The sequence below is a fragment of the Chitinophaga sp. W2I13 genome, from assembly GCF_050434005.1.
GTDB lineage: Bacteria > Bacteroidota > Bacteroidia > Chitinophagales > Chitinophagaceae > Chitinophaga.
Map to the genome: position 1 here is coordinate 3,112,913 of NZ_JBNPWD010000001.1, position 115,343 is coordinate 3,228,255.

106 protein-coding genes and 1 tRNA gene (2 of these 107 running past the window's edge) are annotated in these 115,343 nt (G+C 46.7%); 54 read left to right on the plus strand and 53 right to left on the minus strand.

The window, feature by feature from the left end; translation table 11 throughout:
• The 3 genes from QFZ48_RS12815 to QFZ48_RS12825 form a co-directional block, all read left to right on the plus strand.
• A protein-coding gene (locus QFZ48_RS12815) for a SusC/RagA family TonB-linked outer membrane protein (protein WP_429062515.1) crosses the window boundary here: on the plus strand, positions 1-1,793 show its 3' portion. Its footprint begins 1,420 nt before the window's first position; only the last 1,793 of its 3,213 coding nucleotides appear in the window; its start codon lies beyond the left edge, outside the window; it ends in the stop codon at positions 1,791-1,793.
• A gap of 26 nt (positions 1,794-1,819) precedes the next feature.
• Complete coding sequence (locus tag QFZ48_RS12820; RefSeq protein ID WP_429062517.1) at positions 1,820-3,406, plus strand: SusD/RagB family nutrient-binding outer membrane lipoprotein; 1,587 nt, start codon at positions 1,820-1,822, stop codon at positions 3,404-3,406.
• 310 nt (positions 3,407-3,716) lie between these two features.
• Positions 3,717-5,042: a DUF5690 family protein gene (locus QFZ48_RS12825; RefSeq protein WP_429062519.1), complete on the plus strand. Its 1,326-nt coding sequence runs from the start codon at positions 3,717-3,719 to the stop codon at positions 5,040-5,042.
• A gap of 80 nt (positions 5,043-5,122) precedes the next feature.
• On the opposite strand, the gene tatA is transcribed toward QFZ48_RS12825, so the two are convergent.
• The 12 genes from tatA to QFZ48_RS12885 all read right to left on the minus strand — a co-directional run bounded on the left by tatA (position 5,123) and on the right by QFZ48_RS12885 (position 16,204).
• A complete protein-coding gene (tatA, locus tag QFZ48_RS12830) occupies positions 5,123-5,344 on the minus strand; it encodes a twin-arginine translocase TatA/TatE family subunit (RefSeq protein WP_370908531.1) in 222 nt (73 codons plus the stop codon).
• 129 nt (positions 5,345-5,473) lie between these two features.
• Positions 5,474-6,031 carry an alpha-ribazole phosphatase gene (gene cobC / locus QFZ48_RS12835; RefSeq protein ID WP_429042451.1) on the minus strand — a complete coding sequence of 186 codons (558 nt, stop codon included), beginning with the start codon at positions 6,029-6,031 and terminating at the stop codon, positions 5,474-5,476.
• The gene (locus QFZ48_RS12840; protein WP_429042448.1) at positions 6,016-6,792 is read right to left on the minus strand and encodes an adenosylcobinamide-GDP ribazoletransferase; all 777 of its coding nucleotides are present in this window, start codon (positions 6,790-6,792) and stop codon (positions 6,016-6,018) included. Before QFZ48_RS12840 ends, cobC begins: the two co-directional genes overlap by 16 nt.
• A complete protein-coding gene (gene cobT, locus QFZ48_RS12845) occupies positions 6,789-7,835 on the minus strand; it encodes a nicotinate-nucleotide--dimethylbenzimidazole phosphoribosyltransferase (protein ID WP_429042445.1) in 1,047 nt (348 codons plus the stop codon). Before cobT ends, QFZ48_RS12840 begins: the two co-directional genes overlap by 4 nt.
• 11 nt (positions 7,836-7,846) lie before the next feature.
• Positions 7,847-8,359: a bifunctional adenosylcobinamide kinase/adenosylcobinamide-phosphate guanylyltransferase gene (gene cobU, locus QFZ48_RS12850; RefSeq protein ID WP_429042444.1), complete on the minus strand. Its 513-nt coding sequence runs from the start codon at positions 8,357-8,359 to the stop codon at positions 7,847-7,849.
• A gap of 60 nt (positions 8,360-8,419) precedes the next feature.
• A complete protein-coding gene (locus QFZ48_RS12855; RefSeq protein WP_429062521.1) occupies positions 8,420-9,748 on the minus strand; it encodes a DUF5074 domain-containing protein in 1,329 nt (442 codons plus the stop codon).
• Positions 9,749-9,937: 189 nt separating this feature from the next.
• Positions 9,938-10,531, minus strand: a complete 594-nt coding sequence (locus tag QFZ48_RS12860) for a DUF6580 family putative transport protein (RefSeq protein WP_370908525.1) — start codon at positions 10,529-10,531, stop codon at positions 9,938-9,940.
• Positions 10,532-10,548: 17 nt separating this feature from the next.
• A complete protein-coding gene (locus tag QFZ48_RS12865) occupies positions 10,549-12,495 on the minus strand; it encodes a TonB-dependent receptor plug domain-containing protein (protein WP_429042435.1) in 1,947 nt (648 codons plus the stop codon).
• Positions 12,496-12,605: 110 nt separating this feature from the next.
• Complete coding sequence (locus QFZ48_RS12870) at positions 12,606-13,256, minus strand: tetratricopeptide repeat protein (RefSeq protein WP_370908523.1); 651 nt, start codon at positions 13,254-13,256, stop codon at positions 12,606-12,608.
• Between the two features lie 67 nt (positions 13,257-13,323).
• Positions 13,324-14,196: an EamA family transporter gene (locus QFZ48_RS12875; protein ID WP_429062523.1), complete on the minus strand. Its 873-nt coding sequence runs from the start codon at positions 14,194-14,196 to the stop codon at positions 13,324-13,326.
• 66 nt (positions 14,197-14,262) lie between these two features.
• Entirely contained in the window at positions 14,263-15,483 is a 1,221-nt protein-coding gene (locus QFZ48_RS12880; protein ID WP_429062525.1) for an MFS transporter, read from the minus strand.
• 46 nt (positions 15,484-15,529) lie between these two features.
• Positions 15,530-16,204 carry a FadR/GntR family transcriptional regulator gene (locus QFZ48_RS12885; protein ID WP_429042426.1) on the minus strand — a complete coding sequence of 225 codons (675 nt, stop codon included), beginning with the start codon at positions 16,202-16,204 and terminating at the stop codon, positions 15,530-15,532.
• Positions 16,205-16,487: 283 nt separating this feature from the next.
• On the opposite strand from QFZ48_RS12885, the gene QFZ48_RS12890 reads away from it, so the two are divergent.
• The 7 genes from QFZ48_RS12890 to QFZ48_RS12920 all read left to right on the plus strand — a co-directional run bounded on the left by QFZ48_RS12890 (position 16,488) and on the right by QFZ48_RS12920 (position 25,152).
• Positions 16,488-18,881 carry a prolyl oligopeptidase family serine peptidase gene (locus QFZ48_RS12890; RefSeq protein ID WP_429062527.1) on the plus strand — a complete coding sequence of 798 codons (2,394 nt, stop codon included), beginning with the start codon at positions 16,488-16,490 and terminating at the stop codon, positions 18,879-18,881.
• A 133-nt stretch (positions 18,882-19,014) separates the two neighbouring features.
• Positions 19,015-19,893, plus strand: a complete 879-nt coding sequence (locus QFZ48_RS12895) for an AraC family transcriptional regulator (RefSeq protein ID WP_429062529.1) — start codon at positions 19,015-19,017, stop codon at positions 19,891-19,893.
• 15 nt (positions 19,894-19,908) lie between these two features.
• A complete protein-coding gene (locus QFZ48_RS12900) occupies positions 19,909-20,370 on the plus strand; it encodes a DUF983 domain-containing protein (RefSeq protein ID WP_429042414.1) in 462 nt (153 codons plus the stop codon).
• Positions 20,371-20,631: 261 nt separating this feature from the next.
• Positions 20,632-21,927 carry a TolC family protein gene (locus QFZ48_RS12905; protein ID WP_429042413.1) on the plus strand — a complete coding sequence of 432 codons (1,296 nt, stop codon included), beginning with the start codon at positions 20,632-20,634 and terminating at the stop codon, positions 21,925-21,927.
• Positions 21,928-21,940: 13 nt separating this feature from the next.
• On the plus strand, positions 21,941-23,173 hold the full coding sequence (locus QFZ48_RS12910; RefSeq protein WP_429062531.1) for an efflux RND transporter periplasmic adaptor subunit: 1,233 nt from the start codon (positions 21,941-21,943) through the stop codon (positions 23,171-23,173).
• Positions 23,170-23,919, plus strand: a complete 750-nt coding sequence (locus QFZ48_RS12915) for an ABC transporter ATP-binding protein (protein ID WP_370908514.1) — start codon at positions 23,170-23,172, stop codon at positions 23,917-23,919. The genes QFZ48_RS12910 and QFZ48_RS12915 overlap by 4 nt, the downstream gene beginning before the upstream one ends.
• A 12-nt stretch (positions 23,920-23,931) precedes the next feature.
• Positions 23,932-25,152 carry an ABC transporter permease gene (locus tag QFZ48_RS12920; RefSeq protein ID WP_429042406.1) on the plus strand — a complete coding sequence of 407 codons (1,221 nt, stop codon included), beginning with the start codon at positions 23,932-23,934 and terminating at the stop codon, positions 25,150-25,152.
• Positions 25,153-25,243: 91 nt separating this feature from the next.
• On the opposite strand, the gene QFZ48_RS12925 is transcribed toward QFZ48_RS12920, so the two are convergent.
• The 3 genes from QFZ48_RS12925 to QFZ48_RS12935 form a co-directional block, all read right to left on the minus strand.
• On the minus strand, positions 25,244-25,483 hold the full coding sequence (locus QFZ48_RS12925) for a hypothetical protein (protein ID WP_429062533.1): 240 nt from the start codon (positions 25,481-25,483) through the stop codon (positions 25,244-25,246).
• 141 nt (positions 25,484-25,624) lie between these two features.
• On the minus strand, positions 25,625-25,918 hold the full coding sequence (locus QFZ48_RS12930; RefSeq protein WP_370908511.1) for a hypothetical protein: 294 nt from the start codon (positions 25,916-25,918) through the stop codon (positions 25,625-25,627).
• 408 nt (positions 25,919-26,326) lie between these two features.
• The gene (locus QFZ48_RS12935) at positions 26,327-26,722 is read right to left on the minus strand and encodes a nuclear transport factor 2 family protein (RefSeq protein WP_429042401.1); all 396 of its coding nucleotides are present in this window, start codon (positions 26,720-26,722) and stop codon (positions 26,327-26,329) included.
• Positions 26,723-26,862: 140 nt separating this feature from the next.
• Between QFZ48_RS12935 and QFZ48_RS12940 the strand changes: the two genes are divergently transcribed.
• Positions 26,863-27,861, plus strand: coding sequence for an AraC family transcriptional regulator (locus QFZ48_RS12940; RefSeq protein WP_429042398.1), 999 nt, complete (start codon positions 26,863-26,865; stop codon positions 27,859-27,861).
• Here the strand turns inward: QFZ48_RS12940 and QFZ48_RS12945 are convergent.
• Positions 27,849-28,436: an SMI1/KNR4 family protein gene (locus QFZ48_RS12945; RefSeq protein ID WP_429062535.1), complete on the minus strand. Its 588-nt coding sequence runs from the start codon at positions 28,434-28,436 to the stop codon at positions 27,849-27,851. The genes QFZ48_RS12940 and QFZ48_RS12945 overlap by 13 nt on opposite strands.
• A gap of 146 nt (positions 28,437-28,582) precedes the next feature.
• Here QFZ48_RS12945 and QFZ48_RS12950 point away from each other — a divergent pair, with 146 nt between their 5' ends.
• The gene (locus QFZ48_RS12950; protein WP_325639671.1) at positions 28,583-28,864 is read left to right on the plus strand and encodes a hypothetical protein; all 282 of its coding nucleotides are present in this window, start codon (positions 28,583-28,585) and stop codon (positions 28,862-28,864) included.
• Positions 28,865-28,923: 59 nt separating this feature from the next.
• Here QFZ48_RS12950 and QFZ48_RS12955 read toward each other — a convergent pair whose 3' ends face one another.
• Entirely contained in the window at positions 28,924-29,769 is an 846-nt protein-coding gene (locus tag QFZ48_RS12955) for an AraC family transcriptional regulator (protein ID WP_429062537.1), read from the minus strand.
• Between the two features lie 86 nt (positions 29,770-29,855).
• On the opposite strand from QFZ48_RS12955, the gene QFZ48_RS12960 reads away from it, so the two are divergent.
• The 7 genes from QFZ48_RS12960 to QFZ48_RS12990 all read left to right on the plus strand — a co-directional run bounded on the left by QFZ48_RS12960 (position 29,856) and on the right by QFZ48_RS12990 (position 34,594).
• On the plus strand, positions 29,856-30,254 hold the full coding sequence (locus QFZ48_RS12960; RefSeq protein ID WP_429062539.1) for a DoxX family membrane protein: 399 nt from the start codon (positions 29,856-29,858) through the stop codon (positions 30,252-30,254).
• On the plus strand, positions 30,254-31,198 hold the full coding sequence (locus QFZ48_RS12965; protein ID WP_429042388.1) for a polysaccharide deacetylase family protein: 945 nt from the start codon (positions 30,254-30,256) through the stop codon (positions 31,196-31,198). Before QFZ48_RS12960 ends, QFZ48_RS12965 begins: the two co-directional genes overlap by 1 nt.
• A gap of 80 nt (positions 31,199-31,278) precedes the next feature.
• On the plus strand, positions 31,279-32,220 hold the full coding sequence (locus tag QFZ48_RS12970; RefSeq protein WP_429042386.1) for a helix-turn-helix domain-containing protein: 942 nt from the start codon (positions 31,279-31,281) through the stop codon (positions 32,218-32,220).
• Between the two features lie 85 nt (positions 32,221-32,305).
• Positions 32,306-33,046 (plus strand): SDR family oxidoreductase, encoded by a 741-nt coding sequence (locus QFZ48_RS12975; RefSeq protein WP_429042383.1) that lies wholly within the window; start codon positions 32,306-32,308, stop codon positions 33,044-33,046.
• Between the two features lie 44 nt (positions 33,047-33,090).
• Positions 33,091-33,843 (plus strand): SDR family oxidoreductase, encoded by a 753-nt coding sequence (locus QFZ48_RS12980; RefSeq protein WP_429042380.1) that lies wholly within the window; start codon positions 33,091-33,093, stop codon positions 33,841-33,843.
• Positions 33,844-33,854: 11 nt separating this feature from the next.
• Entirely contained in the window at positions 33,855-34,202 is a 348-nt protein-coding gene (locus QFZ48_RS12985; protein ID WP_429042378.1) for a hypothetical protein, read from the plus strand.
• 68 nt (positions 34,203-34,270) lie between these two features.
• The gene (locus QFZ48_RS12990; protein WP_429042376.1) at positions 34,271-34,594 is read left to right on the plus strand and encodes a hypothetical protein; all 324 of its coding nucleotides are present in this window, start codon (positions 34,271-34,273) and stop codon (positions 34,592-34,594) included.
• Here QFZ48_RS12990 and QFZ48_RS12995 read toward each other — a convergent pair.
• From QFZ48_RS12995 to QFZ48_RS13010, 4 genes are all read right to left on the minus strand, one after another.
• Positions 34,591-35,175, minus strand: a complete 585-nt coding sequence (locus tag QFZ48_RS12995) for a 2'-5' RNA ligase family protein (RefSeq protein ID WP_429042374.1) — start codon at positions 35,173-35,175, stop codon at positions 34,591-34,593. The two genes, QFZ48_RS12990 and QFZ48_RS12995, sit on opposite strands and share 4 nt — an antisense overlap.
• An 80-nt stretch (positions 35,176-35,255) precedes the next feature.
• Entirely contained in the window at positions 35,256-36,035 is a 780-nt protein-coding gene (locus QFZ48_RS13000) for a cyclic nucleotide-binding domain-containing protein (protein ID WP_429062541.1), read from the minus strand.
• The gene (locus QFZ48_RS13005) at positions 36,016-36,315 is read right to left on the minus strand and encodes a response regulator (RefSeq protein WP_429062543.1); all 300 of its coding nucleotides are present in this window, start codon (positions 36,313-36,315) and stop codon (positions 36,016-36,018) included. Before QFZ48_RS13005 ends, QFZ48_RS13000 begins: the two co-directional genes overlap by 20 nt.
• Before the next feature lie 12 nt (positions 36,316-36,327).
• Complete coding sequence (locus QFZ48_RS13010) at positions 36,328-37,557, minus strand: ATP-binding protein (protein WP_429062545.1); 1,230 nt, start codon at positions 37,555-37,557, stop codon at positions 36,328-36,330.
• A 390-nt stretch (positions 37,558-37,947) separates the two neighbouring features.
• Between QFZ48_RS13010 and QFZ48_RS13015 the strand changes: the two genes are divergently transcribed.
• The 8 genes from QFZ48_RS13015 to QFZ48_RS13050 all read left to right on the plus strand — a co-directional run bounded on the left by QFZ48_RS13015 (position 37,948) and on the right by QFZ48_RS13050 (position 46,478).
• Positions 37,948-38,463 (plus strand): DUF4402 domain-containing protein, encoded by a 516-nt coding sequence (locus QFZ48_RS13015; RefSeq protein ID WP_429042366.1) that lies wholly within the window; start codon positions 37,948-37,950, stop codon positions 38,461-38,463.
• Between the two features lie 69 nt (positions 38,464-38,532).
• Positions 38,533-39,342, plus strand: coding sequence for a hypothetical protein (locus QFZ48_RS13020; protein ID WP_429062547.1), 810 nt, complete (start codon positions 38,533-38,535; stop codon positions 39,340-39,342).
• Positions 39,343-39,363: 21 nt separating this feature from the next.
• The gene (locus QFZ48_RS13025) at positions 39,364-40,881 is read left to right on the plus strand and encodes a hypothetical protein (protein WP_429062548.1); all 1,518 of its coding nucleotides are present in this window, start codon (positions 39,364-39,366) and stop codon (positions 40,879-40,881) included.
• A 5-nt stretch (positions 40,882-40,886) separates the two neighbouring features.
• A complete protein-coding gene (locus QFZ48_RS13030) occupies positions 40,887-42,611 on the plus strand; it encodes a T9SS type A sorting domain-containing protein (protein ID WP_429042361.1) in 1,725 nt (574 codons plus the stop codon).
• Between the two features lie 11 nt (positions 42,612-42,622).
• Positions 42,623-43,126, plus strand: a complete 504-nt coding sequence (locus QFZ48_RS13035; protein WP_429042359.1) for a DUF4402 domain-containing protein — start codon at positions 42,623-42,625, stop codon at positions 43,124-43,126.
• A 50-nt stretch (positions 43,127-43,176) separates the two neighbouring features.
• Complete coding sequence (locus tag QFZ48_RS13040; RefSeq protein ID WP_429062550.1) at positions 43,177-45,702, plus strand: hypothetical protein; 2,526 nt, start codon at positions 43,177-43,179, stop codon at positions 45,700-45,702.
• An 8-nt stretch (positions 45,703-45,710) separates the two neighbouring features.
• Entirely contained in the window at positions 45,711-46,139 is a 429-nt protein-coding gene (locus QFZ48_RS13045; protein ID WP_429042356.1) for a MauE/DoxX family redox-associated membrane protein, read from the plus strand.
• A gap of 42 nt (positions 46,140-46,181) precedes the next feature.
• On the plus strand, positions 46,182-46,478 hold the full coding sequence (locus tag QFZ48_RS13050) for a hypothetical protein (RefSeq protein ID WP_429042354.1): 297 nt from the start codon (positions 46,182-46,184) through the stop codon (positions 46,476-46,478).
• Between the two features lie 87 nt (positions 46,479-46,565).
• On the opposite strand, the gene QFZ48_RS13055 is transcribed toward QFZ48_RS13050, so the two are convergent.
• The 12 genes from QFZ48_RS13055 to QFZ48_RS13110 all read right to left on the minus strand — a co-directional run bounded on the left by QFZ48_RS13055 (position 46,566) and on the right by QFZ48_RS13110 (position 57,541).
• Positions 46,566-46,637, minus strand: a tRNA-Arg gene (locus QFZ48_RS13055).
• A 59-nt stretch (positions 46,638-46,696) separates the two neighbouring features.
• Positions 46,697-47,452: an AMP-dependent synthetase/ligase gene (locus QFZ48_RS13060; protein ID WP_429062551.1), complete on the minus strand. Its 756-nt coding sequence runs from the start codon at positions 47,450-47,452 to the stop codon at positions 46,697-46,699.
• Positions 47,453-47,558: 106 nt separating this feature from the next.
• Positions 47,559-48,512, minus strand: coding sequence for an AMP-dependent synthetase/ligase (locus QFZ48_RS13065; protein WP_429062553.1), 954 nt, complete (start codon positions 48,510-48,512; stop codon positions 47,559-47,561).
• Between the two features lie 29 nt (positions 48,513-48,541).
• Entirely contained in the window at positions 48,542-48,829 is a 288-nt protein-coding gene (locus QFZ48_RS13070) for a 2TM domain-containing protein (protein ID WP_429062555.1), read from the minus strand.
• Between the two features lie 85 nt (positions 48,830-48,914).
• Positions 48,915-49,580, minus strand: coding sequence for a YceI family protein (locus QFZ48_RS13075; RefSeq protein ID WP_429062557.1), 666 nt, complete (start codon positions 49,578-49,580; stop codon positions 48,915-48,917).
• A 61-nt stretch (positions 49,581-49,641) separates the two neighbouring features.
• Positions 49,642-51,297, minus strand: coding sequence for a phenylacetic acid degradation protein PaaN (paaN, locus tag QFZ48_RS13080; RefSeq protein ID WP_429062558.1), 1,656 nt, complete (start codon positions 51,295-51,297; stop codon positions 49,642-49,644).
• Positions 51,298-51,391: 94 nt separating this feature from the next.
• Complete coding sequence (locus tag QFZ48_RS13085) at positions 51,392-52,465, minus strand: tetratricopeptide repeat protein (RefSeq protein ID WP_429062560.1); 1,074 nt, start codon at positions 52,463-52,465, stop codon at positions 51,392-51,394.
• Positions 52,466-52,681: 216 nt separating this feature from the next.
• On the minus strand, positions 52,682-53,086 hold the full coding sequence (locus QFZ48_RS13090; protein WP_429062562.1) for a hypothetical protein: 405 nt from the start codon (positions 53,084-53,086) through the stop codon (positions 52,682-52,684).
• 79 nt (positions 53,087-53,165) lie between these two features.
• On the minus strand, positions 53,166-54,410 hold the full coding sequence (locus QFZ48_RS13095; RefSeq protein WP_429062564.1) for a DUF1015 domain-containing protein: 1,245 nt from the start codon (positions 54,408-54,410) through the stop codon (positions 53,166-53,168).
• Positions 54,411-54,531: 121 nt separating this feature from the next.
• Entirely contained in the window at positions 54,532-55,641 is a 1,110-nt protein-coding gene (serC, locus tag QFZ48_RS13100; RefSeq protein WP_429062566.1) for a 3-phosphoserine/phosphohydroxythreonine transaminase, read from the minus strand.
• A gap of 154 nt (positions 55,642-55,795) precedes the next feature.
• The gene (locus QFZ48_RS13105; protein WP_429042339.1) at positions 55,796-56,776 is read right to left on the minus strand and encodes a zinc dependent phospholipase C family protein; all 981 of its coding nucleotides are present in this window, start codon (positions 56,774-56,776) and stop codon (positions 55,796-55,798) included.
• Between the two features lie 156 nt (positions 56,777-56,932).
• Positions 56,933-57,541: a DUF502 domain-containing protein gene (locus QFZ48_RS13110; protein ID WP_429042338.1), complete on the minus strand. Its 609-nt coding sequence runs from the start codon at positions 57,539-57,541 to the stop codon at positions 56,933-56,935.
• 166 nt (positions 57,542-57,707) lie between these two features.
• Between QFZ48_RS13110 and QFZ48_RS13115 the strand changes: the two genes are divergently transcribed.
• From QFZ48_RS13115 to QFZ48_RS13140, 6 genes are all read left to right on the plus strand, one after another.
• Positions 57,708-58,319: a TetR/AcrR family transcriptional regulator gene (locus QFZ48_RS13115; RefSeq protein WP_370908488.1), complete on the plus strand. Its 612-nt coding sequence runs from the start codon at positions 57,708-57,710 to the stop codon at positions 58,317-58,319.
• Between the two features lie 4 nt (positions 58,320-58,323).
• Positions 58,324-59,682 carry a TolC family protein gene (locus tag QFZ48_RS13120; protein ID WP_429062568.1) on the plus strand — a complete coding sequence of 453 codons (1,359 nt, stop codon included), beginning with the start codon at positions 58,324-58,326 and terminating at the stop codon, positions 59,680-59,682.
• Between the two features lie 36 nt (positions 59,683-59,718).
• Entirely contained in the window at positions 59,719-60,843 is a 1,125-nt protein-coding gene (locus QFZ48_RS13125; protein ID WP_429042332.1) for an efflux RND transporter periplasmic adaptor subunit, read from the plus strand.
• A 29-nt stretch (positions 60,844-60,872) separates the two neighbouring features.
• Positions 60,873-64,430 (plus strand): efflux RND transporter permease subunit, encoded by a 3,558-nt coding sequence (locus tag QFZ48_RS13130; protein WP_429062570.1) that lies wholly within the window; start codon positions 60,873-60,875, stop codon positions 64,428-64,430.
• A 394-nt stretch (positions 64,431-64,824) separates the two neighbouring features.
• Positions 64,825-66,093, plus strand: coding sequence for a kynureninase (kynU, locus tag QFZ48_RS13135; protein WP_370908484.1), 1,269 nt, complete (start codon positions 64,825-64,827; stop codon positions 66,091-66,093).
• A 9-nt stretch (positions 66,094-66,102) separates the two neighbouring features.
• Positions 66,103-67,503, plus strand: a complete 1,401-nt coding sequence (locus QFZ48_RS13140) for a 2'-5' RNA ligase family protein (RefSeq protein ID WP_429062573.1) — start codon at positions 66,103-66,105, stop codon at positions 67,501-67,503.
• A gap of 104 nt (positions 67,504-67,607) precedes the next feature.
• Here QFZ48_RS13140 and QFZ48_RS13145 read toward each other — a convergent pair whose 3' ends face one another.
• The 3 genes from QFZ48_RS13145 to QFZ48_RS13155 form a co-directional block, all read right to left on the minus strand.
• Positions 67,608-68,354 carry a head GIN domain-containing protein gene (locus QFZ48_RS13145; protein WP_429062574.1) on the minus strand — a complete coding sequence of 249 codons (747 nt, stop codon included), beginning with the start codon at positions 68,352-68,354 and terminating at the stop codon, positions 67,608-67,610.
• A 178-nt stretch (positions 68,355-68,532) separates the two neighbouring features.
• The gene (locus QFZ48_RS13150) at positions 68,533-68,850 is read right to left on the minus strand and encodes a carboxypeptidase-like regulatory domain-containing protein (RefSeq protein ID WP_429042322.1); all 318 of its coding nucleotides are present in this window, start codon (positions 68,848-68,850) and stop codon (positions 68,533-68,535) included.
• Between the two features lie 258 nt (positions 68,851-69,108).
• Positions 69,109-69,849, minus strand: a complete 741-nt coding sequence (locus QFZ48_RS13155; RefSeq protein ID WP_429042320.1) for a Bax inhibitor-1/YccA family protein — start codon at positions 69,847-69,849, stop codon at positions 69,109-69,111.
• A 280-nt stretch (positions 69,850-70,129) separates the two neighbouring features.
• Between QFZ48_RS13155 and QFZ48_RS13160 the strand changes: the two genes are divergently transcribed.
• Positions 70,130-71,980, plus strand: a complete 1,851-nt coding sequence (locus tag QFZ48_RS13160; protein WP_370908479.1) for a 2-oxoacid:acceptor oxidoreductase subunit alpha — start codon at positions 70,130-70,132, stop codon at positions 71,978-71,980.
• Positions 71,981-72,119: 139 nt separating this feature from the next.
• Positions 72,120-72,707: a DUF6134 family protein gene (locus QFZ48_RS13165; protein WP_429042317.1), complete on the plus strand. Its 588-nt coding sequence runs from the start codon at positions 72,120-72,122 to the stop codon at positions 72,705-72,707.
• A 57-nt stretch (positions 72,708-72,764) separates the two neighbouring features.
• Here the strand turns inward: QFZ48_RS13165 and QFZ48_RS13170 are convergent, their stop codons facing one another.
• The 8 genes from QFZ48_RS13170 to gldA form a co-directional block, all read right to left on the minus strand.
• Positions 72,765-73,955 (minus strand): Gfo/Idh/MocA family protein, encoded by a 1,191-nt coding sequence (locus QFZ48_RS13170; protein WP_429062575.1) that lies wholly within the window; start codon positions 73,953-73,955, stop codon positions 72,765-72,767.
• Between the two features lie 20 nt (positions 73,956-73,975).
• A complete protein-coding gene (locus QFZ48_RS13175; RefSeq protein WP_370908476.1) occupies positions 73,976-75,193 on the minus strand; it encodes a nucleoside permease in 1,218 nt (405 codons plus the stop codon).
• Between the two features lie 104 nt (positions 75,194-75,297).
• Positions 75,298-76,026 carry a YqjF family protein gene (locus QFZ48_RS13180; protein WP_429062576.1) on the minus strand — a complete coding sequence of 243 codons (729 nt, stop codon included), beginning with the start codon at positions 76,024-76,026 and terminating at the stop codon, positions 75,298-75,300.
• 1 nt (position 76,027) lies between these two features.
• A complete protein-coding gene (gene nth / locus QFZ48_RS13185; protein WP_429042311.1) occupies positions 76,028-76,675 on the minus strand; it encodes an endonuclease III in 648 nt (215 codons plus the stop codon).
• Positions 76,676-76,714: 39 nt separating this feature from the next.
• Positions 76,715-76,933, minus strand: coding sequence for a hypothetical protein (locus QFZ48_RS13190; protein WP_429042309.1), 219 nt, complete (start codon positions 76,931-76,933; stop codon positions 76,715-76,717).
• 112 nt (positions 76,934-77,045) lie between these two features.
• Positions 77,046-77,357, minus strand: a complete 312-nt coding sequence (locus QFZ48_RS13195) for an FtsB family cell division protein (RefSeq protein ID WP_429042307.1) — start codon at positions 77,355-77,357, stop codon at positions 77,046-77,048.
• Between the two features lie 88 nt (positions 77,358-77,445).
• Entirely contained in the window at positions 77,446-78,735 is a 1,290-nt protein-coding gene (gene eno, locus QFZ48_RS13200) for a phosphopyruvate hydratase (RefSeq protein WP_079471070.1), read from the minus strand.
• Positions 78,736-78,832: 97 nt separating this feature from the next.
• A complete protein-coding gene (gldA, locus tag QFZ48_RS13205) occupies positions 78,833-79,753 on the minus strand; it encodes a gliding motility-associated ABC transporter ATP-binding subunit GldA (RefSeq protein ID WP_429042302.1) in 921 nt (306 codons plus the stop codon).
• A gap of 368 nt (positions 79,754-80,121) precedes the next feature.
• Between gldA and QFZ48_RS13210 the strand changes: the two genes are divergently transcribed.
• A complete protein-coding gene (locus QFZ48_RS13210; protein WP_429042300.1) occupies positions 80,122-81,810 on the plus strand; it encodes a M23 family metallopeptidase in 1,689 nt (562 codons plus the stop codon).
• Between the two features lie 31 nt (positions 81,811-81,841).
• Positions 81,842-82,303, plus strand: a complete 462-nt coding sequence (bcp, locus tag QFZ48_RS13215) for a thioredoxin-dependent thiol peroxidase (protein ID WP_429062578.1) — start codon at positions 81,842-81,844, stop codon at positions 82,301-82,303.
• Positions 82,304-82,502: 199 nt separating this feature from the next.
• Here the strand turns inward: bcp and QFZ48_RS13220 are convergent, their stop codons facing one another.
• On the minus strand, positions 82,503-84,053 hold the full coding sequence (locus QFZ48_RS13220) for an SUMF1/EgtB/PvdO family nonheme iron enzyme (RefSeq protein WP_370908468.1): 1,551 nt from the start codon (positions 84,051-84,053) through the stop codon (positions 82,503-82,505).
• 153 nt (positions 84,054-84,206) lie between these two features.
• Between QFZ48_RS13220 and porU the strand changes: the two genes are divergently transcribed.
• The 8 genes from porU (at position 84,207) to QFZ48_RS13260 (ending at position 95,569) form a co-directional block, all read left to right on the plus strand.
• A complete protein-coding gene (porU, locus tag QFZ48_RS13225; RefSeq protein WP_429062580.1) occupies positions 84,207-87,608 on the plus strand; it encodes a type IX secretion system sortase PorU in 3,402 nt (1,133 codons plus the stop codon).
• A gap of 104 nt (positions 87,609-87,712) precedes the next feature.
• Entirely contained in the window at positions 87,713-88,885 is a 1,173-nt protein-coding gene (gene porV / locus QFZ48_RS13230) for a type IX secretion system outer membrane channel protein PorV (protein WP_429042292.1), read from the plus strand.
• Positions 88,886-89,008: 123 nt separating this feature from the next.
• Complete coding sequence (gene ispF, locus QFZ48_RS13235; protein WP_429042290.1) at positions 89,009-89,497, plus strand: 2-C-methyl-D-erythritol 2,4-cyclodiphosphate synthase; 489 nt, start codon at positions 89,009-89,011, stop codon at positions 89,495-89,497.
• A 37-nt stretch (positions 89,498-89,534) separates the two neighbouring features.
• Positions 89,535-89,978, plus strand: a complete 444-nt coding sequence (dut, locus tag QFZ48_RS13240) for a dUTP diphosphatase (protein WP_429042288.1) — start codon at positions 89,535-89,537, stop codon at positions 89,976-89,978.
• A gap of 3 nt (positions 89,979-89,981) precedes the next feature.
• On the plus strand, positions 89,982-91,718 hold the full coding sequence (locus QFZ48_RS13245; RefSeq protein WP_429062581.1) for a tetratricopeptide repeat protein: 1,737 nt from the start codon (positions 89,982-89,984) through the stop codon (positions 91,716-91,718).
• 24 nt (positions 91,719-91,742) lie between these two features.
• A complete protein-coding gene (locus tag QFZ48_RS13250) occupies positions 91,743-92,579 on the plus strand; it encodes a DUF4292 domain-containing protein (protein WP_429042285.1) in 837 nt (278 codons plus the stop codon).
• 90 nt (positions 92,580-92,669) lie between these two features.
• The gene (locus QFZ48_RS13255) at positions 92,670-94,106 is read left to right on the plus strand and encodes a murein hydrolase activator EnvC family protein (protein WP_429042282.1); all 1,437 of its coding nucleotides are present in this window, start codon (positions 92,670-92,672) and stop codon (positions 94,104-94,106) included.
• A 113-nt stretch (positions 94,107-94,219) separates the two neighbouring features.
• Entirely contained in the window at positions 94,220-95,569 is a 1,350-nt protein-coding gene (locus QFZ48_RS13260; protein ID WP_429042280.1) for a murein hydrolase activator EnvC family protein, read from the plus strand.
• Here QFZ48_RS13260 and bshA read toward each other — a convergent pair.
• The gene (gene bshA / locus QFZ48_RS13265; RefSeq protein ID WP_429042277.1) at positions 95,566-96,705 is read right to left on the minus strand and encodes an N-acetyl-alpha-D-glucosaminyl L-malate synthase BshA; all 1,140 of its coding nucleotides are present in this window, start codon (positions 96,703-96,705) and stop codon (positions 95,566-95,568) included. The genes QFZ48_RS13260 and bshA overlap by 4 nt on opposite strands.
• Before the next feature lie 180 nt (positions 96,706-96,885).
• On the opposite strand from bshA, the gene QFZ48_RS13270 reads away from it, so the two are divergent.
• Both QFZ48_RS13270 and QFZ48_RS13275 read left to right on the plus strand, forming a co-directional pair.
• On the plus strand, positions 96,886-98,259 hold the full coding sequence (locus tag QFZ48_RS13270) for a M20/M25/M40 family metallo-hydrolase (protein WP_370908459.1): 1,374 nt from the start codon (positions 96,886-96,888) through the stop codon (positions 98,257-98,259).
• Between the two features lie 23 nt (positions 98,260-98,282).
• Positions 98,283-98,672, plus strand: a complete 390-nt coding sequence (locus QFZ48_RS13275) for a hypothetical protein (protein WP_370908458.1) — start codon at positions 98,283-98,285, stop codon at positions 98,670-98,672.
• 40 nt (positions 98,673-98,712) lie between these two features.
• Here QFZ48_RS13275 and QFZ48_RS13280 read toward each other — a convergent pair whose 3' ends face one another.
• From QFZ48_RS13280 to QFZ48_RS13300, 5 genes are all read right to left on the minus strand, one after another.
• The gene (locus QFZ48_RS13280; protein WP_079471054.1) at positions 98,713-99,426 is read right to left on the minus strand and encodes an SAM-dependent methyltransferase; all 714 of its coding nucleotides are present in this window, start codon (positions 99,424-99,426) and stop codon (positions 98,713-98,715) included.
• Positions 99,426-100,190: an EI24 domain-containing protein gene (locus QFZ48_RS13285; RefSeq protein WP_370908457.1), complete on the minus strand. Its 765-nt coding sequence runs from the start codon at positions 100,188-100,190 to the stop codon at positions 99,426-99,428. The genes QFZ48_RS13280 and QFZ48_RS13285 overlap by 1 nt, the downstream gene beginning before the upstream one ends.
• A 190-nt stretch (positions 100,191-100,380) precedes the next feature.
• Complete coding sequence (locus tag QFZ48_RS13290; protein WP_429042274.1) at positions 100,381-101,394, minus strand: PorP/SprF family type IX secretion system membrane protein; 1,014 nt, start codon at positions 101,392-101,394, stop codon at positions 100,381-100,383.
• 169 nt (positions 101,395-101,563) lie between these two features.
• On the minus strand, positions 101,564-102,217 hold the full coding sequence (gene upp, locus QFZ48_RS13295; RefSeq protein ID WP_370908455.1) for a uracil phosphoribosyltransferase: 654 nt from the start codon (positions 102,215-102,217) through the stop codon (positions 101,564-101,566).
• Between the two features lie 43 nt (positions 102,218-102,260).
• Positions 102,261-104,168: a YfbK domain-containing protein gene (locus QFZ48_RS13300; protein ID WP_429042272.1), complete on the minus strand. Its 1,908-nt coding sequence runs from the start codon at positions 104,166-104,168 to the stop codon at positions 102,261-102,263.
• 101 nt (positions 104,169-104,269) lie between these two features.
• Between QFZ48_RS13300 and QFZ48_RS13305 the strand changes: the two genes are divergently transcribed.
• Complete coding sequence (locus tag QFZ48_RS13305) at positions 104,270-105,361, plus strand: anhydro-N-acetylmuramic acid kinase (RefSeq protein WP_429062583.1); 1,092 nt, start codon at positions 104,270-104,272, stop codon at positions 105,359-105,361.
• A gap of 58 nt (positions 105,362-105,419) precedes the next feature.
• Here QFZ48_RS13305 and ade read toward each other — a convergent pair whose 3' ends face one another.
• The gene (gene ade / locus QFZ48_RS13310; protein WP_429042267.1) at positions 105,420-107,060 is read right to left on the minus strand and encodes an adenine deaminase; all 1,641 of its coding nucleotides are present in this window, start codon (positions 107,058-107,060) and stop codon (positions 105,420-105,422) included.
• Positions 107,061-107,169: 109 nt separating this feature from the next.
• Here ade and QFZ48_RS13315 point away from each other — a divergent pair, with 109 nt between their 5' ends.
• Positions 107,170-107,892 (plus strand): LolA family protein, encoded by a 723-nt coding sequence (locus QFZ48_RS13315; RefSeq protein WP_429042264.1) that lies wholly within the window; start codon positions 107,170-107,172, stop codon positions 107,890-107,892.
• 48 nt (positions 107,893-107,940) lie between these two features.
• Here the strand turns inward: QFZ48_RS13315 and QFZ48_RS13320 are convergent, their stop codons facing one another.
• Positions 107,941-108,945 carry a helix-turn-helix transcriptional regulator gene (locus QFZ48_RS13320; protein WP_429062585.1) on the minus strand — a complete coding sequence of 335 codons (1,005 nt, stop codon included), beginning with the start codon at positions 108,943-108,945 and terminating at the stop codon, positions 107,941-107,943.
• Between the two features lie 139 nt (positions 108,946-109,084).
• Here QFZ48_RS13320 and QFZ48_RS13325 point away from each other — a divergent pair, with 139 nt between their 5' ends.
• The 5 genes from QFZ48_RS13325 to QFZ48_RS13345 all read left to right on the plus strand — a co-directional run.
• Positions 109,085-109,711, plus strand: coding sequence for a hypothetical protein (locus QFZ48_RS13325; protein ID WP_429062587.1), 627 nt, complete (start codon positions 109,085-109,087; stop codon positions 109,709-109,711).
• 380 nt (positions 109,712-110,091) lie between these two features.
• Complete coding sequence (locus tag QFZ48_RS13330) at positions 110,092-110,727, plus strand: peroxiredoxin (protein ID WP_370908448.1); 636 nt, start codon at positions 110,092-110,094, stop codon at positions 110,725-110,727.
• A gap of 256 nt (positions 110,728-110,983) precedes the next feature.
• On the plus strand, positions 110,984-111,547 hold the full coding sequence (locus tag QFZ48_RS13335; RefSeq protein ID WP_429062589.1) for an RNA polymerase sigma-70 factor: 564 nt from the start codon (positions 110,984-110,986) through the stop codon (positions 111,545-111,547).
• Positions 111,548-111,889: 342 nt separating this feature from the next.
• Positions 111,890-112,885: a FecR family protein gene (locus QFZ48_RS13340; protein WP_429062591.1), complete on the plus strand. Its 996-nt coding sequence runs from the start codon at positions 111,890-111,892 to the stop codon at positions 112,883-112,885.
• 205 nt (positions 112,886-113,090) lie between these two features.
• Positions 113,091-115,343 carry the 5' portion of a SusC/RagA family TonB-linked outer membrane protein gene (locus QFZ48_RS13345; protein ID WP_429062593.1) on the plus strand. Its footprint extends 1,104 nt past the window's final position, so the window shows 2,253 of its 3,357 coding nt (coding positions 1-2,253); it begins with the start codon at positions 113,091-113,093; its stop codon lies beyond the right edge, outside the window.

Here is a 115,343-nt window from a genome sequence, read left to right on the forward strand (position 1 = left end):
ATAAGTTCAGCGATAAGCTGGAACTGCTCGCCCGCACACAAATCACTACCTACGACCTGATGAGGAATGAAAAAGTGCCTTTCTCCGCACACCCTTATGGTCGTGAAGAAGGAAAAGGCGATTACCGGGAAGACAAACGCAGCATGTTTGAAAACAACACCGATGTACTGTTGTCTTACACCAATGCCTTTCCCCATAAAATAGGCATCCACGCTTCTGTAGGCGGTAATGCACGTTCTTACAGGTATAACTCCAGCTACGTGTCTACCGGTTACCTCAATGCGCCGGGATGGTACGGATTTGCCAACAGCCGCGATCCATTGTTTGCTACCAACTACTACGCACCTATGCTGGTATTGAGCGCTTATGGTTATATAGATATAGACCTGGGGAAATATGCTACCATCTCCCTCACAGACCGTATCGATAAAGCCTCTAACCTGCCCATACAAAATAACGTATACTCTTATCCATCTGTTGCAGTCAGCACCGTATTGTCGGATTATATCCAGCTGCCGGAAGTGGTTTCCTTCCTGAAGCTGCGCGGCTCCTATGCTAACGTAAAAGGCGGCTTTACGCAGGCCACCATCGGCGCTACACCGCTGGCTACCTACCCGCTCGGATATGGTTCTGAATACCAGTCGTCTTATGACGGCCCTATCTACAATACTTCTTTCTATAATGTGGCCCCGGTTTACCAGAACCAGGCAGGCGCCTATATTTCACAAACGATCGCTAATCCCGACCTGAAACCATTTGCCAGCAAGGTGGTGGAAACAGGCGTGGATATCCGTTTCCTGAAAAATCGTATAGGCGTAGACGGTACCTATTTCACCAGTGAGAATGGCCCGCAGATCTACGATGTAATTATTCCAAGTGCAACCGGCTATGCAAAGAACCGTATCAATGGCGTAAACACCCGTAAAACAGGCTACGAGGTATCACTGAATGGCAGTCCGCTCAGAAACCCGAATGGTCTTAACTGGAACGTAACCGCCAACTGGTCTACCTTTCAGGAAAAGTATACCAAGATCTACGACGGGGAAGATAAGCTGAACGCCTTTGTAGGCGTGGGCGACCGGGTAGATAAAATCTACGGTACCACTTTCGTGAGAGCAGCCGACGGACAAATCATTAACGGTTCGGATGGCCGCCCGGTGGTGAATCCAACACAGCAGTTCCTCGGTAACGCCAGCGCCGATTGGGTTTGGGGTATCAACAATAGTTTCAGTTATAAGGGCATCAGCCTCAGCTTCCAGTTCGATGGCCGCGTAGGTGGAAACATGATCGATTATATCCAGCAGCAAACTTTCCGTGGCGGACGTAATATCCTTACCACAGAAGGCGCAATGGGAGAGGCTCGCTACCAGGATTATAAAGGTGTAAAATCTTACCTGGGCCAGGGCGTAGTGGTGAGCAACAACGTACCTATCCAGTATGATAACAACGGTAATGTTACCAACTACGATAAGCTGCAGTATGAAGGCAATACCACCAAAACATTCCTGCAGGATTATATCAGCGTATACTACAGAACCAACGAAGCTAACCTGATCAGCAAAACATTTGCAAAACTCCGTGAGGTAACCATCGGTTATGCACTGCCGCAAACCATACTGAGAGGCACTTTTATCAGATCAGCCAATATATCTTTTGTAGGCAGGAACCTGCTCTATTTTGCAAAGAACAAAGATGTGGATCTCGATCAGTATCCGGGTGCGGACCAGGGTGCTTCTACCCTGCAAACACCTACTACGAAGAGATATGGCTTTAATATCAATCTCAGCTTCTGATCTGTCACTTTAAAACAATGTATTGTATGAAATCTTTCAAAATATTAACCTTCCTTGCTTTAACAGGTGCTGTACTCAGCAGCTGTAACAAGAAGTACGATGACTATGCCATCAACAGCAACAAGCCTGCACAAACGCCTCCCAGCCTGGTATTGGGCGGTGTACTGGCAGATATGAATACAGATAAACCATGGAGCAATGTGATGCGCTGGAACCAGTTCGATTGCTGTAATTACAACTATTACGGCGATCAGCGTTACGACTGGGGTGGTGCAGACCTCAACAGTTATTACAGCATGACCAACGTGCAGAAAATGGAAGTGGAAGCTACCCGTTTAGGCGGACAGGCAGTGAATCCATATTCTGCTTTGGGTAAGTTTTTCCGGGCCTGGTTCTTTTATCGTATGACCAACCTGGTAGGGGATTTACCAATGAAAGATGCCCTACAGGGGAAAGATAACCTGACGCCGGCATATGATGAACAGAAGAAAGTGTTTGTTCAGATCCTGCAATGGCTCGATGAAGCCAACACACAGCTGGGACAGCAGATTGCCAACCCGGATAAAAGCAATACCGCCGAAGGACAGTTGCTGAAAGGTGATTTTTATTATGGCAATGACCTCGGCAAATGGCAGCGCGCTGTAAACACTTTCCGTTTACGGGTGCTCATCACTTTAAGTAAGAAAACAGCCGATGCTGATCTGAAAGTAGCCCAGCAGTTTAAAGATATTGTTAGCAATCCTGCTAAATATCCGCTGATGGAATCGGCCGATCAGAACCTGCAATTTATCTACAACAACATCAACAAGTATCCATCCAACCCGGATAACCTGGGTTTTGATGCTACGAGGTATAATATGTCTGCCACCTACCTGAATACACTGGTAGCGCTCAATGATCCGCGGGCATATATAACCGCAGAACCAGCCACAGAACAGGTGAATAAGCTGGGTAAGTCACCAGCTGATATCACTGCTTATGTGGGCGCCGCTTCCGGTGAAAGCCTGGATAACATGTCTTCAAAAATGTCTGATGTAAATAATGCAGTATATTCCGTTCGAAGCCGCAGCCGCTATTACAGCAGCTATGCCGCTGAGCCGGGCGTATTGCTTGGTTTTCCGGAGTTATGCTTTAACCTGGCCGAAGCGGCCAACCGTGGCTGGATTCAGGCAGATGCAGAAGCCTGGTATAAAAAAGGAATCAAAGCTTCTCTCAGCTTTTATGGCATTCCGGCCGAAGCTGCCGGCTCCATCATTAAAACGTATGGTGGTCAACGTTATGAAGTGCCATTCGATTTTGAAAATAGCTATTATAAACAAGCGAACGTGCAATACAAAGGCAACAATGCACAGGGACTTGCGCAAATCCTGACCCAGAAATACCTCGCCTTTTTTGAAAACTCCGGCTGGGAAGCTTATATCAACTGGAGAAGAACCGGTATCCCCACTTTCAGCGTAGGCTCCGGTACGGGCAACAGCGGCATTATCCCCAAACGTTTCAAGTATCCTGATTCCGACCGCTCTTCCAATACCATCAACTGGACCGCCTCCCTGAAAAACCAGTTTGGCGGTACCACAGATGACATCAACGCGGATATGTGGCTGCTGAAATAGGAGTGTGACGCGGATTTTGTCTTTCTCGCTGATTACGCTGATTATACTGATTAGTTTGATTTTTACTTTTGGATTTTTTTAGATTTTTAGATTAATAATTTAGGGAGATGAAAGCGAATATATTCGCTTCTATTTCCCTTAATCCTTTAAAATCCAAAAGTAAAAATCAAACTAATCAGTATAATCAGCGTAATCAGCGAGAAAGACAAAATTCGCACCTGTGTTTAATAATACTTAACATTAAGGTTAGCATTTGTTAACAATGGGTTTACATTGGACCCGCACCTTTGTCCCAAACCATTTGTTTACGATGTTGAATATTACCTGGATACAGAAGCGGTTGCAACAGGCGCATCATCTTACATTTTCATTGTATGCAGCCCTGGTGGCCTTTGGTACTTATTCCTGCATGTATGCTTTCCGTAAGCCTTTTACGGCGGGGATTTTCGAGGGCGTTACTTTCCTGGGTATTGATTACAAGATCTGGTTGGTAATTACCCAAACAATTGGTTATGCCTGCAGTAAATTTTATGGTATCCGTTTTATTGCGGAAATGAAGGGGAACAAGCGCGCGCAGAGTATTATGGTGTTGATAGGGATAGCGTGGATAGCGCTGTTTTGTTTTGCGGTGGTACCGGCGCCTTATAATATCGTATTTCTTTTTCTCAATGGGTTTCCGCTGGGCATGATCTGGGGGCTGGTGTTCAGTTACCTGGAAGGCCGGCGCAGCACAGAGTTTATGGGTGCGGTGTTGTCTGTCAGCTTTATTTTTTCTTCCGGATTTGTAAAGTCGGTAGGTAAAATGACGGTGGTGAACTGGCATGTAACAGAGTATTGGATGCCTTTTATCACGGGCCTTATTTTTATAGTGCCTATCATGATCTGCATATTGCTGCTGGAACAGATACCGTCTCCTACAGCAGCAGATGAGCAATTGAGAACACGCCGCGCGCCTATGAATAAACCGGAGAGAAAGGCGTTTCTCCAGGCTTTTTTACCGGGGCTGGTGCTATTGATTGCCAGCTATGTGTTGCTCACCGTATTAAGGGATATGCGGGATAATTTTGCGGCAGATATCTGGAAAGATCTTGGTTATGGGGCCCAGGCGGGCATCTTCACCCAAACCGAAATTCCTGTGTCAGTGGCTATCATTGTGATTATGGGGTTGCTGGTATTTGTGAAGAATAATTTCCATGCCTTTATGCTGAATCACTTTATTGTGATCACGGGATTTCTGGTGGCATTGATCAGTACCCTGTTATACAAGCAGCACCGGCTTGACCCGGTATGGTGGATGACTTTAACCGGATTGGGTCTGTATATGGGTTATATTCCGTTTAACTGTATTTTCTTTGAACGCCTTATCGCAGTGTTTAAATACGTCAGCAATGTGGGCTTTATCATTTATGTGGCCGATTCTTTTGGCTACCTGGGAAGTGTGCTGGTGATGCTGTTTAAAAACTTCAGCGGCATGGCTTTGTCGTGGAGCCAGTTTTTTATGGATGCAGTACTGGGTGTATCCGTTACCGGCATAGTAATGATGATAGCCTCTGCCTGGTATTTTAAAAAAAGATATGAATCAGTGAACAATAAAGGTACTTCAAACCTCGGGGGAGAAGTACAGATTGCAGCCTGACCAATGGCGGGGATGCATAAAAAAACGGCAAATCGTGCATGCTGAATGCGCAATTTGCCGTTCGTTTTTATAACAGGAATTTAATTCGCTTTGGCGTCTGTCGCGTCAGCTTTAGTTCCTTTTTTGCCTGGTTCATCTTTGGCATCTTTAAATTCACGTATGCCGCTACCCAAACCACGCATCAGCTCAGGTATCTTCTTACCACCAAACAATAACAATACTACTAATGCTATCAGCAGTAATTCTTTGATACCTATTTCCTGCAAAAACAAAAGCGGGATGTTCAGAAAAGATGTTGTCATTATAACAGATTTTATTATGTGCTTTTATATACGGTATATGCAAACATAAAGTTAGCACGAATTACCAGTTTTTTTGTTTTTTAGGAAGATATTTAAAAATATTAATATAATTGGCTTAAAGACAGTTGTTTACAGATTAGAAAATATCACTTTTACCTCCCCGTTCTCCACTTGCAAATGCGAAATATGCCCATAATCCACCGAAATATCGAACGCATCCACGAGCGGCGTATCGGTCACATGCGCCACTATACAGCGGATCACCCCGCCGTGTGTAATTAACACGGTATCCCTTCCGGTGGCGGTTATTTCTTCCAAAACCTGTATACTACGGTTATATAATTCTTCATAGCTTTCCCCGCCCGGAATGTGCTCAAATACTACGTTATCGGCCCACTTGCTTAACGCATTTTTGCTGATGTTATCCCAGGGCAACATTTCCCAGTTGCCAAAATTCATTTCCTTTAGCCGGTCGTCTTTAATGTAATGGCTGCCATACAAGGCGGCTGCCAGCTTTTCACAACGCTGCAAAGGGCTGGTGTATACATCTACAGGGCCGGCCGGCAGGAGTGGCTTTATACGGGCTGCTTCGGTATCAAAACTGCCTGCTACATCCACGTCCGAGGCGCCATAACAAATACCACTTTCTATTGCCGGTGTGGTATGCCGGATCAGATATATTTCCATGTAAGAATACAAAAGCATAAATAAATAACAGTTTCCGATACCTGCTGTACGGCGCCCAGGCAATCGCCGGTATAGCCGCCTATCCATTTCTGCATGAGCCGCACCATATACCAGCGGGCCAGTAGCAGGGTGGGGAGGGTAAGCAGCAGGGTATAGTTATGCAGGTAAATCATGGCTGCAATAAAAGGAATAAAACCCCATATGGCGGCTATTCCCAGGTCCGGTAAAGAAATGCCCTGGGCAATGGGCTTCGCTTTGCTGTCCTCGTTTTCACGGACATATTTGTGGGTATACACCACCGTTACCGCAACAAAGCGGCTCAGTGGCTGCGCACTTGCAATCGTGAGCATTACTTTATAAAGCGACAGTTCGCGGAGCGACAGGTATTTAAGAGTCATGATCAGCAACAGCCCCAGCATCCCGTAAGTGCCAATGCGGCTGTCTTTCATGATCTCCAGGATCTTCTCTTTGGTCCAACCGCCGCCAAAACCATCACACATGTCGGCAAAACCGTCTTCATGAAAAGCGCCGGTTACCCATACGCCCACAATGATCGCCAGCAAAATGCTCACCATTGGCGGAGCAATGCCCCCCAGGATGTACAATACGCCTATCATAATTGCGCCGGTTATCCATCCTATCAACGGGAGATAGCGGGTAGCTTTGCTGAGCATCTCCGGGGAGTAGGGGATATTAACGGGAACGTGTATACGCGTATAATACATGATAGCGGTTAGCAATAGCTGCCACTGTTTTTTCATATCGTACGGTTTGATACCTGCGCACTGTTAAAACTGGCCATTTCTTCCAAAAAAGCGACCGCACTTCGAATCAGCGGGATTGCCAGGGCCGCGCCGGTGCCTTCTCCCAAACGCATGTCCATTTGTAATAACGGCGTTACTTCAAGATGCTGCAGCATGGCTTTATGCCCTTTTTCTTCGGAGCAATGGGCGAAGATGCAATAGTCTTTCACCGCAGGTTGCATTTTTACGGCTGCCAGCAAAGCGGCGGTTACAATAAAGCCATCTATTACTATCAGCATTTTCAAGGCAGCAGCCTGCTGGATGGCGCCGCAGATCATGGCAATTTCAAAGCCGCCAAATGTAGCGAGGGCCTGCTCCGGCGATGCCGGCGAGGCATGTTTAGCCATTACCTGTTGCAGAATAGCTCTTTTTTGCGCCAGTTGCTGCGTGTTGCTGCCGGTGCCGGCGCCGGTACATTCGGCCACCGCTATCCCGGTAAAGTGGCTCATCAGCAACGATGCCGCGGAGGTATTACCGATGCCCATTTCTCCAAAACCAACCACATTGCAACCTTTTTCATGGAGCAGCTTTACCTCGGCGGCGCCTGCCTGCATGGCCAGTTTACATTGGTCCAGCGACATGGCCGGCATATGCAAAAAGTTTTGCGTACCCATACCCATCTTACGGTCTTTCAATTGCGGATGCGGCGCAAACTCATGGTTTACCCCGGCATCTACTACTGTCAGGTCTAGCTGATGCTGCCTGCAAAACACGTTGATGGCTGCGCCGCCATTCAGAAAATTATACACCATCTGCGCGGTAACGGCTTGTGGAAAAGGATTTACCTGTCCATCTGCAGCGATGCCATGATCGCCTGCAAATACAATGATAGCCGGGTTCTTCACGGAAGGCGCCAGCGTATTTTGCACCAGGCCGGCCTGCAAGGCAATTTGTTCCAGTCTGCCGAGTGATCCGGGCGGCTTGGTCTTCTGATCTATCTTGTCCTGTAAGGCAGTTCTCAGCTCGGGTGATACAGGTGTTATCCGGATATCATTCATCATGAGGAATTTTTTTACGCGTCTTTTTTAATTACAACCGGAATGCCGGAAACCATCAGGGTAACGGTGCCGGCTATACGGGCAATGTACTGGTTCACCCAGCCCTGTAAGTCTGTAAACTTGCGCCCCGCTTCCGTTTCGGCATGCACGCCCATTCCAATTTCATTGGTCACAATAATAAAAGTACCTGCTTTCTGGTGAAGTGCGTGTATTTCTGCCTGGATGGCCTGGAGGGTATTATCGGTATGGTAATGATGTTCAGTAAAGAAGTTGGTGAGCCACAGGGTAATACAGTCGATCACTACGGTATGGCCGTCCAGCGGGAGCCGGCTTACATACAGCTCTTCTTCATAGTTCACCCATGCGGATCCTCTTTCTGCTTTATGCCGTTGTATGCGCTGTGCAAAGTCATCGTCCCATACTTTGGCGGTAGCCACATATACCGGGTGAGCGCTTTGTGATAAGGCCAGCTCCTGTGCGTACCTGCTTTTACCCGAACGGGCGCCGCCTGTAATTAAGTGAAGCATAGAAAAGCTTTTAGCCTTTCCCGGGGCTGGCTTTCTATAAAAGCCAGCCACCAGAAGTTATTAGTTAAATAACGGCATTGCCGGAAAGAAGAAGCCCATGAAGTTCACGCTTTTCTTCAGGCTGCCGCTGCTGGCATCATAGATGTACACCGTATTATCTTTATAGTTATCGCCGTAACCGGATTTTACGTCAGTTACTATGATGGTATTGTTACCTGGATTATATCTTACACCTGCGCCATACATTTCACGGCCGGCCGGAATGGTTACAAATGGCGTATTCAGGGAGTTAGGGTTCCCTACTGCATATTTGTATACTTCCGTGCCACCGGCGCCCCAGGCATTGGTTTTGCCAATGAATACGGCGTTTTCAATAGTTGATGCGCTGAGCATACCTGCATTCCATGCGCCCCATGCGCCATATACGGGGAACGGAACGGTAACGGTATCTATTTTCAGGTTGTTGGCATTAATAGCAAACAGCATGTTATTGCGGGCGGCCCAAACGGTACCATCCGGTGTGCGGGTGAAACCTACATCGGCAGGACCTAATACTTTTGACACGCTTAAATCGGTTTTGTTCAATGCCACCATACCCTGTGATTCCGACATAACGATGATGTAGCCTTCTGCTGCTACCATACCACCTACCTGTCCGGTTACGCCGGCCAGTTTACTGCCCAGGGCCAGTGTTTGCAGATTTACGGGGTATACACCATCAGCAGTGCTTATTAAACCGGTATTGCTGTTCACGCCGCAGAAGGCGTTGGCAAAAGCCGGCAGCTGATCAATGCGGCCGGTTTCTTTCATGGTGCCGGGATCTGCTACCACGAAGGCGCCTTCTTTGGATACGAGGTACATTTTATTGTTGTAAATGGCGCCGTAGTCGGTGGTGCCACCGAGTTGCTTGCCGGGGTTATTACGCTTAAATACGTACTGGTAAACGGAATCTTCTCCGTTGCGGTAAAAATTCACATCGCCGCTTTCCTTACCATACTGACCTTCATTTACCAGGAAAAAACCATTTTCAAATTTGCCCAGCACCTTGATGCGGTAATAGTAGGTGGCGAGTGCGTTACCGGAAATTATTTTATAAGAGATGGTATAATCACCCCTTTCTGCTGCGGTGAAAGTATAGGTAGAATCGGTGCTTACCTGTACGCCATTTACCAGCCAGAGAAAAGTAGGGTTCTTCACCTCTGCCAGTTGCGGGCTTAACACCCGGGTGTCGCCAATATAGATGGTGTCTTTGCCGTCTTTTAAGCCCGGAGCTACAATCTGTGGTACAATTACTTCTGCCTCATTATCTTTGGAACAGGAGGCTAATCCTGCAATAGCGAATACTGCTGCAATAAAGGAAACCTGAAATTTGCGTGAAATGCTGCGCATGTGTTGTGATTTATTTTCGTATGTCTTGTTTTCGTATGGGTATTACAGTTAAACTGTAGCCAGGGTGCTAATACAGAAATGCTATGCAGAAGAGAGAAATAGTGAATCCCTATAATAATTTAGAGATTTAGAGTCAGACAAATGTTCATCTGCCTGAGCCCAAATCTCTAAAAAACAAATGTAAAAATATTATTGAGCAAAACGCAATCTGCGTTTAACCAGTTCGAAGCTGCCAAAGAAAATGCTGCTGTAAACGATATTGCCTACCAGCACATACCACATGTAAGGGATCGCCTGGATATAGCAGCTGGCTAATCCGGCGGCATCTTTGGTGTACGGTAATCCGGTGAGCAGGTTGGTAGAACCGCTTACCCACACGCCGAAGTTGGACACCAGGAAGTGCAGCAGCGCTGCGCCTGCAGAACCCATCAGGATGTTGGCCACGCTTGCTTTCTTGATTAAAAGCTGACCCAGTAATACGATCAGCACAAAGCTGGCGTAGTTCCATACCCAGCCTCTGTACAGCAAGCCTTCTGCATATTGCTTATGGAAAACCTGCATCAGGATAATGTCGCTCACAAACAGCGTCAATAAAGGAAAGGCGTATGATTTCCACTTCTGCGAAAAAGAAGCGCCGCCAAATAAAGCCATTGCGCCTACCGGCGTAAACATGGCGATTGGTTGCATGGTGGCATCTGATCCCAACACGATACGTATTACACCAGCTGCCAGTATAAACAGCAGCAGTACGCCAAACCGTGGATTAAGATTCTTTAAAGACATTATGTTGGTTTTAATGTTTACAAATTAAATACAATACCGGTATTAAAATTGAACCGGCGTGAATTATAACCCGAGATATCAAAATACTGATAATCTGTAATATTTCTGAAACCGGCGAAAATTTTAAGCAAGTTACCAAATTTATATTCACCATATAAATCCAGGGTATAATAATCCCCCATCGGTTTGGCGCCTTCAAACCGCTTATCTATGTATTTACCAGTGGCCGCCACGTACAGCGACCGGGTTGCCTGGTAGCCTAAAGTGGCGTTCACCGCGTGTTTGGGTATCCGGTACAGGTTGTAGTAGGAAGAATCCTTGCCGTTCTGGTTCACCGTAACACGGCCATCCACATAGGCGTAATTGGCGGTTAGCTGCAGGGTCCTGGTAATTCTCCAGGTAGCTTCCACTTCAGCGCCATATGCCTTTTGTTTATTGGCATTACGGTACTGGCTGAAAAAGGTGACAGGATCAAAATAAAAGATCACCAGGTCGCGGGTATTACGGGCAAAACCGGTTACCCGGAAATCTATTTTGCCATCAGCCACATTGGCCTGGTAGCCGGCTTCGTAATTGGTAGTGGTTTCCGGCTTCAGATCCCGGTTGCCATAGCCATTTGCATACAGCTGGTATAAAGTTGGAACGCTGTAGGCAGAAGATATATTGATAAATACCTTATGATTCGGATTAATCAGGTAAGATGGATTAATGGAGAAGGTTTCGTTATTACCATACAGGTTGTGATGATTAAACCGGCCGCCCACTTCGAGATTAAAGCCACCCATGTTACGCAGCAGGAACGAGGCGTATACGCTGATCTGGCTGGTGTGCGAGCTATCCGGCGATAACGTGGTGTTAACGATCCCCGGCATGAAGGTGCTTTCCAGGAAGTCTTTTTGATCGGTGGCGGAACGGTTATAGGCGGCGCCTCCGATCAGCCTGATCCGGCTGCTCAGGTCCAGGTTCACATAACTTTCCACCTGGTGGGTGTTGGCGGTAAACAGGGAGCTGTCGTACCGGGCATAAGCGCCCACGCCTACGTAGCCGGAATCGTTTAAAATATCCCGTTTGGTATGCTGGTAGCTGTATAATACATGCCAGGAGCCGTTTTTAAAGCGGTATTCACTGTTAAACCCGTTGAGCAGGTACTTTGATTTGCCGTTATAATCCGTTTCGTCTTTATAGCCGCCTTCATCGAGGTCGTGGCGGTAATTGCTGTAATTCAGCAGGTAGCCGAAGTTCCAGCGTTTTCCTGCTGCCAGACCCAGTTTGGCAAAAACGCTGTTTTGCCGGAAGCCGTCTTTATCAAATCCGGCTTTATAGGTAGAGTCATAAGCATCGGAGAAGCCCCTGGTTTTTTCGTGTTTATAGCTTACCAGGTAAGAGAAGCGGTTAACATTGCCATGCACATTTACATTGCCCTGGAAATCGTGATAGCTGCCATAGCTGGCACTGGCGCCTACACCAAACTTTTTACTGCCGGTTTTGCGGGTAATGATGTTGATCACGCCTGCTACTGCATTGGAGCCGTACAGGGTGGACTGGCTGCCCCGGAGTATTTCTATCCGTTCTACCTGGTCGGGGGAAATGAAGTTGAGATCAAAGGTATTATTGATCTGGGAGGCGTCGCTTACCGGCAGCCCGTCCACAAGGATCAGGGTATTACCGTTGGAGGCCCCACGCATATACACATTGGGTACTGTACCCGGGTTGTTTTCAGCACCGTTGATGATCAGGCCGGTTTGCTGGTTGAGGATGCCGGCAATGCTTCTGCCGCTATTGCGCTCCAGGTATTCGTGTGAAAGGATGGTAACCACCTTGCCGGTTTCCCCGGCCTTTTGCGGACCTTTAGCGGCGGTAACGGTAATTTCATTCAGCTGGCTGATACGGCTGGTATCCTGTGCGGCAGCAGCAGTATACAGCGCGGTAGATAAAAATAAGGAAGTGTAAAGTTTTAATTGCATCCGCGAAATATTAGTTGAAGGTTTATCAAAATAAAAATGCAGCTGGGACAAAGGTTAGGTTACTTTATCTCCGCTGCATTTTCAAAGGTAAATTGCCTGGGGCAATTTACTTATCCCGGCATCCGGGAAATATATTTATCCATTTCTTTGATCTGGCTTACAATCTGCGCAGTGGTAGGCTTTTGAGCTTTGGCCCTGCGGAAATATTCCTTGGCAGATTTGAAGTCGCGGCGGCTCATGGCAATAGAAGCCAGTGTTAACAGGGCTGCTGCCGTGTTTTCCTTATCCGGCAAGCCTTTCCGCATCGCAATTTTCAGGTTCTGATCGGCTGTTTTCAGGTCATTTTTCTGATAGGCGATAGTGCCCAGCTGAAAATACTGCATCCCCTCGTATTCTTTCATCGGGCTGCCGGAGTTAATGCTCTGGCGGATGGTGGATTCAGCTTTATCAAGATCATTGGAATACATGGCCATGTTGCTTTGCATAAAATAGTACACAGAGCGGATGGGTTTGTACAACAGTTTCGGGAACTTTACCTGGTTCATCAGGGCGGTGGCCCTTTCAATGTCGCCGGCTTCCACGGCTTCCTGTACCATTCTCATGGGACCAAACATCACATGTGTTACCAAGCATACCAGTGCCAGCACCAGCACAATGGTGGCTTCCCACCAGCCAACAGTAAGGCCCAGCGCAATACCACCTGCCAGTAAAATAATACCGATCGGGAGGCGATATAGAATAAAAAAATTAAATGCTTTCATGAAAAAACAGTTCGTAAATCACTAATAGAGGGTGCAAAGATAAATAAAAAAAACACCTCATGGGTTTTCATTTCCGGCGTTTCAGATTCGCCATGGCGATGGCGCTTAATATGATGGCCACCCCCAGTATCTGCAGGGGGGATACGGATTCATGGAGGAAAATGGTGGCGGCCAGCATGGCCACGGGCAACTCAGCAGCGCTGAGAATGGCGCCCAGCGATACCCCCGTTTGCGGCATCCCCTTTGAAAAAAGGAAAGGCGGCAGCACGGTACCAAAAAGCGAAAGGGGAATGCCCCAGATCCACAGGCTGGTGCCGGTAAACCGGCCGTTAAACAGGTACACAGGGGGGAAGATCAGGCTGATGAGTACAAATGCGCCGGTAACGATCCAGGCGCTTTTCAGCACTGGTCCCAGCGATGCCGCTACCCGGCCGCTTACTACTATAAATACCGTGTAACACATGGCCGCCAGCAAACCGAAGCCAATACCTTTCCAGTTCAGCGCGGTTTCCGTGTGGTTAAATACGCCTCCTGCCAGGAGAGTGCCGCCAAGAATAAAAAATACCGCCAGCCATTGTACCGGAGAAGGCCGCTTCTTATAAATGATCCATTCCGCCAGCATACTCATCCAGGTGAACTGCATCAGTAATATGATAGCGATGCTCGCCGGAATATATTGTACACTCTGATAATAAGTAATGCTTACCAATCCTGTGGAACTGCCCAGGATAAAGCAGGTACGGGCATCTCTGTTAGCTAAGCCCACTGTTTTTTTGCCGGAAAATGCCTGGATGATCCATAACACGAGCATCCCGAAGCCCGCCTGCACGCTGCATAATTCGCCTAGTGTATATCCTTGCTGATAGCCTGATTTAACGATCGTTGATAATATCCCAAAGCTGCATGCGCCAAGCAGCACAAGCAGTATGCCTTTCCACATAAGAATTGTTTTAGTGCTGCGAATGTATGTGAATTTAGCGGAGGCAATTGCCTCCGCTAAACGAGGCTATTTCTTTTTTTCAAGATTCGGTAACAAACCGGTCAGGAGCCCTATTAAAGGAAGATAGGCGCAAACCTGGTATACGTAAGAAATACTGGTGGCATCTGCCAGGCGGCCCAGCAGGGCGGAGCCTACGCCGGCCATACCAAAGGCGAGACCAAAAAATAATCCTGCAATCATGCCCACTTTACCCGGTACCAGTTCCTGTGCATAAACAAGGATGGCAGAGAAAGCAGAAGAGAGTATAACGCCAATGAATACACTAAGTACTGCTGTCCAGAACAGGGTGGCATGTGGCAGCAATAATGAAAATGGCGCCACACCCAGGATGGAGATCCAGATCACATATTTACGCCCGATCCGGTCGCCAACAGGGCCGCCGATAAAGGTGCCTGCCGCTACGGCAAACAGGAAGATGAACAGGTACACCTGCGAAGCCTGCGTGGAAATATGGAAGCGGTCCATCAGGTAAAAAGTATAGTAGCTGGTCATACTGGCCATGTAAAAGTATTTGGAGAAGATCAGCACCAGCAGGATGCCCAGTGAAAATATCACAGTGGAATTGGATAGTTTCGGCTTGTTCAGGTCCAGTGCAGCTTTTTTCGGTTTGATGCGGTGTGTATTGGAAAGATACCATTTGCTGATGTTCAGCATTACCACAATCGCGAGCAAGGCGGCGATGGAAAACCAGATCACATGAAACTGTCCGAAAGGAACAATCACCATTGCTGCGAGTAGCGGTCCAAGCGAACTACCGGCGTTACCGCCCACCTGGAACAGCGATTGCGCCATGCCGTGTTTCCCGCCGGAGGCCATATGCGCCAGCCGGGAGGCTTCGGGGTGAAACACCGCAGAGCCAACGCCTACCAGTCCTACTGATACCAGCACCATCGGGAAGCTGTGCGACAAGGATAAACATACCAGTCCAAGCAGGGAGAAACTCATGCCAATGGCCAGGGAATAGGGCTGTGGCTTTTTATCGGTGTACAGGCCCACCAGCGGTTGCAGCAGTGATGCCGACATCTGGAAGGTGAGGGTAATAAGCCCTACCTGTGTAAAATTTAATTTCAATGAATTTTTGAGTACCGGGTACATCGCAGGAATGAGCGATTGCAGGGTGTCATTCAGGAAGTGGGTAAAACTTAACGCCAATAGGATCGACAGCACCGTTTGTTGTGCTGCCTGTTGAGCGGCCGCCTGGGGCTGTTCTGGTAATGTTGTTTCCATTTCTGTTCTTTTAAGATCAGATCATCTGATGTTTGAGGGTAAAAAATTATTTATTCTGGTCACTGATTTTCGTTGCCCAAACCAGCGCCTTTTTTGGATCTTTATCTATAATGCTTTGCAGCAGTGCATCGTGATAATGCTGTGTGTCAACAAAGGAATCCGTGTTGGCATACCGCAGCAGGAACGACTTTTTCAGGTGCTCTGCCACTGTTTTGTACAGGTCCCGCATAATTTCATTTTTACCTGCTTCCGCTATAGCGTTATGAAAGTTGATATCCGCCTGGATACAAAGTTCCAGCTGGTTGCCGGATGCATATTCAAAACGTTTTTTCAGGAAGCCTTTCATCTTTTCAATATCCTTGTTGTTGCGGTGTAGGGCGGCTTTTTCCGCAATCTTTACTTCCAGCAGGAAGCGCACTTCATTCAGGTCTTTGAAATCGGCCCGCTGCAGCCGCTGCGATAGCGCTTCTCCCGTGCCTGATTGTGATAACACAAAGGTACCCAACCCCTGTTGTACCCGCACCAGCCCCCGGTGCGCCAGTATTTTTACTGCTTCCCGGATGCTGGAACGCCCTACGGAAAACTGTAACATCAGCTCAGGTTCTGTAGGCAACTGTTGCCCCACGGTGTATTTACCGGAAGCGATCAGTTCCTGCAGGTGGTCCGCTACCTCTTCAGCCAGGCTGAGTCGTTTTAAAGGAGAAGTATTTGTATTCATCATATCATCTGATGTTTGCAAAGGTAATAGAACTTTTTACTTTTTTCAATTTTTTTGGGAGAAGAGAAGATGGATGGCATGATGAATTGAGCAGCTATTACTTCCCGGATACTTCTTGGTTACTTCTCGGATACTTCTCAGTTACGGCTAAGTCCTGAAAAAGGTTTACACGCCTGCCCGTTAATCCTGGTTAAAGTTTACCCTACTTTCATTCATCATTTTCTGCTTTGCAAACTGTGGCAATAAGTTTATTTTGCCCGGATTGCTTATAAACATTATCTGCTATATGAGAAAATTAATACTGTCATTATCCTTATTCATCACCTTCCATGCCTATGCGCAGGATGCGCTGAAGTACCAGACTCCCTCCAAGAGTATCCTGGAACTGGCGATGGCAGCTCCTTCGCCATCAACAGACTTTAGCAGCAAAGGAGATGTGATGCTGATCATGGAACGAACCAGTTACCCAACTATTGAAGAATTATCGCAACCGGAATACAAGCTGGCAGGAACACGTATTAACCCTGCTAACTTTGGGCCAAGCCGCGCAGGTTACATTACAGCTATCCGTATTAAAAATATTAAGGGCAACAGCGAATACGCCGTCACCGGCCTGCCTGCCAATGCGCGTATTGGCAATATCAGCTGGTCGCCATCGCAGAAAAGTATTGCCTTCACCATTACAGACAACAACCGCATTACCTTATGGAAAGCGGATGTTGCTACCGGCGCCGCCAAACAGCAAAGTACACGTGCCCTCAACGACATTGCAGGCCCGGCATTTACCTGGATCGATGATAACCGCATCCTGGCGCTGGCAGTACCCGCCGCTATTGGCAAAGCACCGGAAAAACCCCTTGCGCCCGCAGGCCCCACCGTACAACAAACTTCCGGTAAAGCAGCGCCGGCAGCCACTTACCAGGACATGCTGAAAAATCCATACGACGAACAGCTGTTCGATTATTACTTTCAATCCGAACCGGTGATTATAGGCGCCGGCGGCGAACAGGTAATCGGTAAACCCGCTATTTACATCACCGCCGCTCCATCGCCGGATAATCAATACCTGCTGATGGAAAGCCTGCACCGCCCATATTCTTACCTGGTAGGCGCCCACCGTTTTCCCACGGAAGTGGAAATATGGAAAATGAATGGCGAACTGGTAAAGAAACTCGCCAGCAACCCGCTGGATGAGGTACGGCCCAAAGGTTTTGATGCTACCAGCAATTACCCCCGTTTCTTCTCCTGGCGTAACGACGCACCAGCCACTATCTGGTGGGTACAGGCCCTCGATGGCGGCGATCCTAAAAAGGAAGTGCCTTTCCGCGATGTGGTAAATACCCTGGCTGCCCCGTTCAGCGCAGCACCGCAGGAACTGGTGAAAACCGTGAACCGCTTCGCGGGTATCAGCTGGGCAAACGACCAGCTGGCACTGGTGTATGACGCCAACAGCACGCAACAGAAAATAAAGGTAAGCCGCATAAACCCTGCAAGCCCTTCGCAGGCGCCGGTTACGCTGATTGATCGTTCTGAAAACGACCGGTATAACGATCCGGGCACACCTGTAACAATAAAGAACCAATACAACAGGGCTGTTTTATACGTGTCGCCTTCACATGAATTGCTGATGACGGCGCCAGGGGCTTCCCCTGAAGGAGACCGCCCATTTCTGTCTTCCTTTAATTTAAATAACAGCAAACGAAGTATCCTGTGGCGCTCCGCTGCACCTTATTACGAACAGGTGGCCGATGTGATTGACCCTGCCAAACTCGTGGTAGTGATAGCACGCGAATCAGTTTCATCTCCCGTAAACTACTACCTGCAAAACCTGAAAAAGAAATCATCCGTGGCGCTTACTGCATTTCCGCATCCACAGCCACAACTGAAAGGCGTGCAGAAACAACTGCTGAAATACAAACGCAAAGATGGAGTGGACCTCACCGCTATGTTATACCTGCCGGAAGGTTACGACCCTGCCAAAGATGGCCGCCTGCCGGTGCTGATGTGGGCTTATCCACGTGAATACAAATCTGCCAGCGATGCCGCCCAGGTACGTGGTTCTGCCTACAGGTTTACCCGCGTAAACTATGGCTCACCTATTTTTTGGGTAACCCGCGGTTTTGCGGTAATGGATGCTACCGAAATGCCTATTGTGGGTGAAGGAGATAAAGAACCAAATGATACTTTTATCGATCAGCTGGTGATGAATGCGGAAGCCGCCGTGAACAAGATCACGGAAATAGGCGTGGGTGATAAGGACCGTATAGCAGTAGGTGGCCATTCTTACGGCGCCTTTATGACATCTAACCTGCTCGCACATACGAACCTGTTTAAAGCAGGGATTTCCCGCAGCGGCGCCTATAACCGTACATTAACGCCATTCGGATTCCAGAACGAACAACGCACCTACTGGCAGGCGCCGGAGGTGTATTATAAAATGTCGCCTTTCTCTTATGCAGATAAGCTGAAAACGCCCATCCTCCTGATTCACGGGGAAGCCGATAATAACTCCGGCACATTCCCTATCCAAAGCGAGCGACTGTACAACGCCATTAAAGGCAATGGCGGTACTGCGCGCCTGGTATTCCTGCCACAGGAAAGCCACGGCTATGCTGCTAAAGAAAGTATCCTGCATATGCTGTGGGAAATGGACGAATGGCTGATGAAATATGTAAAATAATAAAGACAGCCCCGTAATTTCTGTGATGATCCGCCCGGATCATCACAGAAATTATTACAATAAGTAAAAAGTACCATTAAAGCCCCTAATACCACAACCCCCGTTCTTACTTCCTTTGTACCTTTGTTGCATCATGTCAAAGGCACTCATTCCAACATACGATATCTGTTCCCTGGCTATGGGAAAGCCGGCATCTGAGGATATACTGGTGGCCAGGTTTTCTGAGTACCTGGCGGCACACCGGGATATTCATTTTCCTCACCGGCATTCATTTTATCACCTGGCATTTTTTACTGCCGGGGGTGGAAGCCATACGATCGACTTTGAAAAATTCCCGGTAAAGCCCGGACAATTATATTTTATGGTGCCCGGCCAGGTACACAGCTGGTTCTTTTCCGGCGGGATAGAAGGTTACGTAATGAATGTATCTGCCGGTTTTTTTAATGCCTTCCTGCAGGATGCTGACTACGTGGAACGGTTCCCTTTTTTCAGCGGGGTAAGTGCAGAAGGAGTAGTACAGCTGCCTAAAGCCGCTATTCCCGTTGTAACCGCGCAGTTTGAAGGCATGCTCAAAGAAATGAAAGGTGATCAGGCTTATAGCCAGGATATGCTGCGGTTGCAGGTACTGGGAATGTTTATAGCCGTAAGCCGCGCCAGCAGGCAGGGGGAAACCCGGCAGGAATTGCCGCATAATTATGTGCTGCTGCGCAATTTCCGCAAGCTGGTGGAACAGCATTATATGCAGTTGCGGTTGCCGAAAGAATATGCCGCCCTCCTGTATGTAACACCTAATTATCTCAATGCCTTTTGCCGGCATATGCTGGGGAAATCGGCGGGGGAAATTATCCGCGACCGCGTACTGCTGGAAGCAAAAAGGTTATTGATCAATGCCGATATGAGTATTGCCACTATTGCCTACCAGCTCAATTTTGCGGACAATTCTTACTTCACGAAGTTTTTTAAAAAATACGCAGGAACAACACCGGAAGAGTTCCGGAAACATATTTCCTGATAAATCTTTCATTATATGTGTGCAGATAAAAACAATGTAAAACCCAGCCTGCTGAAAAGCCTGCTGGGAAACAAGTGCGCCCGTTGCAGAAGGGGATCTATCTATACTACCCCAAATCCCTACGACCTTAAAAACTGCTTAAAGATGCCCGATGTTTGCCCGGTATGCGGTCAGCCGGTGGAAGTGGAAGTTGGCTTTTACTACGGTACCGGCTATGTGAGCTATGCACTGTCCATTGCGGTGTGCGTGGCCAGCCTCATTGCCTGGTGGCTGTTCATCGGCTTCTCCATTTACGATAACCGGATTTTCTGGTGGCTTGGGGTAAACGCCCTGTTGCTGCTAATCCTGCAACCCCTGCTGATGCGATGGTCCCGTACCATCTGGATGGCCTTTTTTGTATACTACGATGAAAACTGGCACCAGGGCCCTCCGCAGGGAACGGGCCGCTCAAACGCAACTTTTAAGAACGCTATATAACAGGCCGGCAAACCAGGCAAAGAAACCGATAGGACGGAGATGGTAATTTACGGATCTATGGAGAGAACAAACGGACGAGTTATCCGTTATTATCTTTCTATGGGTCCGTTTTTCGTTTATTAATACCATCATAATTCGTTATCTTGTATTACTATTTGGCCCCTTATTCCAGTTGTAGCCTTTACTAACATCAATGATTATACGATGATGTTTTTCAGACAGCCCGGAAGATTTCTATTCATTTTTATTTTTTTGTTGTCAGTGACGCCCAGGCTGAACGCACAGGATAGCACCGTGCAGCAGCTCCCCGCACAGTGGACTTTACAACAGTGTTTCGACTATGCGCTGAAAAACAATATCCAGTTAAACAGCCTGCGCCTGAGCAAAATGAGCAGTGACCAGGATCTGCTGCTGTCGCGTGCGGCCAAGCTGCCTAATCTTACGGGGTCCGTTTCCCAGGATCTTAATGGCGGCAAATCTGTTACCGCTACCGGCAATTCTTCTTACCGGGTAAATACCACCGGTAATTATGGCGTTAATTCCAACGTTACCCTTTTCCAGGGCGGATATCTTAATAATGATATTAAGCAGAAGAACCTGCTCACGCAGATGGCAGGACTGAATATTGCCCAGCAGGTAAATGATATCACGGTACTGATTACACAAGCCTATCTGAATATCCTGCTGGCAAAGGAAAACATTGTATATGTGCAGGACGTGGTAGCCACCTCTGAAGCGCAGGTGAAGCAGGGACAACAACAATATGATGTGGGCAGCATTGCCCTGATAGGACTGGTGCAGTTAAAGGCGCAGCTGTCGAACGACCGTTACCTGCTGGTAACCGCCGAAAACCAGCACAGGCAGAACAAGCTGGTGCTGAAACAACTGTTGCAACTGCCCAGCAGCTATGATTTTGAAATCCAGGAGCCGGATACACTGATCACCAACACGCGGCTGTATGCCTTACAGGAAGTACAGGACTCTGCACTGGCCAACAGGCCGGAAATTAAAAGCAGTGAACTCGGCATCCAGGTATCGGACCTGGACCTGGCAAAGGCGAGGGCCGGGTATTTGCCCACGCTTACAGCCGGAGGCGCATTAGGATCTTCTTATGTTAGCGGAGGAGCCAACAGCGCTTATTTCAAGCAAATGGATAATAATTTTTATCAGCAGATAGGGCTCACTTTATCTGTTCCCATCTTCACCCGGCGGGTCGTGAAAACCAATGTGGAAAAAGCAAAAATAGAGGTGGATCAGTCGAAGCTGGTGTTGCAGGATACCAAAACAAATCTTACCCAAACGATAGAACAGTCATATATAGATGTGCTCAATGCGCAGTCGCAGTACGATGCTGCGGTGGAGCAGTTAAAATATTCACAGGAAGGTTACCGGATTGCCAGCGAACAATTAAAAGTGGGCGCTGCCAATATCGTGGTTTTTCTTCAGCAGAAGAATTTATATATACAGGCATTACAATCTTATATACAGGCGAAATACAATGCTGCTCTGAACATCAGGATATATGATTTTTACAGGGGCATACCGGTAAAACTATAAATGTAATTGAGGTATGAGAAAATATAAAGGTGTTATCATAACGGTGGTGATCGTACTGCTGCTGGTGGCGATCTGGTTTTTCTTTATCAGGAAGAAAAAAGAACCGGTCAGGTTTGATACCGCCAAACCGGAATACGGGCACATCGCCACTACCGTAACCGCTACCGGTACTATACAGCCGGTAGATACGGTAGCGGTGGGTACCCAGGTGTCCGGCACGCTCAAATATTTATACGTGGACTTTAACACCCAGGTGAAAAAAGGACAACTGCTGGCGGAACTGGATAAAGATCTTTTCCAGGCACAGGTAGATCAGCTGCGGGCCAATGTACAGGTAGCGCAAACCAACCTGGAATACCAAAAGAATAATTTCCAGCGGCAGGAATTGTTGTATAAAACCGGCGCCATCAGCAAAGCCGACTACGATATTGCCGCCAACCAGATAGGGCAGGCCAAAGCAAACGTGGCCAGCGTAACCGCCCAGCTGAATTCGGCATTAAAGAATTTCTCTTTTACAGAAATTCATTCACCGATCGACGGGGTGGTACTGAACCGGAATGTAAGCGTAGGACAAACAGTAGCCGCCAGTTTTAATACGCCTACCTTATTTGTAATTGCCAAAGATATTACCAAGATGCAGGTGGAAGCCAGTGTAGACGAAGCAGATATCGGCAATGTAAAAGACTCACTTCGTGTAACCTTCACCGTAGATGCTTACCTGGAAGATATTTTTGCAGGGAGCGTCCAGGAAATCAGGCTGCAGCCCTCGGTGTCTTCCAATGTGGTTACCTACAATACCATTATTAATGCGCCGAATGATAACAGGAAGCTGAAACCGGGAATGACCGCCAATGTTACGATTTATACCGCGGAGAAAGATTCCGCGCTGCTGTTGCCGGTAAAGGCACTTAAGTTTATTCCCGACTCTGTACAGCTAAAGGATTATGTGATACAAAGCGCAGTGAGGAGAACCCGTAACCCCGCTCAAACAAAGGATACTACGGGTGGTAAGTTTAAAAGCACCACGCGTATAGGTTCCTCCAATTATGTATGGATATTACGCGGTGATACGCTGGTGCAAAAACATGTAAGAACAGGACTAAACGACAATACGCATATTGAGGTACTCTCAGGGCTAAACGAAAATGATGTGGTGATAACGGGCGTCAGCGCCGGGGGAGCCGTGGCGGCCGCGGGAGGAAATACCAGTCCGTTTTTACCAAAAATGGGAGGGCGAAGACGATGAGCAGCAGCAAAATATTGGAGCTACAGCAGATCAAGCGTGAGTTTGTGATGGGGACTGAAACCGTACGCGCATTGAAAGGCGTGTCTTTTGATGTGTTTGCAGGCGAATTTGTGACGATTATGGGAAGCAGCGGTTCGGGGAAAACCACGTTGCTGAATATTCTCGGCTGCCTCGATAAACCTACGTCGGGGAGTTACCTGCTGGATGGCGTGAATGTGAGTAACCTGTCGCGCAATGAACTGGCCCGGTTACGGAATCATAAAATTGGATTTGTGTTCCAGGCATACAACCTGTTACCGCGTACCTCTGCATTGGAAAATGTGGAGCTGCCGTTGTTTTACAACCCCGAGTTATCTGTGCAGGAGCGGCGTAACAGGGCGCTGGGGGCGCTCCAGGCGGTGAAACTGGCCGACAGGGAAGATCATACGCCCAGCCAGCTTTCCGGCGGGCAGCAACAAAGGGTAGCCATTGCCAGGGCGTTGGTCAATCAGCCGGTCATGATCCTGGCAGATGAGGCCACCGGCAACCTGGATACCCGTACTTCTTACGAAATTATGGCCCTGATGCAGGACCTTAACCAGGAAGGCAAAACGATTGTATTTGTTACACATGAACCGGATATAGCGGCCTTCAGCAGCAGAACGGTGATGTTGCGGGATGGAAAAGTGGTGAAAGACAGCAAGAATGAAAACATACGCTCGGCGAAGGAAGCACTGGCATCATTGCCTCCGGCCGAAGATTATTAATTCAGCGAAAGCATGAGTGCAGTCAATCTCATAATGATAGCGTTAAAGGCATTGCAGCGCAATAAGCTGCGGGCATTCCTCACGATGCTGGGAATCATCATCGGTGTGGCCGCTGTTATTGCGATGGTGGCCATCGGGCAGGGCTCGAAAGAAAGTATCCAGTCGCAGTTGAGCAGCATGGGCTCTAACATGATCACCATTTTGCCAAGCAGCAACGTAGCCGGTGGGGTGAGGATAGGAGGAGAAAGCTTTCAGTCGCTTACTATCACAGACGTATTAGCGATACAAAAGAATGCGGAATATGTAAGCGCGGTGTCGCCGGTGGCGTCTACCAAAGGGCAGGCTATTTACGGGGCGCTGAACTGGCCTACGTCCCTGCAGGGCGTGGCTCCTTCTTATTTTGATATCCGCAAGCTCACGGTGAATGATGGCATCAGCTTTTCCGATGCAGATGTGGCTACTGCTGCGAAGGTGTGCGTATTAGGCCAAACGGTGATCAAGAACCTGTTTCCCAGTGGAGAAAGCCCTGTAGGAAAAGTAATCCGCCTGGGTTCCATTCCATTGCAGGTAATAGGCACACTGGCGCCGAAAGGACAGAGCTCTTTCGGGCAGGACCAGGATGATATCATCCTGACGCCTTACACCACTGTGCAAAAACGTATCCTGGCGACCATTTATTTCCAGAGTATTTATGCTTCCGCGGTAAGCGAAGGCGCTTCAGAGCAGGCTACCAACGAAATTATAGATATACTCAGAACAACACACCGTTTGCGTCCTGCCGATGAAAATAATTTCCAGGTGAGGACCATGGAGGAACTGATAAAAACGCTGAGTTCCACTACCAGCCTGCTTACTATCCTGTTGACCGCTATTGCCGGTATTTCACTGGTGATTGGGGGCATTGGTATCATGAACATCATGTATGTATCAGTAACGGAACGCACCCGGGAAATAGGGCTGCGCATGTCTATCGGCGCACGGGGCATTGACATTTTATTGCAATTCCTGGTGGAGGCAATTATTATCAGCGTAACGGGTGGTTTAATAGGGGTGGTGTTGGGGATTACTTCTGCCAAGGTAATTACGCTCACGCTTGGCTGGCCTACGCTGGTGTCGGAGTCTTCTATTATACTTTCCTTTGTGGTATGCGCCTTTACGGGGGTGTTTTTTGGCTACTATCCGGCACAGGCGGCCTCCCGGCTGGATCCTATTGAAGCATTGCGTTACGAGTAATTATTTACGCGTTACAGTCGTACGGCACCGCAATGCCTTCTGCGATCCATTTTATAAAAGCGCTTTCCCTTTCAAATTGTAGCAGGTTAAGTTAATGCCCGGTGATATCTTCCAGTGAGAAACCATCGGCATGAGTTTCAATGGCCTGGCGGGTGGCTATTTCCTGTTCGGTGCTGTAGTGTCCCAGCAGTTTTTTAAGTTCAAAAACCACGCTGTCGGAGGTATCGTTGGCGTGAATAACGGCTACTACAAACTCGTATTCACCAAATTGCTGCAGCGCTGCAATGGTCCTGGTATTTACCTTGTAACAGGTGCCTGGTTTCAGTTGCATAAGTGGGTATTTAATGGCAATATGAATATACATAACAAATATCGGGCTTGTTGTCATGGAATTATCTTCCATTACTGTTTTTTGTGGCAATAAAAAAGCCGGCAGGTTTCCCTGGCCGGCTTACTTTATGGCAGTGTAGATTTAGTCTTTTTTCTTATCATGTATCTGTGATTTCTTCAGATACACTTTCTTACCTTTTCCATCTACAATGTATTTCCTGTCTTTTCTGTCAATATAAACGGTTTCCCCGTTGGGGCCTTCCTTGCCTTTAAAGGTTTTATCTGTAATGGTGGAGGCTCCTTTAACAGCGATAGAGGCTGTTTTATTTCCCACTTTTTTTGCAGTGCTGTCGATTCCCTGTGCAAATGCATGCTGACCGGCCAGTGTTACTGCTACACCGATGGCCGCAGCTATCAGAAGTTTTGGAGTTTTCATGTTATTACTTTTTTATTTTTAAAAATGATTGCCTGACGCTGGTTATTATTCAACAATAGTGCCACTTGGTTTGTTATTGTAATACAGTTTTTTATAAATGTGTTTTTTACCGCATTGCTGGTACATACCGGGGAATTTCCCGTGGCGGGATCATTTAAATTTCGTATATTCATTTACGGTAAACCCTCTGCCTGTGAAGTAGTCGAAGGTCTGTATCTATCTGTTCCTACACCTCACGGGGAGAATTAAAGTAACGCGTAGCTATTATCTAAACGATAGTTGATTTCTCCTTATTAGTTGATGCTAAAAAATGACTGTTATCCGTAACAGCGGGAGAATTATTTGCACAAAAAAACACCCTCCAGACTGCCCGTGGTCCGGAAGGTGTTGCCCGTGTTGAATTGTAATTTAATTGCCCCAGAAAATATTTTCCTGTTGGATATCTTCCGCATATATTTTCGCTGCCACAATTTTACCATCTTTCACCGTATATACGTCTACGTTATCTGTATGCAGTTCCGCTCCCGGCCGAGATGCTTTCCAGGTAAGTACTACAGATGCCTGGTCGCCGTGTACTGCAATGGTTTTGATGGCAGCGAGTGACATGGTATTCTGTGATACCTCAAACATACCGCTTACCATCTGGAATACTTCCCCGCTGGATTTTTTAATACCGGAGAAGCGGTTGTTGCCCGGTTGTTCCCAGTGTATTTCGGGATGTAGCAGTGCGCCTAATTTTTCAAGATTTACCTGTTGCACGGCGTTTACAAAATCGGTTACTACCTGTAGGGTTTGTTGTTCCATTTTATTTTTTTTATTGTTGATGAATTGATAATGCAAAGCTAGTCCCCGGCGGCTCTTTATCATTTACCTTTACACGACAATTACTTACCAATTAGCGACATAATGATTTTTGTAAACACCGGACGAAATACCTTTGCTATATGAAACAGCTGGTATTGAGTATTATCGCGTATGCTGTACAGCGGGATGTAGATGCTGCACAGCTTTGTAAGCTGGCGGGTATTGACCTGGCGGCATTGAAAAGGAGTCATGCAGTGCCGGTAACTGTACAACAGCTGCAGGATTTGTGGCTGAATGCGGGCCGGTTAACCAACGATCCGTTGTTCGGGTTGCACTTTGGCGAGTCCCTGCAACCTGCTGCCCTGGGGGTGGTGGGAGAAATAATCCGGAGCAGCGCTACCGTTGGGGAGGCCTTAACTCACGCTGCAGCGCTAACGCACCTGGTAACGGACGAGTGCCGGATGGAAGTAACGCGTACCGCTAAAAACTTTACGGTGCGGCTGCTGCCGGCGGTTGATTATGGCGCAGCGCCACCCTATGCTTTCCGGCAATTGATAGATCTTTTATTGATGATGGTGATTCATGAACTGGATGGCCTGCTGCTGGAAAAAATAGTCCCGCAGGCAGCGCGGCTGGCCTACACGGTTCCGGACCCTGCTGAATATGAGCGTGTTTTTCGTTGTAAGCCGTCGAAACGGGCAGGAGAGTATGCATTGGTATTTGACAGCAGGTATTGGGATGAGCCACTGTTAACGGCTAATTATGAGCTTCAGAACCTGTTGTTGCAGAAGGTAAGCAGTTTACCCCAAACAGCAGGTCAGCACAAAACTTTACAAAACAGGATCTATAATTACCTGCTGGCGAATTCATACCTAGGCGTGTCGTCGCTGAACGACATGGCGGCCAATTTCAATATGAGTCCCCGGAGTTTGCAGCGTAAGCTGAAAGAGGAGGGTGTAAAATACCAGGATATTGCAGATGCGGTGCGGCATTCACTGGCGGTGTATTATATTTCGTCCGGTAATTACCCTTTGAAAGATGTTTCCTGGATGCTTGGTTATAATGAGTTAAGTGCTTTTACAAGGGCTTTTAAGCGGTGGACGGGCAGTTCGCCGGTACAATATCATCAATCGTTGTAGTTCAGGAAGGTGTCTTTGTGCACGATTCCCCATTTCTTCACAAAAATATATTCTCCCTTTTCGAGGGCAGTGAGATAATCCTGCAGCCATTCTTCAAAAGAACCGGCTACAATGGCGCGGTGACTGTCGTCATGCCAGAACGTGATCACTTGTCCGTGCTTGCCTTCCGGTGCGGGGTCCAGGTCGATACACAGGTGGTTACCAAAGCCGTCACCGGTAAAAGGGATCCATAAAGGATTCCACCAGTCGTTTTTTATGCCGGTATCAGGTGTGGAGAGCACGGGTTCATCGTGATAATTGAAAGTTCCGGCATCCAGCAGGTCTTTCCAGTGATGCCATTGGGTGGTGATGTCTTCCACGCTTAACAACTGATCTGCATCTACGAGTCCGGCCCTGGCTTTCTGCTGCCCGTTGTGAATGGCATAAAATGCTTTAAAAGAGGCCGGCATGGCCGTTCCTATTAGTTTTTCAAGAGATTCCACCGCCTCAAAAGTAACGCCGGGATGGAGGATGTTAAGCAGTCTGGGGGCGTGCTGCTGCATCCAGTTCTCCCATCTTAGCCAATATTGCTGCATATGGTATGGGTTTTAACGACTATAAAGATGTGAAATTTAATCAATAAATTTATTCATTCCCACTGCATGTTTTTTATAAGCTAATTATCAATAATTTTGTAGCTCTTGAAAAGAGTACAACATCATTAAAAGTAAATAACTCCTTTATGGCACAGCTACCTAAATTTCTGATTGCAGACGATCCTGTAACAGATCCGGAAAATGAATATATTTTTCATACCGAGAAACCCCGCTTCTTTGCCAAACGGGTAGAAGAAGATGAAGAAACTGCCTACATCGATATCATTCATGAAATCGATAATGTAGAGGAATTCTATAAAAGCGCTCCGGAAAAGAAACAGGAACTGCTAGAACAGCTGGAAGACTGGTACTACTCTTACATGGAGTGGCTGGAAGATGATGGAGAAGAAGAAGAGGACGAAGAATAGTAACAGGAAAAGGTATTGTAAAAAGGCGTCCGCATACTGCGGGCGCTTTTTTATGCCCGTCAGTTAGCGTGCAGCTGCAGTTCTTTCCGGTAAGCAGAAGGATTTACACCTTTATATTTTTTAAACATCCTGTTCAGGTGACTTTCATCTGTAAAGCCCAGTTCATCCGCAATTTCCCCTACCCGCATACTGCTGTACTGCAGCCGTGTTTCCACCAGCTTCAGTTTGTACTGGGTAATGTATTGCTGGAGGCTGTGGCCATTGTTACGCTTAAAATATTCACTCAGATAAGTGGGCGAGATATTAAAGTGGGCTGCAATCTGCTCTGCCCGCAGCTTTTCAGGCGTGTAAATATTTTCGTGTATATAGTGCAATATATTCATGGAAGCATCCTGTTTCGCAGGATGTTTGGGCTGTTCCGGCATTTGCAGCAGTATATTCCGTGCAATCACCATGATCATGGTATTTACAATTTGCTGGGCCATTTCCCGGTGATAGGGCTGCTGGTTTACCAGCTCGCGGATCAGCGCCTCTACCAATGCTTTTACCAGCGGTTTATCATTTTTATTTTTTAAGATACATCCCGGCATATGGTTGTGATTCTGAAAAATAAATTCCAGTTGCTGTATCCAGTCTTTATGCTGATTTTGAAGGTAGATGTTATTAAAGCGGATAAAGAAGAATTTAGTAGATTCCTGCACGTCAAATGAGTGGCAGTCCTGCGGCATTACCAGGAACAGTTTCCCCGGGCTGTATGGCAGCTGGTTCTTATTCACACACTGCATTCCACTGCCTTCCACAATATACACCAGTTCAAAAAAGTTATGTTTATGCGGATCTATCGGGCATTCTGTACATTCCCGGTATTCTATCTCAAAAGGCTGATATAAATTCTCTTGTAGCATACCTGCAAAAGTACAGAATGATCCTAAAAAAGTACAAATTATTTCCCGGGTTCCGGCTGATCTTTGTGTCACAAAAAATCAAACAAATGGAAAACAACCCTATCGTATTTCTGTTGCTCCGGCTGGCGGTAGCTGCCAGCATGTTCGGTCACGGCCTGGTAAGGCTCCCTAAATTAAATGGCTTCAGCGCCTGGATGGTAAAAAGCTTTGAAAAATCCATGATGCCCGACTTGCTGGTAGTGCCTTTCAGCTATGCTTTGCCTATCGCCGAATTTATAATCGGGCTGCTGCTTCTGCTGGGGTTATTTACCCGTGCTTCCCTTATTGGCGGGGGTATAGTAATGGTGATCCTGATATTTGGCACTGCTATGATAGAAAACTGGGAAGCATTGCCCTCCCAGTTGATCCATGCCGCCTTCTTCGCCGTACTGCTGGCTTTTATCCAATACAACACCATTGCAGTTGATCATCTCATTAAAAAATAATGGCTACAAGAAAAGAATTCCTGAAAACAGCCGGCCTCGCAGGTTTAGCCGGTATGGTACTGCCCGGAACGGTATTGGCACAGGCAAAAGCCATACCCACGGCCAAATCCGGCGCCGGATGGGCAGATGGCTCGCGCCTCGTAGTATCAGTATCTATGCAGTTTGAAGCCGGCGGCCAGCCAGACAGACCCGAAAGCCCTTTTCCTCAGAATATGCTCAAAGGCTATAAAGACCTTCCTGCCACTACATGGTACGAGTATGGCTTCAAGGAAGGTATTCCCCGCATGCTGGATAACTGGGACAAACACGGCATAAAAGTAACCTCCCATATGGTTGGCAGCGCGGTGGAAAAGCATCCGGCCCTTGCGAAAGAGATTGTGCAGCGCGGGCATGAGGCAGCCGCACATGGCCGCGACTGGTCGTCGCAATACATGCTGCCCTATGAAGAAGAAAAACAGTTTATCAGCGATGGCGTGGAAGCAGTAAGAAAGGCCACCGGCGTAACGCCGGTAGGCTACAACGCCAACTGGCTGCGCCGGGGCGATAATACCCTCAATATCCTGCAGGAACTGGGCTTCCTGTATCATATCGATGACCTGAGCCGTGATGAACCCTTTATCACTGAAGTGAACGGCAGCGACTTTGTAGTAGTACCATATACCTTACGTTGTAATGATATCCAGCTGGTAGCAGGCCAGTGGTTTTCTACCGATCAGTTCCTGCAACAGATAAAGATGGAATTCGATCAGTTGTACGAAGAATCTGCCCGGCGCAAACGCATGATGTCTATCAGTTTTCACGACAGGATAGGCGGTACCCCGCAAATGGTAAAAGCTACCAGCGAGTTGTTTGCCTATATGAAAAAGCACGCCGGCGTGACGTTTAAAAGGAAAGATGATATTGCCAAGATGGCACTGGCGGACAAGAATACGATCAGGGAGTAGCAAGGTGTGAAATTAAATAAAAGACAGGCGGGTGATGCCTGTCTTTTTATTTAATTTCACATAAAGCAACCTAACATCGAATGCCAGAAAAGAAAGCACGCCAGGAGGAAAGGATTATATTCAATACCCTGCTGGATCAGTATATTTACCAGGGTTTACCGGTGGACAGCATCGACGCCAAAACCGCCTTTACCATTCATAACCTGAAGGACATCCATTTTGAGCTGCCTTATACTTCCATCGTATACCGGACTAATTTCTTTTCTTTTGTTTTTGTGAAAGATGCTGTGGGCAGGTACACCACCGATGATGAAACTTTTAACACGTGTCCCGGAACTATTTATTTCACTAATCCGGGTCATTTCAAATCTTTTGAATGGCAGGAAATTAACGATGTACACCTGATTACACTCAGTGAATCTTTTCTGAAGGAAAATGTACACCAGAAGATTTTTGAGGAATTTCCTTTTCTCCTGGCGGAAACCGTACCGCCCAGGACATTGCAGCCGGAAGTGTTTGCGGAGTTTGAACAATTATATCTGCAGATAGAAAAGGAGTATTTTTCCTCGTCTACGTACAGAACGCGGATGATAGGGAACCTGTTTGTGGTGCTGCTGCTGAAGATCAAAGAATATTTCTGGGAAGATTATAACCCTATATATGAAGGCAACCGCAGCTCACAGATTGTAAAACAGTTTAAGAGAACCCTGGAGCAGCACTACCGCGACCTGGTAAGCGGGAAGGCAGATAAGGTATTCAGGGTACAGGATTATGCCGATGCACAGCACCTGCATCCCAATTACCTGAGCAATGTGATTAAAAGTAAAACCGGAAAGCCCATAGGCACCTGGATTACAGAGAAAACGATCACCGAAGCCCGTACATTGCTGCAACATTCCCCTGCGTCTATCAAACAAATCGCCGCTCAACTGGGCTTTACAGAATCCACTCATTTCAGTAATTATTTTAAGAAGCAAACCGGTATTTCTCCCGTTTCATACAGAAAGCAACATGCATCTTAGATATTTGTAACTATTAGTGTAATTCTTATACTTTTCAGGGCAACGGTTGGCTCATCTTTGTGTTATCAAAATAAAACACAAAAATATGAGCACGCTAAAAGATAAGATCATCCTGGTTACCGGTTCTTCAAGAGGTATTGGCGCTACAATGGCCCGCCAACTGGCGGCCGCAGGCGCAAAAGTAATCGTTAACTATGCCGGTAGTAAAGATGCCGCGCAGCAGGTAGTGGAACACATCAGGCAACAGGGTGGCGATGCCATCGCACTGCAGGCAGATGTAAGCAAAAGCGACGAGGTAAAAGCCCTGTTTGACGCCGCTATTGCGTATTATGGCCGTATCGATGTACTGGTGAATAACGCCGGCATCATGATCACCAAACTGATTAAAGATACCACCGATGAAGATTTTACCCGTCAGTTTGACATTAATGTAAGAGGCACCTTCAATACCATGAGGGAGGCCGCTACCCGCCTGGCCGACAAAGGCAGTATCATTAACTTCTCCACTTCTGTAAACCGTATTATGCTGCCTGCATATGGCACCTATGTGGCCACCAAAGCAGCAGTGGAACAGCTCACCCGCGTGTTCTCCAAAGAAGTAGGCGCCAGGGGTATCAATGTAAACTCCGTTTCTCCCGGCCCTACCAATACCGAATTATTTACGAATGGCAAATCAGAAGAAGTGATTGCGCGACTGGCTTCCCTTTCCGCCTTTAACCGTATTGGCGAACCGGATGATATTGCACAGGTAGTAGTATTCCTCGCAGGTGACGACGCCAAATGGATCAACGCCCAGAATATTGGTGTAAATGGCGGTATGGCCTGAGGATAAAGTGTCCTTCTTTCTAAAAAAGTATTAAATATAATATCATGAACAGCTTAAAAAATAAAGTAGCGCTGATTACAGGATCAGCCAGGGGATTAGGTAAAGCCATTGCAGAACGGTATGCCGCTTTAGGTGCGGATGTAGTGGTTAACTACTCAAAAGACAAAGCGTCTGCAGATGAAGTGGTAAGCAACATTACCGCTATGGGCGCCCGCGTAATTGCTGTACAGGCAGATGTGAGCAAAGTAGCTGATCTGGAAAAACTGTTTGCAACAGCAAAAGAGGCTTTTGGTAAGATAGATATCGTGGTGGCCAATGCAGGTATTGAAATGGTGGAAGTGCCGGTAACAGAGTTTACAGAAGAGCAGTTTGATAAAGTATTTTCCATCAACACAAAAGGAACTTACTTTACCATGCAGCAGGCAGCAAAACATGTTGAAAATAATGGCCGTATCATTTATATCGCATCCAGTACTACCTCCTTCCCGGTACCCGGTATGGCCGTTTATGGCGGAAGTAAAACCACTCCGAGATACCTGGTAGATATTTTGTCGAAAGAAATAGGACATAAAGGAATTACCGTAAATTCGATTATCCCTTTTGCGGTAGATCATTCCGGCATTTTTGCCGACCCGGCGGCTTATCCTGCACTAAGAAAACAATTACTGGATAGTTGTCCGATGGGAAGACTCGCAGAAGTGGAAGACGTAGCTAACCTGGCTGAGTTTTTTGCCAGCGATTTATCCTCTTTTGTTTCCGGTCAGCACCTGTTGGTGAACGGAGGCGCCACCAACTAAAATCTATTATTATGGTACTTAAAGTACTCAATGCCGTCCTGATCATTTTTACTGTATTCATGGGCCTGAAACAAGGCCTGGCAATGATTGGCCAGAGGCCGGAAATGATTACAATGTTCAGCCGGTGGCACTTTAGTAAAACAGCCATCATCGTCAATGGAGTGGTAACGGTGTTGAGTGCTTTAATGATCCTGTTTCCCAGAACATTTTTGTTGGGTAACTTCCTCATGGCCGCAACGATCCTGATGATTATCTGCTTTTCTTTGTATGGCCGTGATGTGAAAGGTGCTGCTATCGAGGTGCCTTTCTTCCTCCTGAATCTTGTTATCATTTATTTGCAGCATCCGCTCGCAAAATGAAGATGTTGTTATTGGCCATTATCGGCTTTCTGCCACCAGTACTCTTTGCGCAGCAAAAAAGTCGTACCATGAATACAGATAAACTCACGCATGCCACGGTGAAACAGGCGATCAACGCCCTGCAAACAAACGACAGTAAAACATGGTTTGCCTTATTTGCTGATAAAGCAGAACTGTTTGACGATGGAAATAAAATGGATTTTAAATCCTTCTGGCAGAAAGCCATTGGACATGAACGCTTTACAAGTATCGATAAAGTAGAGAATAACGGAATGGATGTGTATGGCCTGTTTCACAGCGATCAATGGGGAGATTTTAAAACTTATTTTAAGTTTCATATCGATAAGGACGGGAGAATTAACCGGCTGGATATTGGGCAAGCGAATTATTAATCGGATAGAAATACTTCAAAGAGTTTATCATACTGTTTATCACCAGCCGTTTTCTTTAGAATAGTAATTTTTGTGCATAGAAAGGAATTGTGATAATCGAATGCGGAGAGATCTGTTTTGCGGAGCTTATTATGCGGTACTTCTTTTACTATAGTCATGTGTGGTGTCATCTTTGGTGTTTTCCGCTTAAGCGCTTTAAACAAGGATTTATGGACATCAATTATTGGCTGGGGATTACCGATCTGTAAAACCAGTGAGTCGGAAGTGTATCCATGTGGAAAAATGTTGCATCCATTCAACTGAACTTCAAAGGAAGATAAAGCTGATACGGCATTTTTGACGAGGTTGATGATCGAGGTGTCATTCTCTTCTGATGTTAATTTCAGCAGGGAGATATGTGCTTTTGAATATTGTCCGTGTTTTACCTCCGGGAGCAGATCATAAACTTTATTCTCCAGGAATTTGACATGATCCATTATGTTACGGGGTGGCGAAATAATAACTGCGTAGGATACCATCGTGGTAGGAACGACATTCAGCGGAAATAAGGTCAGTTGATCAGGGTTATGGCGACGTGGCATAACTTAATAACAAAATAGGTGCGGGTTTGGTTTGGCAAGCATTGGAGTTTGCTATTGAGAGCAAAATAAATGAAAAGTCGTCAGTTTAAAATTAACTCCAGTTTCTTCCTGTTAAGGACAAAAATGAGCCCTTCTTTAATAGAAATGAGTTTTTCATCCCTGAAATCACCCAGTGTACGGATCAATGATTCCTTAGCTACACCCGTCAGGGCTGCGAGACTATCCCTGCTCATATCAATACTGTAATTGGCATTTTCAGAAGAATTATATTTCTTATATAAGGATAATAAAGCGGTAGAAACTTTTTTTCTAAGAGAGTTATATGCGATCCCCAGTAATTGTTCTTCCTTTTCTGTAACGTTTCGGGAAAGCAATTGTATGAACTTGTGCAGGATGCCTAAATTATTAAAAAGAAGGGATTCAAAGTCTTCCCGGGGAATGATCACCAGCTCCGCATCTTCCAGCACTTCTGCGTTTTCATTATAAACCCGCTGTTCCAGTAAGGCAGTATATCCCAGGAAATCACCTTCATTATATAAACCGATCACCAGTTCTTTTCCTTCGTCATTTCGTTTGTAGGTGCGGATTTTCCCCTTTATGATATAATAAAGGGAAGAGGGACGATGACCTTCCAGGTACACCTCCTGTTTCTTTTTATACTTCTGCACATTACTATCCTCTTTTATGGATTCCTGGCTGTCTTTATTGGCAGCTGTTTGAATAAGCGTATTCAGGCCTTTGGGGGTAGGAGGTAATTCCTTGCTGATCTGTTCCGCTTTTTTCAACCGGCAGGCTACGGCTTTTAGAAGCTCTGTAGTATTAAAGGGTTTAGTGATGTAATCATCTCCTCCCATTTCCATCCCTTTCCGGATTTCCGGCTTTTCTGACTTCGCGGAAAAGGAAAATGAAAGGTGTATTCCTTAAGCGTTTATTTTTATGAAGCATGTGCAATACCCCATATCCGTCCAGTACCGGCATCATAATATCGCAGATGATCAGGTCTGGTAATTGCGTAATGGCCATTTCCATGCCTTCCTTTCCGTTCTCTGCGGTAAGGGTGGAATAACTGGCCAGTTCAAGTATCTCCGCGATATTTTCACGGATTTCAATATTATCTTCTATAATTAATATCTTTTTCACGTAGAAACCAATTTAAAGATGGATAGTGATCGTAAATTCAGTTCCTTTATTTATTTCACTTCTGCAGCTGATAGTGCCATTCATGATCTCAGCGTATTTCCTTACAATATGCAAACCCAAACCGGTACCCTGTATATTAGATACATTACTTCCCCTGAAGAACCGCTCAAACAAATGTTGCATATCTGATGTGGGGATGCCCATGCCATTGTCGCTGACAGATATCACCAGCAGTTTTTTTGAGATAGTTGTTTGTATAACGACCTCTCCATCCGCAGGAGAGAATTTAATAGCATTGGATACCAGGTTCAGCATAATGTGTTTTAACAGGGAAGGGTCCGTTAGTACAAAAACATTACCCGTGTGACGGTATACGATCTTTTGATTCTTTTTCCTGAGGCCGTCCATTTCACTTATAATGGTATCGATGTGCTTTTCTATGTTGAACCTGATTTTCTTCCCGCTTGTTTTCCCTTCCTCGATCTTCCCTACGGAAAGGAAGTCGTTGAGAATGCCTGTCAGCAGATTTGCGGAGGAGATGATCCGCTGGATATGTTTTTCCCGTTTGGGCTGTTCAGCCAGCTCTTCATACTTACTGGTCAGGTAGGCGGAAGACAGGATTGTACTGAGCGGTGTTCTGAATTCATGAGAAGCGAGGGAAACAAAACGGGACTTCAACTCGTTCAGCTCTATTTCTTTTTCAAGCGCTACATTCAGAAAATTATTCACCCGTTGTAATTCTACGTCCTTTGCTTTTGCTTCTTTGATCTGTTCTCCCAGTTGCCGGACTGTTTCCGTTAAGGATTCTGTTCGCTCTTCCACCTTCTTTTCCAGATCAGTATTTAATTGTTTCAATGCGTTTTCTGCATCCTTTCTGTCGGAAATAAAACTGACAAAAGCAATAGCAAATTGTCCATCTTCCGTTTTGTAAGTACCCAGGCTCACTTCTACAGGAACCTCACTTCCATCTTTCCTGACAGCAAAAAGATCTCGTCCGGCACCCATTGGCCGGCTGCGTGGATTTACACTGTATACTTCCCTGTGTTGTTCATGATGCGACCTGAAACGGTGAGGTATCAGCTTCTCTACTTTCTGGCCAACAATCTCTGCTTTAAGATATCCAAATTCCTTTAGGATGAAAGGATTAGCCATCAGGATACAACCACCGCCGTCTGCTATAATGATACCCATAGTGGCATAATTAAAGAGCACATCGAAATCAATATTGTGGCTATGGTACATATATGCAGATAATGTCTTATGAGGGTTAACGTTATTATATACCGCTTATTCCTGCACTTTAAGCGTAAGTCATGATCTACGGTATAGATGTAATATAGGCTATTTATGTTGTCTTCTGTGTTAACCGATGATCAGGATCATTTTAAAATGGATCATGATCATTGCGCAGGGTTTTGCATACACCTACTTTTGATGTGAAAGAAAGGAGGAATAAGAATAACCTATACCAGTCCTATCCTTATACTTGTATACCTTATTTATTTTGTCGTATCCTATAAGAAAACCAAAAAACCAAAAAACCGAAGAACCACGTAAAACACAGGAGGTAACCATGCGAGACTAGAATGCTTATTTCCTATTGATCAAGAACATCTACTTAAAATTTCATTCATGAAAAGAACACTTTTTTTATGCGTGGCAGTGGTTACGCTCACAGGCCTTACCACTCGTGCATCTGCACAGGAAACGGCTTCCGCCACCGCCACTGCTACTATTGTAACACCTATCAGCATCACCAAAGATGTTGATATGAATTTCGGCAATGTCGCCGTTCAATCTACCGCTGGCGGTACGGTTGTATTATCCCCGGCAGGATCGCGTACAGCAACCGGTGGGGTAACACTGCCCTCAACCAGTGGAACTATAAGTGCCGCTTCATTTACAGTGACTGGCACAGGCAGTTATCATTACACGATCACGTTACCTGTTTCTGCCGTCACTATTGCGAGTGGTGCTAATACCATGACGGTAACTACATTTACAAGTACACCGTCCGGAGCCGGCGGCGTGCTTACAGCAGGAGAACAAACCCTTAACGTAGGCGCCACATTAAATATAGCAGCGGCTCAACCCTCTGGTGTATACGTATCTGCCACACCTTTTGATGTGACCGTAAATTATAATTAGTTATTCTTTCCGGATGCGATGCGCGTGCATCGTATCCGTTTTTTAGCAGATTTTCACTAAACATATCCAATGAAACAGTACCTGATCATGCTATGCATGATTTTTTTTTCTATAAATACTACAGCGCAGGGCAATCTGTTAATAGCACCTGCCAGAGTGGTATTCGAAGGTCAGAGCAGAATGCAGGAATTGAATCTGGCTAATACCGGAAAGGATACGGCGAGGTACCTGATCTCTTTCATCGAGATCAAAATGAACGAAGACGGCACGTTTAAGCAGATCAGCCAACCGGATTCCGGACAGCAATTTGCCAGTGGTAACCTGCGTTATTTTCCACGAAGTGTAATACTTGCCCCCAATGAGGCCCAAACAATTAAGATACAACTTGTAAAAACCAGTCAGCTTGCCCCCGGAGAATACCGCTCTCATATATACTTCAGGGCGGAATCGATGGAGAAACCATTGGCGGACAGGAGTGCTTTAAAAGATTCATTTGGTCTGTCCGTAAAATTAATCCCGGTTTTTGGGATTAGCATCCCGGTTATTATTCGTGTGGGTGATACCAGGGCTGCGGCAAATATTTCCGGGCTGACGCTTACCCCTGAAAACCGCCTTAGCATGACATTTAACCGTACGGGTAATGCTTCTATATACGGTGGCATAACAGTAATACATATTTCAGAGAAAGGGAAAGTAAGCGAGGTTGGCGTGGTTAACGGCCTGGCAGTTTATACACCTAATCTCTTCCGTCAGTTTAATATAAATCTGGATGACAAGCAGGGTGTGGATTATCACAAGGGAATGCTCCGGGTGGTTTACACTACAAAGAAAGGCACTGTATCCACGCAACTGGCAAAGGCAGAATTGCAATTGAAATAGTCAGGATCTAAAACCATTCCTATGATGATAAGACCGCTATACATCCTGTTTGTATTCATGTTAACCGGGGTGAAGGGATATACCCAAACAGTGATCGTAACAGATGATGCTGCCTATACAACAGGACAGGCAACCGCAGTGCTGGATATTAAATCAACTACAAAAGGTTTACTGGCTCCAAGAATGACGCAGGTGCAAAGATTGGCTATTACCTCACCTGCAGACGGCCTGCTGGTTTACCAGACAGATAATACCAAAGGGTTTTACTACTATTCTGTAAGTGCCTGGATAAATCTCTCCTCCGGTGGTACCGGTACCGGCTGGTCATTGAACGGCAATACGGTAACAACTGCAAAGAGCCTGGGTACCATCGATAATATTGATCTGCCGTTTATAACGAATAACACAGAAAAAATGCGGATCACTGCCAACGGATCTTTAGGATTGGGAATAGCTATTCCGCTTGGAGGCATTCATAAAGTAACAGATAATTCAGAGTCCGGAAATGATTACCTGTTTGATGATTATGGCACCACCACCACCGCCGGATTACATATGCGGAAGGCAAGGGGTACCCTGGCTGCACCACTCAATCTTCTGAAGGGAGATCTAATGGGCTCGTTGCGTTTTTCGGCCCGTATAAATTCAGCTTTTTCTCTTAATACCGGTTCGGGGATAAACGCCTTTTACATGGGTTCCGGCATCAACGACCTATCGGATTTGCGGCTTTTTACCAGTAATACGGAAAGGATGCGTATCAGCGAAACAGGTGGCGTTGGTATAGGGACGAGTACATTTGATCTTGTCAATCCGGAAAAACTCCTGGTAGATATGGGCGTTACTACTTCTGTTAATGCCTTTTACGCCAAAGGCAGTATCAATAGTTACATGCAGATGAATATCCAGAATCTTTCTCCGGGAACCCAAAGCAGTTCTGACTATGTGGCTACTGCGGATAATGGAACGGAAACCACCAACTTCATCGACCTGGGTATTAATGGTTCAGGATACCTGTATCAAACCGGTAATCCCATTGAAACCGGTAAGGCTAATGATGGTTACATTATTTCTTCAGGGAATGATCTATACATGGTTAATAATAATGCAACAAAAGATATTATTTTCCTGGTAGGAGGAACGGCGCCAGCTAATGAAGCGATGCGGATAATGGCCGGAGAATTGGTAGGTATTGCTACCATTGCGCCAACGGCCAAATTGGATGTAGCAGGAAATTTTAAGCTGGGTGCAGCAGGTAGTGTGCTGAATAACATATCCAGAAAATCCGTAACCATTACAGATATTACCTCTCCCATCACTTACTCCGCCAGTGTAACTAAAACCGTAACCGTTACGGGCGCAGTACTAAATAGTACTGTTATTGTAAATCCGCGCACCTCATTGCCGGATGGTGTTGCTATTTCGTGGTCGAGGATAAGTGCAACAAACACCATGCTGATCAACTTTACTAACTCGGGCGCAGGTATTAGCGGAATCCAATTCCTGGGTACTGTAATCTTTGATATAACGCTTATACAATAAGATGTATGCGACTGGAGCTTTACTATATTTTATTCCTGTTCCTACCTGTAATGGCCTACAGCCAGGGAATTATAATTGCGTCGAATACCTATGTTATTGCCGGTGATGGCAGCATCGTGCTAAGAGCTAATTGGGCAAACAATGGAACGTTTGTTCATAACAATGGAGTAATAGTTTTCGCAGGAACAACGCAGGTCATTGCAGGAACATCGGCGACTACCTTTAATAATATAACTATCGCAACGGGCAGTACAACTACTATCAGCTCAACCGGGCATTCCCTGAAGGCCATTCTTTTAAGCAACGGCACCCTTCAGGCAAATGGAAATCTGACCTTATTATCTACTGCTGCACAAACAGCCTTGATTGATGGCAGTGGAACCGGAGAGGTGCTGGGAAACATCGACATGCAACGATACCTGTCATCTGGTTTCGGATACAGATATTTCAGCTCACCATTTCAGGCAGCTACCGTCAATGAGTTTTCGGATGATGTAAATCTTAACGCGACCTTCCCTGCATTTTACCGCTATGATGAAAACCTGCCTTCTTCCGGCTGGGTGCGTTATACCAATACTTCCAATACGCTCACACCTATGCAGGGATACGCCGCTAACATGGGCGCATCTTCCACAGCTAAAACGGCGGATATTACAGGAGTGGTGAATAACCATACAATTACCTCGGCTACGTTATACAATCATAATCAACCCTACACCTTGGGCTTTAACCTGGCAGGTAATCCGTATCCGTCACCTATAGACTGGAATACGGCATCAGGATGGAGCCGCACTAATATTGACAACGCGTTATACTACTTTAATACGGGCGCTGGTAATCAATATACGGGAACCTACAGTTCTTATATCAATGGCGTTTCCAGTGATGGAATTGCCGGTCATGTTATTGCTGCCATGCAGGGATTTTTTGTGCATGTTTCCATAGGGACATTTCCTGTTGCTGCAACGTTGTCAGTTAATAATAACGCACGCCTTAATAACCTGCTGCCTGATTTTCACCGGCTTATTCCGCTAACATCTCCATTGCTGAGGTTAACAGCAGGATTCAAGGATGATGTAACAGCAGCAGATCCTATGGTTGTTTATTTTGATGATAATGCCACGAAGGCTTTTGATACAGAAATGGATGCCCTCAAGCTGATGAATACAGATGGGGAAGTACCAAGTTTATATGTGATTAGTCCGGATGCCGCGCGGCTTTCTATTTGTTCCTGGCCTGGTATGAAAGACAGTGCAGATGTAATACAGCTGGGTCTTAAAACCGAACGGGCCGGATGGATCACCTTTAATGCATCTGACCTGGAACGTATTCCCTACGGACAGCACATATACCTCTATGACTCAAAAACCGGTATAAGACAGGATCTGGAAGAACATCCCGGTTACCGTCTTTACCTGAATGCCGGCGGATATGAGAACCGGTTTTTCCTGGTGTTCCGTGTGAAAGACCCGGATATTTTACCAGAAGCGCCCACGGCTATTTTCAATGCTTATACGGCTGGCGGCAAATTGCTTGCGCATATTGGAGAGATGCGGGGAGAAGTATGTGATGTGATGATCACGAATATGCTGGGGCAGGTAATATTACGGAAGCAGCTTTATGGTAATGGCTATCATGACCTGGGTTCAGAGTTTAGGAATGGCGTGTACATTGTTACCTTTTTTGTCCAGCAACAGAAGTTTTCAAAAAAAATATTGATCAGCAATTAATTAAGAGATCTATGATCCTGTGTAATAAATTAACCGTGAGTGTAATGATCCTGCTGTTTTTCACCTGGCAGGTAATGCAGGCGCAGCAACAGCCTCCACGCCCAATCGCTATTTATGTGAACCCTTTACAGGGACTTGTTTTTGGTGCTTTTTATCAGGGTATTTCAGGTGGTACGGTGATTATATATCCGGATGGTTCCCGGTCTGTTACAGGCAGTGTTGTACAGGCTGGCCTGGGTTTTCCTTTTTCGCCTGGCATTATTGAAGTGGATGCTAACGCCGGTACGCTTATCACTATTATGAACGGACCAGACGTTATGCTCACCGGAAGTAACGGGGGATCTATGATGTTACACATCGGTACCGCGAGTACAGGATCGCCTTTCATTGCCACAGCTATATCACCCGGCCGTACACAGGTAAGGATAGGAGGTACGCTTACAATTGGGAGTCCCCTGGCTAATCCACCTGGCGCATATAGTGGTTTATTTTCGATCACCTTTATACAGGAATAACAGGAGTGCTATCCCGTATCACTATTTTCATTTTGCTACAAACTATTGGTATGACCTCCCCTGCTTTTGCCAGGCAGGAGGTATCTCCGTATTATGAAACATCTATTTTCTTTATGGTGCAAGGCATAGGTGGAATAGAACTGCCGGCCCTGATAGTTGATGATATTGCCTATCTGTCTGTTTCTGATGTATTCAGTTTCTTACAGATCAGGAACACGTTATCCGGGAGCGCAGATACTGTATCCGGCACCTTTATTACGGAACAGGCTATTTATCTCATTGATAAAACCCATAACTGTATCCAGTATGAGGGAAAAACATTTGTACTGCAAGAAAATGAACTGATCAGCACACCTGTTGGTCTTTATTTGAGTACAGAACTTTTCGGACGTGTATTTGGATTGAATTGTAAGTTCAACTTCCGCAACCTGTCCGTTAGTATGGATACAAAACATGAGTTGCCGGTTATCCGGGAAATGCGGCAGCAGCAGATGCATCAGAATATCAATCGTCTGAAAGGCCAAGTAAAAGCGGATACTGTGATTGGCAGGGATTATCCGCTCTTTCAATTGGGTATGGCAGACTGGTCTGTTGTTACCACGCAGAGAGGAAAGGGTGGAAATGACACAAGGGCAAGCCTGTCCCTGGGAGGTACGCTTGCGGGAGGCGAAACGAATGTAGCCCTCAATTACAACAACTATGGCGCACAACAATCCGTTATGCATGATAGCAGCGATTACAGGTTCAGGCCTTTTGAGAGAAGGCAGCAATATTACCGCTGGCGTTTTGTAAATAATGATCACAAAGGCCTGCGGCAGGTGATAGCCGGGAAAATATTTGCGCAATCCACTGCTTCTGTTTACGATCCGGTGGTAGGTGTACAGGTTACCAATACACCTACTACAAACAGGCGTACTTTTGGTTTCTATACCCTGAGTAATTTTACAGAACCCAACTGGACTGTTGAATTATATGTGAACAATGAACTGGTAGATTATGCGAAAGCAGATGCGTCCGGGTTTTTTACTTTCCAGGTACCATTGGTATATGGAACAACAATTGTAAAACTTCGTTTTTACGGTCCATGGGGCGAGGAGCGGTTCCGTGAGGAGAATATCAGTGTGCCTTTCAATTTTCTGCCGCATGGTGAATTTGAATATACCGCCAGCGCGGGTGTGGTGGAAGATAGTGTGAACAGCCGGTTGGGCCGTGTAAGTTTTAACTATGGCGCTACACGCCTTATTACCATTGGCGGCGGTGTTGAATATCTTTCTTCTGTTACCACCGGGGAAACCATGCCTTTTGTGAGTGCTTCCATGCGCCTGGCTTCCAACCTGCTATTCTCGGGAGATTATACTTATGGTGTAAGGGCACAGGGGATGATGACCTGGCGCCTGCCTGCCAATCTCCTTATAGAAGCAAACTACACACGGTATAAAAAAGGGCAGAAGGCTATTATTTTCAATTACCTGGAAGAACGCAAGCTGGCAGTGTCCCGCACTTTTGTTGGTCGCAAACTTGCCGTATTTTCCAGGCTTACCCTCAACCAGTTCATATTACCCGGAGCCAAATACACTGCTACTGAATGGCTGATGTCTGGTGCAATACTGGGTGTAGGAGCTAATTTTACCACCTATGCAGTGTTAGCTGGCCAATCAGATCCATATCTGTACAGTAACCTTGCCCTGTCTTTCCGGTTACCAAAGCAACTGATGATCACGCCGCAGGTGCAGTATGAGTATATGCAGAAAAAGATTATTGGCACTCGCTGTGAACTGGGGAAGTATTTTTTCAGAAATGGCTACCTGAATATGTCGTATGAGCGGAACTATAGAAGCAACTTCAGTAATGTGAGTATTGGTATCCGCTATGATTTTTCTTTCTCTCAGGTAGGCTTTTCCGCTTCGCGCAGTAATGCGACCAGTACGTTTGTGCAATCCGCAAGAGGAAGTTTGATACTGGGTGACTTTATGGATCTAACCAGCCGGACCAGTGTTGGTACAGGCGGCATTGTTATCCAGCCTTTTCTGGATCTGAACGGCAATGGCCACCGTGACAAAGGAGAACCTAAAGTTGCAGGACTGCAGATAATGGTGAACGGCGGCCGTATCATACATAACAAACGGGATACTACTATCCGTATACTGGAACTGGAACCGTACTCGAATTATTTAATTGATATGCGCCGCAGCAGTTTTGATAATATAGCATGGCGGTTAAAACATCCTACGGTCAGCGTGATAATAGATCCCAATCGTGTAAAACCCGTGGAGGTGCCTGTAGTGGTGGTCGGAGAAGTGTCGGGTGAGGTATACCTGAATGGGAAAGGCCTGGGGCGCATCGTAGTATGTATCTACAGTGAAGATGGCAGTCTGGCCGCCCGCCTGCTGTCAGAAAGCGATGGTTTCTTCAGCTTTAATGGACTTGCTCCCGGAAACTATATAGCCCGGATAGAACATGCACAATTACTTACCCTGGGGATGACCGCATCGCCTGCATTTATTCCCTTCTATATTACAGGAAATGAAGAGGGAGATGTGGTGGATACACTGGAATTCCGTCTGCAAACAAAATGACTATACTCATGAAAAGAGAATACGCTGCTAACATTATTGCTGCATTGTTGATTGTTTTATTTGTTTACGCAGGATTGATAAAATTATTGGATTATCAGGTATTCAGGAATCAGCTCAGCAGCTTTCCATTAATAAGTGGTTATGCTGCCGGTATGGCCTGGCAGCTGCCTGTATTGGAACTGGTGCTGTCTTATTTCCTGCTCTGGCCAAGGTCCCGCCTGATAGCCTTATATACTGCTTTTCTACTACTCCTGTCTATAAGTGTTTATATCGTAATGATGCTAACCGGAGATTATGTTATTCCCTGTGCCTGTAGTGGTGTGATAAACTTTATGTCATGGATATGGCATTTGTGGTTAAATATCATATTCATGCTTTTGGCCATAACGGGCATCTGGGCCTCAAAAAGAAGAAGGGGGGCTTATTTCACAGCGTGATTTTACCAGGCGTTTTTATTATTCAAAAAAAAATATATCCTCATGAAAAAGTACCGTTTAGGCCTGTTGGCTATTGGAATTTCTGTTATTTGTGTATTTGTTACTAAAGCAAATACCCGGCCCTTAGTGGATTACTACAAGTTTTATGTTGATGCGAATGGTAACCCCGTAACATATGCCGGAACAGGTGAAGATCCCCGTTTATCCGGATGTAAATTTGGCAATACCCTTTGTGGTAAAGTTTACAACATAAATGATGTGGTAGAGACTTCGCCCGGCGTTTATGAAGTGATTGCCGGCCATGAAGGCAACCAGGTGTATACCTACTACAGATCTTAGATTAGACATGAGACTGGCTATAATGGCTGGTCTCATTGTTTTTGTCCGGTACACCATTAGGGTACAGCCCTGAAATGTACCTCCTTGTAGCCTCAACAGGGATCGAACCTGTATCTAAAGTTTAGGAAACTTCTATTCTATCCATTGAACTATGAGGCCATCACTTTTTACCCCAATCCTGGGATCGGGTGGCAAAAGTAAGGGTTTTAAATTAATATTTAAAGACTTTCTATATCTACTTTTCCACCGGCGGGGGCATAGATACTATCGATTTCTTTTTTGAATTTCTCCAGGATTACCTTCCGTTTTGCCTTGAGGGTGGGGGTGAGTTCGCCGCCATCTACCGTCCATTCACGGGGGAGAAGGATATATTTTTTCACCTGTTCAATATGGCTGAAAAACTGGTTGTATTTGTCTACCGCCTGTTTGTACAGGTCCTGTACATCCGGGTTTTTCACGAGTTCTTCGTTGGAGGTAGCGGTGATACCGCGTTTCTGCGCCCAGTTGCGGAGGTTACTGAAGGAAGGTATGATCAGTGCTGCCGTGAATTTACGGTCTTCCCCGACGATCATGATCTGTTCAATGTAGGGCGACTCCTTAAACTTGTTTTCGATGGGCTGTGGCGCCACGAATTTGCCGCCGGAGGTTTTAAAGAGTTCTTTTTTCCGGTCGGTTATCTTCAGGAACTTGTTGTCGATCATTACGCCGATATCGCCGGTATGGAACCAACCATCTTTGATGGCATCGGCAGTGAGATCGGGGCGTTTATAGTAACCAATGGTTACATTGGGGCCTTTACAGAGGATTTCGCCATCTTCCGCAAGTTTTACCTCCACACCGCTGATAACGGGACCTACGGTGCCAAACATGCGGTCTTCCACGTTGATGCGGTTTACGCTGATTACCGGGGAGGTTTCCGTAAGGCCGTAGCCTTCCATGATGGGAATGCCGCCGGCGGTGAATATCTTCAACAAACGGACCTGGCAGGCTGCTGCACCATTTACAATGCACTCGATATTGCCACCCAGGGCTGCGCGCCATTTACTGAAGACCAGCTTATTAGCCAGTTTGAGCTGCAGGTTATACCAGGCGCCCTAGGTCTTTATTGATTTCATACCGTTTACCGATGTCTACTGCCCAAAAGAACAAGGCCCTTTTAATGCCTTTGAGTTCCAGGCCGGTAGTCATGATCTTTTCGTACACTTTTTCCAGCAGGCGGGGTACCGTGGTAAAAATGGTAGGCTTCACCTCTTTCAGGTTATCACCAATGGTTTCCATGTTCTCCGCATAATAAACCGGTACACCGGCCCGGAGATACAGGTAGGTGACCATTCTTTCAAATATATGGTTCAGTGGCAGAAAGCTAAGGGCTTTTGCTTCTTTATTAACGGGGAGGTAAGGCTGGCAGGCCAGTACGTTGCTCATAATATTGTGGTGACTGAGCATTACGCCTTTTGGTGTGCCGGTGGTACCGGAAGTGTAAATAATGGTGACCAGTTCTTCCGGGGAAATATTCTTTTTTACTTCCTCTATCTTTTCAAAATCGGCGGGGTCGGCCAGTGCGGGAACTTCCGTCCAGTGGCGGGCGCCTTCTACTTTATTGAAGGTGAATATTTCGCGGATGGAAGGAAATTTATCCCTCATGGCAGTTACCTTATCCAGCAGGTCTTTGTCGCTTACAAAGAGAATACGTGCTTCCGCATCATTCAGTACGTAGGCGAGCTCCGTTTCGCTGATGGTGGGGTAAATGGGGGTGAGCACGGCGCCCAGTTGCTGACATGCCAGGTCGGTAATGATCCATTCCGGTCTGTTGGGTGAAATGATGGCTATTTTATCTTTCTCCTCATTTTGTTTAATTCCCGGTCTGATGCCTAGTTTGAGCAGGCCGGAGCTGAATCTGAGTGTGAGGTCCGCTATTTCTTTTGTGCTGTACTTTTTCCATTGCCCGTTTTCTTTCCCCGCCAGCATATCCTCTTTGGGAAAGTTGGCTAATTGGTAAGAAATCACATCGAATAGTCGTTGCGGTTGGTCCATGCTGTTGTAATTTTGTTTTGGCTCAAATATCAGATACGTGTGTGCTGTTGTTCTTTCAGCTTTTCATATTCTCCTAATGCATCACCGAAAGGATCTTTGTGGTATGCGTTGAAATACTGGAAAGCCAATGCAATGCCCCATCCTAATGCGGGCCATACCGGCCAGGGAGTACCGCTTGTTTTGTTACTGTCTGTCAGAAACCATACTGCCCATAATCCCAGGTTAATCACGAGATAGATGATCAGGTGGGACTTAAATCCTGCCCTGGCTTTTGCGATGCGCCAAAGTCGGTTATCTCTTTCTTGATTTGTTTCCATGGAAGTCAGTTTTAGGTACCAGAGGTTGTACTAAATTTAAAATATTTTATTGGCTTCACGCAGAAAAAAAACGAAAAAAGCGGGCTTAACGGGTAGCCTTTATATCGAAGGAGATATTTACCTGTGAATTGATGAGTTTGTCCTGTAATGATTTGTCGGCGCGATAGCTGATACCCCATTCGGTACGGTCGATGTTAAAATTGGCTATTGCGATGATGGTGTTGTCTTTAAGCGTTATCCTGGCAGGGAAGGATATATTTTTGGTAACAGCTTTCAGCGTCAGGTTTCCTTTGACAATATGGGTAGCGTTTCTAAGGGTGAGTTCATCGCCATCAGTGGGATGGAATGCCGTTACCTCGGTTATTTCAAAGGTGGCGGCGGGATATTTTTTTACGTCGAAGAACATCTCTCCTTTCAATTCGTTTTCCAGCTTGCGTTTCATGGCGGAATCGGCTGCGAGGTCTACATCCTGGAGGGATTTCATATCAATAATGAACTGGCCGCCGGTGATAAGGCTGTCTTTTACATACAGTGCGCCACCGGCCAGTTTCAGTGCGCCATAATGTTTACCGGTAGGTTTTGTACCAATCCATTGTACTACACTTGAAGCGGTATCCGGAAGATAAGCGTTACCGGTGCCGGTTTGCACGGTCTGCGCATCGGTGATCCGGGCTTTATCAGCTTTGGGCGCCTGTTCGCATGCCACGATGCCGCAGGTAATAACGAATACTATACATAAGAGTTTCTTCATAATTACTGGTATGCTTTAAAACAAGCGCCCTGTTTAAGCGGGCGCTTGTCAGAAAATTTCGCTATTCCGCCAGTTCCCGGTTGCCTACCCACACAAACCTTTTCACAATAAATTCCTGGTTGGTAAAGCTGGCATTACCTGCCGGATTACCGCCCGTAACATGGAAATCGGAAAACGCAGCATGCTGGTTTACCCAGATAAATCCTGTAAGGTTAAAAGATACAGGTGTGAAAACGCTGTTCATTTCTTCTGCTATTTTTTCTTTGGCAGATGGATCTGTGGTATAAGCCCCGCAGGTAATGGCGCCGTATTTCGATGCCATTTGTTTGGCCAGTTGTATACTATGTGTCGTGTCCCTGGTTTTGATGATCAGGATCACCGGTCCGAAAAGTTCTTTTTCATAGATGGCTGTATCCGCGCTGGTTACTTCCAGGATGGTGGGAGCGCATACCCTGGCATTGGAAAATTCTTCATTCACTACCGGGGTGCCTTCGAGGATCACTTTCCCTCCGAGGTGACGGGCTTCCTGTGCGCGGGAGAGGGTGCTGTCGTTTTGTATAGCGCCGAGCGTACCTGCGCCCATTTTCGGATGGTTTACGAGGCCTACTACCGCTTCCTTGAACTTTTGCACTACCTCATTGAAAGATACCTGGCCATTGGCTGTTTTGACGCCCTGTTCGGGAATGAAAAAGTTTTGTGGCGCAGTACACATCTGCCCGGAATATAAGCTAACAGAAAAGGCGAGGTTCTGAATCACCGCATCGAGGTCGGTTACGCTGTCGAGGATTACCGAATTAACGCCTGCTTTTTCCGTAAATACCGTTTTGCCCGGGAGTGATTCCACATAGTTACCAAATGCACTGCCGCCGGTATAATCGATCAGTTTTACGTCGGGGTGTCCGCAAAGTTCTTTTGCAATGAGGTGGTCTGAGCTGTCGGCAGCCAGCTGGCAGAGGTTGGGATCATAGCCGTTGTCCTGAAGTGATTGCTGGATGGTGCTTACGGCAATGGCGATCGGCAGCACTGCTTTCGGATGCGGTTTCACAATCACGGGGTTGCCGGTGATGAGGTCGGCATAAACGCCGGGGAGTGTGTTCCATACCGGGAAGGTGGAGCAGCCAATCACAACACCGGGACCTTTGGGTACCGGTTTAAAAGTTTTGTACAGTTTGATACTGGCTTTACCCATTGGCTTCTCCCAGGTTAATGATGGCGGGTACCGCTGGAGTTCGTGATAGCCCGTGGCTACTGCTTCGAGGGCGCGGTCGTTGGCATGCGGGCCGGAAGCCTGGAAGCTCATCATAAAGCTCTGGCCGGTAGTATGCATGGTAGCGTTGGCGATATCAAAAAAGTAGTCTTTTATTCTTTCCAGGGTTTCGGTGAGCATACCTGCTCTTTCGGATACCGGTACTTTCGCCCAGCTTTTGCCGGCTTCTGTGGCTTTCTTTATCAGGTCGCCAACAGGAAAAACGGGATAGGTAACTCCCAGTACCTCGCGGGTGTAGGGTGATACTTCCTCTCCGGCCCAGCTGGTTTCGCCGGTTTGCAGTAACTGTTTGAAAGGTTTTCCCAGTAATTGCTGATAACTCTGTACGCCTTTGGCATGGGCTTCTTCCCCGTAAGCTTTGGGATGCTCCGGGTATTGCGAATAGAAAGTTCGTTCGTGGTTCGCCTTTACAGCATTGTCGATAATGTTTTGGTGTTTGTTAACGAGCATATTCAGATTTTGAGATTTACAATTTACGGATTTAGTCATTCAGTTGCTACAGCAACTAATTGACTAAACGCGTAAATCAAAAATTATCTAAATACTAATACCCGGAATTGATCAGCGTAAACCTTCCATCATTGTAATATTCATCAGGTTTCGGCTTTAATGGATTGCTGCGCTGAAATTTCAGGAAAGCATCATAATCGGTTTTATGTAATCCCACCCACGCTTTGTAGCTGGCCTGGTTGGCCGACGGGCCAAACAGCCATTGGTTATACGATTCAAACATTCCTTCCTGTAGCAGCCTGCGCTGATAATCGAAAAGGGCGTACGGATATTTCATACCGTAAAAGTTGTACCAATCCAATAAAAAGCGGGTACGCACCATAATTAACACATCCGGATCTATTCCTCCGGTTACTACACTGATTTGCTTGCCCATACAGGCTTTATATGCTTCTACGAATTCGTTGCTGCTTTTCCTGCCCTTCTTATCCTCTGGTATGGCGCTTTCAAACAGCGAAGGGTCATTGAATAATTTTTTATAAGATTCCAGTACAATATTCCTGATTTCAGCCGTGCGTGTGGTGAAACTTTCCATATTCATGAAGGTTTCGCCGTAGAGGATGCACCACAGCGGATTATTGCTGAAGTCGTATGTTTTGGTGGCGTTGTAATAGTTGCCGGGAAAACCGGGGTCCTGTTCAATGCCTTTGATCCAGCTCCGGAGGGCGCCGTCATACATTTTGAAGTTCATCAGCAGGGTACCGTTATCATTGTATAACTCGCCGCTGTTGGGGAACTTTTTGATGGCCCGCTCAAACATGCGCTGCGCGGTTTTCCACTCTTCCCTTCCCACATAAATATTGCCTGCAATCTGAAATACCTGTACGTCTGCTTCCCTGCTGCCAAGTAAAGGTTCAATAATGCTTTTTGCCTTTACAAGGTCTCCCTTCAGATAATAGGTAAATCCCAGCTGTTTCTTTAATTCAAAATTATCCGGTTCCAGCTGCAATGCCTGGTTTAATACCAGTATGGCATTGGAATAATCTCCTCCGCGGATAAAGCCTGTGGCTGTATTATACAGCTCTTTGGCGTCTTGTGCAATTGCAACCTGTGAAAATAAAACTCCCGCAACAAAAAGTGCTTTCAATAAAGAAGACCGTATGTTCATCCCTGTCTGTCGTTTGCTGTAAAAGTAAGGAAAATGGGGTAATGTCCCACAGATCAATCTATGGGAAGGGAGATAGAAGGGATATCTTTGTTATATTATTTTATTACTTTATTTGTTGATGGAAAACTGTTTTGTAATATAATTAAGCAGATGATGGCAATAACACCACTCGCACCCACCCAAACAGGCGAATTTAGCACCTGCGGTACAGATGTATCAAATTGATCCTGCAGGGTAAATACCAGCAGGGCGGGTATGAGGCCGCATAATACCTGCATGTAAAGGGTATTGCCGAGGTTGCCCGTTTTCATATATATCCACGACAACATCAGGGAAAAAGAGACGATAATCCGGTTCCACTTTCTTTTTCCGGTTGTAGCTGTAAATCGGGACCACCAGCAACAGGCTGCAATAAATGGGTATTGTGATTAAGCTGCTTAGTACTTTGTCGTTTGTAATGCCCGGGTAGGCGCCGGCGGCGGCAATATAAAAAGCGAGGAATATTACCAGGCTATACACGGGTATCAGCCAGGCGTGGCCGAGTGTGGGATAAAACTTTTTCTTTTCTGCCAGTAAGGGATCATCATCAAAAATAGAGCGGGTATCATCAGTTGTTTTCATGGATGCGGGTATAAAGGGAGACAATGAAATAACGGGCTTTCCCGGCGGATGGATATCGCCGGGAAAGCGTATAGTATGTTTAAATAATATGCGTGATCAGTCCGTCGCGCAGCTTCGGCTCAAACCAGGTGCTCTTCGGGGGCATTACGTTTCCGCTGTCGGCAATGTCAAACAGCTGCTGGATGGTGACGGGGTAAAGGGCAAATGCTACTTTCATTTCGCCGCTGTCTACCCGTTTTACCAGTTCGTTCAACCCGCGGATGCCGCCAACAAAGTCGATGCGTTTATCGGTGCGCTGGTCTTTGATGCCCAGCAGTTTATCCAGTATGTTATTGGAAAGAATGGTTACATCGAGGATGCCTATGGGATCGGTGGTATAGGTGCCTTCTTTTGCCACCAGGCGGTACCACCGGCCATCGAGGTACATGCTGAATTCATGCAGCATGGAGGGTTGCTGGGGCAGGTGCCCGATTTCTTCCACGGTGAAGTCGTAGTCCAGACGGGAGAGGAGCGCTTCCTTACTCAGGCCGTTAAGGTCTTTCACCACGCGGTTATAATCCAGGATGGCCAATTGGCTGGCCGGGAAAATGGTGGTGAGGAAATAGTTGACGGGATTGTCTACCGAGGTGATCTTTCCTTCTTTCTCAAACGCGGCCTGTACGAGGCTGGCGGAGGCGGCGCGGTGATGGCCGTCGGCGATGTAGGTGCAGGGCACCCTTTCGGCGAACAGGGTAGTGATGTCCTGGATGGCAGCGGGGGTGTTGATTACCCATACGGTGTGCCGGATACCATCTTCGGCGGTGAAATCATACACTGGTTGGTTGTGTTCCTGCCAGTGGTCTACCAGGGCGTTTACTTCCGGTACGTCGTTGTAAGCGAGGAATACATTGCCGGTTTGCGCTTTGGTGGTTTTAATATGATTAATGCGGTCCAGTTCTTTATCGGGCCGGGTAAATTCGTGTTTTTTAATGATGCCGTTGTTATAGTCTGATATGGCGGAAACGCATACCAGTCCGGTTTGAGCGCGGCCGTTCATCACCAGTTTGTAGATATAATAGGCGGCCTGTGGTTCCAGGAAGAGGGTGCCTTCCTGTACCATGCGGTGCAGGTTTTCCGCTGCCTTATCATATACGGGCTGACTGTGGGTGTCTGTTCCGTCGGGCAGATCTATTTCAGATTTTGAAACATGATAATATGAGTAAGGGTTACCGGATGCCGCTGCTTTGGCTTCTTCCGAGCTGAGTACGTCGTACGGCCTTGCAGCTACTTTTGCTGCGAGATCTGCTGTAGGCCTTAATCCGTTAAAGGGTCTGATAATAGCCATGATGTAGATATGTGTGAGTGGTAAATGTAATAATAAAAAAAATACGGATTACCGCTAACGAATTACGGAGTTGCAGATAGCTGATCTACCTGCAACTCCGTAATACAATAAGGATATTTTCTTATGCCTTTTTCAGGGAGAAGTATTTCATGGCTTCCACCATTACTTCTACGCTTTCATATGGCAATGCGTTATACATAGATACGCGGAATCCGCCGGAGAGACGGTGTCCTTTGATACCAACGATATCTTCTTTCTTACAGAATTTGAGGAATTCTTCTTCCATTTCCGGTTTATCCATGATGAAGCAGGCATTCATTTTACTGCGGTCTTCTTTCACAACAGTACCGCGGAACAGCGGGTTGTGGTCGATTTCATCGTAAAGGAGTGCTGCTTTTTTATCATTGATCTTTTCAATGGCAGGAATGCCGCCCTGTTCTTTGAGCCAGCGGAGTGTGAGCATGGAAATGTACACAGCGAATACGGGAGGGGTGTTTAGCATAGAACCATTTTCTATGTGGTTCCTGTAATCCAGTATGGCTGGTATTTTGCGCGTTACCTTGCCCAACATGCTTTTGCGTACTGCTACCATGGTAGCGCCTGCGGCGCCCATATTTTTTTGTACGCCGGCATATATCAGCGAGTACTTGTTAAAGTCCATGCTGCGGCTCATGATGTCACTGCTCATATCTGCTACCAGGGGTACATCGGTAACAGGTGTCATTTGCCACTGTGTACCATAGATGGTATTGTTAGTGGTAATGTGCAGATAACTTGCCTTTTGGGGGATGGTGAACTGTTTGGGAATGTGATTGTAGTTGCTTTCTTTGGAGCTCGCCACAACGTCGGTGAAGCCAAACAATTTTGCTTCTTTGATGGCCTTGTTGGACCATACTCCGGTATCCACATATGCGGCAGATTCGCTGCTTTCCAGCAGGTTCATTGGCACCTGCATAAACTGCGTGGTGGCTCCGCCATGTAAAAAGAGTACTTCAAAGTCATCATCAAGCTGCATCAGTTCCCTCACCAGGTTGCGCGCCTCGTCCATCACCGCTATAAACGGTTGCGTTCTGTGGCCAATTTCCAGTATAGACATCCCTGACCCTTCAAAGTCAATCAGAGCTTTACTGGCCTTGTACAATACCTCGTTGGGTAATACAGAAGGACCTGCGTTAAAATTATGCACCTTCATGTTGCGATTCAGATTAAATTCATTTTTTGATCTTTCCACTTTGTTTTGGTTTTTCTAAGGAAACGGAAAAAAAACGGCACGGGTGTTTTAAAACCAGTAAGGCGCGTGGTGTAGGACAGGCTAAAAGATGGTATGGGCAAAGATAAAATTTCTTTTCTAATTATTAAGTATTACCATAAATATTTTAACCGGCTCATTCCTCCCTCACCGGTAGCTTACCTTCCAGCCATTGACGTTGTAGCTGTTCCATCTCCTGTACCTCCTCGGGGGTAAGGGTAGTATGGGTGAGCTCCTGTAAAGAGGGCTGTCCTGCATTTACCCAGGCGGTATACCAGGCTGCTGCCACGGCTGCTATCGCATTTTTCATCCTTCGTTCCACCATGTCGCCCATCGAAAGTGCGTATGCTTTCGTATAGTCTTCTGCGTAAGTACGAATTAATACCCCATTCCGGTTTTCATAACCGTAACGCCTGCCGGGCGGAAATTTTTCACTAAGCCGCTTTTCGTAGGCCAGTACTGTATCTGCGGCCATTCCGCTTATCCTGATAATGTCCCATATATATTTACGGGGTTCGGATATATACACGGCTTTCCCGGCCCAGTAATCGAACGTTTTATCTGCCAGTAATTCAGGGATGCGGGATTCCCACAAGCCATGAATACCCTGCTGGCCGGTAAACTGGCCGTTATGATTGGAACAGGCATGCAGGGGCACGTGTGCATCTGCCATATAATGTCCCAGTTCGGCAGACAGCCGGAGGATGCGCTGCTGGTCCTTTTCCCGGAATGCGGCGGTGAGCATGGCCAGCATCTTTTCAAGATGCCAGGGCAGAATGCCGTTGCGGTTCAGGGAATCTGCCGTGTATCTGGCGACTGCATCTGCCCAGTTACGGGGAATCTGCGCGTAGGGCGGCTTGTCGAACAGGTCGATATCAATGTAATGCCTGGCGCCTTCTGCAGCAACAGCGTAGCGCCGCTTGTCCGGATCTGTCGCATGTGCCGTAATGTACTCCAGTTGCGGCTTATAGAGGACCATCATTTCCGGCGGCAGGCAAAATACCGCCAGCCGGTTAATCCGCTGATGCGCAAAAAATCCCCATGCACAAACATCTGTACAGGAAAATATGATTACAGTAAATAATACGGGAATCCGTAGCCAGGTGTGGGTTAACATGTCACTATATTTTTGGGAAGACGAATATAGCGAAAAAAAGTATGCTGATATTTTATCTCCAGGGATAATAAAATATCAGCATTGTTACAGCAACGGAAAATGTAAGCATGCTTTAACCACGAGGTATTTACGCTTCATCTATGAAGCATCCCCGGATCAGATATGGGTAACGCCACCACTTACGGCAAACTTCATGGCTTCGCCGGCAGAAACGTTGGTCAGCGGTTTAACCCGCTCTTTTGGCACCATAAACACCTTACCGGTAATGGCATACGCATGGGGTACGTATACTGCCATGTATCCTTCGAGGCCCAGGTTGCTGACATCCGTCTGCGTAATGAATCCCATCTCCCACACATCCACCCCGTATACCTGCACCAGCACCGGGTGATCGAATTTTTTCTTTTCACCTACAAACGCATCAAAAACATCCTTAATAGAGGTGTAAATATATTTGATAAAAGGCGTGCGCTCCAGCAGGTGGTCAAACAAATCAAAGATCCGCCCGATAATAAAGGAGGAGCTGAGGTAACCTACCCCGATGATCAGCAGCAGCACCAATGCAAACCCTACTCCTTTGTACCTCAGAAAACCAAAAGAAGCGCCTTCCGGAATCAGCTCTTTCGGAATAAGATTATCAATAGTAATAAAGGCCCAGTACAAGGTAAGCGCAGTAATACCAATGGGCGCCAGAATGAGCAATCCCTGAAAGAAGTAACGCAGCAATCTTGATGCAAATACTTTTAATCTAAGCTTTGGCGACATGGTTTGTGATTAGGGCTGCAAATTAGACAATAAAGCGCAAAGCAGGAAGCAGGGACGGTTAATTGAATGTTGCCACATGTAAAAAAATAGTACTGGAAACTTTGGAAGTTTGGAAAGTTTCCATAGTTTTGTCCAGCATAACAACAGGGTTAATGCGATAAAATCTATGGAAGTACAGGAACGCATTATGGACACGGCTTTTGGCCTTTTTCGTCAATTTGGTACCCGCTCCATCACGATGGATGACATCGCTGTGAGAATGGGGATTTCGAAGAAAACGCTTTACGCCCACTTCACCGATAAGGACGATATGGTTTGCCAAACCATCGGCCGGTTCATAAATATCGTTACCGAAGACTGTATCGAAGACCGGAAAAAATCGAAAGACGCCATTGACGAGTTATTCCTCGTAATGGACATGCTGGACCGCCGCCTGCGCAATATGAACCCTGTCATTATCCTGGACCTGCAGAAATTTCACTCGAAAGCCTACCAGCTGTTCCTCGATTACCGGAACAACACCCTGGCTACCATGATCCGTGAAAATATGGAAAGAGGCATCAGTGAAAAAGTATACCGGCCAGATATCGACATTAAAATACTGACCCAATACAGGATATACGCCTGCATGATCTGTTTTCAACCGGAAGTGTTCCCTGGCGCCAATGATATGAACAAAGTGCAGAAAGTGTTGCTGGAGAATTTTTTATATGGGGTGGCTTCTGTAAAAGGATACCGGCTTATTGAAGAATATAAACAACTATCGCAAAATAAATAACACTATGCTATCAATCAAAAGGCTCACCAGTATGGCTTTTATGGTGTGGCTGCTGTCCCTGGCGACCATCGCCGGCGCCCAGCAGCAGGTTACGCCTGAACCCATCCGTTTGTCTGCCAAAGAAGCGGTAGACTACGCACTGGCTAATCAGAGCACCGTTAAAACCGCCAAACTGGACGAACTCATCCAGCTAGCCAAGAACAAGGAGGTTAGCGGCCTGGCACTGCCCAATGTCGCTGGTACCGGCTCTTACCAGTACAACCCGATCACTCAGAAACAGATGTTTAACATGAGGAACTTTGGATTGCCCAAAGACTCCTTTACCGTAGTTTCTTTCCAGCTGCCGCATAACCTGCTCGGGGAGGTGAAACTTACACAGGTACTCTTCGATCCCAGCGTACTCGTAGCTTTACAGGCACGTAAAACACTGGAAGACCTGGTATCACAGGGCGTGGAAAAGGCGGAAATAGACGTGAAATCCACCGTGTACAAAGCCTATTACAATGTACTGTCTGCCAACAAAGCATTGACCATCCTTTCCGAAAACATCCGTTCCCTGGAAAAGATCCTCAACGAAACCAAAGAGATCTACAAAAACGGTCTTGCGGAAAAACTGGACGTAGACCGCCTGGTAGTGCAATATACCAACCTGCAAACGGAGCAAACCAAACTCCGTAACCTGATTGAACTGGGTACTGCTTCACTGAAATACCAGATGGGCATGCCACTGAAACAGGCTATAACGTTAACGGATACACTTTCTACAGAAAGGATTGCAGCAGATGTGCTGGATATGGATAAATTCGACTACTCACAGCGGATTGAATACCAGTTGCTGCAAACGCAAAAGAAAGCAAATGAATATGATCTGAAAAGATATAAGCTGAAAGGTCTACCCTCCCTGCAACTATTCGGTTCTACCGGCGCATTAAGGGGAAGTGATAAATTTGATTACCTCCAGAACCAGATGTGGTACGGTTATGTAAACACAGGACTGAACCTCTCTGTTCCCATCTTTAGTGGTATGCAGCGCAAACGGCAGGTAGACCAGGCGTGGCTGGCAGTAAAGAAAAGTGAAGTGGCCATCGAAAATGCGAAGCTGGGCATCGACCTGGAAAGAGAGCAATCCTATTCTACTTTCCGCAACAACGTACTCACGCTGGAAGCACAGGAGAAAAACATGGAACTGGCACAGGACGTATATAACACCACCCAGATCAAATACAGGGAGGGCGTAGGTTCCAGCCTGGAAATGACCACTGCTGAAAACGATTTGCTCACTGCACAGAATAATTATTTCACTGCATTGTTTAACGCTATTGTTGCTAAGGTAGACCTGCTGAAATCGTACGGCAAACTATAAGCTTCATTATTTCAATCACTATTTACTACTAACTATATGATCAAAAAATATTCTTTCCTGATCCCTTTTGTCGCCCTGATGCTCGCATCCTGCGGTGGTGGTGGAAATAAAGCTGAACAGCTGGAGAAGCTGAAACAGGAGAAAGTAAAATATAACGAAGACATCGACAAAAAAATAGCAGCGCTGGAAAAGGAAGCGGGTGTGAAAGATACGACGCAGCAGAAAATGAAAGATGTTACCGTAACTGCTATCACGGATACCATATTTGAACATTATATAGATGTGCAGGGAAGTGTGGACGCCCGCGAAAACGTAAACGTTTCCGCCCGCGTACCGGGAGTAATTACCAACATTTTTGTAAGAGAAGGACAGGCAGTAAAACAGGGACAAACACTGGCCCAGGTGGATGACCAGGTGCTGAGAGCCAACATGGCGGAACTCCGTACCCAGATGGACCTGGCTAACACCCTGTTTGAAAAACAGAAAAACCTGTGGTCACAGAAAATAGGTTCCGAAGTACAATATCTCAACGCCAAAAACCAGAAGGAAAGCCTGGAAAGGAAGATGGCCACCCTGCAGGATCAGCAGTCGCAAACCCGCATCATTGCACCTATCAGCGGTACCGTAGATGCAGTAATCGCCAAGGTGGGAGACAATGCAGCCCCGGGCGCACCAGCCTTCCGCGTGGTAAACGCCAACAACCTGAAGGTAACTGCCAACGTAGCGGAAGCTTACGCCGGTTTGCTGAAATCAGGAGATGCAGTGATCTTATCTTTCCCTGATATTAACCGCGAAATACGCAGCACTATCGGGTTTGCATCCAGGACCATTGATCCGCTGAGCCGCACCATCAAAATTGAAGTGCCGCTGAAACCGGATGCCGGTCTGCGTCCTAACATGATCGCCCGCATCAGGATCGTGGATTATGTCGCTAAGAACGCAGTGGTAGTTCCGGTAAGCGTGATCCAGTATACCTCCGGAAAGCCTTATGTAATGGTCGCGCAAAATGCCAACGGTAAAATGGTGGCACAACGCAAAACAATAGATATGGGCCGCACCTACAATGATAAGGCTGAAATAAAGAGTGGTTTGACAACAGGTGATAAAGTTATCACCACCGGTTTTCAGGGGTTGAACGATAACGACCTGATTAAATTATAAAGCTGATTCAAACAGCTAAAACCAAGTGTATGCAAGACAATCTCCATAAAGAATTTAAGCCTACCAGCTGGTCCATTGATAATAAGGTAAGCGTATACGTGGCTACCATTATCATTGCATTGGCAGGTATACTTTCCTATATTAACCTGCCGAAGGAACAGTTTCCCGAGGTAGTGTTCCCGCAGTTCTATATCAACACCGTCAATGCTGGTACTTCCCCGGAAGATATGGAAACAACGGTGACCAAACCGATAGAAAAACAACTGAACGGCATCTCTGGCGTAAAGAAGATCAAGAGTACTTCCATGCAGGATTTCTCTGCGATCACCATTGAGTTCAATGCCAATGAAGATATTGAAGCTGCGCGTCAGCAGGTGCGGGAAAAAGTAGACGATGCAAAGAAAGATCTGCCGAAGGACCTGACCCAGGAACCGCAGATTGTGAAGATAGATGTGTCGCAGATTCCTATCATGAACGTAAACCTTTCCGGCGACTTTGACCTGCAAACACTGAAAAAGTATGCGGATGATATGAAAGACCGGATTGAGGCGCTGAATGAAATTACCCGTGTGGACCTGGTAGGTGAACTGGAACGCGAAATCCAGATCAACGTGGACAAATACAAAATGGATGCGGCCAAGATCAGCTTTGAAGATATCATCGGCGCCATCCAGGGAGAAAACATCACCATCTCCGGTGGTCTTGTTGCGATGGACGGTCAGAAACGTAGCCTGAGCGTAAAAGGAGAATATAAAGATCCGGGAAGAATAGGTAACATCATTGTACGCGGCCAGTCTGGTGCAACAGTATACCTGAAAGATATTGCCAACGTGGTAGATGGTTTCCTGGAACAGGAAAGCTATGCGCGGCTTGGCGGAAAGAACGTAATCACGCTCAACGTTATTAAGCAAAGTGGTAAAAACCTGATCGATGCATCCGATAAGATCCAGGCGATTACAAAGGACATGAAGGAAAACTACTTCCCTAAAAACCTGGAAGTAACTATCACGGCAGACCAGTCGAAATCTACCCGCGTAACCCTGCACGACCTGATCAACACCATTATTATCGGCTTCCTGCTGGTAACTGTTATCCTGATGTTTTTCATGGGAGCGGTTAACGCGATCTTCGTGGCATTATCGGTGCCAATTTCCATGTTTATCGCATTTTTACTGATGCCGATGTACGGGTTTACGTTAAACATGATGGTGCTGTTCTCCTTCCTGCTGGCATTGGGTATTGTAGTGGATGATGCCATTGTGGTGATAGAAAACGTACACCGTATTTATAACCAGCGAAAGGACCTGGGCATTGTGAAGGCAGCTAAAATAGCTGCGGGAGAAGTGTTCCTGCCGGTATTCTCCGGTACCCTTACAGTGCTGGCGCCGTTTGTGCCGCTGCTGTTCTGGCCTGGTGTGATCGGTAAGTTCATGTTCTATCTGCCGGTTACGCTGATCACAACACTCGGCGCATCGCTGGTGGTGGCGTATATCATTAACCCGGTGTTTGCGGTGGATTTCATGGACAGGCACGAAGGTGAAAACCATCCGAAGCCTAAGTTTGATAAGAAATTTACGATCCTCTCCGGTGTGTTTGCCTTGCTGGCGCTCGTAGGTTATGCCAATGGCAGCATAGGGGTGGGCAATTTTGTGGTATTCCTTTACCTGTTGATCGTATTGGAACGTTTCTGGTTAGGTGGCGTGGCTCGCCGCTTCCAGCATGGATTCTGGCCGAAAGTACAGGACCGTTACAAACGCATATTGCAGTGGTGTTTGCTGGGATGGCGCCCGGTATGGATCGTGGTGGCTACGTTTGGGCTACTGATCTTCAGTATTATGCTAACGGCTATACGAAATCCGAAAGTGGTGTTCTTCCCGCAGGCAGATCCCAACTTCATCTATACTTACATAGAATTACCCAATGGTACCGACCAGAAGTATACCGATTCTATCACTAACCTGGTGGAAAAACGTATCACCAAGGTAGTGGGTGAAAAGAACCCGATAGTGGAATCTATTATTTCCAATGTGGCCAAAGGCGCCGGCGATCCTTCGCAGATGGATCTCAGCACGCAGCCGCAGAAGGGTAAGGTAACGGTCGCCTTTGTGGAATTTGGTGCGAGGGATGGGCAGTCGACCGTACAATATCTCGATAAAATCCGTAATGCCGTTAAAGGTATCCCGGGAACCAATATCACGGTAGAGCAGGAGCAGGGTGGTCCGCCAACCGGTAAGCCTATCAATATTGAAATCAGCGGCGATAATTTTGATGAGCTGACCAGCAGTTCGTTCAGACTTAAACGTTATCTCGATTCCCTGCAGATTGCGGGTGTGGAGGAACTGAAGAGCGATTTCGAGGACAATAAGCCGGAGATAGTAGTAGATATAGACCGGGAGCGGGCGAATGCGGAAGGTATTTCTACCGGCCAGATCGGTGGAGCTCTTCGTACAGCGCTATTCGGAGCTGAAGCCTCCAAGATCCGTGATGCAAAAGATGAGTATAAGATTATGGTAAGATTAAATGAGGATCAGCGGAACAATATTAATAACCTGATGAACCTCAACCTGGTATACCGCGACATGAATATGGGCGGAGCAATACGCCAGGTGCCGTTATCGGCGGTAGCGGATATTCATTATTCCAACACTTTTGCAGGTATTAAGCGTATAGACCAGAAACGTGTAATTACGCTGTATTCCAACATCTTAACAGGTGCGAATGCGAATGAAGTGGTACAGCATATTGAATCATCGCTGAAGGACTTTACCCATCCGAACTCCGTGACTATTAAAATGACCGGTGAGCAGGAAGACCAGCAGGAAACCATGAACTTCCTGATGATGGCGATGCTTGGAGCATTTGGGTTGATCCTGATGATTATGGTAACCCAGTTCAACTCTATCGGCCGCCCGATGATCATCTTTATGGAGATCCTGTTTAGTATCATTGGTGTGTTCCTGGGCTTCTCCATCTTTAAAATGGATATTTCCATTGTAATGACGGGTGTGGGTATTATGGCCCTGGCAGGTATTGTGGTGCGTAATGGTATCGTACTGGTAGAGTTTACGGACCTGTTGATCCAGCAGAAGATGCCGGTATATGAAGCGGTGGTGGAAGCGGGTCGTACCCGTATGACGCCGGTAATATTAACCGCAATTGCTGCTATTTTGGGTCTGATTCCGCTGGCAGTGGGCTTTAACATCGACTTTGCCGCGCTGTTCAGTGAGTTCAAACCGCATATATTCTTTGGTGGGGATAACGTGGCCTTCTGGGGGCCGCTGGCCTGGACAATGGTATACGGGTTGATTTTCGCGACTTTCCTGACCCTGGTACTGGTGCCGGTGATGTACGCCATGAACAAGCGTTCCATTGATGTGCTGGACCGGTTCAATATGCCACGGTGGCTGAAGTACGTGCCTTTCCTGGTGCTGATTATCAAAGCGGTGTTCATGAAGCGGGATGAAGTGAGGAAGCTGCATGATCCAAAGTACCTGTCGCCCAAGCCATATGACTTTTTCCCGGAGCCGGAGGCTACTGAAGAGCCGGTGCTGGGGAAGAAGAAAGTGGATGGTATCTCCGTTAATTAAGTTTTTTTTCAATACAGTGTAACAGTTGTAGGTTAACAGTCTCCGTCCCGATTCTTCGGGACGGATTTTTTTTGTATATTACAGCCGGAACGACTTTTTTTCTTTCATTAACAAATTTTAACATTTGGAATGAGTGGCATTTGAAAAGCCTTTATTACTTTTGACCCCTCAGACAGTTGTTGACACGTTACTAGCCATATACAGCCTTAGCCTTATATGCCATATGATAAAATAAGAGATAATATAAATAAAGACGCCTGTTTTGAACAGTTCAGTTAGGCCATTAGCCTGTAATAATCAGTAAGTAGAGAAATAAGATAATCAGCACAGCTTTCTTGACAATAGCAGCACCGCCATTAAAAGATAACTAAGGCGCAGACAAGATTGGAAGACCATGGAGTATGTAGCATCATTAGCATTTGCTAAAGAGAAGGACCAACAGGATACCTTAAATAAATTCAGAGCACAGTTTTATTTTCCACAACGTAACGGGAAGGATGCTATTTATTTATGTGGCAACTCACTGGGATTACAGCCAAAGAATGTGAAAGCGGCGATAGAGCAGGAGTTGGCGGATTGGCAACAATGTGCAGTAGAGGGGTATTGGGCGGCTAAGAATCCATGGTTATATTATCAGCAGTATTGCAGTAAGCCTTTAACAGCGATATTGGGTGCGAGTCAGCAGGAGTTGACGGTGATGAATACGCTGACGGTGAATCTGCATTTAATGATGCTTAGTTTTTACCGGCCAAACAAACAGCGGTTTAAAGTGTTAATGGAGGCAGGGGCTTTTCCGAGCGACCAGTACGCAGTTGAAACCCAGGTAAAGTTCCATGGTTACGATCCGGAAAGTGCAATCATAGAAGTTTCCCCGCGACCCGGAGAACATTTGATAAGATTAGAAGATATTTTAGAGATTATTAACACAGAAAGTGATAGCTTAGCATTGGTTTTGTTTGGAGGTATAAATTATTATACCGGACAGTTTTTTGATATACCCGCTATAACGGCAGCTGCGCATAAGGCCGGCGCTTATGCAGGTTTCGACCTGGCACACGTAGCAGGAAATATACCGGTAGAATTGCACAATTGGGAAGTAGATTTTGCCGTTTGGTGCTCATATAAGTACCTGAATGGTGGACCCGGCGCAGTAGGAGGCGCATTTGTACATGAGAAACACGCCAGCGACCGTAATTTTCTTAGACTGGGCGGCTGGTGGGGCAATGAAGAGAGTGCACGTTTTAAAATGGAAAAAGGGTTTGTGCCTAAAAAAGAAGCTGAAGGATGGCAACAGAGCACCGCTCAGGTGTTTAACATGGTTAGCCTGAAAGCATCCCTGGAATTATTTGAAGCGGCCGGTATCGGCGCTTTACGTAGCAAAAGCGAAGGAATGACCAATTATCTTGAATTTCTTTTGCAACAGTTAAAAGGCATAAATTTCCAGATTATAACACCGAAAAATTGTAATGAACGTGGCGCTCAGTTATCTTTGTTGTTCCTAGACAAAGGTAAAGAGATACATCAACGGATGACCGATGCCGGTATAATCGTTGACTGGAGAGAGCCCGGAGTTATCAGGGTATCACCGGCACCCTTATATAACTCCTATCAGGACGTATTTCATTTTTATGAAATCATAGCTAATATTGCTTCAAACGCTTAATTAAGTAAGATGACTTTTGAGAGAAACGAACGCCCCCGCAGGCCTTATTCTTCTGATACCAACAAAGAGAATGATCCCAATAAGGAGAAAGGCGATGACAAACCCAATTTAAATAACGAGCGGGAAGGCGGCAAACCCGACTACAACAGTGGTGGCTCAGAAGGGCGCACTGGTTACAATCGAGAAGGCGGATATCGTCCGCGCACAGACTACAATCGTGATGGCGGCACAGGTGGCGGCTACAACCGTGAAGGCGGTAGTGGTGGTTACAACCGTGATGGCGGTAGTGGTGGCTACAACCGTGATGGTGGTGGCGGCAATTACAACCGTGATGGCGCAGGTGGCGGCTACAACGGTGGTGGTGGATACGATCGCGGCGGAAGCGGCGGTGGTGGCTACAACCGCGGTGGTGGTGGTTACAGCGGCGGCAGTGGCGGCGGTGGATACGATCGCGGCGGCGGTGGCGGAGGCTACAACCGTGGTGGTGGTGGCTACGGCAGTGGCGGTGGTGGATACGATCGCGGCGGAAGCGGCGGTGGTGGATACGACCGGGGCGGCAGTGGCGGCGGTGGTTATAATCGCGGCGGTGGCGGCGGAGGATACGATCGCGGCGGAAGCGGCGGTGGTGGATACGATCGTGGCGGCGGCGGTGGTGGTTACAATCGCGGCGGTGGCGGCGGTGGTTACGACCGTGGCGGTGGCGGCGGTGGTTACAATCGCGGCGGTGGCGGCGGTGGATACGATCGCGGCGGCGGTGGCGGTGGATACAATCGCGGCGGTGGCGGCGGTGGTGGATACCGTGGCGGCGGCGCTCCAAGACAAGGTGGAAGACCTCAACGCTTCGAACCAAAACCAGATAACAAAATATACTTTATCGCACTGCTGCCAACTGCAGAAGTAGGTAAAGAAATTATAAAGATCAAACAGGAATTTGCTGAACAATACGGTCCTATGTACGCACTGAAAGTGCTGCCGCATATTACCCTGCAGGTACCTTTCACTGCTGATCCGGCATTGGAAAAAGCTTTCTGTGATGAACTGACGGAATTTGCCAAAACTCAGGCTCCTTTCGAAGTTTCCCTGAAAGGCTTCGGTACTTTCCCGAATAAACAGAACCGTGTACTGTTCATCAACGTGGAAAAAAGTGAAACCATGTCTGCTATGCACCGTCAGCTGATCAACTTCCTGCGTAAGGAATTTGGATTCAGCACCATGCTGGCACGTACAGGATTTACGCCTCACGTTACCGTGGCTTTTAAAGACCTGGAAGATGATCAGTTCAACAAAGCATGGCCTGAATATGAAAACAAGGACTACGAGGCTACTTTTAAAGTAAACAACCTCTACTTCCTCCGTCACAACGGTAAATCATGGGAAGTGCTGCAGAAATGCAAATTAGGTGGCGCCTGATAAATGCACCATCTTTAAAATAATAAAGGCCCCCGCACTTGCAGGGGCCTTTTCATTTTAAACACAGACAGTATAACAGTGTAGGTTAAACGAAGTTCATATCATTACTGCTTCACTATCTTACCGGAACCCTTTACCTCCGCCACTACCTTCGCTTCACCGGTATAAAAAATGTTTCCGCTGCCATAGATCCGGGCATCCAGGTTCTTCCTTACATACACGCGATGCTCACCGGAACCACGGATGGTAATACTGGCATGCTGCACTTCCAGGTTCATGGCGGCGATATTGCCGCTGCCGTTAATATCGCTGTTTAGTAAGCCCGCAAATCCACGCATGTTAATATTGCCCGAGCCGTTGATAGTTGTGTTAAGCGTAGCGGCATCCAGTATAAGCGCGGCATTGGCGCTGCCATTGAGTTCGTACTTAAATAAGGAAGTATGTATGGTATCCTGATTATCTAAGGATCCCGAACCATCGAACTTTATTCGTTGAAAGAGAGGATTGTGTACATATATTTTCATAGGCTGATGATGCCGGATGTTAACCTGGTTTTTTACCCGGATAAATAAGGTATTGCTGCGCATTCCCGTTTCTATCACACCCATAATATTATCTTCTGCTTTTATTTCCACCTTCGCGTTGTTTTCCTGTAACAGGTGTACCTCAAATGGTCCTGATATTTCCACATCCGTGAAATGACCTGTGGTACGGACTTCCGTTACTACGTTGCCAGAGCCGGAAATGTTTTCTTTGGTACAGCCGGATAAGATAATACTAAAGATGGCAATCATCAGCAGCAACCATCCAATACTCAAACTTGTATACGTTATAATAAACTGCTTTTTCATAAACATCATTTTAAAAAAGGGGTACTTTAAGAAATGACGTTTAGAGAAAGGCTTACCCCTATGAGGGGAGAAAAGATAATATTTTCTGGGAGAGGGTATAAATGAAAGAAGCCGGCCGTACAGACGTACGGAACCGGCTTTTTGATTAACCCCTATGAAAACAAACTATTGCTCTTGTTTAATGTGCTAATTTAATTTCTCCTAAATCAGTGGATTTTCCATCATCCACTTTAACATCTGTAACAGTTGCAGGCTTATATGGCGCTTTCGCTCCTATTATAACGGTATATGCACCAGCTTTCGCATTCTGAAAATTAAATGCGCCATCCGTAACAGGCGATGTCAACGTATCTGTTCCCTGAATGGCCCAGGCTTCGGTAGCTCCTTCAGCCGGTGTTACTTTACCTGCTATGGTTCCACCATCAACGCCCTTAAATGCGAAGGCTCCAAACGCTACAGCTGCAAGTGCTAACATGCTTACTTTTATCTTCTTCATAGCTTACAATTTTAAACGGTTTAACAATAAAGGTTACATGGTAAGTAAAGGTGTTAGCATTTTTTACTACTGTTTTAAGATGTAAAAGAACTTGTTGTTATAACCCGATTTTGCAATTACGATGCCATAATATTTTGAAGTGATGCCATTTAACATATCTTTTGGAAGACATTAACAAAAACAATGGCCGGTATATTTAAAAAGAAAAGGCCGCCACATTCGCTGTGGCGGCCTTTTTAAGGTGCTTATATCTGTAACTTATCTTCTGTTTAATTTGCTCATGAGGCGCAGTATTTCCAGGTATAACCATACCAGGGTTACCATCAAACCAAACGAAGCATACCACTCAAAATATTTGGGTGCACCCTGCAGCGCGCCTTGTTCAATCATATCAAAATCCATGATCAGGTTCAGGGCTGCAATAGCTACCACCACCAGGGAAAATATGATACCGAAAGTACCACTGCTGTGAATCAGCGGCATTTCAATGTTAAACATGCGCAGTACAATGGCAATCAGGTAAAAGATACCGATACCCAGCGTAGCAGTCATCACGATGGATTTAAAACGCTCAGTTGCCCGGATCACCCCTGTGCGATAGAGGATCAGCATGGCAATGAAAGTACCAAAGGTTAAACCTACTGATTGCATTACAATGCCCGGCCATTTGGCCTCAAACATAGCGGAAATAGCTCCGAGAAATAAACCTTCTGCTATAGCATATGCGGGGGCGAGGTAAGCCGACCATTCTTTTTTGAAGATAATTACCAGTGCCAGTATAAATCCACCGATGGCGCCACCAAAGGCCAATGGCATTACCATGCCGCTATTCCTGTAAAATTCTCCCCATGAAAAAATCGCTGCCGCCATTAACATCAGGAGCATAAAAGACATTTTGTTAACGGTGCCACGGATGGTCATGGTCTCCCCTGCGATGTGAGGCGCTTTATCAAATATACTTTGCTTCAGTACAGGGTTGTTCGATTCAAAGAGTGCCATAAAGTATAGTTTAATTTTATGGGTTAAAAATACGATTTGATTTGATATCAGGCGTAGTTATACTGCTGAAAAAGGGCAAAATTAGCATTTCTATAACCATAACTTCCCGTTATCAGCCATAACTATAAGTAATGGGAATGCTTTATTCAGGTAAGAATAGTCTACCAAAGTTGTGTACTTTTGTGATCGGATCAGGAATAATATTGCAGGGCAGTGGGTTCCTACCTCCCGATTACCTAAATTTACATCTTTAAAAAGAATATCTTAAACGAATAAATAGATGCCTAATACTTCGATTCAACAGCTGGAGGATGTAGTGATAAAATTTGCGGGCGACAGTGGAGACGGGATGCAGTTAACAGGTACCCAGTTTTCAAACAACACCGCATTATTCGGTAATGACCTGAGCACATTCCCGGATTTTCCGGCAGAAATCCGTGCCCCAATAGGTACGTTACCCGGCGTGAGCGGTTTCCAGCTACACTTTTCTTCTAACAGAATATTCACCCCCGGCGATGCCTGCGATGTGCTGGTAGTGATGAACGCGGCAGCATTGAAGGCCAACCTGAAAGGACTTAAAAAAGGCGGCATTATCCTCGCCAATACAGATGGTTTTGATGCTAAGAACCTTCGCCTGGCCAACTACCCGGAAGGCGTAAACCCGCTGGAAGATGGTTCCCTGGCGCCATACCAGCTGCATACCATGGATGTAACCAAAATGACGCGCGAAGCGCTGAAGGATACTACCCTGGGTATGAAAGAGAAAGACCGCGCAAAAAATATGTTTGTACTGGGATTCCTGTACTGGCTGTACGACCGTAATATGGAAAATACAGAAGTGTTCCTGAAAGAGAAATTCGGCAAAAAACCGGAAATCCTGGACAGTAACCTGAAAGTACTGCATGCCGGCTACAACTTTGCCGATACCGTAGAAGCCTTTACCACCCGCTATCGCGTGGAAAAGGCCCGGATGGAACCAGGTACCTACCGCAGCATCACCGGTAACACAGCCCTGGCTTACGGCCTGGTGGCAGCCTCACAGAAGGCAAACCTGCCCCTGTTCCTCGGTACCTACCCGATCACACCAGCTTCCGATATCCTGCATGAACTGAGCCGCTTCAAGAATTTTGGTATCCGTACCTTCCAGGCAGAAGACGAAATTGCCGGTATCACCTCCGCCATCGGCGCGTCCTATGGCGGTCATATGGGCGTAACCACTACTTCCGGCCCCGGTATGGCACTGAAAGGTGAAGCCATGGGACTGGCAGTAATGCTGGAAATACCTTTGATAATCGTTGATATTCAACGCGGTGGCCCCTCTACCGGGCTGCCTACCAAAACGGAACAGTCCGACCTGTTACAGGCCTATTATGGCCGTAACGGAGAGTGCCCGATGCCAATAGTTTCTGCATCCACACCGGCAGATTGTTTTGACGCGGTATTTGAAGCGTTCCGTATCTCTGTAAAACATATGACACCGGTTATTTTCCTCAGTGATGGCTACATCGCCAATGGTTCTGAACCCTGGCGCTTCCCTAAAGCCGCCGACCTGCCCGCCATTGAAGTAAAATTCAAGAAAGGTCTGGAAGAAGGAGAGGAACAATTCCTGCCATACCACCGTGATGAAAACCTGGTACGCCCCTGGGCAGTACCCGGCACGCCTGGCCTGGAACACCGGATTGGTGGCCTGGAAAAACAGAACATCACCGGTAACGTAAGCTACGATCCGGAAAATCACCAGCTAATGGTGAAGATCCGCCAGGAAAAAGTAGATAAGATCGCAGATCATATTCCATTACAGCAAATAGAACTTGGTCCGGAGAAAGGCAAGGTCCTCGTATTGGGCTGGGGCTCCACCTATGGCGCCATTAAAAGTGCCGTGCTGGACCTGCTGGCAGAAGGACACGAAGTAGCGCATGCACATATCCGCTATATCCGTCCTTTCCCTAAAAACCTGGGCGAAATACTGCACAGCTATGATAAAGTGCTGATTCCTGAAATCAATAACGGCCAGCTGATCAAAATTATCCGTGATCAGTTCCTTATTGACGCACAAGGCTATCATAAAATTATGGGCGTACCTATTACCAAAGGTGAACTGATTACCAAAATCAGGGAAATGCTGGCATAAACTACGGCTACATATTATTTTAAAGTACACAATAAAAAATCCTGTCCGTCGTGACAGGATTTTTTGTATTTTCCTTGATGGGAGGAACACTTACAGCTACTACTTCCCCCGAATATATTGTTAGTTTAAGTCAACTATTATGAATAGTCTTTTTAGGATTTTGTTTATCACTTTCACAGTAGCTGTATTGTTTTTGCAGGTAAATGCGCAAACCAATACTTTCGAAGTGCGTATTGCCAATCACGCAGTAGGGACTATTGAGGCTAACCGCAAGCTCACCGGAAGCGCTAAAAGCATCATTATAAAAACACGGATCCAGATCATGCTGTCGAAAATCAACAGCGACATCGCAAATGAATACAATAACAATGTACTCACCAATGCAAAGGTTTCACGTGTATCCGGTAAATCAGGAGAAGATAAACAAACGATTATCCGTCGTAACGGTAAAGAATATACGATAATAGTGAACGGAGAAAAATCCGTCATAGATACGGAAATAGAGGAGTGTGTTGCCGATCTTTATTTTATTGAACCCCGGCAGCTGAACCGTGTGTTTTCTGAAACGCTGGGCCGCTTCCTGCCCGTGAAACCCCTGGGTGGAGGTGTGTATGAGCTGATACTACCGGAAGGGAAAAAGAACATATTCAAATATGAAAACGGGATCTTAAAACAGGTAGAGGTAAATCATGCACTGGGCAAAGCCTTGTTTGTAAAAATAAGCTAACAGCGGGGATGTGATTATCCTGATAGCCTACCAGGACAATCACATCTATCATAAAGATCACAATACCTGTTCAATGATCTGCCCGCTCACTTTATCTTTCAGGATCAGTTTTTTAGCCCCGAAATGTGTCATTTCTTCTTTTACGAGGTAATACTGATCATTATATTCTGTTAAGGTTTTTGCTTTGGTAACTCCTTCCTGTCCGCGCCAGATTTCCAGTTGCACCGGTTCCCACTGTTTGGTGGCAGCGCTTTTATAGGCCGCATCAAGGATAGCATTTACCACATAGCCGTCGTAAAACGTTTCATTGGCTTCCTTACCGGCTTCCATGGCATCAAACATATTGGTGAACATGTGATTATAGCCCAGTTCATTCAGTTCATCGCCTACAGGAAACAACCAGCCGGAATTACTTTCGGCTTTCTCTGCTACGTAATCGGCGCCTTTGCCGGTGGTAAACATATCAAAGCCGGTGCGCAGGAAGCTGTTGAGCCAGATGGTTCCTTCCGTGCCCATTACTTCATCGCGCAGATCGAGGCCGCCGCGAAAAGTCCAGCTTACTTCAAACTGGCCGATAGCGCCGTTCTCATATTTAACGAGGCCAATAGCATGGTCTTCCGCATCAATCGGTTTTACCTGCGTATCTGCCCAGCACATCACTTCTACCGGCTTAATATCCTTCCCGATAAAGTTGCGGCCAATTTCCACGCAGTGGCAGCCCAGGTCCAGGATGCAGCCGCCGCCGGCCTGTTCTTTATCCCAGAACCATTCGCTGTGGGGACCAGGATGCGTTTCCCTGGACTTGGCCCAGAGGATCCTTCCCAGCGCACCCTCTTTCACGCTTTGCAGTGCTTTCAGGAATTTGGGAGTGTACACCAGGTCTTCCAGGTAACCATGGAAGATGCCCGCTTTTTCTACCGCTTCCAGCATGCGCTTCGCTTCCGCTGCATTACGTCCCAGCGGTTTGGTGCAGATCACTGCTTTTTTGTGCTTGCAACAAAGGTTGACTGCTGTTTCATGCAGGTTATTGGGAAGAGATACACAAACTACGTCTACTTCCGGACGGGCAATGGCAGCTTCCATTTCCGTGGTCTGAAAAGCAACATCGTAATCTGTGGCGAACTTTTGCGCGCTTTCTTCCCGGCGGGAATACACACTTACAATTTTATCACGGCTACGCTGTCCCTGCAGGGAGTCGGCATAGAACCGCGCAATAAAACCTGAACCAAGCATTGCTATTTTTGCCATAATAATCGTTTTGCCGATGATTAATGTTTAACAACCGTATTCTTATTACTATCTCTGAAAAACAACATAAACAATACTAATACTACTGCGGCAATACCCGCGGGGATCAGCCAGATGGTATGCCAGTTGTGGCTGTTGGCGCCTGTTTTATATGCGTCTACAATAGGGCCGGAGATGATAAAACCAATTAACATTCCTACGCCATAGGTAGCCAGTGTTACAAAGCCCTGTGCGGAGCTTTTGAATTCCTCACCTGCAATTTTATCGGTATAGATCTGCCCGGTTACAAAGAAGAAATCGTAACAGATACCGTGTAAGATGATACCTACGATCAGCATCCAGTAGTTGGCGTCGATGTCGCCGAAGGAGAACAATGCGTAGCGCACCACCCAGGCGAGCATACCTAATGCCAGCATTTTCTTTACGCCTAACCTGGCGAAGAACAGCGGCATTACCAGCATGAACAGGAACTCCGACATCTGACCCATGGATTGCTTGCCGGCGGCAGCGTTCATGCCTATTTCGTTCAGGAATGGATTGGTGAAGTTATAATAAAATGCCAGCGGAATACAGATGGCAATAGAGGCGAGGAAGAACAGCAGGTAAGAGCGGTTTTTCAGCATCCGGATGGCATCCAGGCCGAGGATTTCTTTTACAGAGATCTGTGTGCCTTTTTTTGCCGGCGGTGTTTTAGGCAGCGTGAAGCTGAACAATCCCAACAGGAGGGAGGCGCCTGCGGCCATTTTAAAGGTAAGATCGAGCGAATTGGTTTTTTCCCACTGCAGCCACCCGATGAGTAAGCCCGCGATAATCCAGCCCACGGTGCCGAATACACGAATAAAAGAAAACTCTTTACTGGGATCACTCATCTGCCGGAAGGAGATGGAATTAACCAACGCCAGGGTGGGCATGTAAAGGATCATATAAATGAGCAACACCGGGTAGAAGCTGTCGTAGCTGGTCATGCCCGAGCAGGTCCATAACAGCGCTGCGCCGGCGAGGTGTATTACCCCGAGGATGACTTGTGCAGAAATAAACCGGTCGGCAATAATACCCACAATAAAAGGCGCAATTACGGCGCCGATGGACTGCGTAAGAAAGGCATAGCCTACCTGGGTATCGGTGGCGCCCTGCAGATTTTTTAATACGAATGTGCCCAATGTCACAAACCATGCGCCCCAGATAAAAAATTCCAGGAACATCATAAATGATAGTTGTACCCTAACAGCTGATCTCATAGCGACTAATGCTTTATTGATTGAATCTTGATGAACCGCTTAAGATAATAAAATTTCGTAATTGCGGCGTGAAATTATTGATGGATAACAGAAACTTCTGCGGTTCACAAAGTACTGTTCCTGATCTTTTTACCGGGCATTACCGTAATGCCGGAGCCGGCGGCGAGTAAAGCACTTGTGGGTGTTTGTTGCAGCATGTTTTCAAACGCGGCGCCGTATAATAGCCGGGTACTGCAATGATAATCAAATCCGGTGACCGGGTGAATGTCCCATTGCGGATGCGTTACCTGGTATTCACCGGTGGTTTGGTGATCAAGGCGGGTATAGCCCCAGTAATGGTCTGTAATAAATTGTTCTTCACTGCCGGCAATGATTGGCTGACGCGCCTGCATGGCGGTAGCCGACAAATGATTCCATTCGTTTTTCACTTTCCAGCGGTAAGCTACTTTCAGGGTGGCCTCATCGGGGTTTTCCCAGGAGTGGCTCATGATGTGGGTGGCATACTTCTCACCGTACAGGTTATTGGCCACAAAGGTGATGAGCGCCTTGGGCACCAGTTCCTTTACAAACACAACTCCACGTTTCCATTCACCGGCCTGTTTGTATCGTACGTAGAAGCGGAGGTTTACTTCTTCAAAAGTGCGGTGACCGGGAAAAGAGAATCCTTTCACCCGTGTGTCCTGGAAAAGAAAGCCAACGAGGCTTATGTAAGTGGTATTGTTCCAGGTATCGAGTTCTGTATGCGCCGGTACATACGCCTTGAGTACGGCGGGATCTGCTTCAAAGTTGATCATCAGCAGGTTTTTCCAGTCGGCGGTGAGGAATGGACGCATATCAGCTGGCCTTTACAAGTTTTGCGTAATATTTACAGGCGGGCCTTAGTCCGCATTCGCCGCACTTCGGGCTCCGGGCCACGCAGATATAGCGGCCATGCAAAATGAGCCAGTGATGGGCGATGTGTACTTTTTCTTTCGGAATATTTTTCAGCAGCTGCAGTTCAGTTTGCAGCGGTGTTTTGGCGTTGGTGGTGAGTCCTATCCTGGCAGACACCCTGAATACGTGGGTATCTACGGCCATGTTGGGTTGCTGATGTACTACGGAGGTGATTACATTGGCTGTTTTGCGGCCTACGCCGGGCAGTTTTATCAGTTCTGGTACGGTAGCGGGTATTTCGCCGTTAAAGTCTTCCACCACCATTTGTGCCATCCCGATAAGGTGTTTGGTTTTATTATTGGGATAGCTGATGCTCCGGATGAGGGGAAACAGGTCGTCGAAGGTGGCTGTGCTGAGGGCATATACGTCCGGGTACTGCGCAAAGATAGCAGGGGTGGTCATGTTCACCCTTTTATCGGTGCATTGTGCAGACAGGATAACGGCTACCAGCAGTTGGTATGGATTGTCGTAGATGAGTTCCGTTTCGGCATTGGGAGCATGTTCCTCAAAGTATTTGAGAACAAATGCATAACGCTCTTTTTGAGTCATGCCATAAAGATAGGAAAAATGAAAAAAGTATGGTCGCTGTTACTGTTCTTCCGCTTTTTGTTTATTGGCGGCGTAGTCGAAAATCAACTGGAGGGTGGCTACTCTTGGCGCATAACGTACGGTGTTCAGGGCTGCTTTGGTGTTGTCAAAGCTGGCTTGCTCTTCCCGGGTTAAAGAAAGATCCTCCTGGTGATGTTTTATATCGCTTTTAGTAACAAGACACAGGGTTGAAAGTACAGAAAGTGTAAAATTACTCATGCATTATTATTTTAATACTAATAATAGGTTCTCTTTTATAACGGATTTTGCCCGGAATCTATTGTTAATTTAAGATAAATTTTTAAGATGCACAAGGGGAAAGGAGGCGGAGTTATTGGGCGGGTGCAGGGGTGATAATGAACAGGTCTTCATTATCTTTTTTCATATAGTATTTTTCGCGGGCAAATTTTTCCAGTTTTTCGGGGCTGGAAAGCAGTTCCTGTTGTTCTTCGCGGGTTTGTTTGATTTGCTGGATAAAGAATTCCTTCTGGTTTTCGAGTTTGTTTACCTCTGACTGAAACTGGTATTGGTACATGAGGTTGGTTTTGTCCAGGAAGGCGATCCAGATTACAAAGGCAGCAAAAGCTATGAAGAACTTATTCTTCAGGACCTTTGGCACTTTTATAAATTTTAATCCGGACATACAGCAATTTACAAATCATTTTTGGATTTCAGATATCCGGCGGTGATGTTGCCGGATATCCGAGATCCAAAAGTTTTTTCCCGAAGGATTATTTTTTAACACTGATAGAGTTGGTAGGATAGATCGCTACTTCGCCCAGTGCTTCTTCAATACGGAGTAACTGGTTGTATTTCGCCATACGGTCGGTACGGGAAGCGGAACCGGTTTTGATCTGACCGCAGTTCAGTGCTACAGCGAGATCAGCGATGGTAGTATCTTCTGTTTCGCCGGAACGGTGGCTCATGATGGAAGTGTAACCGGCTTTGTGCGCCATGTTCACTGCATCGATGGTTTCTGTTACGGTACCGATCTGGTTTACTTTTACGAGGATGCTGTTGGCGATACCTTTATCGATACCTTCTTTCAGGCGGAGTACGTTGGTTACGAACAAGTCGTCGCCTACCAGCTGTACGCGGTTGCCTACTGATTCGGTCAGTTTTTTCCAGCCATCCCAGTCATCTTCTGCCATCCCATCTTCGATGGAAACGATCGGATATTTATTTACCCATTCAGTCCAGTAAGCTACCATTTCGTCGCTGCTGATTACTTTCTGGGAGCTTTTGTAGAATTTGTAGCTCTTGGTAGCGTCGTCATACATTTCGCTGCTGGCGGCATCCAGGGCAATAGCTACCTGGGTACCTGGTTCGTAGCCGGCTGCTTTGATGGCTTCCAGTACAGTTTCGATAGCTTCTTCATTGCTCTGGATTTCAGGAGCAAAGCCGCCTTCGTCACCTACATTGGTGCTGTATCCTTTCTTTTTCAGTACGGATTTCAGGTGGTGGAAAATTTCCACGCCCCAGCGCAGGCCTTCAGAGAAAGAAGGAGCACCTACTGGTACGATCATGAATTCCTGGAAGTCGATTTTATTATCCGCATGCGCACCACCATTGATGATGTTCATTAAAGGAATTGGGAGGGTGAAAGCGTTTACACCGCCGAGGTAGCGGTACAGTGGCTGGTTGCTTTCTTCAGCAGCAGCTTTGGCTACCGCCATGCTCACTGCCAGGGTAGCGTTAGCGCCCAGTTTAGCTTTATTAGGAGTACCATCTAATTGAATCAGCATCTTATCAATACCGGCCTGGTCCGTTACTTCCCAGCCAATCAGTTCTTCAGCGATGATATCGTTTACATTACTTACGGCCTGCAGTACGCCTTTGCCCATGTAAACAGCCTTATCATTATCACGCAGTTCTACTGCTTCGTGTTTACCGGTAGAAGCACCGGATGGAACTGCTGCGCGGCCAAAATGTCCGTCTTCTGTGGTTACATCAACCTCAATTGTAGGATTACCACGGCTGTCGAGGATCTGCCTGGCATGGATTTCTGAAATGATACTCATAATTCGAAAAGTTATTATTGTTAGCTATTTATTTAGCATCTGGCGTTAGCTGCGGCTGTTAGTCCCTTCACCACTCCCGGGTTGCTAAAGGCTACAGTTAGTTGCCGGAGGCTTTTGTCAGTTCCCGGAAAATTGTTTCCAGGCTCTGTGAATTGCTCTGCAAAGAAAGTATGTTCCTGTTATTAATCAAAGCAAATTGTAAGAGGTTTTTTCGCACTTCATCTACCTGACTGGTAAATAACTGCCAGCTATGGTCTTCCCGGGCCACCACACGGCTTATGCCGGTGATTGCCAGTAATTCGGCTTCGCTTACCGGCTCCGCAAAGGTAACCTGTAAATAACCATTCCCGGTGTTGTTTTGCTGGATTAACGATAATTTATCGTCGGCGATGATTTTTCCTTTGTTAATGATGATTACCCGGTCGCAGAGCGCCTCTACTTCCTGCATAATATGCGTGGAAAGGATCACCGTTTTATTGGCCCCCAGTTCCCTGATCAACCGCCGGATATCCGCCAGCTGATTGGGGTCCAGCCCGGTAGTGGGCTCGTCGAGGATCAGTACTTCCGGATCATGCAGCAGGGCCTGTGCCAGTCCAACCCGTTGTTTATAACCATTAGACAATGCGCCGATCTTTTTGTGCCGCTCCGGTTGAAGCCCCGTTAGCTCAATTACGGATGTAATCCGCTGTGCGCCTGCCTTTCCCAATTGATGGATGCCCGCCACAAATTCCAGGAACTCCCGGATATACATATCATAATACAGGGGATTGGACTCGGGCAGATATCCTACCCTTTTCCGTACCTCCAGCGATTGCGACACAATATCAAACCCGCATACACTGGCCTTCCCGCTGGTAGGCGGTAAGAAACCGGTGATCATCTTCATGGTAGTGGATTTCCCCGCGCCGTTTGGCCCCAGGAAACCAGTGATCTCTCCCTTTTTTAGCTCGAAGGAAATAGCATCCACCGCCCGTTGTTCGCCGTATACTTTACTGAGTTCTGATACCTGGATAGACATGTATGCTTGCACGTTTTGCGGGAACTAATGTACTTAAAAAAGCGGATTTACGCGGATTTTGTCTTTTTCGCTGATTACACTGATTATGCTGATTATTTTGATGTTGTTTTTAATTTTTGGGCAGATGAATAACGGATATACTACTATTGAATTTCGGGCTTTTAAACGGCTGTGTTTAACACGTATACGGGCATACGAAAATGGAATTGCCAGCCACTGGCATGAACCTGTTCCCATCTCTCAAAACACAAAAGCAAAACACAAAAGCAAAACACAAAAAAGCAAAATCAAAGTAATCAGCATAATCAGTGTAATCAGCGAAAAAGACAAAATCCGCATAAATCCGCTTTTCCCTACATTTGCATATTATGAAGAGAGTCATCGGTCTACTTTGTTTGCTTCCGCAACTGTTACAGGCGCAATCCATCCCGGTAAAGGACTATCCGCAAGGCTATTTCAGGAATCCATTAAATATTCCGATCATACTGGCCGGTAACTTCGGGGAGCTGCGGCCCAACCACTTCCATTCGGGGATGGATATTAAAACCCAGCAAAAGGAAAATCTGCCGGTACACGCAGCTGCGGATGGCTATGTAAGCCGCATCGGCGTATCACATACCGGCTTCGGGAACGTACTTTATATTACTCACCCTAACGGCTATACGACAGTATACGCCCATCTCAACGCCTTTTTTCCTGCCCTGCAGCAATATGTGAAAAAGCAGCAATACCAGGCGGAAAGCTGGGCCAGCGACCTTGCCATTCCCGCCGGCATGTTCCCCGTAAAAAAGGGCGACTTTGTAGCCTGGAGCGGTAATACAGGCGGATCTGCAGGCCCGCACCTGCACTTTGAAATCAGGAACACAACAACAGAAAAACCACTGAACCCCTTGCTCTTTGGTTTCGATATCGCAGATACCAAAGCCCCGGATGTATACCGCCTGGCGATATATGACCGGGAGAAAAGTATTTACGAGCAAAAGCCACTCATAATACCAGTGAAGAAAGTGGGCGGCGAATATGTAACCACCCAGCCGGTTGTTAAAATTAATGCAGCGCAGGCGGGCATTGGCCTAAGCGCCATCGACCGGATGAATACCGGTAATATCTATGGCATTTATGAAGTGACCCTGTTCCAGAATAATGAACCAGATATCGATTTCCAGCTGGATAACATCGGGTATGAGGAAACCCGTTACCTGAACGCACACATCGATTATAAAACAAAGAAAGGCGGCGGACCCTACTACCAGCTGGTGTTTTCCCTGCCCGGAAATAAACTGGATATTTACCACGACCTGAAAGGTGATGGTACCATTCACCTGTCGGACGGCGCTGTACATAATGTAAAGCTGCTGGTAAAGGATGCCTACGGCAATACTTCTACGGTGAAACTGGCCCTGCAGCAGTCAGGTACAGACGATGCACAGAAAGCATGCGCCAACACCATGTACCCCGATTCACGTAATATCTTTGAAAATAACCAGGTGGAATTTTACCTGGATGAGACAGCGCTCTACGACCAGGTATGTTTCAATTACCTGGAAACAGCGTCTGTAAGCACCAAAGCATATTCCAATGTATACCACCTGCACAATGCGCTGGTGCCTGTGCACGACTTCTTTGATGTACGCCTTCGCGCCACCCGTAATGTTCCGGAAAACCTGCAATCGAAAATAGTGATGGTGAGAGAAGGACAGGGCAGCAGCACTTCCGCCACCACGCTGGAAAACGGCTGGTATAAAGGCACTTTTCGCGACTTCGGCAACTTCCACCTGGAAGTAGATACCGTGGCGCCAAAGGTAACCCCGCTGGGCGTGAAGCCGGGCGCTGTTCTTTCAAAAGCTGCCAAAGTATCTTTTGCTATGAATGATGCCAGCGGTATTAAAAGCTACCGTGCAGAACTGGATGGCAAATGGTTGTTGTTGTCGCGGAGAAGTAACGTACTTACCTATACGTTTGATGAACATTGTGAGCCGGGATCGCATATCCTGGTACTGAAGGTAACCGATGTAGCCGGAAATGAAGGCAGCTACAGATTATCATTCAAACGTTAAAATATCATTTCAAACAGCTAAAACCGTAAATATGGGAAACTTAAAAGAAGGCGATAAAGCGCCCGTTTTCAAAGGAAAAGATCAGCATGGCAAAACCGTATCCCTCACCGATTTTAAAGGCAAACGGGTAGTGCTGTATTTTTATCCGAAAGATATGACTCCTGGATGTACGGCCCAGGCCTGTAACCTGCGCGACAACTATAGTACCCTGCTGAAAAAGGGATACGCCGTGGTAGGTGTAAGTACCGACAGCGAGCAGAGTCACCAGAAATTTATAGAGAAATATGAACTGCCATTTACTTTACTGGCAGATGAAGATAAAAAGATCGTACACCAGTATGGTGTGTATGGCGAAAAACAAATGATGGGCAAAACATATGATGGTATTCACCGTACTACTTTCCTCATCGATGAAAATGGTGTGATTGCGCATATTATCAAAAAGCCTGACACAAAGAACCACACAGAGGAGATCCTGGAGTTATGGAAGTAAGCGAAGGTTGTCTTTCACGCTGATTATACTGATTACCCGGATTTTTACTTTTTGGATTTTTTAAGATTTTATGGATAAAAATTAAGGGAGATAAAAGCGAATATCCGCTTATATCTCCCTTAATCATTTATAAATCAAAAAGTAAAAATCCGGGTAATCAGTAAAATCAGTGTAATCCTGAGAAAGACAACCTCCGCATCTATCGTTTCTGGCGTTGTTTCTTGAACAGGTTACCTGTTTTGAACTTGTTGCCTTCAGGGCTACCTACACGGTCCATTGCGCAACGGAAGCCAACGGTGTTAGTGGCCATATCTTCCTGCATGTAACGGCGTGTACCTGGTGAAAGCCAGTAAGCACGGTCGTTCCAGCTACCACCTTTAATCACGTGTGATTTGTCATTGATCAGGGTAGTGACACCATAACCATATTCCACCTGTGAAAGGGAGTCACCATCGAGGTAGTTGATTACATCACCCTTCTGGTAGTTAAGACGGTTGGCACTTTCTTCATCAGTTACATCACGCATTTTCAGGTGACCAAGACTGTCTTTTTCGAACTCTTTATTTTCGTTCTGGTAAACAGTCTGGAATTTATTACCACGGAAGTAGTTGAAGTCTTCCCCATCGATCGGGTTCAGTGGTCTGTATACGTCCAGTACCCATTCTGCTACGTTACCGGACATGTTATAGATGCCGAATGTGTTAGGGTAGAAGGAGCGGATAGGACCAGGGATGGAAGCACGGTCGTTCAAGCCGCCGGCCACACCCATGTTATCACCGGAACCACGCTTGAAGTTGGCCAGGAACTGACCCTGCATGGTACCGCGGCGGATATCACGTAAGCCGCTGGTATTGGTTCCCCAGGAGTAAACCTGTTTGTTCATGATCAGCTCTTCCCCGTGTTTGCCTTCTTTTTTGGAAGGACCGGGGTTCTGACCTATATAACCCAGTGCGGCGTATTCCCATTCTGCTTCTGTTGGAAGACGGTAGTTGGGTAACATGATACCATCTTCAAAGGCAGCATTGCGGGGCGTACCATCGGAATTTTTGAACTGGTCTTTCGTACCCTTCGACATTTTACCGGGTGTACCTTCGTATAAACCGGCGGTGTAAGACTTAGTGTCAAAGGTGTTGTCGTCTGACTGGTTGCCTACATCCGCTTTGGAGAGGAGACCTTTGTCCATCAGCAGTTTCTCGTTTACACGGTTGGAACGCCATTTACAATAGTCGGTTGCCTGTTTCCAGGTAACACCTACTACGGGATAGTCGTTGTAAGCCGGGTGACGGAAATAATATTCTACCAGTGGCTCATTGTAGGCCAGCTCACTACGCCATACCAGGGTGTCCGGCATTGCGTTGCGGTATACGTCCGGGAATGATTCCCCGTATACGCGGTTCAGCCAATAGAGATATTCGCGGTAATGTACGTTGGCTACTTCAGATTCATCGATATAGAAGGAGGAAACAGTAATACGGCGCGGAATATTATTCCAGTCGCCCATTACATCCTGTTCCGTAGCTCCCATGGCGAAAGTACCACCCTGTACAAAAACAAGGCCCGGACCAGTTTGCTGGTTCACGTTTTTTGCTACGCTGAAACCGCCCATTTTCTGGTCGTTATAGTTCCAGCCCGTAGCGGAAGAAGATTCCTTCTTCTTACCGAAAAGTCCCCCGCCGTCTTTATGACAGGCACTCATGGATAGCATTACGCTGGTACCTACGAGCAATGATAAAGAGGTTAATCTACGCATGCGATACAGCTTTAGTCTAGTATATTTACAGTAAACGCAAATGTACTCTTTTTTATTTTATGGCGAAAAAAATTAATTTGTAATTTGCTGCCAATCGTTCCCGCTGATAAGGGTCTTTCTACATCAACCGGCCGAAAAACTGCGATTAAGGTAATGAAACTCAATTATATTTTTATAGGTCTTTTCCTGCTTTCTTTTTTAGGGAAACGGGAAATATATGCCCAAAGCAGCCTTCGGCAGTATAAAAAAAATTCTGTACTGGCCTCAGGCAACTGGTACAAGATAGGTATCAGCGCCCCCGGTATCTATAAAATAGATGTAACCTTTCTCCAGAGTATGGGGATCACCGGGTTGTCATCTGCCGGGTTGCGGCTTTTTGGAACCGGAGGGCAGATGCTGGCCGAACCCAATCCGGCCCCGCGGTACGACGATCTGCCGGAAGTGGCCCTGCACGTGGAAGACGGCGGGGACGGCATGCTCAATGGCAGCGACTATGCCCTTTTTTACGCCCCCGGACCACATCGCTGGCTGTATAACAGCAGCACTAAAACCTTTACCCATCAGCGGAACCTGTATGCGGATACCGCCTGGTATTATATCACCACGGGCGGAACAGGGCTCCGGGTCGCCGCAGGGGATGAGCCGGCGGGAGCCACGCCTGAATATACCTTTGATTATCACGACTTTTATGAAAGAGACAGCCTAAATTTCCTCAATAGCGGCAAACAGTGGTGGGGGCAGGAGTTCAGTAAGGTAGTGGGCTTAACGCGCAGCTACCGGTTTAACCTGCCTTCCCCCGGAGAAGGAAAAGTATGGGTAAGCATGCGGGCATCTGCACGAAGCAGCGTTGGGAGCAACTTCAATGCCACCATAAATAAATTGCCGGCTGTAACCAATATGTACCTGCTGCCGGTAACAGGTAATATTTTTGCAGGGGTAGCTACTGCCGCTGCCGCAACAGGCGGGGCAGATGCCGGTCAGCCGGAACTGGAAATAGGCGTGGAATTTTTGCCGGGAAATATCAACGATAAAGGCTGGCTGGATTACCTGGAAGTGCAGGCCCGCTGTAAGCCGGTGATACCAGCTACCGGTATGCTGGATTTTCGCAGTACCCGTTATGCCGGCAGCGGGCAACCCAGCCGGTTCGCGGTACATAACGCCAACACGCAAACGTATATCTGGAATGTTACGGACCCGTTGAACCCGGTGGTGATGAAAACAACCCTGCAAGGGGATTCCCTGCTGTTTACGGGTAAAAACGACCAGTTGCATGAATACATTGCTTTCCGCGCCGCTGCCGCCGGGAAGCCTGATTTCGCAGGAACGGTGCCCAATCAGGATCTGCATGGCCAAGGGCCGGCAGATATGCTCATTATCACCACACGCGCGCTCCTGCCGCAGGCGGAGCGGCTGGCAGCCATGCACAGGGCCGCCGATCAGCTGTCGGTGCAGGTAGCCATCATCGATCAGGTATACCAGGAGTTTGCCTCCGGAACACCCGATCCCACCGCGGTGAGGGACTATGTAAAAATGTTTTACGACCGCGGACCCGCACCCCGTTACCTGTTGTTGTTCGGCGCCGCCTCCTATGATTACCGGCAACGTGTAAAAAATAATACGAACAATATCCCTTCCTGGCAAAGCGAAGCCTCGCTCGATGCCATCCGGTCGTATGTATCCGACGATTACTTTGGGATACTGAAAGATGAAGGGGATATCACGGGAACGGCTAAACCGGATCTGCTGGATATCGGCATTGGCCGTATTCCTGCGCGCAACGAAGCGGAAGCCCGCCTGGCGGTGGATAAGATCCTGCGCTACCGGCAGCCGGAAGCGTTTGGCGCCTGGCGTAACCAGGTAACTTTACTGGCCGATGATGAAGACGATAACCTTCATTTCGATGATGCGGAAAAAATGGGGACCATCCTTTCCGGCGACGCGAAACTGCTGAATACAGATAAGATCTATGCAGACGCTTATCCGCAGGAAACAGGCAGTTCCGGCCCGGTGTACCCGGAGGTAAACAAGGCTATAGCCTTAAAGATCAATAAAGGAACGCTGGTGTTGAACTATACCGGTCATGGCAGTAACTCCCGTCTGGCCGCAGAAAACATCATGGATGCAGGTAGTATAGCCGACTGGCATAATGAGAATAAGTTACCGCTGTTTATTACCGCTACCTGCGATTTTGCGCCGTATGATGATCCGGGTATCACGTCATTGGGACATAAGATATTACTGCAGCATACCGGCGGCGCCATTGCGCTGATGACCACCACCCGCGCGGTTTTTTCTGCTTCCAACCAGTTGATGAACGCTAATTATTTAAAAGTGGCCTTCACACCACTGGCAGATGGGCGTATGCCTGCGTTGGGCGCCGCTGCCATGCTGGCCAAGAACCTTACCTACAGCAGTTCCGGCGATGCGGTGAATAACCGGAAGTTCCAGTTACTGGGCGATCCGGCGCTTTCCCTGGCATTCCCAGCTTACCGGGTGATCACTGATTCCATTAACGGCAGGGCTGCTACGGGACAACCCGACACGGTGAAAGGACTCGGCCTGTATACGGTAAAAGGCCATATAGAAGATGCGCAGGGCAACCCGGTACCGGCTTATAATGGCATTATGTATACAACGGTGTATGACCAGCCGGCCCTGTTGAAAACCCGTGGCAACGATGCCGGCAGCCAGGTGGCGGGTTATAAATTGCAGCGCAATCTGTTGTTCCAGGGTACACAAACAGTAAATGGTGGCAGATTTTCTTTTACATTTGTGGCCCCCGGAGATATCAGGGAAGGCGACGGCAGAGGGAAAATCAGTTATTATACCAGCAACGACCAGCAGGATGGCAATGGTTATTTTGATAATTTCACCACCGGTGGCCAGGTGGTTCCGCCAGTAGCTGATGTCAGCGGTCCAACGATAAATGCCTGGCTCGATAGCCGCAGTTTCCGGAGTGGAGATATTACAGGCCATGATCCTTTATTGATAGTGGACCTGGCAGACAGCAGCGGCATTAATATTTCAGGGAATAACGAACTTTACCTGCTGACCGCAATTCTGGATAGTACAGAATATATTGTGTTAAATGATTATTTTGGGGCATCTTTGGATAGCTATAAAAAGGGTAACGTACTTTTCCCGTTAAAGGGATTGTCAACAGGAGAACACCGGATTACAATCAAAGCATGGGATTCCCGGAACAATGGTGCTGCTACCACCATTTATTTCAAAGTAGCAGACCAGGGAGTACTGACTGTAGATGAAGTGAGGAACTTTCCGAATCCTTTTCATGATGTAACACGGTTTTCTTTTTTACACAACCGGCAGGGAGAAGAGCTTGAACTCACGTTACAGGTGTTTACGTTAGGAGGAAAACTGGTAAAAACTATGCGTAGCACAATAATTTCCACAGCAGGCCGTTTTGAGGGCATGCCCTGGGATGGTCGAAATGATTCGGGAGCAAAACTGTCCTCAGGATTGTACGTGTACAGGATAACAATCAAGACTTCCACGGGAATGAAGATAAAGGGTGGTAAGCTGGTGTTATTATAGCCTATGCAGGAAAATAATTTTTACCATTATCCCAAATAAACCCCTTTCTATGTTATATTAATAAATAAGATTATTTTTACATCCTTATCAAATACAAAATCTGCATGATCCGAAAGGTAACAATGGGCCTTGTGTTCATTTACGGTACTTTCATAAGTTTACAAACCTCAGCTCAAATTCCTAATCCCGGGCAAACAGATGGTCGTACCAACACCATCAATACCGCGGTTCCTTTTCTGAGAATTACACCGGATGCACGCAGTGGAGCCATGGGCGACGTGGGAGTGGCAATATCGCCGGATGCATCTTCTATTTATAACAATCTCTCCAAACTTCCATTTGCGGAAAAAAATGGCGGTTTGGCAGTAACTTATACCCCCTGGTTAAAAGAACTGGTAAACGACGTTTTCCTGGCTACCGTATCCGGCTATACCAAGCTGGACGAACAACAGGCCATTTCCGGTTCCTTAAGATATTTTTCTCTTGGAACAATCAATTTTACGGATGTTACAGGTACGCCTACCGGTGATTTTCGCCCGCGTGAATTTGCACTGGATGCAGGTTATGCCCGTAAGCTGTCGGATCATTTTGGTATTGGCTTAACCGCCCGTTATATTTACTCCAACCTGGCCGGCGGACAAAGCAACGGTAGCGTTAGCATTAAGCCGGGTAAAGCCTTTGCAGCCGATTTATCAGGATTTTATACCAAAGATTTTGAGAAAGATGACGGCCTGGTGAACAGGTTGAACATTGGTATGGCCATTACGAACATAGGTACCAAGATTTCCTACACCAGTTCTGCCGCCAATAAAGACTTCCTGCCCACTAACCTGGGTATCGGTACCGCCTATACGGTGGCACTGGACGAAGCGAATCAGCTGACCTTTGCCTTGGATATCAATAAATTACTGGTGCCTACCCCGGATTCTGCCGGACTATATAAAGAGAAAGGTACACTCGAGGGAATATTCAGTTCCTTTGGCGATGCCCCCATCAAGGAAGAAATGCAGGAACTGATGTATTCTATTGGTATGGAGTACTGGTACAACCAGCAGTTTGCAGTAAGGGCAGGCTATTTCAACGAAAACAAGAACAAAGGAAACCGCAAATATTTTACGGCGGGTATCGGTGTTAAGTACGATATCTTCGGCCTTAATTTTTCTTACCTGGTTCCTTCAGGATCAGGAATACAACGTAACCCGCTTTCCAACACACTGCGCTTCACGCTCACATTCGACCTGGGGCCAAGAGATGAGGAAAGCCGGACAGGATGGTAACACATATTTAGTCGTTTAATGATATAAAATAATTATCCGCTTTAATCCCTCCGCAAAACGGGGGGATTTTTATATTTATTGACTTACCTTGCGGATTGGCAAAATGATTAAATTATTACAAATATGAGTAGGATACGTATAGGATTGGGAGTAGATTTCCATCAGCTGACAGAAGGACGTGAATTCTGGCTTGGAGGCGTATTGGTACCACATCATAAAGGAGCGCTGGGGCACAGCGATGCCGATGTATTGTTACATGCTATTTGTGATGCCATGCTGGGAGCGCTTTCCCTGGGAGATATCGGGGTGCATTTCCCGGATACCGATAACACTTACAAGAATATCGACAGTAAAATATTATTAGCACGCTGCGCGCAGCTGATCGGGGAAAAGGGATACCAGGTGGTTAACGTAGACAGTACCCTGTGTTTGCAGGCGCCTAAAATAAAGGCATACGTGCCGGAAATGCAGGCCGTGATTGCCAAAATCCTGCATGTGAGTACAGAGGACGTGTCTGTAAAGGCAACTACTACGGAAAAACTGGGCTTTGTTGGTCGTGAAGAAGGGGTCACAGCCCATGCGGTAGTACTGCTGGAGCATATCACCCAGTAATTCTTCATTCATAATTATTTTAAAATATCTTTGTTCAATGGCGGATATCATTGTGAAAATAATCAATAAGTCGGGTAATGAATTACCAGCTTATGCAACGGCAGATGCGGCAGGAATGGACCTCCGCGCACATTTGGAAACAGCAGTTACCTTGCAGTCGCTGGAAAGGATGCTGATCCCTACTGGTTTATTCATGGAACTGCCGACCGGATATGAAGCGCAAATCCGCCCCCGTAGCGGTTTAGCCATTAAACAGGGACTTACGCTCCTGAATACGCCTGGCACGATAGATGCAGATTACCGGGGAGAGATTAAAATTATAATGATCAACTTATCCAACGAACCGCAAACCATACAACCCGGCGACCGTATTGCTCAGATGATCATTGCTCCCTTTGTTCAGGCGGTCATTGAACCGGTAACCGTGCTGACAGAAACCGTTAGAGGTGTGGGAGGATTTGGACATACCGGTAAATCCTGATAAATGCGGATATACTTCACCGTTATAGGGCTGGCTGGTATTTTATTAATGGGAGCCTGTAGTGGTGCCAAATCATCAGCATCACGTAAAGACACTTCCGTTAATAACGCCGCTGTGCTGTCACAGCGGGCTGATAGCCTCTTTTTTGCCGCCCAGCGCTCTAAAATGCTGGGTGACTACCGTACGGCTATTACCCAGTATGCCGACTATCTGCGGCTGAATAAAAATAATCCCACCGTTAATTATGAATTAGCCCGTCTTTTTATAGAAGTACAAAACGCCGGTAATGCGCTCATCTTTGCCCGTCGCGCTGCGGCGCTGGACCCGCAGAACCATTGGTTCCAGGTAACCCTCGCGGACGCTTACGCGGTGAATGAAAAATTTGACAGCGCGGCCTATGTTTTTGAGGGCCTTACCAGCAGATACCCTGATAACGAAGATTATCTTTATAACAAAGGAATTTTACTGGCAAAAGCCAATAAGCCCGCCTCTGCACTGGCTGCATTTAATGAGCTGGAAAAGAAGGTGGGCATAGTGGAAGAACTCATTTACCAGAAACAGAAGCTGCTGCTGAAAATGAGCATGGTGGATGATGCAGCCACAGAAATAAAGAAGCTGATTACTCAGGAGCCAGAGGAAATCAGGTATTATTACCTGCTGGCAGAAATATACGATGCTAACGACCGTGTGCCGGAAGCCGCGGAAGTGTATCATACCATTCTCTCTAAAGATCCTGATAATCCAAGAGCCCTGATAGCACTGGCTTCTTACGCGAAGAAAAATAACGACACCGTTACTTATTGGAACAATCTTACCAAGGCATTTGCCAATCCGGGTTACAGCATCGATGAAAAAGTAGCTTACGTATATCCGTACCTGCAAATGATGAACACGGATACCACCAAGCTGGAAGAAGGGTTGCACCTCACTTCCCTCATCATTAAAGCGCACCCGGCGGATGCCAAAGCATATGCGCTCCGCGGTGATATGTTTTCACAGGCCGACATGCTGGACAGTGCGGAGGCAAGCTATAAAAAAGCCCTGAGTCTGGATGACAGCCGTTTTTCAGTGTGGTATCAGCTGATGTGGATCTATTCCCGCAAGGATGATCCCACCGCCTTGCTGGCACTCAGCAACAGTGTAACCGGTAAGTTTCCGAAAGAATTTATGGGCTACTACTTTAAAGGAGTAGCCAGCTTCCTGCTGCAACAGTATCCCGCTGCGATCAATTCGTTGAATACCGCATTGGATATAGGTAACGGGGAGAAGAAATTCCTGGGAGATATTTACTCCCTGCTCGGCGATTCCTACCATGCTACCGGGCAGCACCGGCAGTCGGACAGCAGCTACGAACGCGCCTTACTGCTCCGCCCGAAAGATGCGCTGATCATGAACAATTATAGCTACTATCTTTCGTTAAGAGGAGAGAACCTCGAAAGGGCAGCAGAAATGTCGAAACAATCACTGGAACTGGAACCGGAAAGTCCAACCTACATGGACACCTACGCCTGGATCCTTTTCCGCCAGGAAAAATTTGCAGAAGCAAAAGAGTGGATCGAGAAAGCTTTGCAATACCCCGAAGCACAGAAAAACCCGAACGTGCTGGAGCATTACGGTGATATCCTGTTTAATCTGAAAGAAGTTACCAAAGCAGTGGAATACTGGCAAATGGCTAAAGATAAGGGAGCATCCTCTGTAGACCTTGCCCGTAAGATCGCTGAAAAAAGATATATTCAATAAGCATTTGCTATAAGTCATCGCTCAATGAAGAGAAAAATAGAAGTCACACTTTTAATTATAACGATCGGTTTGGGAATGATGGCCTGCCGCCATCCTAAAAAGCTGGCCCGTACTACATTCCCCGCCGCCGATACCAATCGGGTAACCCTGGGAAAAGATAGTTCAACGAATGAAGAACTCACCCGTTTTACCAGCGAAATGCTGAAAGGTATTCATGCCAATCATATTGAGTTTAATACTTTTTCCGCTAAAATGAAGCTGGCATTTGAAACAGACAAGAAGAGCCATAATAACCTGAATGCTACTTTCCGTATAAAGAAAGACAGCATCATATGGATATCTGTTTCCGCGCCGATTGTAGACGAAGTGATCAGGGCAGTCATCACACCAGACAGTCTGAAGATGTATAACCGCCTGGATAAACAATTATTTTTACGGAAGATGTCGGACGCGGAGCAATTGCTGAATATCCCGTTTGATTTTAATACCCTCCAGGATATGTTGATCGGCAACCCGGTATATCTTACGGATTCCGTATACCAGGTAGTGAAAACGCCGGCTATTATTTCTTTCAGCTGCGATCATGCAAAGTTTATCAGTCTCTTTAACGTCTTTGCGGATGACTACGGATTGCAGCAAAGCAAAGTGATGGATAAAGACAGTACCGGTACAGTGAAACGTTCCTGTGAGCTGACCTACGGAGACTACACAAAAGTGGCCGGCCGTAAATTCCCCACTACGCGCCGTATTTACATCGAAGAAAAGAACGTGACTAAAGTTGCACTGGACTTTACACGTTATGATTTTGATGTGCCGCTCACCTTCCCATTCAGCACGCCTGCCAGCTATAAACGTATGTAAAATGTTAATTGCGTAAATGTCGTCTTCATTAAACTAATAAACGTTGTATATTTATTTAATTTGCAGTTACTAAATTAAGTCATGTTGTATTTGAAGAAGATTATCCCGTTTATGTTGGTGCTATGGTTAATGCCAGCCATGTTGGTTGCTCAGAATACTGGGCAGCAGCAACAATCGCGGGAAGAACTGGAGCGAAGAAAGAAAGAGCTGCAAAGAGAAATAGATGAGGCAAACGAACAACTGAAGGAAACCAAGAAGTCTACGAAAGAGAGTCTTGGTCAACTCCGTGCATTGCGCGACAAGATCACGCTGCGCAGCCGTTTGATCAATAACATCAACGAAGAGATTAACTTTATCAATGGAGATATCAATACTGCTGCACGGGATGTAAAAACCCTGCAGAAAGACCTCGATACCCTGAAGGCCCAGTATGCCCAGCTGGTGATCTACGCATATAAAAACCGGTCCTCTTATGATATGCTGAACTTCGTGTTTTCCGCGGAGAATTTTAACGATGCAGTAAAGCGTTTTCAGTATTTAAAGCAGTACCGTGAATACCGCCGCCGGCAGGCAGATAATATTGTGTCTACACAGGATCAGCTGAATCAGAAGATCCAGAACCTGGAGTCGCAGCGCGTGAGGCGTTCTGATGCACTTAAAACGGAGCAGGAACAACGCAGCACGCTGGAAATAGATAAGAAAGAGAAAGATGAAGTGCTGAATAAGCTGAAGGGCCGTGAGAAGGAGCTGGTAACCGATATTAACCAGCGTAAGAAAGATGCCCAGAAAGTACAGCTGGCGATTAGAGCGGTAATCCGCCGGGAAATAGAAGAGGCGCGCCGTAAAGCGATAGAGGAAGAAACGGCCCGCCGCAAAGCCGCGGAAGAAAAACGCCGCCGTGAAGAAGAAGCCCGCAAGGCCGCCGCACTGGCTGCTGCCGAGAGAGCAAAAGCTGCGGCTGCCAATAATAACAATAGCAATGCTGCCAATACGCCACCGCCGCCACCGCCTCCCCCGGTGAAAGCGCCGGAGCCTGCACCGGAACCTGAAAAAACAGCGACCACCCGTACAGAAAACGTGCTGGAAGCCACTCCCGAAGCACTGGCATTGTCAGAAAGTTTTGAAGCCAACAGGGGTAAATTACCGTGGCCCGTTGATGCCGGTAATATCATCGAGCATTTTGGTATACACCAGCATGCGGTAATGGAACATATCCAGGTGCCATCCGATGGAATTGTGATTGCCACTAATAAGGGCGGCGCCGTGAAATCTATTTTCGACGGGGAAGTGAAATCAGTAGTAGTAATGCCGGGATCAGGATATGTAATTATTATTCGTCACGGACAATACTTTACTACGTATGTACGTTTGCAAACTACCCGTGTGAAGAAAGGCGATAATGTGAAAACGGGGCAGGTAATTGGTACTGCCAGCACCAACGATATTGAAAATACCGGTGAAGTGGAGCTGCAGATCTGGAAAGGCATTACCAAGCAGAATCCTGAGCAATGGATCAGGAGAAGATAATTTAAACATAGCTGAAACTATACGAGATAAAGCTGAAAGCATTTAAGGGTGCTTTCAGCTTTGCGCTTACTAACCAAATGCATTTTTTTTTGAGAAAGTTGATCCCTCTTTTGATGGCTCTGTGGCTATTGCCTGCGCTGTTGTATGCTCAGCGGGGCAGCAGGCAATCGCGCGCGGCACTTGAAAGCCGTAAACAGGAGCTATTGAAAGAAATAGAAGAAGCAAATAAATCCCTGCAGCAAACAAAGAAATCCACCCGGCAAAATGTAGCCCTGCAGCGCGAGCTGCTGCAAAAAATCTCCACCCGCAATGCGCAGATAGTTAATATTAACAAGGAAATCAGTTCAATAGAAGGAGACATCAGCAATACTAACAGTAACGTACAAACGCTGGAGAGGGAAGTGGATTCTCTCAGGGCAAGGTATGCGCAGCTGGTGGTGTACGCCTACAAAACCCGTGATTCGTATGATGTGCTGAATTTCTTTTTTTCTGCCACCAGTTTTAATGATGCCATCCGCAGGTATCAATACCTGCAGCAATACCGTGAAAACAGGCGCCGGGAAGCGGAAAGCCTGCTATCCACCAAAGCGTTGCTGGGAGAAAAGCTGACTGCATTACAGCAGCAACGGGCACAGAAAACAGGTGCGTTGAAAACAGAACAACGGCAGCGGATAGATTTGCTGGAGGATAAAAAGGAAGCAGATAAAACCATTGCCCAGCTGAAAGACCAGGAACAGGAACTACAGCAGCGCATCAATAAAAATAAAGCTGAAGCCCGGCAGGTAGACAGGGCTATCCAGGATGCCATCCGGCGGGAAATAGCTGCTGCGCAGAAAAAAGCGGCGGCCCAGGCGCTGGCCCGTAAAAAGGCGGCTGATGCCCGGCGGCGCGAACAGGCTGCCGCCCGCAGAAGAGCCGCTATTGCTGCGGCAAAGAAAGCGGGTAAGAAAGCACCGGTAAAAGTAGAGAAAGAAGAAGAGGAAGAAGACGATGCGCCGGTAGCTAAAACTTCCAGTGAAGATGCGCTGGTAGCCACTCCGGAAGCACTCAACTTGTCGCGCGATTTCGAGGCAAACCGTGGCCGCCTGCCCTGGCCCGTAGATGCTGGCCGTGTTACAGGTCATTTCGGCGCCGGCAGGGTTGGTAAAATTGATGTGGATCACAATGGCACCATCATCGCAACGGCTAGGGGCGCCGCAGTGAAAGCCATTTTTGACGGGGAAGTAATTATGGTATTTATGGTACCAGGCGCAGGGTATATGGTAACCCTGCGCCATGGAAAATATTTTACCAACTATGTGAGATTACTGGATATCCGTGTCAGCAAAGGAGCATCTGTAAAACGTGGTCAAACATTGGGTGTGGCCGCACCGGGTGCAGGTAGCAATACCGGGGAAATAGAATTACAGATATATCGCAACATGGTGAAACAGAATCCGGAAAAATGGATACGTGCCCGTTAAAGCAGCTGCACCTGTTTTTGCAGTACTTCTTCGTATAAAGCTTCGTATTGTGGAATGATATTATCGATATGGAAGCGTTGCGCCTGTTCCCATGCTCCCTGTCTTACCTGCTCCAGTAATTTTTCATCTTTCAGCAGTTTGATCGCATGGGCAGCCATTCCGTCCACATCGCCTACATGGCTCATGTAACCGGTTTGCCCGGGAATATTGATTTCCGGTAAACCGCCCGCGTTGGAGGAGATCACAGGCACCCGGGCAGCCATTGCTTCCAGTGCCGCCAATCCAAAACTTTCATATTCTGACGGCAGCAGGAACAGGTCACTGATCGACATTACATCTTCCAGTTGCTCCTGTTTACCTACAAATCTTACATCATCACAAATCCCCAATTCCCGGCAAAGACATTCGATAGACGGCCTGTCGGGGCCATCGCCTACCAGCAAAAGTTTGGCCGGCAGTTCTTTACGTACCTGGGCGAAGATCTTTACCACATCAGGTACTCTCTTTACCTTACGGAAGTTGGATACGTGCAGCAGGATCTTTTCGCCGTTGGGAGCTATGGCCTGCCTGAAATGAGGCAGTTCCCGGCGGCTGAAGCGCTGGGTATCCACAAAGTTGTAGATTACCGTGATATCCTTTTCTATCGGGAACGATTTATAGGTTTCTTCCCGCAGGTTCTCAGAAACCGCCGTAATAGCGTCCGACTCGTTGATGGAGAAGGTAACCACCGGTTCGTAGGTTTTATCCTTACCCACCAGGGTGATATCTGTACCGTGAAGCGTAGTGATAAAAGGCACGGTTCTGCCATGTTTCTTCACGATCTGTTTGGCCATATAGGCAGTAGAAGCGTGAGGAATGGCATAGTGAACGTGCAACAGGTCCAGTTTCTGATTAATGATAACGTCCACCATCGTACTGCTGAGGGCAGATTCATAAGGAGGGAAATCAAAAAGTGGATATGTAGGAACCTGAACCTCGTGATAATATATATTAGCGTGAAATGCATTAAGCCTTACCGGCTGTTGATATGTAATAAAGTGGACCATATGGCCTTTGTCTGCCAGGGCTTTCCCCAGCTCTGTGGCCAGCACCCCACTACCACCGTAAGTAGGGTAACATACTATTCCTATGCGCATGAGTTAATTTTTTGCATTCTGCAAAGGTACTAAAAAGCAGAACGATATCACATAATGCATAGGGGAGTGGGATGAGCGGTAGCCGGAGGGGAGTTAAACAAAAGAGTTGACAACTAGATACCTTTATGCTTTGCTCCTTCAGCTTTTTTAGTAGTTTTAACCATAAATTAACCTGCTGCAATGAGAAAATCTATAATGCCAATTTTGTTAGCCTGTACCCTGCCGGCCCTGGCAGTGGCGCAGGAGAAGGATTCAGTGACGTTGAGGAAATTAGCGGATGAAGTATTAACCCACAGCACTGCCTACGAAAACCTGCGGATCCTCACGAAGCAGATAGGCGGCCGTTTGGCCGGGTCTCCACAAATGGTGAAAGCCGAAGACTGGGGCGTAAAGGCGCTAAAAGCGGCCGGTGCAGACACCGTGTATCTCCAGGAGTGTATGGTGCCGCATTGGATCCGGGGCGCAAAGGAAGAAGCCCGTATCATCTCCAAACGCCGGGATTTCATACCACCGCTGGAAGTACTGGCCCTGGGTAACTCAGTGGGCAGCGGACCGGATGGCGTAACCGCGCCGGTACTGGAAGTGGCTTCTTTCGACGACCTGGAAGCAAAGAAAGACCAGGTAAAGGGGAAGATCGTTTTCTATAACTATCATTTCAACCCTACCTTCATAAAAACATTTCATTCTTATGGCGATGCCGTAAAGTATCGTGGCCAGGGCGCCAGCCGGGCCGCTAAATACGGTGCGGTGGCAGTGATTGTAAGATCTATGACGCATGGCGCCAATAATTTCCCGCATACCGGGGCGATGCAGTACGACAGCGCCTATCCTAAAATTCCGGCGGTGGCTATCGGGTTGGAAGATGCAGACCGTTTGAGCCAGCGCCTGAAAGATGATAACAGTGCCAGCGTGTTTCTGCGTACCAATTGCGAAATGAAGAAGGATACCATCGGGCATAATGTGATCGGGGAACTGAAAGGCAGCAAATACCCGGATCAGTACATCACGGTTGGCGGCCACCTCGATTCATGGGATGTAGCAGAAGGTGCGCACGATGACGGTACCGGTTGTGTACAATCCATCGAAGTGCTGCGCGCCTTTAAAGCACTGGGCATGAAACCGGAACATACGCTGCGCGTAGTACTGTTTGCCAATGAAGAAAATGGTACCCGTGGAGGTAAGAAATATGCGGAACTAGCCAAAGCCCGCCAGGAGAAACACGTTTTCGCCCTGGAAAGCGATGCCGGCGGCTTTACGCCACGCGGCTTCACTACCACTATGGACGCGCCCCTAAAGGCAAAAATGAATAGCTGGAAGCCACTTTTTGAGCCGTATGGTATTTATGATTTTGAAGAACCGGGAGGCGGGGTGGATGTAGGCCAGCTGCATGAAGCAATTGGTACGCCAATGGCTGAACTTTCTCCTGATTCGCAGCGTTATTTTGATATCCATCATGCGGCGAACGATGTGTTTGAAGCGGTGAATAAAAGAGAACTGGAATTGGGTGCGTTTGGTATGGCGGGTTTCATTTATCTTGTAGATCAGAATTTCTGATCATCCATCACTAAAAACTAACTATGGGTCGGTTTGTCTTTATCATTGTATCTGTTATTATACTGGTACTGGGAGGTATTTTCTTCTATAAATACTATTTTGTTTTCGGACAGGGCGTTAAAGCCGGGGAGCTGAATTATTTTGTGCAGAAGGGATACATCTTTAAAACCTATGAAGGCAAAGTGATCCAGTCGGGCTACCGGGGCAAGGTAGCCGGTACTATCCAGTCGAACGAATTTGAGTTTTCCGTGAGCAGCGAACGGATTGCGCAGCAGCTGATGACGGCCAGCGGGAAAATGGTGGAACTGCACTACAAAGAGTACCTGGGAGCCATTCCATGGAGGGGATACAGCGCATTTATTGTAGACAGTATTATTTCTATCAAGGAGCCGGTGAAGTCGGAACTGCCTTAAAAATATAAAGGGGAATTACGGTTTCGTAATTCCCCTTTTTTTATTCGTTGCCCGCATACAGCAGGAAAATAGCCGGTCGTTTATGAAGATCAGGTAATTGTTTCTTCCACTCCTTTACCGTTTTGGTTTTAATATACTCCGTTGGCGCGGTGATATCTGCCGCGATACAAATCTGCGTATAGTCCTTACAGTTATCCAGTATATCTTTCAGCAACTGGTTGTTGCGGTAAGGTGTTTCAATAAACAATTGTGTTTGTTTTTTCTTTTCCGATTCCTGTTCCAGTTCCCGGATCATCTTTGTTCTTTCGGGTGGTTTGATGGGAAGGTATCCTACAAACTGGAAGTTTTGTCCGTTCATACCGGAGGCCATGAGGGCCAACAGCATGGAGTTGGGGCCAATCATCGGGATTACCCTGGCATCGATGCTTTGTGCCAGTTTTACGATGAGGTGGCCGGGATCAGCGATAGCAGGGCATCCGGCTTCGCTGAGGATGCCAATATCTTTTCCTTCGAGCAGTAATTTTTTTGCCAGTACCAGGTCGGGCGCCTGGTTTTCATTCATCAGCAGGAGTTGCAGGTTATCTATCACGATGTTTCTGTCCAGCGACTTCAGATACCTGCGGGCTGTTCTTTCATTCTCTACATAAAAAACAGATAATTGCTGCACGATAGCGGTTACATAAGCGGGAATGCTGAATAGGGCGTCGGCGCTCAAAACAGTAGGAACCAGGTACACTTTGCCGGTGGTATTCATTATTTCAGTCTTTTTGTTTGTAAGTCAATAGTAGCTGCAATTACAGCATAGGAGGGCGCCAGCATCCAGCCCAATACGGGGATGAGCATAAACAGGTAAAATACCATTCCATTACCGATGGCCATGCCACGGTGCTGGCGGATAAAGTTGATGCTTTGCGACATATTCAAACGATGCCGTTCACAGCTGTAATCCATCATGGAGAAGCCATAAAAATAGGATTCGATAAAGAAGCCCAGCATCGGGGTGAGCCAGCCGATCACGGGTATAAAGGAGATCAGCAGCAGGATGAGTATAGCGGCTGTTTGATAAACAATATTGCGGCACGACATTTTGATCCCGCGCAGGATATCCTGGCCCAGCTGCGACCAGCTGAAAGGGAAGTCTTTATGATCCAGTATGGCTTCTGTCTTCTCAGATAAATAAGAAAACACGGGAGAAGCTACTATCAGGAACAGGTATTTAAAGTAGGAGAAGTACCAGAATACGAATACAATGCGGACAGAAAACGCGACAAGTATAAAAAGAAAACTTACCCAGCTGCTTTCCAGGTCCTGTACCCATTCTGTGATATGCAGCAGGCGGGTGAGATATTCTACAAAGTCGCCCGAGTAGCCCCACACAAAGTAAAAGCCTGCAAAAAATAACAGGCAATAGATCACGCCCGGAATCAGGATCCATTTCCACAATTTATGCTGTAATATGAATTGATGGGCTTTCCCGTAAGACTGGATCGCCGACAGTACTTCTCTGAATGAAAACAACGCCTGATATTTTATTGTAACTGAATTGGTTTTTCCTGGTTTTTATGAAAGAGTAACGAAACTAACGCAAAATTAACAATGATTATCATGATTTTAAATGATTATCCTGATTTGGGAGATTATAGCATGTCAATTTTGTTGCTATGATCTCCCAAATCAGGATAATTATTTTATCAGGAAAGCCATTGTCCTAGAAACGTGGACAGAGCGTTTTGTATTTATTATTTTCGTTCCGGGTGTGGATATAGATCAGTGAAATTTCGAGGCCACCGCGGTAATTGGAGGCTGGTTTCAGGCTGGATACGTTGGTGTCGTAGGTAAGGCCTATCTGGAAGCCTTTTATTTCGAGGCCCACATAGGGGATAACGGCATCTTTCAGGCGATACCAGCTACCCAGGTAAAAAGTGGTGGGATTATCGTCCATGTCGTTAAGCATGAAGCCATAGGCGCCACCAAAGGTGAATTCAGACGCAGTACTTTGTTTCATGTACAGGATACTGGCATGAAACCTGTCTTGCCCGTTTACCGGAACAGAACCGCCCCCGTGTAAGGTCCAGCGGTAGCTGAGCCTGTTCTGGGTAAGGTTCATGAATGATTCGGTAGGTTGGGTAATATGATAATAGGAAGCGCCCATGTAAATATTGGATGCTTCGCCGATTAAGCCATTGTAGAGGATCCCGATGTTGGGATCGAAGTAGGAAATTTTTGGATTTACCAGCGTTTCATTGCTGGGAATCATAGGGTTATACCCGTTGTTGTCGATCTGGTTTTCAAACTGCAGTTTGGTATTGTCTATTCTTTTCTGCACCAGTGTACCCTGTAAGCCGATGGCCAGGGTATGATTGCCTTCCGGATCCAGGCCTTTGTGATAGGCTGTGCTGAAGGAAAGGTAGCTGGAGGTGAGCGCACCACCGCCGCTTCTGTCGTACATCGCCATCAGGCCCACGCCCCAGATATCGGTATAAGAAATAACGTTTTTCAAAATGCCGAAATCAATGGCGGCAGTACCTGTTACAAAGGGAGTGGAAATGCTCCTCCATTGTGACCGGTAGTTACCGGATAATCGATAATCTCCTGAAAATAAACCTGTAAACGCTGGGTTAAGGGTTAGCGGCGACGCAAAAAACTGCGAAAAGTGCGGGTCCTGCCCCCGCAAAGGATTAAAATAAAGTAATATGGCCAGGAATAGTAAAGCTCTTTTCATATCATTAAGCTTAAAGCATAGGGTATTATGCAATACGGGTGAAGGTACACTAATTAAATCATATATCAAATTAAATTCATGTATAAGCGATCCGGTCCTGCAAAAAACAAATAGCAGCTTTGTACTTTTAAAGATACAAAACTGCTATTCGTAAAACGATTATTCGAGGTTATTGTTGTAATTTATTTCCGAAAGCCAGATCGCCGGCATCTCCCAGCCCCGGTACTATATAGCCTTTAGCGGTTAATTCGTCATCAATATCACCAGCCCAGATGGTTAAACTTGCTTTGGTATTGCGTAATACATATTCGATTCCTACGGTACAGGCAATAGCGACCACCAGGTGGATATGACTGGGTTTACCTATTTCCTCAAGGTGTTCTATCGTTTTTACCAATGAAGAGCCGGTGGCCAGCATCGGGTCGGAAAGGATGAGTACCTGTCCATCGATAGAAGGAGTACTCACATATTCCAGGCTGATATCAAAAGTGCCGTCGTGATTATGCTTGCGGTAAGCAGAAACAAACGCATGGTCCGCCTTATCGAAATAGTGCAGCAATCCCTGGTGTAATGCCAGCCCTGCGCGTAAGATAGTAGCCAATACCGGTTGTGATTTCAGCACCCGGCAGGTAGCAATTCCCATGGGGGTAGTTACTTCCTTTTCTTCGTAGCTCAGTGTTTTACTGATCTCATATGCAGCTACTTCTCCCAGCCGTTCCATATTACGCCGGAAGCGCATACGGTCCTGCTGAACATCTATATTCCTGATCTCGCTTAACCATTCTCCCACCAATGAATTGGTTTCACTTAAATTGATAATCATGAGCTATCCCTTTGAGGCCGCAAATTACCGAAAAATAGTGGAACTACTGTTTGTCCAGCAGCATCGCTTTTTTTACCAGCTGGATGAATTCAGCGCGATAGCCTTCGGTATCTGTTCCTTTGGAATTGCCTGCCCAGGATAATACCTGGTTGTAGGTGGCGGTGCCTTTGAACGCGGAGTTGCGCAATAACTGCCCGAAAGCGGCTACGGAAGCGGCCATCCGGAAATCTTCCGGCGCGTCAGTAATCTCCTGGTTGCTGTAGGGCAACACCTTCTCCATCAATATGCTCTTTTTGGCATCAGGTTGTTTGTAGCGCAGCTTTACAGTAAGCACTTCGGATTTATTACCAATCACTTTGCCTTCCTGGTATTTGAGCGGATCTACCCAGTTAACGGCCGTTCCCTTTGTGCCGGTGGGGATAATCTCATAGAGGGCAGTTACGGTATGACCGACGCCCATATCTCCGGCGTCTTTTTTGTCGTTGTTGAAATCTTCATTGGCCAGCACGCGGTTTTCGTAGCCAACTAACCGGTATGACTGCACGAATTGCGGGTTAAATTCTATCTGCAGTTTTACATCTTTTGCAACGGTAAAAAGCGTGCCACCAAATTCGGTCACAAAGGTTCTGCGGGCTTCTTCAAAGTTATCAATATAAGCATAGTTACCATTGCCTTTATCTGCCAGCAGTTCCAGTTTATTATCTTTATAGTTACCCATACCAAAACCCAGCACAGAAAGAGAGATACCATTTTCTCTTTTCTCTTCGATCATACGGGTAAGTTCACCATCGCTGGAAACCCCTACATTGAAGTCGCCGTCGGTGGCCAGTATTACGCGGGTATTGCTGTTTTTGGAATACAGTTCACCGGCAATGTCGTAGGCCAGTTGTATGCCTGCGCCGCCGGCAGTGGAGCCGCCTGCCTCCAACTGATCCAGCGCGGCCAGGATCCTTTTCTTATCGCGGCCACTGGTGGCCGGGAGCACTACTCCTGCGGCGCCGGCGTATACCACTATCGCTACCTTGTCTTCCGGGCGAAGCTGCTCCGTTAAAACCGCAAAGGCGCGCTTAACAAGCGGCAACCGGTTTTCACCCGACATGGAACCTGAAACATCTATCAGGAAAACCAGGTTGGAAGGGGGAAGCTCGCGGGTATCTACCTGTTTGCTTTTGAGGGCCACCCGTATGAGTTGATGCGCGGCGTTCCAGGGACAAATTGCCATGTCGGTATAAATAGCTACCGGGTCTTTTCCTTCCGGCGCCTGGTATTGATAGTCAAAATAATTGATCATTTCTTCCACTCTCACCGCATCCGGTTCGGGCATCATGCCCTGGTTCAGAAAACGGCGAACGTTGCTGTAGGAGGCCCTGTCCACATCAATACTGAAAGTACTCAGCGGTTGGTCTGTGGCGGAGTGGAAAATGTTTTCGTTAATGGGGCTGTAGTCCTCTGTGTTGTAAACCGGAGAAGGGGCGTAGTTCATTTTGTTTCCCCTGATCCTGGTAACAGAACCGGTTACGGACTTCCGGCGCTGCGCACCATAGCCTATCACTACTACTTCCGACATGGCCGAGTTGGTAACTCCGGCAAGTTTGCCCTGCAGTGCCCCGATTACCCTGTCTTCCGTTAAGTGTTGACTATCGGACACCTGTGGCCTGGTCAATTGTACGGTTAATTTATTTTGCCCGCCATTCACGGCTACGTCCACCGATGGATAGCCAGTAGCGTTTATTTCGAGTATTAGCGCACCCGTGGCGGTTTTCAGGCTGAATTGCCCTTTTTTATCTGTGGCCGTCAATACATCTGTGCCTTTTACCCGTACCACTACATTGGCGAGGGGGCTTTTAAGCAAACTGTCTGTTACAATACCCGTGATAACCCGCACCTGTTGGGCGGAGGCAGTAAATGCCATCAGGCAGCTGAGCAATAGTAAAGAGAGATATTTTTTCATAACAAAGTAGTTTTTCTACCTGTAGGATGTGCCGGGAGATCCTGTTTCCATAAATCGTTAAAAAAATATTTTAAAACTACCTTTGCTGAAATTTTTTGTCGATGGTATATAACGTGATTGGCACCATGTCTGGTAGCTCATTAGACGGATTAGATATAGTTTTTGCAGAACTGACCGAGATACGCGGACAATGGACCTATGTTATCAAGGCTTCCGAAAGCCTGCCGTATGAGCCGGAATGGGTAGAGCAGCTGGCACAGGCCACTTCCCTGCCGGCAAAGGATTACCTGCTGTTACATACTGCATACGGCCATTATACCGGCCGGCGTATCCTGGATTTCATTGAAAAGAACCAGCTGGATCATAAAATTCATTTTATCGCATCACATGGTCATACTACATTTCATATGCCTGCGCAGCAAATGACTGCCCAGCTGGGAGATGGTGCGGCCATTGCAGCAGTAACAGGGTTACCTGTTATCAACGACCTCCGTGCGGTAGACGTAGCCCTGGGTGGCCAGGGAGCTCCCATTGTCCCCATTGGCGAAAAATACCTGTTACCGGGATATCAGTACTGGCTTAACCTGGGCGGCATTGCCAATATTTCGGCGCAGTTGCCCGAACAGTTTGTGGCGTTTGATATTTGCCCGGCCAACAGGGTACTAAATGCATTGGCGGCAGCGCTGAATAAACCCTACGATGATGGCGGCGCACTGGCTGCCGGTGGTGTGGCCGACAACAGTCTGTTGGAACAGTTGAATCAACTTGATTATTACACCAAACCGTGGCCAAAATCACTGGCGAACGATTTTGGTACCCATGCCATATTGCCGCTGATAGCGCCTTTGCGCATTTCTGTGCAGGGTAAGCTGCGCACTTATGTAGAGCATATCGCGGTACAGATCACCGGGGCGGTAAAAGCGCTGAAGGCACAAATGCCGGAAGGACCAGGCAAGATGCTGGTGACCGGTGGCGGTGCGTTTAATACTTTCCTGGTGAATACGATCCGGGAACAGCTGGAGCCATTGGGAGTTACCGTGGAAGTGCCGGATGAGCAAACCGTTAGTTTCAAAGAGGCACTGATCATGGCGCTTATCGGAACATTACGCTGGAGGCAGGAAGATAATGTGCTGAGCGGGGTTACCGGGGCTTCCCGCGACTCTATTAACGGCGCGCTGTGGACCACCCATTAACCTCATATTATTGCTATAAAAAAAAGCAGCGGTTGCTTCCGCTGCTTTTTTTTATGCGCTAGTGCGTTGCTGTAAATTGAAAACTATCTCCGTCGAAGAGTCCGAGGTCACTCAGTTTTAAATGCGGTATTACCAGTAACGCCATAAATGATAAGGTCATAAAAGGTGATGCCAGCGTAGATCCCAGGTCTTTTGCGGCTTTGTCGAGCGCACTGTATTGGGCCGCCACCGTATATCCGTCGAGGTTACTCATCAGCCCTGCTACGGGTAGGGGAAGTCCATGTGTCGCATTATTCCCCACCGCGCTGATGCCGCCCTGCGCTGCAATAACGGTATTAATAGCCGCAGCAAGGCCTTCATCGGTGGTGCCCACCGCAATAATGTTGTGACTGTCGTGTGCCACAGAAGAGGCGATGGCGCCCTCTTGCAGGCCGAAGCCCTGGATAAATGCCATGGCCGGAGGCGCTTTTTTATAGCGGTTTACTACTACGAGTTTGAGGACATCCTGTTGGGTATTACTTGCTATTGCGCCGTTGGTAACCGGCAATACCGCTGTAAGGGCATTGGTGATCAGCTGCCCATCCATAGCGCCGATTACTTTCACCGTTACTTCTTTTGCATTGCTATCGTTAACGGGCATACGAAAATCGGCAGCGGTTACCGGGTCTGCTATAAAATTATTTACGGGAGATGAAGGGATGGAAGGTATCAGCGTTTGTCCGTTTTCCGCGACTTTCACGCCATTGATATAAGTGGCGAGAATGTTAAAGTTTTGGAGGTCATCTGTTACAATAAAATCTGCAGGGTCGTTCACGCGGAGCAAACCATTGTCTAATTTGTAATGCAGTACCGGGTTAATACAGGCGGCTCTTAATACTTTGAAAAGATCAACGCCATAAGCTAATGCACGCTTTACCAGCAGATTAATATGGCCTTCTACAAGGTTGTCGGGGTGCTTATCATCGCTGCAAAACATAATATGTGAGGCGTGGTCGTGCAGCAGCGGGTACAATGCTTCAAAGTTTTTGGCAGCGCTTCCTTCGCGGATGAGGATATGCATGCCGTATTGCAGTTTGTCTTTCGCTTCTTCAATGGTAAAGCATTCGTGATCGGTGCTGATACCAGCGGCAATATATGCTGCCGCGGTTTCGCCCCGGAGGCCGGGAGCGTGGCCATCCACGGGTTTACCGGCTTTTTTGGCGGCGGCTATTTTAGCGAGTACTTCCGGGTCTTTATGCAGTACTCCGGGGAAGTTCATCATTTCCGTCAGGTACCTGATATCATCTCTCTGAAGTAAAGCTTCGATATCGGCCACGGTGACTACCGCTCCGGCGGTTTCAAAAATGGTGGCCGGTACGCAGGAAGGGGCGCCGAAGTTAAACCGGAAGGGAACTTTCTTGCCATTTTCGAGCATGTATTCCACACCTTTTACGCCCATCACATTGGCTATTTCATGGGGGTCGCTTACGGTGGCCACAGTGCCGTGCACAACGGCCAGCCTGGCGAATTCGGAAGGGATCAGCATAGAGCTTTCCACGTGTACATGCGCATCGGTAAATCCGGGGAGCAGGTAAGTGGTGTATTGGTTATTGTTGCGTTCAATGCTGCTGATATAACCATCCGTAATATGTATAGTAGCCGGATATATTTCCTGTTGCAGTATATCTACCAGGTTGCCTGAGATCTGGAATGTATTCATGTTGCAAAGCTAAGGAATAGGTCGTATTTTCAATGCTGGCGTATTTTTTGGAAAGAGATGCCGGATGTGTTTTAGGATATTTTTATTTATCAGGGAAAAACAAATTTTTATGATGACAGGAACCAGGTTTTATACATTGTTAGCAGCTTTACTGATCGCTGGTTATTGCACCAGCGCGCAATCTGCAGATGAATTGATCGCAAAGAATATTGTGGCGATGGGAGGTGAGGCGAAGTTAAAAGGAATTAAGTCGCAGTATGTAGAAGGAAATATGGAAGTACAGGGGCAATCCGTTCCTATAAAGCGGTGGGTGAAGCAGGATGAAGCCATGCGGCTGGAGTTTACGGTGAATGGCACCAGCAATGTGCAGGTAGTAACCCGTAATGCGGGCTGGAGCCTGATGCCGGTGATGCAGCAAACAACGCCGCAGGAGATGAATCCAGAAATGCTGAAGCTGATGAAAACCCAGCTGGATGTGAGAGGAGAGCTGTATGATTACAAGAACAAAGGTAAAAAGATAGAGTTATTGGGGAAGGATTCGGTGAACGGGTCGCCGGCATATAAGCTGAAGATCACGGCAGCGGATGGAACATCGGGTATTGCCTACCTGGATGCGAAAACTTATCTGCTGGTAAAGGCTACCAATCATATGAATGTACAGGGACAGGATATGGAGCTGGTAACGTTGTTGTCTGATTACAAGAAAACGCCGGAGGGGCTTACTTATCCGGGTGTTACAGAGCAGGATCCTGGCGGGGTTAAAATCAATATCCTGAAAATTGAAACGAATCAGCCGGTAGCAGATAGTTTGTTTACCAAACCAAATCCTTAAGAGGTTGTTTCGCTATTGCGCCCGCGGGCGCAATAGCGGGCTACAGTATTATTTATACAACACCGCCATGGCTTTGGCTTCTTCAGCCATTTTCTTAGCCAGGTGTGCGGGTTTCAGCACTTTTACCTGGGCGCCATAGCTGAGCAGCGTCATGGTAAGTTCCGGGTTAATAACAACGTTAAGGGATATACGGCATTCATCACTGTTGTCTTCCACTATTTCCTGGGAAGTATGGATGGGCTGCGACTTGATATATTTTCCCTGCCGTGGTGTAAAGCTCAGCAGTACATGTTCGGGATCTCCGTCGTGTACGGTGATGCCTACTGCATGCTGGAAGTAGCTGGCTTCATCAAAATTCTTTTCATCAAAATGCTTATTGGTGGGCCAGAGTTTCACCACCCTGTCGAGCGCAAAGGTAACCACTGCGCCACCGCGGGTTTGCTGGCTTTTCCCGATGAGGTAAAAGCGGTGCTGGTATTCGCGGAGGTGATAGGGTTCCACCCAGTGCTCCTTGGGTTCATCGCGGTCGAAGCTCTGATAAGCGATGCGGATTATTTCCAGGTTTTTGATGGCGTCTACTATTTCGGGGATATGTTCTGCGCCTTTGTAGTGGGATGCCCGGGTAAATTTGATGAGTCCTTTATGCTGGAGGGCTTCCCGGTTCATTTTGAGGCTGGCGGCAATTTTCAGGATGGCATCTTCAAACTGCTGTACCACCGGGAGGCTCCGGAATTGTTCCAGTATACCAATGGCAATTTCCAGCCCCTGGAGATCTGCTTCTTCAATAGGGGAATTACTGATGGAAAAGCTATCGTCTGAGTAGCGGTAGGTGCCGCTGCTGCGTTCGTAAACGATAGGCGCCATATAGTTCAGTTCAGGGTCCTGGCGCATATCCTGGATGTCTTTCTGGATAGTGCGGGTAGAAATTGCAGTGCCCATCTTGTCCGATACATATTCAATCAGGTTATCCAGGGTAGGTTTGGGCTTCTGCTTGTTGCGCAACCGCTCGTCGATCCAGCGGTAGCGCGACACCGCGTCTTTGTTCTTTGGCAAAAGATAAAATTTAGATAATAAAAATAAACAATTCCCGCTTTTGCGACGAGGATTAAAAAAAATATCATTAAAAGATCACTACGCAAATCCCTTGCGTGCGGCGCCGATAAATTTGTAGTGTTATTAAAACCTGATGGTTATGAATAAGGTAAATACAACTACAGCAATTACGCAGGTACAGGCCATTTCAATTGGGCAGATCATTATGGATGATTCCAATTACCTGACGCTCTGGGGCCAGGCGCTACTGGATGAGGTGTGGTATCCCTGCGATTTTGTAACTACTTACGAAGTAATGAACACCATGCTGCGTTTCAGCCAGGACAAGCACGATGCGGTGCAGATGACGATTGTAAAGAAACTGGAAGACATGCGCCGCACACCGGACATCATTGACCTGGAAGCAGAGCTGGGTGGAGCCGTGGTATTCGACCACCTCGTATTTCACATGAGGAGGCCCTGTTTGCAGCAGGATGATAACTGGGAGGCCTATGCCGATGAAGAGTGCTATTATATAGAACGTGTGATCCAGATGCCGGTACCCACCCTGCCTACCTTACCGCCTGCAGCCCGGTGCGATTCAAACGATGCCAATGAGAAAATGGAGTATTGTATCCAGATGCTTCATGACGCATATAACCTGTATCTCGGTTTTATCGAATTAGAATTGGGGGAAAACGCTGCCCGGGTAATGGCCGCACTGGAAGATGATAATAAGTTCAGTATGGCATATTATGCCTGGCAGCTGTATACCTCAAATACTTAAATAATTATTAGCCATATTTTTTATCTGTTGAAAACCCTGATAATCCGTTTACGTTAACCCTGAAAGACGCACATTGATGAAAAAGCATCCCTTTATGTTAGCCCCGGTGTCCATGTATGTTAATTCCCGGACATCTGTTTATGTTAACCCCGGTATCCATTTACGTTAACCGCCATGCCTTGCATCCATTTATGTTAACCCCTGATATCCATTGGTGTTAGCCCTGGTATCCCGTTTGGATTAACCCCTGATTTCCATTGTTTGTTAGCCCCCAAATCCTTTGCCCCGGAAAAAAAAACCGCAAAATTCTGAAAAAAATCCCTTAAAGTCTATAAATTTTGTAGGAAAATGCTATTTTTGGTCAATTAAAATCGTAAGCTATGAGTTTAAGACTGGGAGACGCTGCTCCTAATTTCAAAGCCAATACCACTTTAGGGGAAATAGATTTTTACGATTACCTGGGTGAAGGTTGGGGTATCTTGTTTTCCCACCCTGCAGATTTTACACCAGTATGTACAACCGAACTGGGTAAAACAGCTTTGTTAAAGGACGAGTTTGCAAAACGTAATACTAAAGTACTGGCTGTCAGCGTAGATCCATTGGATAAACACCTGAGCTGGATAAATGATATTAATGAAACACAACAGTGTGACGTAACTTTTCCTATTATTGCAGATGAAAACAAAACAGTGGCAAACCTGTATGATATGATTCATCCAAATGCCTCTGAAACATTTACGGTAAGATCCTTGTTTATCATAGGACCCGACAAGAAGATAAAACTTATCATCACCTATCCGGCCTCTACCGGCAGAAACTTCATCGAAGTGCTCCGCGTATTGGACTCCCTGCAGCTGACCGCTAAATACAGCGTGGCTACACCGGCCGACTGGAAAGATGGTGAAGACGTAATCGTTACGGCAGCGGTGCCAACAGCAGACATTCCTGCACGTTTTCCGAAAGGCCATAAAATTATCAAGCCTTACCTGAGAACAACACCACAGCCCAACAAATAATACTTAAAGAGCCGGAAGGCTGCTTCTATAAAGATTTTTTAATGGTTGGTTTTTGATTTTTACGAAACGGGGATTTCTCCCCGTTTTTTTTATGCCCTGTACCCGCCGGTGCTTTCAGTTCCGGAACACCCCTGCACTTCTCCCATCAAAGTTTATATGGAGGTAACAGTTTATTAATGCACAGTTAACATCCCACGTAGTATAAAAACAACCGCCGGACGCTAGTTTTGCTGAAAAATACATTCAATCCATTTTTATGGAATATCGTTTACTATCAGATAAGCAGCTACTGGAAGAATGTACCAACGACAATCTCAAAGCATTTAATACTTTATTTGATCGTTATTTCGGACGACTGTATAATTACGCGCTTGGTTATGTGAAGGATGAATACTTTGCAGAAGAAGCAATAATGGACCTGATGATGTGGGTATGGGACAAGAGACATACGTTACAAATAGCGGGCGAATTTAAGCCATACATATTCAGAGCCGCCAAAAACGCTACGATTAAAGCCATCCGTAAGAAAGCGGTTTCAATAGCGCCGATAGCGTTTATTGAAAATAATCTTTCCTTTGTGGCTACCCCTGCCGATCACGAACTGGACTCCAGGGAACTGGAAGAGAAGTATCATTTCCATCTCGACTCACTGAGCCCCCAGCGCAAAATTGTATTTCAAATGAGCCGGGAAGGAGATTTAACCCACGCTGAAATAGCCAATGACCTCAAGATCTCTGTTAATACCGTGAAGAACCATATTAAGTTTTCCCTGAATCATTTCAGAAAGCAGCTTAGTAACCATAATGCCAGGTTAGGTTAGCCCTCGGGATAATGCGGCCAATATTTCACGGTTACTTCTCCCATGCCTGAACCTGCGTATACCATGGAGCATCTATGCACTCTCCATGCACTCCTGATGCACTTCCAATGCACTCCTGATGCACTTCCAATACACTGTTCCGTCCTGAAATAGCTATACAGCCAGGTAAATAATCCTGGATTTGGGTTACAGATTATGTCTCCGTCCATGATATTTTTTATCTATATAATAATATCCCCGATAAATTATGTTTCTGTTTTTTCTTCCACATCGAATAGCCCCTTGTCATTTTTTTTGTCCCTATATGATTAACAGGGACCTTTTGTACGCTGTTAAACCAGAATGTCGAGACAAATAAACCGGGAATTAATTGAGAAATTTTTAGCGGGTGAATGTTCCGCTGAAGAGGAGCGGCTGGTAAACCTGTTGCTGAAAGATCCCGCATCAGAAAAACTGCTGGACGAGATCCTGTCGGCAAATGCCGCTAAAGATTGGGCGGTATTTGAAAATAACAAATCTGTTCATCCCCGGCAAGAGGATTTAAAAAAATCAATGCAGGAAAGAATAGGATATGTGAATACCAGGCGAACAGGCTTACTATCTCTAAGGAATGCTGCCATCTGGATTGGACTGATCCTGACTTGTATGGGAATTTATACCATCAGTCATTTAAGTAATAAAGGAGGGCGTCAGATGGCTTTCGTGGAAAGCTATAACCCGAATGGACAGCGGTCAAAAATAATTCTTGCTGATAGCAGCGTGGTATACCTCGGTGCGGGCAGTCGCCTGAAGTATCCGGAGAATTTTTCCGGGGATACCAGGGATATCTATTTGTATGGAGAAGCTTTTTTTGAAGTAACGAAAGAGAAACATAAACCATTCACCGTTCATACCGGCGATGTGCAAACCAAAGTATTGGGCACCTCTTTTAAAATAGAAGCATTTAAAAACAAACCACTACTGGTGGAAGTGGCCACTGGTAAAGTAAAGGTAGACCAGATACACCATGACTTTTCAAGATCACTGGCAGTTTTAACACCCGGACAAAAAGTGTTGTTTGATCACGGTGAGATAAAAAGAGAAACAGTTGATCCGGAAGAAGTACAGGATCTGAAGGAAGCCAGGTTAACATTTAACAACACTTCACTCAATGATATTTCAGAAGTATTACAGCGGTGGTACAATGTGAAGATCACATTTAAGCAACACACAAAATCAGCGGAAAGAATGACGCTGACACTGGATGCCAAAGTACCAATAGATAAAATATTGAACGTGCTGGCCGTAGCAGGCCATTTCAGCTATGAAATGAAAAACGGGGAAGTCGTTATTCGCTAAACTTTAAAATATACAAACGATATGTATTAAAAAAAACTGTCCATAATTGGATACGGACATCGTATGCGCTGTTGTGAAAACAGTATGCCTGCCCAGGGCAACACAAGAATAAAGCGAAAGGAATTAACAACGATTCCGGCTGACGCCGGGCCAACTACTAATACAAAAATTAATGCAAAAAGGATTACATCCCACAATTAAGTTTATGATGAGATGTTCATGTATACTTTTAATCGCACAGCTCACATTTATTGGCGTGCTGCTGGCTGGAAATGCCCGTGCCCAGCAACTGGACAAAGTAATTGCTGTTAAGCTGGATCGTGCCAGCGTGAAAGAAAGCCTGTTGGCTATCCAGGCAAAGAGCGGGATCCGGTTTGTACTGCCGGAAAAACTGATGGCAGGTCTCAAGCAAAAAATCAGTATTGATTCGGATCATTCCACCGTAAAATACCTGATCGAAAAAGTATTGGAATCTACCAGCCTCGATTATAAATTGGTAGAAGGCTATGTTGTGATTGATACCAAACCTGTTCCGCAGGAGCCGGGTAAATTATCAGGAAGAGTGGTGGATGAAAAAGGAGCACCATTGCCTGGTGCAACCATCAGGGCGTTGGAAACCGGCCAGGTTGTTCAAAGCAATGCTAACGGCGATTATACGTTCAATCTTAAACCCGGCAACTATACACTGGAAGTATCTTATGTTTCGTTCAGGTCTCAGAAATCGAACAGCATTGTTATAAAAGAAGGAAAAACCACCTCGCTTGATTTTTCCATGCAGCTGGCTGATAACAAGCTCACAGAAGTGGTGGTTAGTTATGGTAAACAGAAAAGCCGCGAGATCACAGGTTCCATTGCAACAGTAGAAGCAGCCTCCCTGCAGGATATGCCGGTAACACAGTTTGCCCAGCAGTTGCAGGGAAAAGTAGCAGGCGTGCAGGTGTCACAAACCAGCGGCCAGCCCGGACGTGGTATGGGCTTTATTATCCGCGGTGCAGCCTCCTTTTACTCAAGCAACCAGCCGCTTTTTGTAATTGATGGCAACCCCATCACAGGAAGTATCAACAACATCAACCCTGCAGAAATAGAAAGCTATAGTTTTCTTAAAGACGCCTCCGCTACCGCATTGTATGGATCAAGAGCCGCAAACGGTGTGGTACTCATTACTACCAAACATGCAAAACCAGGCGATGCGAAAATTGAATTTTCAAGCTACTATGGGTTACAGAAAATTCCAACAGGTAAGTTGCCGAAGATGATGACGGCAAGAGAGTTTGCAACATTCATGAAGGAACGTGCAGAAGATGGATTGAAGTATGAACCTGGCTATTCAGTATCTGCCGATTATCATGCGGCTTACGACAACCCTGAGCAGTATGGAGAAGGAACGAACTGGTTTAAATTGTTAACCAGAACAGCCCCCATTCAAAGTTATGACCTCACGGTACGGTCGGCCCGTGAACACTCTTCCTCCACCGTAATAGCCGGCTACCAGGAGCAACAGGGCGTGTTGATCAATACCGGCACCAGGTTATATTCCATGCGTTTTAACCAGGATTTTACTACTGAAAACAATAAACTAAAATTAGGTTTTAACCTGGCGCCCAGCTACAGGTTGGATCATAATAACCGGCTGAATAGTGATGGCGTGGGAGGATACTTTGAAAGGTTCTTCGAGGCCAGCCCGCTGGCAAGTCCTTACAATGCAGATGGTACCTACACACGCAACGTTTCTTCTCCCGGTATGGTGGCCTATATCAACCCACTGGCTACCTATGAATTAACCAACGACGATTACAAAACAACGCGGATACTGGGCAACGTTTACCTGAACTATGAATTCTTGCCGGGACTAAGTGTCAAGGCTAATCTGGCGGCAGATAAAGGAGCTGAAACCCGTAAGTATTTCCAGTCAGGGTTGGTGACAGGTACACAAGGGCAAACCACCGGAACCAGCTCGGCGGTTGATAACGGTTCATGGACCGCAGAAGGAAACCTCGTATATAATAAAACCTTCTTTAAAGATCATAATATAGAAGCATTGGTAGGCTATTCTGCGCAGGAATTCAGCAGCTATAGCAATACCCTTACAGGTTTGGGGTTTACCAGCGATGATATCGAATACCTCAGCGCTGCCACAAGTGTTACCGGTAGCAGTAGTACGGGATCTTATTCATTGCTGTCAACAATAGGCCGGCTGAATTATAATTATAAAGGGAAATATCTTTTGTCGGCAGCACTCCGGCGCGATGGATCTTCAAAATTCGGAATGAATACACAGTGGGGCAGCTTCCCGTCAGTAGCTGCGGGTTGGGTTGTTAGCGATGAATCATTTATGAAGAATATCAAAGGCGTTAACTTCCTCAAGCTCCGCGCGAGTTACGGGATCACCGGTAATAACTTCTTTGCCGGTAACTATGATCCGCAGGCCACTATTGGTACTTATTACTACAACTTTAAT

Excerpts from the sequence above, each read along its gene's own strand:
- QFZ48_RS13290 (WP_429042274.1), bottom strand. The coding sequence starts at position 101,394 with ATGAAAAGAGCTTTACTATTCCTGGCCATATTACTTTATTTTAATCCT.
- cobU (WP_429042444.1), bottom strand. The coding sequence starts at position 8,359 with ATGCTTCACTTAATTACAGGCGGCGCCCGTTCGGGTAAAAGCAGGTAC.
- QFZ48_RS12955 (WP_429062537.1), bottom strand. The coding sequence starts at position 29,769 with ATGCTACAAGAGAATTTATATCAGCCTTTTGAGATAGAATACCGGGAA.
- QFZ48_RS13270 (WP_370908459.1), top strand. The coding sequence starts at position 96,886 with ATGAGAAAATCTATAATGCCAATTTTGTTAGCCTGTACCCTGCCGGCC.
- QFZ48_RS13170 (WP_429062575.1), bottom strand. The coding sequence starts at position 73,955 with ATGGCAAAAATAGCAATGCTTGGTTCAGGTTTTATTGCGCGGTTCTAT.
- ade (WP_429042267.1), bottom strand. The coding sequence starts at position 107,060 with ATGAATACATTCCAGATCTCAGGCAACCTGGTAGATATACTGCAACAG.
- bcp (WP_429062578.1), top strand. The coding sequence starts at position 81,842 with ATGGGAAACTTAAAAGAAGGCGATAAAGCGCCCGTTTTCAAAGGAAAA.
- QFZ48_RS13025 (WP_429062548.1), top strand. The coding sequence starts at position 39,364 with ATGATGATAAGACCGCTATACATCCTGTTTGTATTCATGTTAACCGGG.
- QFZ48_RS12860 (WP_370908525.1), bottom strand. The coding sequence starts at position 10,531 with ATGTCTTTAAAGAATCTTAATCCACGGTTTGGCGTACTGCTGCTGTTT.
- QFZ48_RS13110 (WP_429042338.1), bottom strand. The coding sequence starts at position 57,541 with ATGTCGCCAAAGCTTAGATTAAAAGTATTTGCATCAAGATTGCTGCGT.
- QFZ48_RS13250 (WP_429042285.1), top strand. The coding sequence starts at position 91,743 with ATGAAGAGAAAAATAGAAGTCACACTTTTAATTATAACGATCGGTTTG.
- paaN (WP_429062558.1), bottom strand. The coding sequence starts at position 51,297 with ATGCTCGTTAACAAACACCAAAACATTATCGACAATGCTGTAAAGGCG.
- gldA (WP_429042302.1), bottom strand. The coding sequence starts at position 79,753 with ATGTCTATCCAGGTATCAGAACTCAGTAAAGTATACGGCGAACAACGG.
- QFZ48_RS12825 (WP_429062519.1), top strand. The coding sequence starts at position 3,717 with ATGTTGAATATTACCTGGATACAGAAGCGGTTGCAACAGGCGCATCAT.
- QFZ48_RS13150 (WP_429042322.1), bottom strand. The coding sequence starts at position 68,850 with ATGAAGAAGATAAAAGTAAGCATGTTAGCACTTGCAGCTGTAGCGTTT.
- QFZ48_RS13115 (WP_370908488.1), top strand. The coding sequence starts at position 57,708 with ATGGAAGTACAGGAACGCATTATGGACACGGCTTTTGGCCTTTTTCGT.
- QFZ48_RS12985 (WP_429042378.1), top strand. The coding sequence starts at position 33,855 with ATGGTACTTAAAGTACTCAATGCCGTCCTGATCATTTTTACTGTATTC.
- QFZ48_RS13325 (WP_429062587.1), top strand. The coding sequence starts at position 109,085 with ATGAATAAGGTAAATACAACTACAGCAATTACGCAGGTACAGGCCATT.
- QFZ48_RS13095 (WP_429062564.1), bottom strand. The coding sequence starts at position 54,410 with ATGGCTATTATCAGACCCTTTAACGGATTAAGGCCTACAGCAGATCTC.
- QFZ48_RS13020 (WP_429062547.1), top strand. The coding sequence starts at position 38,533 with ATGAAACAGTACCTGATCATGCTATGCATGATTTTTTTTTCTATAAAT.
- QFZ48_RS12880 (WP_429062525.1), bottom strand. The coding sequence starts at position 15,483 with ATGGAAACAACATTACCAGAACAGCCCCAGGCGGCCGCTCAACAGGCA.
- nth (WP_429042311.1), bottom strand. The coding sequence starts at position 76,675 with ATGACTCAAAAAGAGCGTTATGCATTTGTTCTCAAATACTTTGAGGAA.
- QFZ48_RS13035 (WP_429042359.1), top strand. The coding sequence starts at position 42,623 with ATGATCCTGTGTAATAAATTAACCGTGAGTGTAATGATCCTGCTGTTT.
- QFZ48_RS12915 (WP_370908514.1), top strand. The coding sequence starts at position 23,170 with ATGAGCAGCAGCAAAATATTGGAGCTACAGCAGATCAAGCGTGAGTTT.
- QFZ48_RS12940 (WP_429042398.1), top strand. The coding sequence starts at position 26,863 with ATGAAACAGCTGGTATTGAGTATTATCGCGTATGCTGTACAGCGGGAT.
- QFZ48_RS13075 (WP_429062557.1), bottom strand. The coding sequence starts at position 49,580 with ATGAAGAAACTCTTATGTATAGTATTCGTTATTACCTGCGGCATCGTG.
- QFZ48_RS13340 (WP_429062591.1), top strand. The coding sequence starts at position 111,890 with ATGTCGAGACAAATAAACCGGGAATTAATTGAGAAATTTTTAGCGGGT.
- QFZ48_RS13015 (WP_429042366.1), top strand. The coding sequence starts at position 37,948 with ATGAAAAGAACACTTTTTTTATGCGTGGCAGTGGTTACGCTCACAGGC.
- QFZ48_RS13330 (WP_370908448.1), top strand. The coding sequence starts at position 110,092 with ATGAGTTTAAGACTGGGAGACGCTGCTCCTAATTTCAAAGCCAATACC.
- QFZ48_RS12930 (WP_370908511.1), bottom strand. The coding sequence starts at position 25,918 with ATGAAAACTCCAAAACTTCTGATAGCTGCGGCCATCGGTGTAGCAGTA.
- QFZ48_RS13275 (WP_370908458.1), top strand. The coding sequence starts at position 98,283 with ATGGGTCGGTTTGTCTTTATCATTGTATCTGTTATTATACTGGTACTG.
- QFZ48_RS13210 (WP_429042300.1), top strand. The coding sequence starts at position 80,122 with ATGAAGAGAGTCATCGGTCTACTTTGTTTGCTTCCGCAACTGTTACAG.
- QFZ48_RS13175 (WP_370908476.1), bottom strand. The coding sequence starts at position 75,193 with ATGAGATCAGCTGTTAGGGTACAACTATCATTTATGATGTTCCTGGAA.
- QFZ48_RS13305 (WP_429062583.1), top strand. The coding sequence starts at position 104,270 with ATGGTATATAACGTGATTGGCACCATGTCTGGTAGCTCATTAGACGGA.
- QFZ48_RS13120 (WP_429062568.1), top strand. The coding sequence starts at position 58,324 with ATGCTATCAATCAAAAGGCTCACCAGTATGGCTTTTATGGTGTGGCTG.
- QFZ48_RS12990 (WP_429042376.1), top strand. The coding sequence starts at position 34,271 with ATGAATACAGATAAACTCACGCATGCCACGGTGAAACAGGCGATCAAC.
- QFZ48_RS12975 (WP_429042383.1), top strand. The coding sequence starts at position 32,306 with ATGAGCACGCTAAAAGATAAGATCATCCTGGTTACCGGTTCTTCAAGA.
- QFZ48_RS13040 (WP_429062550.1), top strand. The coding sequence starts at position 43,177 with ATGACCTCCCCTGCTTTTGCCAGGCAGGAGGTATCTCCGTATTATGAA.
- QFZ48_RS12865 (WP_429042435.1), bottom strand. The coding sequence starts at position 12,495 with ATGCAATTAAAACTTTACACTTCCTTATTTTTATCTACCGCGCTGTAT.
- cobC (WP_429042451.1), bottom strand. The coding sequence starts at position 6,031 with ATGGAAATATATCTGATCCGGCATACCACACCGGCAATAGAAAGTGGT.
- QFZ48_RS13030 (WP_429042361.1), top strand. The coding sequence starts at position 40,887 with ATGCGACTGGAGCTTTACTATATTTTATTCCTGTTCCTACCTGTAATG.
- QFZ48_RS13280 (WP_079471054.1), bottom strand. The coding sequence starts at position 99,426 with ATGAATACCACCGGCAAAGTGTACCTGGTTCCTACTGTTTTGAGCGCC.
- QFZ48_RS13300 (WP_429042272.1), bottom strand. The coding sequence starts at position 104,168 with ATGAAAAAATATCTCTCTTTACTATTGCTCAGCTGCCTGATGGCATTT.
- QFZ48_RS12945 (WP_429062535.1), bottom strand. The coding sequence starts at position 28,436 with ATGCAGCAATATTGGCTAAGATGGGAGAACTGGATGCAGCAGCACGCC.
- QFZ48_RS12890 (WP_429062527.1), top strand. The coding sequence starts at position 16,488 with ATGAGAAAATTAATACTGTCATTATCCTTATTCATCACCTTCCATGCC.
- QFZ48_RS13155 (WP_429042320.1), bottom strand. The coding sequence starts at position 69,849 with ATGGCACTCTTTGAATCGAACAACCCTGTACTGAAGCAAAGTATATTT.
- QFZ48_RS13315 (WP_429042264.1), top strand. The coding sequence starts at position 107,170 with ATGATGACAGGAACCAGGTTTTATACATTGTTAGCAGCTTTACTGATC.
- QFZ48_RS12870 (WP_370908523.1), bottom strand. The coding sequence starts at position 13,256 with ATGAAAGCATTTAATTTTTTTATTCTATATCGCCTCCCGATCGGTATT.
- QFZ48_RS12980 (WP_429042380.1), top strand. The coding sequence starts at position 33,091 with ATGAACAGCTTAAAAAATAAAGTAGCGCTGATTACAGGATCAGCCAGG.
- QFZ48_RS12875 (WP_429062523.1), bottom strand. The coding sequence starts at position 14,196 with ATGTGGAAAGGCATACTGCTTGTGCTGCTTGGCGCATGCAGCTTTGGG.
- QFZ48_RS13190 (WP_429042309.1), bottom strand. The coding sequence starts at position 76,933 with ATGAGTAATTTTACACTTTCTGTACTTTCAACCCTGTGTCTTGTTACT.
- QFZ48_RS13140 (WP_429062573.1), top strand. The coding sequence starts at position 66,103 with ATGACTTTTGAGAGAAACGAACGCCCCCGCAGGCCTTATTCTTCTGAT.
- QFZ48_RS13090 (WP_429062562.1), bottom strand. The coding sequence starts at position 53,086 with ATGAAAACAACTGATGATACCCGCTCTATTTTTGATGATGATCCCTTA.
- QFZ48_RS13145 (WP_429062574.1), bottom strand. The coding sequence starts at position 68,354 with ATGAAAAAGCAGTTTATTATAACGTATACAAGTTTGAGTATTGGATGG.
- ispF (WP_429042290.1), top strand. The coding sequence starts at position 89,009 with ATGAGTAGGATACGTATAGGATTGGGAGTAGATTTCCATCAGCTGACA.
- QFZ48_RS12885 (WP_429042426.1), bottom strand. The coding sequence starts at position 16,204 with ATGATGAATACAAATACTTCTCCTTTAAAACGACTCAGCCTGGCTGAA.
- QFZ48_RS13050 (WP_429042354.1), top strand. The coding sequence starts at position 46,182 with ATGAAAAAGTACCGTTTAGGCCTGTTGGCTATTGGAATTTCTGTTATT.
- QFZ48_RS12820 (WP_429062517.1), top strand. The coding sequence starts at position 1,820 with ATGAAATCTTTCAAAATATTAACCTTCCTTGCTTTAACAGGTGCTGTA.
- QFZ48_RS13165 (WP_429042317.1), top strand. The coding sequence starts at position 72,120 with ATGAATAGTCTTTTTAGGATTTTGTTTATCACTTTCACAGTAGCTGTA.
- QFZ48_RS12950 (WP_325639671.1), top strand. The coding sequence starts at position 28,583 with ATGGCACAGCTACCTAAATTTCTGATTGCAGACGATCCTGTAACAGAT.
- QFZ48_RS12895 (WP_429062529.1), top strand. The coding sequence starts at position 19,015 with ATGTCAAAGGCACTCATTCCAACATACGATATCTGTTCCCTGGCTATG.
- QFZ48_RS13045 (WP_429042356.1), top strand. The coding sequence starts at position 45,711 with ATGAAAAGAGAATACGCTGCTAACATTATTGCTGCATTGTTGATTGTT.
- QFZ48_RS13070 (WP_429062555.1), bottom strand. The coding sequence starts at position 48,829 with ATGGAAACAAATCAAGAAAGAGATAACCGACTTTGGCGCATCGCAAAA.
- QFZ48_RS13065 (WP_429062553.1), bottom strand. The coding sequence starts at position 48,512 with ATGGACCAACCGCAACGACTATTCGATGTGATTTCTTACCAATTAGCC.
- tatA (WP_370908531.1), bottom strand. The coding sequence starts at position 5,344 with ATGACAACATCTTTTCTGAACATCCCGCTTTTGTTTTTGCAGGAAATA.
- QFZ48_RS13105 (WP_429042339.1), bottom strand. The coding sequence starts at position 56,776 with ATGTTAACCCACACCTGGCTACGGATTCCCGTATTATTTACTGTAATC.
- QFZ48_RS12900 (WP_429042414.1), top strand. The coding sequence starts at position 19,909 with ATGTGTGCAGATAAAAACAATGTAAAACCCAGCCTGCTGAAAAGCCTG.
- QFZ48_RS13130 (WP_429062570.1), top strand. The coding sequence starts at position 60,873 with ATGCAAGACAATCTCCATAAAGAATTTAAGCCTACCAGCTGGTCCATT.
- QFZ48_RS13010 (WP_429062545.1), bottom strand. The coding sequence starts at position 37,557 with ATGTACCATAGCCACAATATTGATTTCGATGTGCTCTTTAATTATGCC.
- porU (WP_429062580.1), top strand. The coding sequence starts at position 84,207 with ATGAAACTCAATTATATTTTTATAGGTCTTTTCCTGCTTTCTTTTTTA.
- QFZ48_RS13220 (WP_370908468.1), bottom strand. The coding sequence starts at position 84,053 with ATGCGTAGATTAACCTCTTTATCATTGCTCGTAGGTACCAGCGTAATG.
- QFZ48_RS12855 (WP_429062521.1), bottom strand. The coding sequence starts at position 9,748 with ATGCGCAGCATTTCACGCAAATTTCAGGTTTCCTTTATTGCAGCAGTA.
- QFZ48_RS12960 (WP_429062539.1), top strand. The coding sequence starts at position 29,856 with ATGGAAAACAACCCTATCGTATTTCTGTTGCTCCGGCTGGCGGTAGCT.
- QFZ48_RS13000 (WP_429062541.1), bottom strand. The coding sequence starts at position 36,035 with ATGGAAATGGGAGGAGATGATTACATCACTAAACCCTTTAATACTACA.
- QFZ48_RS13260 (WP_429042280.1), top strand. The coding sequence starts at position 94,220 with ATGGCTCTGTGGCTATTGCCTGCGCTGTTGTATGCTCAGCGGGGCAGC.
- eno (WP_079471070.1), bottom strand. The coding sequence starts at position 78,735 with ATGAGTATCATTTCAGAAATCCATGCCAGGCAGATCCTCGACAGCCGT.
- QFZ48_RS13335 (WP_429062589.1), top strand. The coding sequence starts at position 110,984 with ATGGAATATCGTTTACTATCAGATAAGCAGCTACTGGAAGAATGTACC.
- QFZ48_RS12965 (WP_429042388.1), top strand. The coding sequence starts at position 30,254 with ATGGCTACAAGAAAAGAATTCCTGAAAACAGCCGGCCTCGCAGGTTTA.
- QFZ48_RS12970 (WP_429042386.1), top strand. The coding sequence starts at position 31,279 with ATGCCAGAAAAGAAAGCACGCCAGGAGGAAAGGATTATATTCAATACC.
- QFZ48_RS12935 (WP_429042401.1), bottom strand. The coding sequence starts at position 26,722 with ATGGAACAACAAACCCTACAGGTAGTAACCGATTTTGTAAACGCCGTG.
- porV (WP_429042292.1), top strand. The coding sequence starts at position 87,713 with ATGATCCGAAAGGTAACAATGGGCCTTGTGTTCATTTACGGTACTTTC.
- QFZ48_RS12840 (WP_429042448.1), bottom strand. The coding sequence starts at position 6,792 with ATGAAAAAACAGTGGCAGCTATTGCTAACCGCTATCATGTATTATACG.
- QFZ48_RS12995 (WP_429042374.1), bottom strand. The coding sequence starts at position 35,175 with ATGCCACGTCGCCATAACCCTGATCAACTGACCTTATTTCCGCTGAAT.
- QFZ48_RS13245 (WP_429062581.1), top strand. The coding sequence starts at position 89,982 with ATGCGGATATACTTCACCGTTATAGGGCTGGCTGGTATTTTATTAATG.
- QFZ48_RS12910 (WP_429062531.1), top strand. The coding sequence starts at position 21,941 with ATGAGAAAATATAAAGGTGTTATCATAACGGTGGTGATCGTACTGCTG.
- QFZ48_RS13160 (WP_370908479.1), top strand. The coding sequence starts at position 70,130 with ATGCCTAATACTTCGATTCAACAGCTGGAGGATGTAGTGATAAAATTT.
- QFZ48_RS13195 (WP_429042307.1), bottom strand. The coding sequence starts at position 77,357 with ATGTCCGGATTAAAATTTATAAAAGTGCCAAAGGTCCTGAAGAATAAG.
- QFZ48_RS12920 (WP_429042406.1), top strand. The coding sequence starts at position 23,932 with ATGAGTGCAGTCAATCTCATAATGATAGCGTTAAAGGCATTGCAGCGC.
- QFZ48_RS13125 (WP_429042332.1), top strand. The coding sequence starts at position 59,719 with ATGATCAAAAAATATTCTTTCCTGATCCCTTTTGTCGCCCTGATGCTC.
- bshA (WP_429042277.1), bottom strand. The coding sequence starts at position 96,705 with ATGCGCATAGGAATAGTATGTTACCCTACTTACGGTGGTAGTGGGGTG.
- QFZ48_RS12925 (WP_429062533.1), bottom strand. The coding sequence starts at position 25,483 with ATGCAACTGAAACCAGGCACCTGTTACAAGGTAAATACCAGGACCATT.
- cobT (WP_429042445.1), bottom strand. The coding sequence starts at position 7,835 with ATGATGAATGATATCCGGATAACACCTGTATCACCCGAGCTGAGAACT.
- QFZ48_RS13180 (WP_429062576.1), bottom strand. The coding sequence starts at position 76,026 with ATGCGTCCATTCCTCACCGCCGACTGGAAAAACCTGCTGATGATCAAC.
- kynU (WP_370908484.1), top strand. The coding sequence starts at position 64,825 with ATGGAGTATGTAGCATCATTAGCATTTGCTAAAGAGAAGGACCAACAG.
- dut (WP_429042288.1), top strand. The coding sequence starts at position 89,535 with ATGGCGGATATCATTGTGAAAATAATCAATAAGTCGGGTAATGAATTA.
- upp (WP_370908455.1), bottom strand. The coding sequence starts at position 102,217 with ATGATTATCAATTTAAGTGAAACCAATTCATTGGTGGGAGAATGGTTA.
- QFZ48_RS13085 (WP_429062560.1), bottom strand. The coding sequence starts at position 52,465 with ATGAACATACGGTCTTCTTTATTGAAAGCACTTTTTGTTGCGGGAGTT.